The following is a 115,343-nucleotide window of genomic DNA, read 5'->3' as shown; positions in this document are numbered from 1 at the left end:
TCCATAGACTTTCAACTGTTCCAACATCTTTCCAGTATCCTTTAAACTTATAAGCATAAACTGCTTCACTATTTCTTAAATAAGCTGGAATAACATGATGTCCAAAGTCATCCATTTGTCTATTCTTGGATTGGTTATCCACAAGATATTGCTTTAATCTTGGCCAGTTGAAGATATAGATACCCATGGATGCCAGATTAGATTTCGGTTCATCAGGTTTTTCCTGGAACTCAGTAATGCGATCTGTACGGTCTGTATTCATTACTCCAAAACGAGACGCTTCTTCCCACTCTACCGGCATAACCCCTACAGTAAGCGAGGCAGCCTTTTCTTTATGGAAATCCAGCATTTTTTCATAATCCATTTTATAAATATGATCTCCTGATAAAATCACAACATAATCCGGATTCTTTTGATCAATATAATTAATATTCTGGTACACAGCATGTGAGGTTCCTCTAAAAAATTTTTCTCCGTCGACACTTGAATAAGGTTGTAAGATCGTTGCATCTCCATTATGTCTATTTAATCCCCAGCTTGCTCCATTTCCTACATGACGATTTAATACTAGCGGCTGATATTGTGTTACTACACCTACATTATTAATACCCGAATTTGCACAATTGGATAAAGCAAAATCTATAATTCGATAATTTCCTCCAAATGGTACAGCAGGCTTAGCAATTTGTTTCGTTAATTTTCCTAGTCGTGAGCCTTGTCCACCAGCTAGTATCATAGCTACTGTTTCTGTTTTCATATATTATTGGAAGTATCCTTAGACCTTCCTTCCCTCCTTAAATTCGTTCTCTCTTTTTCCTTATATTTACTATTTATTTTAACTTTTAATTTAACAGCTACTGTTTTGGGACACCGTATATACGCTTAGGCTTCAATACTACTACACTGAGTGACGGCAATATTAAGCTAACTGACTGTCCATAACCATGTTTTTTGACTGGATCGGATTTCATTACTCCTTGTCCTTTTGTCCACGTTCCTCCGAATGCCTTTGATTCGGTATTCCAGACTTCTTCATATTGTCCTTTAAAAGGAACTCCTACCCTAACGCTGTGGCGCTCTACAGGGACAAAATTACAGAGCACAATTAAGAAATCTCTAGTTTTTTTACCTTTTCTAATAAAAAATAAAACAGTTTCTTCATTGTTACTTGCATCTAATATTTCAAAACCTTCTGCATGATGATCTATTTCCCATAATGCTTTTTCTTCTTTATAAAATTGATTCAATTGTTTAGTAAATTCATGATGAGATTTATTCTGAGGATCTTCTAGGTCTTTCCATTCCAGACCTTCATTATATTTCCATTCTAAGAACTGACCATATTCTGAACCCATGAATTGCAATTTTTTCCCGGGATGCATTATTTTAAATGTCTCAATTGTCCTGAGACCAGCAAATTGATTATAACGATCACCGTACATTTTATGCATTAATGATTTTTTTCCATGGACAACTTCATCATGTGAAATTGGCAAAACAAAATTTTCATTAAACATATACATAAACGAAAAAGTAATCAAATTGAAGCTGTTTTTCCGGTTGATTGGGTCCATTTCGAAAAACTTCAGAGTATCATTCATCCACCCCATATTCCATTTATAGTTGAATCCCAACCCGCCTTCGTGAACAGGATGTGTAACTTTACTCCAAGCAGTACTCTCCTCAGCCATCATTAACAAATCAGGATGTCTGCCAAAAATTGTTTTGTTCATTTTCTGAATAAATCGTACCCCTTCGCGGTTATGATTTGTTCCATCCTCATTTGGTGTCCATTCTCCCAGGTCATAGTCCAGATACAGCATATTACTGACTGCATCTACTCTTAAACCATCAAGATGAAACTGTTCAATCCAAAATAAAGCATTAGAAATAAGAAAACTATGAACTTCATTTTTCCCTATATCGAAATTTAATGTACCCCAGCGATTGTTGTCAGCCCGGTTAGTTTCTTCATATTCAAACTGTGGGGTGCCGTCAAAATAAGCCAGTGCATAATCATTTCGATTAAAGTGACCGGGAACCCAGTCCATTATTACTCCAATATTTGCTTTATGTGCAGCTTCTACAAAATCTTGGAAATCTTCCATTGTCCCGAATTTAGACGAAATAGCATAAAATCCTGTTACTTGATATCCCCAACTTGCATCAAGAGGATGCTCCATGAGAGGGAGAAATTCAATATGGGTATATCCCATTTCTTTTACGTATGGAATTAATTCTTCTTGAAGTTGCTTGATCGTATACCACGAGCCATCAGGATGCTGCTTCCAGGAACTAAGATGTACTTCGTAAATATTCAGTGCCCTTTCATAAATAGCTCGCCTTTTCCTATTAGCCATCCACATTCCATCAGACCATCTTTTATCAGGTAATGCCTTGACTACAGATGCGTCTTTCGGTCTAACTTCAAAAGCTAGAGCAAATGGATCAATTTTATAATTAGCTGTTCCATCAGCTTGAACTACTTTATATTTATAATGATCGCCTTCTCTAGCTTCTGGTATAGTAATCTCCCAGATCCCGGTCTTCGGGTCTTTTTCCATAACAGCTTCTTCCTGCCATTGATTGAAATCACCTACTGTAAATATTTCTTTTGCATTTGGTGCCCATACTGCAAACCGGAAACCATTCTCAACTTTGATGCATCCTAACGTAAGATAACTATCATAGTTTTCTCCTATATTAAATAAGTACTTAGATTTTTCATATTCTAGGCTGGTTTGCTTTGCTATAATTTCATCTCTCATTCAAGGACCTCCTTTCGTCATATATGAGAACATATTTCTCATTATTTCACATTCCCTTAATATTAAAAATGTACAAATAAATTAACGTACTCTAAAACATATAAATATTCACTTATATAAATATTGTATCCTAGTTTTCATTCTTTACCAAGCGATTTCACTTATAAGAGGAGAAAAGGTAAGAAGTTTTATTTTCTATAAACTTCATTGCTAAAGTGTTTATAGATTCATTAGTTATCACATAAGAAGTTACTAACAAACTCGTAGGTCAGAAAACCCTGCCATCCGCTACTTCTCTTACTTAATAATTATTCAAATTATAAGTTTTTATTCTATTTTAATGGTTTGTCTCACGCTTAACATTAAAAAAAACTATCGTTATTACTTTAACCTTTATATTCAGAATTTTGTAACGAATAGGATTAGGTAATAAATAAAAATACTCTTTATAATCCGACTCTAGACCGATGACTTTAGTATGTTAAAATGATATCATTATGAGTGTAAGATAATTGAAGGAGGTTACATAACTCAAAAGGAGGCTAAGAAATGGAAGGATTATTACTAGCTGTTGGCTTTATCGGTGTCGCTGTTGCTATTCTGACACCATTATCTAAAACTGGACTAGGTTTGACTTTAATTAGTTTTATTTTATATTTCAGTTTCATCGGTGTTCATACCTGGTTGCCTGTCTTGTTGTTTACGATTGGACTACTGCTTGTTATCTTTGAGATTTTCATTCCGGAGTTCGGCATCGCTGGAGCGATTGGTAGCATTCTGTTAATTGTAGGATTATATCTGACAATCGGAGATATCGGAACTACTATCCGTGATTTAAGTATGTCTATAGTTATTACTGCGGGTGTTGTTTTTTATCTTGTCCGTAACGGATATTCGCTTGCCAATGTCAATAAGCTAATATTGAACACCAACATACAAGTGTCTCAGCAAACTGATTCTAAGAAAAAGACAACTCAGATTAAACCTGGACTAGAAGGAATTGCAAAAACTCCTTTACGTCCATCCGGAAAAGTCTCTTTTGGGATAACCGATGAAACACTTGTAGATGTTTTAAGTTCGGAGGGTCACATCTCTAAAGACACGGAAGTAATCGTTGAAAAAGTGTTAGGTACTAAAATTTTAGTTAGAAAAAAATAGATTAGGAGATGAAAAATTTGGAAGGATATACAGGAGAAGGATTTATAGGCATCATTATTACTGCTGTAATAGTTATTATTTTACTCAGTATCTTTTTAAGATTTGTACCTGTAGGTTTATGGGTCACTGCTTACTTCTCAGGCGTTAAAGTTGGAATCGGCACTCTAGTTGGGATGCGTTTGAGACAAGTCAGTCCTCATGCGATTATCAGACCTTTAATCAAAGCTACTAAGGCGGGTATCGAATTAAACACGAATCAGTTAGAAGCTCACTATTTAGCTGGAGGAAATGTCAACACAGTCATCGACGCATTGATTGCTTCTCACCGTGCAGATATTGATTTAGAGTTTGAGAAAGCAGCAGCTATTGATTTAGCAGGACGAAATGTTTTTGAAGCTGTACAGTTTTCTGTAAACCCTAAAGTTATTGTAACTCCAGATATTGCAGCAGTAGCTAAAGACGGAATTGAAATTATTGCTAAAGCTAAAGTAACTGTACGTGCTAATATCGAACGCCTAGTCGGTGGTGCTGGAGAAGATACAATCATCGCCCGTGTAGGTGAAGGTGTCGTTACAACTGTTGGTTCTGCAAATAAACACTCAGATGTATTAGAAAATCCAGATATGATTTCAAAAACTGTATTGAGTAAAGGCTTAGACTCTGGAACTGCATTTGAAATACTGTCAATAGACATTGCTGATATTGATGTCGGACGTAACATTGGGGCTAAACTACAAACTGAACAAGCGGAAGCTGACAAAAATATTGCTCAAGCTAAAGCTGAAGAAAGACGTTCAATGGCGATTGCACAAGAACAAGAAATGCGTGCTGAAACTCAGAAAATGCGTGCAAAAGTTGTGGAATCTGAAGCTAAGGTACCACTTGCTATGGCTGAAGCATTACGTAACGGCAGCATCGGCGTAATGGATTACTATAAAATGCAGAATATAAATGCTGATACTGATATGAGAAGTTCTATATCAAATCAAGCTGGTCCTACTGACGAAGAAGAGTGATAAAATATGGAAATATTAATTTGGTTATTTCAGCTTTTTATCTTTTTCACTGTCGTGACAGGAATCCTTGGTTCAATAAGTAAAAAAAGTGCAAAACAATCACAGAAAAAAAAGTCTGTTTTCGATAAACCTATTCAGACTTACTCTGCAAGTTCTTCAAGTGAAAAAACACCACGTAATGCTAAATCAAGAACAAACAGAAGATATGAAAATACAGAACGAAACCAGCCTTCTGGAAATATTGCATCTCAACAAGAAGCAGTTAAAAACCTTACTACTGAACGGGAACGTCGCAGACTAGAACGTGAGAATATTGATCGTTCTAGAGGTCGTGCTCGTCAGGATCGTGCAAACAATACTCGAAGGAATTCAAACGAATCTGTTCTAAAAGAAGTGACAACTTTTAAAAATACTAAGGTAATTAAAAAGGCTAAAAATCCAGCACTTTTAATTAATGATAAAAGTCTAGTCAACGCTATGATTTATAAAGAAATATTAGACAAACCTGTTACTTTTAGAGATAAGTCACTATAAAATTAAAAAGTCAGTAACTCCCAAATTTACATTTAGGGGTTTACTGACTTTTTTTTATTTTTTTATTAATTTTATTCAGTAATGGAACTAAGGTTGGATATAATAATAGAAAAAACACTATATTGCCTACTGCATGATACATATCAAACCATAGACCAGCCAACCAATACCCTAATAAAGAAGGTATTGTCATTCCGTAAAAAGGCGCTTGAACGATAGAAATAATCATGCCGTATAAAATACCTGTAGCACCTGAAAATATAAGCCAAATGAACATTGGCCTCCTAACTTTATTAATACTCAAAGCAAGAAGTTTTGACAATAAAATGATAACAGAAAAAGAAAGGATTTGAGCTAACGTCCATGGTCCCATACCCAATGTTAAATTTGATAAAAAAATTGAACCTAATCCTACAATAAGAGCATCTACTGTTCCAAATGATATCGTCAATAGAATTAAAATCACAGTCAAAGGCTGAACATTAGGGATAAAGCTAAACAACAGCCTGCTCGTTTGAGTCACTGCAATCATAAGCGCCAGTACAGTCATATGATAAACGGAAAAAGCTTTCGGTTTATTCACTTGTCTCAAGTTCCCAGCTGATTACATCTCCATCTTCTAGTATATATTCTGCTGCACCTACTTGTGCAAATTCATCATTTATTTCATAAAGCCAATAAGCATTTTTTTCTTGGCTTTGTTCATAACCTTCTATCGATGTGATATACCCTTCTTCATCTTTAACATCATATTGCTCTCTCATTGCATTTAGTAAAGACGTATCTGCACTAAGTTCAACTGTTTTATTTATCTTACTTTCATCTATATTGTAAATATCATCATCAATATCGAACTCAAATTCTACTATTACTAATTCATCAGTATCTGCTTTGTCTGTGTCATCTTGCTTACTATTTTCTTCATTATTTACACAACCTGTTAGTAAAAAAGTGAATAAACTAATTCCAATAACTTTTTTCATTTTTATTTTCCTCAAATCTTTTGATAAATTGATTCTTCTTAACTGAGCGAAGACTGTTCATTTATGTAAAATTCTCTTTTGATTTTGATAAAACGCTCAAAATCATTCAAAATTTGAAACAAACTAGCTCTACTCTCAAACTCGCTTCTTGTTTTGGGTAAGTCAGATTGCTTAAATTCAATATATAAGTCTAAAATATCGTTAAGCAATTGTAAGCCTGTATTTTTTTCATGAAGCTGTTCTGCAGTTTCTACAAAAAGATCGGCCAATACTTCATTTTGTTTAGTTGCTAACTTTATTAATGGTAAATTATCATAAATTTTTTGAAGTACAACAGATTGTTCTTTTCTCATTTGCGCATATCTTACAAAATATCCTGATCTATTTATTACTTGATTCTCATATTCTTTAAATGCTAAATGATTCATTTCATGGATTTTATTATCTAATTGTTTCAAATGTTCATGAATTGATGAAAAATTTTTTTCTCCTAATAATTGAGACTGAAACATTACTAAGGCTACGCGCATTTCTTCTTCTATTTCTTCTTTTAAACAGTTTAATTCTTTTTGTTGCGAAGGCATCCAACTGTTTACCAGCAATGCCATCACTACTCCAATTAGCATCAGTACAAAACCATTTAATTGCCATACCCAGGAAATACTCTGAGCAGTCATAAAATGAGTAACAAGTACCGTTGTAGGTGCAATACCAGATTGCAAATTCCACTTGCAAGTGATAGGTATAAAAATAAGCAAATACAAGCAGAAGGCAAATATTGTATATCCAATAAAATAAAATAAAATGGACGCAATGATGAATCCAAGAATTGCAGAGCCTATACGTGCTAATGCGGTCTTAATTGATTCTTGTTTCGTCTCTAGAACACTTAAAATGGCAATAACTCCTGATGCTAATGGATGTTCTAAGTTCAACCCTTGTGCCAGTAGAATAGCAAGCAATGATGCTATTGTAATTTTGATTGTTCTAACTGTTATGTTCATCCGTTAACTCCTGCCTACACTAACTAATAACCATTTTCTATTAGGGATTTTTTCATAGCTTTTTTATATTCTATCATAATGTTCCTGACTTTATAATAGAAATCAGTAACCATAAGCCCATTACTCCAGCCCCAATAAATATGACAATAGCTAATAAAGATACTCCTGTTCCTTCGGCCACTGCCAAAATAACAGCTGATGCAAGTATCAAAGCTGCAATAATCACTGCAAATACAATTCTATTAACCATTTTATTTAGTCCTGTCCACTTCACATTTCCATCTACTAGATCTAAATGAATCTTGATACGTCCATTGTTGATTGTATCCAAAGCTTTAGTAAGCTTTATAGGTATAGAAACTGAATTTTGAGCAAATTGGTATAATCCAACCATTAATTTATCTTTTGAAAATGAATCGAAAAATGAAATACTATCATTTGTTTTAATGTAGGATGTTGCAATCTGAAGGACATTGATATCAGGGTATAACTCAGTAATAACGCCTTCCAAGATAGTAAGTGATTTAGCTAAAAGCAGAAAATCATTTGGCATAATCATCTTATGTTTATGGGTAATATATAACACATCAGAAAAAAAAGTGCTTAAATCTATATTTTTAAAGCTTCTCGAAACATAGGTGTGATAGAAATCAGATAAATCTTCATTTAAAGCAAATCGATCGACTTTTGTTTTAACGATAGCCATTTGCAAGAGTATATTCATCATGCTTTCAATGTCTTCGAGAACTAATGAATTAACTAGTTTTACTAAACTTTCTCTAACATTAGAAGATAATTCTCCAGTAATTCCAAAATCCAGAAAAACAATTTGCTGATTTTTAATAATCAAATTCCCTTGATGCGGATCTCCATGAAAAAAACCATCATGAAAAACTTGGGATAAAAAAGAGTACATTAACTTTTCAGCTATATCTTGTTTATCATATCCAGCTGAAACAATTTTTGAAGAATCTAATCCTTTGATTCCATCCACAAATTCTTCCACTAATATTCGTTTTGAAGTTAATTTAAGATAAGGTTTTGGTGCAGTAACTGCTTTAGCTGACTGATTTAATTCACGAAATTTTACTAAGTATTTTGCTTCGTTACGAAAATCCAATTCGATTTTAGTCGTTTCCAGCATTTCTTTGAAGGCAGACTCTGCATCTACCAGCATTTCTTTGACAGTATTTGGTGCCATAGAGACAATTCTAGAAAACAATCTGATATCTCTTAATAAATTTTCTTCAATTTCCGGCCTTTGAACTTTAATTATAACGTTTTCGCCACTTTTCAATCTTGCTTTATGTACCTGAGCAACAGAAGCACTGGCAAGTGGCTGTTCATCTACATATGCAAATACGTCTTCAAGTGATAAACCTAAATCCTCTTTAAATATTCTACGCATTTCATTATAAGAAAAAGGAGGAGCGTCATCTCGTAACTTCGAAAGTTCTTGAATATAGTTATTAGGTAAAAGATCGCGTCTTGTAGAAATAATTTGTCCAATTTTTATAAAGCTTGGTCCTAATTCTTCAAATGCTTTTCTAAGATTTTTTGCATCCTGTTCTTTGTCTCGTGACCTGATACGTGTGTTATATATATGGCCAAAACCATATGATGCAAGTACTGAAGCTATTTCTTTGAGTCGCTCTCTACTTGTTTTAGACATACAATCTCCTCCTTTCTATAAAAAGTGCCAGTTAGAATGAACTAACCAGCACCATTCCGTTTATTTATTGTTAGGGTGATTCTCTAATTTTTTTTCTAGTTCTTGAACTTTTGCTTCTAAATCGTCAATGTCTTTTCTTTGAGCAACATTCATTTCCAGCAATAACGCTTCTAATCTTTCTTTTTCTTCTAGATCATTGGTATGTTGATTTTTCTTTTGAATTAATTCAGAAGTAAGCGACTTGCCTTCTTCGACTGAAAGTTTACCTTTCGCTACTAGTCTATCGATTTGTTCCATCGACTTTTCAACCGCAAGGGCTGTCCCACCGACCCCAATCAATAATGCTTTCTTTAAATCATCTACTAACATTAAAAGTACTCCTTCCTTATTCAATTGATTTTTAGAAAAACTTTACTACTGCATTTAGTATAGCACTCGTCTGATAGATTGTCAGATAATATCTACTTGTACATTACCTTAAAATAATAAAGATTTTTATAAAATTTATTAGATTATTTTAAGGTACTTTGTTTCCGGCAGCTCGGTAAATCTCATACCATTCTTCTCGAGACAATTGGACGTCTGAGGCAGATGCATAAGTTTTGATTCTCTCAGGGTTCATAGTACCCAAAATGACTTGCATTTTCGCTGGGTGTCTTAGTAACCAGGCAATAGAAGCTGCTTCATTATTTATATTATGCCCTTCTCCTACTTTACTTAAAACTTCATTAATTTCTTTATATTGAGGATTATTTAAGAAAACCCCATTTTCCCCTTGAACTGGTGACCACGGCTGAACTGTTATGTTGTTAAGCCGACAATAATCTAGAACAGCTCTGTCATGATCGACTGAAAGTGGGTCTTTCGTGTTCACATGAATACCAGCATCAACCATACCAGTATGCACAACACTAAATTGCAGCTGGTTTGCAATAATTTCTTGATCGATATACTTTTCAAGTAGTTCGATCTGATAAGGACTATGATTACTTACACCAAAATGTTTAACTTTTCCTGATTTGTGTAATTGAGTGAATACTTCTGCTACCTCTTCAGGTTCTACTAGTGCATCTGGACGATGTAATAATAGTACATCCAAATAATCAGTTTCTAACCTCTTCAAGATACCTTCCACTGAAGTTAACAAGTGTTCTTTTGAAAAGTCATAGAATCCTTGTCGGATCCCTGCTTTAGATTGAAGCAGAATATCTTCTCTTTTTAATGAACTATTTTTCAAAGCTTTCGCAAAAGTCTTTTCAGACTCGCCTTTTCCATAAATATCCGCATGATCATAGAAATTGATTCCGCACTCATTAGCTGATTCTAAAACATTAACAGCTGCGTCATTGTCTAATGCATTCATTCTCATACAGCCTAACGCTACTTCAGAAACCGATAAATCGCTTTTCCCTAATAAAATCTTATTCATTGTTCTCCTCCTATTATTATGACTATATCTATTGTATAAATAATAATGAAATTAATCGAGAGATAACTTCTAATTTGTTCGAAAATACAAAGTAGATTTTATGACAATTTTGTGACAATTGATTATTTCGCGTTTTGGAGTCCATGAATATCCATTTCGAGTCCACTGTTTCACGAACTGAGTCCACCTTATTTTTTAATCAAATTCGCGGTTCAAGACCACTATTTCGCAGTTCAAGACCACTTTTCAGTCTCTTTTGTGTATAGTAAATTTAGAAGTTCTTACTTCTAAAATACATGAAGGAGGCTATTTTTAATGGCTAGAAAAATCCCAGTTAAACGAGTGATTCAGTATCGAGATCAAGGATTTTCTCGAAACATGATTGCTAAAACTCAGAAAGTAGGTCGCAGTTCAGTTAGTGATGTCTTTAAACGAGCAGATGAACTAAATCTCTCATATGAAGACATTAAGGAATTGTCTGACAAGGAAGCGTATCGCTTATTCTTTCCTGAACGCTATCAATCAGAAGTGTTATACACACTACCTGAATACGATAAAATCCATAAGGAGCTTCAGAGTGTAGGGGTTACCCTCAAGCTTCTATGGCAAGAATACGTCGATCAGTGTAACGATACCAACGGTATTGCAGTAGGTTATACAAAATTCTGTGAAGACTATCAAAAGCACATTGACCAGTACCGTTTAACGAATCATTTAACACATAAGCCGGGTGTTTCTATTCAAGTCGATTGGAGTGGAGCTACCATGCAATTATTGGATCCGGCTACTGGCGAATTAAGGAAAGTCTATTTATTTGTAGGAACCCTTCCTTATAGTCAGTACACCTATGTTGAACCCACTCTCGATATGAAAAGTAACACATGGCTTCATTGTCACATGAATATGTTTGCCTTTTTTGGTGGGACAACCGTTAGATTGATTTGTGATAACTTGAAGACAGGGGTCATTAGCCACCCAAAAGAAGGAGACATTATCTTAAATGAGCAGTATGAAGCCTTAGCGAATCACTATGTGATGGCTGTTATGCCTGCTCAAGTACGAAAACCAAAACAAAAAGCAGCTGTTGAGGGCGCAGTGGGTAAAATTGCAACGGCTGTTATTGCTTCTTTAAGGAATGAACTATTTACTTCTATGGGTGATCTAAAGATCGCAATTCGCGAAAAAATGACGGCTTTTAATGAAACACCTTTTCAAAAACGTGAAGGAAGCAGACAGCTTATTTTTGCTGAAACCGAACAGGCTAAATTGCGTCCATTGCCACTTGTCCCCTATGAAATTGCAGAATGGGTTTATGGAAGAAAAGTGAAATTGGACTGTCATATCTCTTACCAAAAGAATCATTACTCTTGCCCCTATCAATACGTTAAAAAGAAAGTAGATTTAAAAGTAACCCATCATTTTCTAGAAATCTATTTCCAAGATGAACGAATCGCGACTCATAAACGTTTCCCTCAGTACAAAGAATATGCTTTCTCTACTTCCCCAGAACATCTCCCCGACCAATTCAACCAACTCGAGTGGAATGACCAACGGTTGTTAAATTGGGGCCTTAAGATTGGTCCGTATACGCACAAAGTTATCCAGCGTGTCTTTGAGAATTTATTACTCAAAGAACAAGGATATCAGTCTTGCTTATCTATTCTTAATCTATCTAAAAAATATTCGAACGCTGCTTTAGAGACAGCTTGCCAGGTTGCTTTAGAGAAAGTCTACTCTCCAAAATATCGCCAGCTGAATGCTATATTAACCAATCCTGCCAATAATAAGACCATGGAAAACGCTCAAAGTACTTATACGGAATCCATGGGATTTGTTAGAGGGGCAGACTACTACGGAGGAAAACACAATGATAAATAACGAATCCATAAGAAAATTAAGAAAAATGGACTTAAGTGAGTTAGTCGATCATTTAGAAATGCAAGAAATAGAGAATGATACCCGTTACCTGTCATTTGATGAACGATTGCAGCTCAGTATAGATTATCTGTATCAAGAGAAATACAATAGCCGAGTAAAAGGATTGATCAAGCGATCTAAATTCCGCATTCAAGATGCTCATTTTTCTGCCGTTTATTATGAACAGCGAGAGATCGATCGTCATACACTTCAAGAATTGGCAACCTGTAATTATGTCACCCACAGAAGAAATATCATATTTCAAGGATTTACAGGTTCCGGAAAAACGTATCTCGCCTGTGCTCTAGGACGAGAAGCCTGTAAGCAAGAGATCCGTACACGTTATATTCGCTTGCCTGACTTGTTAATTGAGCGAGACGAAGCGACGCTTAAACCTAAAGGTGTAACGAACCTCATTACTAAATTCTCCAATTATAGTCTGCTCATTATTGATGAATGGCTGCTAGACGACGTATCGGAAGAAGATCTAAAATTTTTATTCGAGATTATTGAGCGTCGATACGACTCCGGTTCCACCATCTACTGTACACAATTTCGTAAAGGAGACTGGCATAAGAGATTAGGAGGAGGCGTCCATGCGGACGCAATCATGGACAGAATCGTTCACAATGCAGTCTGGTTCGATACTGGACAATTAAATATGAGAGAACAGCTTGCTCAAAATAATCATCAATAAAGTATGACTCACTAGCCACGCTCTCACACAGCGTGGCTATTTAGCGGACTCAAAGCACGGACTGATGGACTGCTATTGGATATTGTAAGACTCAATACTTCGAAAAGGAGGTCCTGAAAGCACGAAATAATCAGACAATATAATTTCTTTTATTAAATAACATCAATTGTGACAACAATTTGTCAATTTGTCTTGATTTCATGAACAATTGTCTTTAATATAAGGGTTGTAACAAATTGTTCACAAATTAAGGTTAACTAATTGAGCTAATGTCATTTTACATAAATGATTGCGCATAACTTTTGAAAAGGAGCAAATTTATTATGATTAAACTATATGTATCACCAAGCTGCACGTCTTGTCGAAAAGCTAAAGCATGGTTAGAAGAACAAAATCTAGAATTCGAAGAAAAGAATATCTTTCATGAACCACTATCTCAAGATGAAATTAAAAATATTTTAAGCCTAACTGAAGAAGGTACTGAAGAAATCATTTCCTATCGCTCTCAAGCATATCAATCTTTAGATGTTGATATCGAAGACTTATCTATGAATGAACTACTAGCTTTATTCAAAAATCAGCCTAGTTTGATTAGACGCCCCATTATTATGGATGATCGTCGTTTACAGATTGGATATAATGAAGAAGAAATTCGTTGTTTCCTACCAAGAGAAGTACGTGAATTAGAGCTTGCTGAAATTCATCGTAAATTAGCAGATGAAGAAGCAATCGAAATCGCATAATTAAAAAGGTCATACCATTGATAGAAATCAATGGTATGACCTTTTTTTATTTGGATTATTCACTCATTAATATAGGCATATTTATTTCTTGTTTTCGTTATCTGCTTCACTTTTATCATCTGAAATAATTTCAATTTCTTTGTCTGCGTCTTCTTGTTCTTCTTGTTCTTTGATTTGTTTTAGTTCTTTATTTTCGTGCTTATTTTGAGTATTTTTTTTTGCTTCTTCTTTTTGTTTCTTTTCTTTTGAATCTATTCCATTTTCTTCAGAGTCATCGTAATATCCATCATCTAATTTTTCTCCTAATACATCTCTGCGATACTGGTTTTCTCTATAGAGATAAATATTATGAACAATTCTAATAATTGGTCTCATCAATAAGAAAAAGCTGGCAAATATATATAAATAATTCCCAATTTCATCCGCGTCAGTAAATGCTTGTGTCAAGCTTCCAATAAGATACAGGGCTCCTGTAGCCAAGTCATTGCCTAAAGAAATAATTGTATAATAGTTCTGAAAGTATAAGCGGAAATTTCCAACTTTAACAATCATATCTTCGTCTTTACGAGGATTAACATCATGTTTTTTCGTTTCTATTCTTGACATACCACCAGTCCTTTTAACTTTTTCACTATTAAGCTTATCATGTTTCAACTTTTTAGTCTCAGATAAAGTCCTGATAACCCCTGTTATAATAAGGATTTCGCAACTAATAATAAAACAGATATTATAAAATGCAAAAATTAATACTATTATTATTCAGATTTTATTTCAAAAAAAAAGACAGGGAAAATTCCCTGTCTTTTTTAGCAACTTTATAAATAAAGTGAGGATTGGTGTTCACAGCACCAATGTCCTCCAATACCAACTTCCTGTTGTGTGTATAAATACACCTGTATTGTGCTGTAAGTCCACAAACGTGAACTTATCGACTCATCGCATAACATGTATTGTAGCATTTATGTATCTGCAATGCAATCTTTTCGCTACTTAATCTTTTAAGCACTCTAGCCAAGCTTTCTTAATTAATCCATGCCCAGCAACTGTCGGATGCACCCCATCATCTCCAGTATAATAAGTATAGCCATTGCTGATTCCAGCTGAATTAAATATACCATCTAAAGGGATTAAGTCAGTTTGATAATCTCTAGCAACTTTTCGAACGATCTGGATACGAGGATCTAATTCTCTACGCCAATTCATACGGCTTTTGGGATACGGAAGTACAAATGGTTCCATCAAGACTACTCTAGCATCTGTACGTTGGATAAGCGATTTCAATAAAAAACGATAATTTTCCTCAAATTTATCAATTTCTTTTAAATCTATCTTTTCGCTTTTAGTAACTTGATGGCTTGTATCGTTAATACCGATCAATATTGAAACGATGTCTGGATTAATATCTAAACAATCTTTTTCCCAACGATTTTTTAAATCAATTAATCGATTTCCAGATATACCTCTATTATAAAAAGTTAATTTTTTTTGTGGAAGTAATGCTTGTAACTCCGCTGCTACTAAAAGTGGATAGCCTTGGCCTAAATCCGTTTTATTTAATCGATCTCTACCCGCATCAGTGATACTATCTCCAATAAACAAGACTTTGTCATTTTGTTTAATCTTCATTTCTTACCCTCTATTCTTTTAGTAGTAATTACCAATTTTTTTGTTTTTTCGTGTTGTTTTAATGCAACTATCGTTGCTCTATCAATTAAAATACAAAAAGGCACCTCTTCCCCCCCTTAATCTGATAAAATGAAGTTCACTAAAACAAACATTCATCACTTAAGGAGTGAAAAGAGATGCCTAATCTACTTCAGATTATCATGTATTTAGTTAATAAAATCAAGTGGCAAAACAGTTTAATTCAACTTTTAAACGATTATATTACTTGGCTTGAAGATGCGGGTGATCGACCACCTAAAGGGACCGATATCACAAAGCTTGATTACAACAAATTGACCCTTGATGACCCACCGAAAGTTGTAAAGCTTGAACGGGCGGACTATAAATACCTTCTAAAACAGGCCGTGGAAGCAGGTAAACCGATCAAACCTGTTCGTCGCCACAAGTCATCTTCTGAAGTTCCTGAAAATGTACGTTGCGCTAAGTGTCATGCGCCCCATAACTATCTCTATAAGAATAATGGTGTGCACGGACAATATCAGTGCAAAGTCTGTTGTGCTTTATTTAATTCGAAGAATCATTACTCTAAAGATGTCATTCTCAAATGTCCTCACTGTGAGAAGTGTCTTGAGAAGATTAAACAACGGTCTGAATTCGACATCTACAAGTGTAAAAACGACACTTGTCCTTATTATATTCAGGCGTTAAACCAGTTGAGTGAGGAGCAAAAGGAACTCTATACTGTCGCACCATACTACTTAAAGCTACGATACGTCTATCGTCAGTTTAATTTAAAACTCGAGGACATCAAGTCCTATGGACTGATTGAATCGCCAGTTGACTTAAGTCGCATTCATGCCTCACCTCGATTATTAGGTGAGATTTTGACCTACCACGTTAATTACGGCCTTCCTGCACCTAAGGTTGCCGCATTAATCTACGACATACACGGAGTAAAGATTGGTAGACAGACGATATTAAACTACGCGGCAGCAGCAGGGGCTCAACTTTACACCCTTACTCAACACTACCCCTATGATCTTTCTGATCAGATCTGTGGAGACGAGACCTACATCCGTGTCGGGAAAAAATGGCACTATATCTGTTACTTCTTCGATGCAAAGAATAAAATCATCTTATCCCAAAGAGTGTCTGAAAAACGCAATACTGAATTAGCAATCAGGGCCATTCACGATGTGCTCGACCACTATATAGCTAGCGAAATCCCTGAGGATTTAAACCTCATCGTTGACGGAAACCCCATTTACAAACTGGCACAACATTTCCTGGCCCAACACGGCCTGAACTTCGATATCACTCAAGTCATTGGTTTAACCAACGAGGACGAAGTATCTAGACAATATAGGCCCCTTAAACAAATCATCGAACGATTGAACCGGACTTACAAAGGCAATTACCGTGGTACCCATGGATTTAAATCTCAAAATGGTGCACGTGCTCATGTCGCTTGCTTTACTGCCTGCTTCAACTTTCTACGTCCACATCAGTCATTAGATGGCGAAGTTCCTGTGAGGATTCCATTCGTCCATGATGATGCAAAAACAATGCCCGACAAGTGGATCCGTTTATTATCTTTCGGGAACAGTGTTCTACAGTACACGGACTAATACTGTAGAAGTGATTTTACATATCTCGAAAAACTTCAAAAAAACGAAGTTTTTTAAACATGCCTTCTTATACTTCTCGTTGCTTTACTGGATCTGTTATAAAGCTGTTTAATCCAGACAATGATTGGATTATATTACCTTCATCGACAGAAATCATCATACGAGCAACGAGAAATTTGGGAAACATAATTTTTCATAGATTATTGGGAGTTACCCTTTTAGTACTTAAATCTTAAATATACAATAGAATAATAAAATTAAAGGATCAAAAACTAATAAATTATGCTTTCATTCAATTTGTTCATACTTTTGAATAAAATTATAGATAGCTCCTATTAAGTTGGCATCATTTCTAAAAGCACATAATTCAATTGCTGGTCTAAACGGTGGAACACGTAACCGCCCAAATAAAGCATCCATTTCTTCATTGATTTTTTCAATTAAATCTGCTTGATTGGAGACACCTCCTCCAATCAATAACACCTCCGGATCAAATGAATACGCTAGATTATATAATCCCCGGACTAAATAATGATAAAATGTCTTCACTTCTTCTTGAGCAATTATATCTCCTTTTTCTGCCAGTTTGAATACTTGTTCTCCACTAACCGTATTTGTCGGTTGATTTGTCCGTTTAGCATACCTTCTTGCCATGGCTACTGCAGTTCCCAGCTCACTGAATGTTCGCTCTCCCTCTAACAGCATAAATCCAAACTCACCACCTAACAAGTGATGCCCGTGTTGAATCTCTCCATTAATAATGATAGCTCCACCAATACCAGTGCCTAAAACAACAAACAATACATTACTTTTATCTACTGCTGCACCTCTCCATATCTCTGCTAGTCCAGCACTATTGGCATCATTTTCAAATGTAACTGGTAGATCAAAGGCTTGTTCAAGCTCATCGTAGATTGGAAAGAAGTGAATGTAAGGAACTTCGCTTACTCCTTCAATCTGTCTTTCAATATGGTTAATCGCTCCTGGAGCCGAAAAAGCAACTCCATAAAGCTCATACTTTTTTTCAAATGTCTCTTTTATTTGTACTAGTTTATCCTTTAATTCTTCCCAGCTCTCAGGAGTAAGAAAACTATTTTTTTCTTTTAATTGTTCTTCATCCCAGATAGCATATTTCACAGAGGTTCCGCCTATATCAATTGTTAACAAGCTCATTCTCACCCCTCCTTTAATCAAACGAAGCATTAAATGAAAATGCTTTCTTTGTTATTATAACACTGATTTATTTCGATTAAAATAACTCATATTTGTTTTAAATTTTTCATTTCAACATCAGTTACTACCAAGCAGCAACTTGTCCATCTGCACGAGATTCTGTTGCACCAATGAATACCCCATTATCATCCCTAAAAATAATCTCTCCTCTTCCAAACAAGCCTTTAGTAGGAACTATAGAAACTTCGTGTCCTCTCCTGATTAAATCTTCAATAATTCTCAGTGGCATTTGTGATTCAACTGACACTTTTTTCTTTTCATCCCAATGCCACCTTGGAGCATCTAATGCATCTTGCGGGTTCAAATGAAAATCAATTAGTGAACTGATTACTTGCAGATGGGCTTGAGGCTGCATATGTCCTCCCATGATTCCAAAAGGACCGACAGGTTTATTGTTTTTAGTAATAAATCCTGGAATAATAGTATGAAATGGCTTCTTACCAGGTGCTAATGTATTTGGATGGTTTTCTTCTAATGTAAATCCACATCCTCGGTTCTGTAAGCTCACACCATAATCAGGCACAACAGTACCAGAACCAAACCCCATATAATTACTTTGGATATAAGAAACCATATTTCCTTCTGCATCTGCAGTACACAGATAAACTGTCCCAGACTGATCTTTTACTCCGGATTTTGGATCAAGTGCTGTTTGACCAATCAATCCAGCTCGTTCTTTTGCATAAGTTTTAGATAATAAACGATCAACCGTTTCATCCATATACTTCATATCCGCAATCGTAGCTTGTCCATCACTGAAAGCTAATTTAATCGCTTCTATTTGCTTATGAATCGTTTCAGGATCATCCTTTGACTTTAATTCGATATTTTCTAAAATAGACAATGCCATTAATGCGACAATTCCTTGACCATTCGGCGGCATTTCCCAAATGTCGTATCCTTTATAATTTGTCATAATGGGTGTTATCCATTCTGGTTGATATGTGGCCAAATCGGTTTTTCTCAAGAAACCCCCATGTTTTTTTGAAAACCTGTCAATAGCTTCTGCTATCTCTCCTTTATAAAACGCATTCCCCTCAGTTTCTCCTATTAATCGAAGCGTTTTAGCGTGTCCTTTCGATGACCATATTTCCCCAGGTTTTACAGGATGTCCATTTGGCGTAAAAGTTTCAAACCATGTTTTTAATACTGGGATTTCATTGACTTTCTTACTTAATATTTTAAAAGTTCTTTCCCAAGCCTGAGCTACAGTACTAGTGACTGGAAACCCTTCTTCAGCAATCAAAGCTGCTGGTTCTAACACTTCTTTTAAAGGTAATTTTCCATGTTTTTTGCTTAAAGCAACCCACCCTGCTGGAACTCCGGGTACAGTTACAGAATCTAGTCCGTGAGGTGCAATGTTTTCTCCTTTTTTTAGAATAGCTTCTCTAGTCATTGCTGCCGGTGCAGGACCACTTGCATTTAAACCGTGCATTTCCCCATCTTTCCATATGATTGAAAAGCTATCTCCTCCTATTCCATTTGAGCCCGGTTCTACTACCGTCAGTGTCGCTGCTGCTGCTATAGCTGCATCCACAGCGTTTCCGCCTTTTTTCAATATATCTAATCCTGCTTGAGAAGCTAATGGATGAGAAGATGCTACCATCCCTTTTTTGCCATAAATAAGTTCTCTCCTTGAAGCATAGTGAAAGGCACTTGCATCGAATCTTGGTATTGTCACGTCTTTCTCCCCCTTATGTATCTAAGTAAAGCTCGAGAATAAAGTCTTTCAACTTTTCTCGAGCTTTACATATTCATTTAATTTTTGAATTACTTTACTGAATTATTTAGCTTGAATAACTTCTATTTTGTAACCATCTGGATCTTTAATAAAGAAGTAATTCGCCGCTCCATCTGATAATCCTTTAAGATCAGTTACTTCGTAACCAGTCTTACTGTATTCTTCATGCGTTGCTTTCAAGTCATCAACGCTTATTGCAATATGACCATAGCCATTTCCAATTTCATATGGTTCTTCCTGATCATAATTATAAGTTAATTCAACTTCATAATCATCTCCTGGAAGAGCAAGATAGACTAATGTAAATTTACCGTCTGGATAATCGGCTTTTCTAGTGATTTCCATTCCTAATACATCTTTATAGAATTTAACAGATTTCTCTAAGTCTTTCACGCGAACGCAGGTGTGTAATGCTTTTTTTGGCATAATCTTTCCTCCTAATTTATATCTATACTTAATATTCTGCCCTAAAACAGGTAGCGGGTCAAGTCAAGTAATCATTGAAATACTCACTTTCACTCTTTATTATCTTTCGTATAATTCTAGTGGTAAATCATCTGGATCCTTAAAAAAAGTAAAACGTTTGTCGGTGATTGGATCAACTCTGATCGGTTCAACTTCAACTCCTTTTTTCCCTAACCAGCTGACCGCTTTTTCTATATCGTTTACCTCAAAACATAGATGTCTCAACCCTCTTGCTTCCGGCATACTAGGGCGTTTTGGAGGATCTGGAAATGAAAACAACTCGATTTGAGCACTGCCGATAGCTAAATCCAGTTTATAAGATTTACGTTCTTCTCTATAAGTCTCATTTATAACTTTTAATTCTAAAATTTCTGTATAAAATTCCTTTGATTTTTCATAATCAGAAGCAATAATAGCTGTATGATGAATTCTCTTTAACATAGTAGACTCCTCTCTATTACATCTTACTTATACCTCATTATATCGTGAACTATTCACCACTTAGCTAAAGCTTGTATTCTAAAATATTCAGCCCAGATATTTTCACTCGTATCGTTCTATCTGTCATGGTGCGTATGAGAAATAGGACAAGTTTACTCTCGAATATGCAGTGGTTTTTTGCTATCTTTATGTCCACATTCTGAACAAATTTGTCTATAGTGGAACTATTCATTCACTTTGATTATTTCATTTGCTTTACCCGCTTACTATTTCGGTTAATAATTTCTCACTACTACTATACCAAAGCAGGAACAATCGCTCAATCGTGGGTAGTGAACTACCTATAAAAAAGTGTTCGCTCATAACTATAGAGAATAGGGGACTTCTACCAGAATTAAGTTAAAAGTAAATCTTTTAAAAAAATTGGTACATTTAGATTGATAAATTTCACTTTTTGATGGATACTTTAGATGAGTTAATTATTAAGTTTTATATTCTTGAAGCATAAAACACGCTTTGAAGAACTGAAAGGGTGAGTAAAATGAGTTTACTATTAGCTATTACTTTAGTTGGATGTCTGACGATCGTTCCCCTAATCGGATTGACTTTTTTTCATGTCAACGATATCAATGAATCAAACAAAGTGAAAGTCCCCGTTCGCTATGATGACAATGGACCCAGACGTTATTCAAAATAATCTTTTAAAGAGACGGTTTCTCATGTTGAGAAACCGTTTTTTGTTTGCAATGGTTCATTTTAAACTGTATATTTATAAAAACTACCTGAACAAAGGAGGCATACGCTTATTTCGCTGATTATATTAGAACAACTAGCTATTATGTTTTTTGTTGCCCTGTTTGGATTCATTCTTGTTCGGTTAAAGGTGTTAGATATGTATGGTAGTCAGCAAATTGCAAACATGACGACAAGATTCGTTATTCCTATCGTATTAATGATGTCTTTCCAGCAAGAATACAATCAAAATCATTTATCCTTATTAACCTTTGCTTTTATAGGATCATTCCTAGTAATGATCACCAGGATTATTATGGTTTCTTTTTTGTTAAAATCTGGTACTAAAATCGATCGATATGCAGTTGTCTTCTCAAATACTGCTTTAGTGGGTATTCCTATTGTGCTACCTTTACTTGGTTACGAAGGTATTTTTTATCTTTCCATGTATATCGTTGCATCCGGTATATTTCAGTTTACATATGGTATTTGGCTATTATCTGAGGGGAAACAAACAGTTACGATAAGACAGGCCTTGGCAAATCCAGCTACAATTGGTGCTTTTGTAGGATTAGTACTCTATTTACTACAAATAACACTACCGAGCGTGATTTACAATGGATTTGATAAGATAGCTGATACTAGCTCTCCTTTGGGAATGATTTTATTAGGAGGTTATCTAGCCCGTACTAATCTAAAAGACATTTTTCTTGTCAAAAAAAATTACTGGACAGTTTTAGTGCGCCTGATTCTAACTCCATTAGTCGGTCTTGTCATGATCTGGCTACTCCCCATTCAAAACGAGTCCGTTTTGCTTGTTTTGTCTATTGCTAACTGTACTCCCACCGCCGTCAACACTGCCATGTTTTCTCAAATTTACGGTGGAGATTATGAATATGGCGCTAGACTAATTGTTTTAGCAAGTATTCTTGCAATGATTTCTATGCCGATTATGATTACCTTATCTAATTTTGTCTTATCAATTAATTGATTATAGTCTATAATAAATAATTCAGTTTAGTATCATGGATATATAAAAGAACCAGTCAAAGTTTATAAACTTTGACTGGTTCTTTTTTATGCACACGAGAGGACTCGAACCTCCACGGGGCATCGCCCCACCAGCCCCTCAAGCTGACGCGTCTACCATTCCGCCACGTATGCTAACTCATACAAAAACTATCATAACAGCGTTTTCTATACAAGTCAATTACATTTTTCGTGATTTGAAGAGTGAATTATACTAAGCAAAAACTTATTTTTTAAATTCTTCCCTTTAATTCTAATTTTCCTTTACATTTAGAACAAACATATTTTTCTGTATTGAATTTTCGTTTACGGTGAAAAACCAGCTGACAGTTCAAGCACTGATACTTCCAGAGTTGTGCTGTCTTTTGTTTTTCTCTTAAAGAAGGAACAAACCTCAGTCCATTTACTTTTTGAAGTAATTCTTTGAATTCAGGATCTTTATGCTGATGACCTCTACCGGCTATGTGTAAGTGATAATGACATAGCTCATGTTTAATTACTCCAATAAATACTTCTAACCCAAACTTTTCTAATACTAAAGGATTAAAATCTAATTCATGAGAATGTAAAAAATATCTTCCACCAGTTGTTTTCAGTCTAGTGTTAAAGGCTGCTTTATGTTTGAATGATCGATCAAAATATTCCATAGAAATGTTTTCTACCAATTTTTGTAAGGTTTCCTGATTCACTTGTTTCTCCTTTATAAAAGTGACTGCACTGCGCCTAGTGATTTATTTATTCTCTAACATCGTTAAAGCAATACGTCCTTTTTTCAGATCAACAGAATCAATCCATACTTTGACAATATCTCCAACAGCTACGACCGCACTTGGATGTTTAATATATTTATTACTTAATTTAGAAATATGGACAAGTCCATCTTGTTTAACGCCTATATCAACAAAAGCTCCAAAGTCGACTACATTGCGAACGGTTCCTTCAAGTTCCATTCCTTCTTTTAAATCTTCCATTGTCAAGACATCTGTACGCAAAAGCGGAGCCGGCATATCGTCACGCATGTCTCGCCCAGGAGCAACTAATGCTTTTACAATATCTTTATAGGTTTCAATCCCCAGTTCAGTTTCTTTCAAAACATTCTCTTCATTTATTAATTTGAATCGCATATCTAATTCTTCAGAGCCAATCTCTGATTTGCTGACACCAGCCATTTCTAAAATCAGTTTAGCTTCTTTATACGTTTCTGGATGAATTCCAGTATTATCAAATGGTTCTTTTCCATCTGGGATACGTAAAAATCCAACTGCTTGTTCAAAGGCTTTTGGTCCTAATCGTTTAACCTTTTTCAATTGGGCACGACTTGTAAACTTGCCATTTTCTTCTCTATAGTTCACAACGTTTTCAGCCGTAGTCTTCGTTAATCCTGCAATATGCTTCAATAAAGCAGCGCTTGCCGTATTAACATTAACCCCAACTTGGTTAACCACTGTTTCTATAACAAAGTCTAATTGTTCAGTTAAACGTTTTTGAGAAACATCATGTTGATATTGACCGATTCCAATTGATTTAGGATCTATTTTTACTAATTCTGCTAATGGATCCTGTAAGCGGCGTGCGATACTAACCGCACTACGTTCTTCAACTTGCAGATCTGGAAATTCTCTTCTTGCTTCTTCACTTGCTGAGTAAACAGAAGCTCCTGCTTCATTTACAATAACGAATGCTACTTCTTTTGAAACTTCTTTCAGATTTTCTGCTACAAAAGTTTCCGATTCTCTGCTGGCTGTTCCATTACCAATAGCAACTGTGTCAACATCAAATTCCTCAACTAGTTCTTTAAAGCGTTTAGCAGCTTCATTTCGTTTTTGTTGAGAAGCCGGTTTATGTGGATAAATGACATCAATTGAAAGAACTTTTCCTGTTGCATCGATAATAGCTATTTTACAACCTGTCCGATAAGCCGGATCTAAGCCTAAAATAGTCTGATCTTTCAGTGGTGCTTGTAATAACAAATTGCGAAGATTTTCTCCAAATACTTCGATTGCCTGTTCTTCTGCTTTTTCGGTCAATTCATTACGGATTTCTCTTTCAATAGATGGACCAATAAATCGCTTATAAGCATCATTAATTGCTTCTTGAATTAACTTAACAGCTGGCGTCATATCATTGACTGAAATTTCTTGTTTATACATATAATGACGGGCACGTTCTTCATCTATGTCGATAGAAACAGACAGAATACCTTCTTTTTCTCCACGGTTCATAGCTAATATACGGTGAGAAACAAGAGACGTAATCGATTCTGAGTAATCATAGTACATCTCAAAGACAGATTTTTCATCAGCTGCACTATCTTTTTCTTTGACAACAACTGTTCCGTTTTTACTTGTATAATTACGAATCCATTCCCGATATTTCGGATTATCAGAAATATATTCTGCAATGATTTCATGAGCACCAGTGATAATGGCCTCAATAGTTTCAAGATCCTTTTCTTCATCGAGGTATTTCTCTGCTTCTATATCTAATTCTGTTTCTGGGAAAGTAAGGATCCATTTCGCAAATGGTTCTAAACCTTGTTCTTTTGCAATTGTGGCTTTAGTACGACGTTTCTGCTTATATGGTCTATATAAATCTTCAACACGCTGCATTTGTACCGCTTGACGAATTTCTTTATCAAGTTCAGGGGTTAATTTACCTTGTTCTTCAATCGAAGCCAATACATCTGCTTTTCGTTTTTCAAGGTTTTGTAAATAAGCATTTCGTTCTTCTATTTCACGAATCTGAACTTCGTCCAACGTTCCGGTAACTTCTTTACGGTAACGAGCAATAAAAGGAACTGTATTTCCGTCATTCAACAGATCCAACACTGCCGTGATCTGTTTTTTTGAGTAGTTAGTTAATTCTTTTATCAACAAGTCTAAAATTTGTTTGCTTTCAATTTCTGTCAAACTTTTTCATCTCCAATAATTATATTCAACTCTTCTATTTTAGCATAAATTTTGATTGAGTGATTGTCTGGATTGATTAGAAACGCATTTTAACTCATTATCTATTCTAAAAAACCTCCAGAATTAGAATAGATTTCTAATTCATGGAGATTCATTATTTTCATGATGTAAGCTTTTTTCAACCAATTTTATTGATCATTTGTACTTCTTCATCAGTTAAGGTAAAGTCAAAAACATCTGAGTTTGATTGAATATGGTCTTCATTACCAGAGCGTGGGGTAGGTATTGTATTTAGTTCAATAGTCCAGCGTAAAGCAATTTGTTGAGCTAATTTTTCGTATTTATCTGCTAAATTTTGGATAACAGAATGATTTAATTGTCCTTTTTTCAACGGAGAGTAGGCCATAATTATAATATTTTCATTTTCAGAAATTTCTTTTGTATCCCAATCTACGTCACCTGGTGCTAGTTTAACCTGGTTAATGGTTGGCTTAATCGTTGCACTATTCAGGAGAGGTTCTAACTCTTTTCGTGTAAAGTTAGACACACCGATTGATTTGACTTTCCCAGTATTACAAACTGCTTCCATCCCTTTCCACATATCTATATTCACATCGTCACTGTCGGCTGGAGAATGAATTAAAAGCAGATCAATATAATCCAGTTTCAATCTATTTAAACTTTCCTCTACTGACTTTTTCACACCCGCAAAACTCATGTCTTCCTGCTCAATTTTTGTTGAGACAAAAAGATCCTCTCTTGTGACCTGATCATTGATAGCTGAATGAATCCCTTTCCCAACTTCGTTTTCGTTTCCATAACTGGGTGAGGTATCGATTAAACGATAACCTTGCTTAATTGCATAGGCAACTCCTTTTTCTGCACTTGGTCCTTTTAATTCAGCTGTGCCAAATCCTAATAATGGAATCTTTTTATGATCATTCATTGGAATGTGTTTTGACAAATGATTAACCATCCTGACAATCCTCCTCTTATTTTATATCTTAAGTTTAAGGAATATCTGGTAATTACTCAAAAGAAAACGCTTCGAAATTCACAATATTTATCTATTTTCCATTTAGAAATATTGTGACTTAACAAAGGTTCGTCCATTTGTCATTTTAGTTTCTTTCAACAAATTTAAATATCTATTACTACAAGAGTTTTTTCTAATTGTACTTTAACATCTTTGATACTCCAGTGTCTTTTATTTCCTAGACATGCAGAAATATAGGTTGTATCCGCTTCTTGAAAGACTTTCCTGAAATGTACATGCCCCATTAAGCTATATTTGATATGAGGAAATTCTTTATATAAGCTTTCATATGACTTTGCACCTAGAAAAGCATTCGCATAATCATATATTCTATGCGGTAAAGGAACGACAAATTCTGGATGAGTAGCTACATGTGTCATCAAAATTATTTTTCTATTCCCTACTGAGATAATATCCTCCCTCAACTGATTCAGCATCTGCATACTAATAACCTGATCACTTTTACCCCAGTCTACATAATGTCGGTCATTCCAGGAAGCAAACTTGTATTTTTTCTTATCAAATTGTTCCACGGAATATTTTTCTTGGTTACCATATCCATAATCATACCATCCAGGAGTTCCAACAATTGCCCATTCTTGATTCAAACGAACTGGATGACCAACTAACGATTCATTTTTTGACTGAAAAAAGGCATCAATTTTATTTGTATCTTTTACATTATGCTCTTTAGACCAGTAATCATGATTTCCCGGCACAAAATAAACACCTATACCCGATCTTTTCTTCAATTTTTCTATAAATTGCTGACTTTTTAGATAATTATTAGAAATATCTCCAGCAATCAGCAATATTTCTATCTGTTTATCTTCAATAAATTGAGCAAGTAAAAGATCAACCGTTTCTCCTTCATTCAATGCTTTTTCATTAATATCTATATGCAAGTCAGATACCATTCCTATTTTCATTACGCAGTTTTAATCCTTCCGTAAAAGATCGTTAAACGCATATCCGGTATTATCTACACTGTATTGCTTAACGATTCCTTCCTGATCTAGCACAATCCCGTGAAGAGCCCCTCCATAAACTGCTCCTCCGTCAATGCCGATTTTACCATCTTCTGTTTTCCAGATCGAAGTATCAGAGTGATTTTCATGTAACATTGCTGTAACTGTATGGCCGAATACAATCATTTTCCCAGTCGTATTCGGTTGGTCATAAAATCCTTCTCTTATCCAGACAAAATCATTATCGCTAGTCTTCTCCCAATTATCGACTCTAAGATTTACTCCCGCATGTACAAACAAGATATTTCCCCATTCATACTTTAGAGGTAACTTTTCAATAAACTGTTTGAGCCAGGGTGCTTTGCTTTGTAAAGCAGCAGCTAGTTCATACGCATCGTAAATAGTATGATCAGATTTTAAAAATGAGTTTATAGTTACCATTCCGCCATTCATTTCGTAGATTGCTGCATTATTTTTAGGATTATTCATAAAATCAAGTAGCATCTCTTCATGGTTTCCCCTAAGACAAATTGCATTATGTTCTTCCACTAGTTCTTTGGCTAATTCAAAACAAGCTCTTGGATCTTCCCCACGATCTCCAAGGTCTCCTATCATTAATAACTGTTCTTCTTCTGGATTCCAATTTTCAAGGAGCTTTTTAAACATAGTAATTTGACCATGTATATCTCCTATTACAAATATTTTCTGTTTCATTATATTTCCCCCGTTTCATATTCAGCCGTTGATCTTTATATATTATTTTAACACACATTGATCCTTGCCTTGAACTATCTGAAATTATTCCTGCATGTAACTGATTTTTCCCTTTTTATAACATAAAACTACATTTTCTGAAAACACCTATTTGCTCTCAGAAATTTAAGCTTTCTTTATAGAATTCCAGTATTTCTAAAGGTATACTTAAAACAGGAAAAAATTGTATCAATATACAGGAAGGAAGCAATGCAAATGAATTGGAAAAAATGGACAGGAATTGTCATAGTACTGGCAGTTATTATTTTTATTGGGTATAGTGTCTGGAGTAGTTCTCAAAGCGAACAATTACCAACTGCAAGAATCGCAACTGTTTCCGAAGATGCTGTAACTGAAGTAGTTTCATCTAATGGAACAATTGTACCTTCTGAAACTCAAGAAATATCAGGACAAGGGATTGTTTCAGAATTAAATGTTTCACTAGGTGACTCAGTAAATGAAGGTGATACGTTAATTACTTATATAGATGGTACAGAATATACGGCTAACTTTAACGGAACAATCACAGAAGTAAATGTTGCAGAAGAAGAACCCGATACTAACGCACAACAAGGACAGCCCTCAATCATTTTATCTGACTTAAATAATTTAGAAGTAGATATACAGCTATCGCGCTCTGATGCTGCTCAAGTCGAAGTTGACCAACCAGTTAAACTGACTTACAATGATACGGAATATGGCGGTACCGTCTCTAGTATTGATCCAGTTGCGACAGAGCAGCAGACACAGACTGGTTCTTCAAGTTCTCTTGGAGCAGTCATAACTTTTGATGATGAGCCAGAAGGCCTAATAGCTGGATTTGAGATCGATGCTGATATTACGATTGCTTCTGCTGATCAAACCTTGATCATTCCTATTGAAGCCTTAAATTATGATGATGATAATACGCCATATGTCTACACTATTGATGACAACGATATAGCTACTAGAACAGATATCGAAACAGGCATTCAGTCAAATACAATTATTGAAGTAACAAATGGATTATCTAATGGAGATCACGTTATTCTTTCGCCAAGTGATGAAATTTCAGATAATACTCAAGTGGAAGTGGAAAACTAAAAGGAGGTATTCTCGTGATTGAAATTACAGATATAGAAAAAATATATCGAATGGGTGGCGAAACCTTAACAGCATTAAACAAGGTTTCTTTGTCTATTCAAGAAGGAGAATTCACCTCTATTATGGGGCCAAGCGGATCTGGGAAATCAACTTTAATGAATATACTTGGTTTGCTTGATCGATTTGATAGTGGCCAATATTTTCTTAACGGAACCGATGTATCAAGTATTTCGGATACAGAACGGGCACATATAAGAAATAAAGAGATAGGATTTGTTTTCCAATCATTTAATCTTATGGCACGTATGAATGTTTTAGAAAACGTTATGCTTCCTCTGGTCTATGGAAAAGTCCCAAGAAAAGAACGAAAAGAGCGAGCAGTTGAAGCCTTAGAAAAAGTAGGATTAGGAGACCGACTGAATCATTTGACAAATGAAATATCCGGTGGACAAAAACAGCGTGTAGCTATAGCTAGAGCAATCGTTAATCGCCCTTCCGTTTTAATGGCAGATGAACCAACGGGGAACCTTGATTCTAAGACTACTGAAGATATTATGCGAATTTTCCAGGATTTGAATGACGAAGGAACAACAATCGTTATGGTAACGCATGAACCAGAAATGGCAGAATATACAAAGAGAACTATTCACTTTCGAGATGGCGCCCTACAAAAAGATGAATACTTGGTACCAAAACGTTTATCTAAAGCGGAGGTGCGCTAATGTTTTTTAAAGAAAACCTAAAAATGGCTTTAGATAGTATTTTTGCAAATAAAATGCGTTCGTTTTTAACAATGCTTGGCATCATCATAGGAATTTCATCCGTAATCGCTATTTTAGCAGTTGGTAATGGTGCGGCCAGTGAAATCACGGGTACTTTCAGTGATTTAGGTGCTACGACAATTAGTTTGAGCGCAGATGATTCAGAACAGAGTGGTGATGCTTTAACCAATGAAGATTTGAATGTATTGAAGGAATCAATAGATGAAATTCGATATATTTCTCCAGATGAACAGACACAAGGTACGGTAAGTTCAGATGATGAATCAAGACAAGCAATCGTATCATACGGTACTCCAGATTTGCAATATGTCAGTCAAGCAATGAGTTCGACCTTAATAGAAGGCCGTTACTTCAATCAGAATGACTTTGATGAATCTGCAGATGTTGTGGTAATAGATGAAGATACAGCAGAAGCATTATTCGGGCGTACAGATGTTGTAGGAGAAAATGTCACAGTAACTATTGCCCAATCCTCTTTAAATTTAAGAGTAGTCGGAATTGTTGAAGGAAGATTTGGAGATATGCAAGGAGCATTTGATACAAGTGAATTACCTGTTTTTCTTGCACTGCCAAACTCTACGCTCGGAAACGAAATTCCACAATTTTCAGGAATGAGTTCAGCTACTGTTGAAGTTGAAGAAACTGATCAGATTGAACCTGTATCAGATCAGATGGTACGATTGCTTGAACTTCGAAATAATGCTGTAGGAGATAATATCTATACGGCAACAAACTTTTTGCAAGCCTTAGATCAAGTCAACAATGTATTAGGTCTATTCATAAACTTTATTGCAGCCGTTGCAGGTATTGCTTTACTCGTTGGAGGCATTGGTGTAATGAATATTATGCTTGTATCTGTTACAGAACGTACGAGAGAAATCGGTACAAGAAAAGCATTAGGCGCTACAACGAATACAATTCTTGCTCAATTTTTGATGGAATCTGTGATTTTAAGTCTAATTGGGGGAGTCATAGGGTTAACACTTGGTATCTTACTTTCAAATATTATTGCAGGTGCACTTGATATTGTACCTGACATTACATTAAGTAGTGTCGTTTTAGTCTTACTATTTTCTACAGCAGTCGGTGTTTTCTTTGGAATCTATCCTGCTAGAAAAGCTGCAAGATTGGATCCTATTGAAGCATTAAGATACGAATAAGTTATATAATAAATAAAAAAAGCCTACTCTCTTCTTATCCATTCTGCTGGACTAATTGAGAGTAAGCTTTTTTACATACTTTAATTTAAACGTGAAGCATTGCCATAACAATAAAGTTTACAATAAAAAGACCTGCCGTAACCCAGATTACTGGATGAATTTGTTTGGCTTTGCGTTTTACGACTTTTGTAATAATATAAAATACAAAACCAGCCGCAATACCATAAGAAATACTATAAGCAAACGCCATAAAGATAGAAGCAAAAAATGCTGGTACTGCTTCTTCAAGATCATTCCAATTAATTTCGCCAAAAGCAGACATCATCATAATCCCAACTACAATCAACGCCGGAGCTGTTGCTGCTCCAGGAACTACAGCAATTACTGGGGAAAAGATCGCTGCTAGCAAAAATAATATCCCCGTAGTAACACTAGTTAAACCAGTACGTCCACCTGCACCAATTCCTGCAGTACTTTCTACAAAAGTTGTTACGTTTGAAGTTCCAAAAACAGCCCCCGCCGTCGTAGCAATAGCATCTGCAAATAGAGCCTTTTCCATTTTAGTATTGATTCCTTTACCTTGATCCATCGCTTTTTCATCATCAAGCGTAAAAATACCTGTTTTACGCCCTGTTCCGATAAAAGTACCTATCGTATCGAAAATATCTGTTAGTGTAAAAGCAAATACAGTAATAAACACTAGTGCATATCGTGAAGGATCTGCTAGTAAAGAACCTAGACCTTCTGAACTAAATGCTGCTCCAAAAGTTGTTCCCAAGTCAGAAAATGCTGCTCCTATTGAGTTAGCTGGATTAGTCAAACCAGACAAATCTGTTACACCCATAGGTATTCCTACTAAAGTCGTTGCAACAATACCAATCAGAATAGCACCTTTTACATTAGCAACCAGTAAAATAACCGTTATAATAAGACCAAATAGTGCTAATAGCACCGCTGAACTTGTAAAAGTTGTTAAGTCTGGTATAATACCGCCACCAGTTACGACAGTACTTAATCCTCCTTCATATGTCTCATTAACAGCATCAAACGATCCGTTGTTAACCGACACGATATCTTTAGCTTCAGAAGTAAATTCCAAGAAATTAGCATTCTTCAAACCTATATAAGCAATAAAAACACCTATTCCACCACCAATGGCATGTTGTAGTGTTTCTGGAATTGAATGAATAATCATTTTACGAATACTTGTCATTGTAATAATAATATTCACGATTCCACAAATGAAAACCATCATTAAAGCTTCCTGCCAAGTAAATCCTAAAGCAAAAACTACCGTATAGGTGAAAAATGCATTAAGTCCCATACCTGGTGCTTGTGCATAAGGAACTTTTGCATAAATCCCCATAATCAGTGTACCAATGGCTGAGGAAATAATCGTAGCCAAAAATACTGCCTGTGATGGCATTCCAGTTAGAGATAAGATCTGGGGATTCACAAAAACAATATAAGACATTGCAAAAAATGTTGTTACTCCAGCTGCAATTTCTGTCCCAATATTGGTATTATTTTCTTTCAGTTGAAAATATTTTTCAAACAATGGTTAAACCCTCTTTCAAAATGTTTTCTTCTATAAAATGAAAAAGTAAGTAAATACATTCCAATGTTTCAGCTTCTATAAAACTAACAATATCCCCACACTAAAAGTTACATTACATTAAACTATATATAAGTGCATATAAAAAAGGATGAGTCAGCTCATCCTTAAAAACCTTTAAAACCCAAAAAAATCCTGCAACTTTAGCATTCTTTATTAGGTCCAATAGTCAATCTTTTAAGGTGATTGGTAGAAACGTTAGCCCATATCGCTAAACTATATTAGACGTATCATTTATAGATTCAGCCTTAATTATAGTATGGGGAAATTTAAAAAGCAACCTAAAAATTGAACATTTAACTAAAAATATTTTTTATCGTTCGTATTTTAATGCTTATAATCTGATTATATCCGCTCAATATATTATTAGATTGCTTTAAAAGCAAAATTGAAAAAGCTTACATAAAAAGAGGAGCTTTAAAAGAGCTCCTCTTCTCAAGTAATTATCTCATGGTGACGAACTCTTCAGCTGCCGTTGGATGTATAGCTACCGTATTATCAAAGTCAGCTTTGGTTGCGCCCAATTTGATCGCTACTGCAAATCCTTGCAGCATCTCGTCCATTCCACGTCCTATTCCGTGCAATCCTACTACCTTCTCTCCATCCCCAACACAGACTAATTTCATATAAGTTTTTTGTTTATTTCTAGTAATAGAGCTGTGCATAGAAGTGAAAACAGATTGATAGACTTTTACTTTTTCTTTACCATATTCATCATTTGCCTGTTCTTCTGTCATTCCCACTGTTCCAATTGCTGGATGAGTGAAAAATACGGAAGGAATATTTGTATAGTCAAGATATAAGTCTTTTTTTCCATTAAATAGCCGTTCCGAAAGCCTTCTTCCTGCTGCTATAGCTACTGGCGTCAGTTCAACTCTTCCTGTAACATCACCCACTGCATAGATGTTAGAAGCAGTCGTGTTCTGATACTGGTCAACTTCAATGTATCCATCTGGATATACATTAACATCTGTTGCTTCAATATTTAAGTTGCTTGTATTTGGCTTGCGTCCAGTAGCCCACAGGATCATATCCGTTTCATGAATTGTTCCGTCTTCAAAAAACATTGTATAAGAATTATCTTCATTTTTTTTCACTTCTGCAACTGATTTATTCGTATGAACATGTTTTCCTTCATTTTCTGCCAGTTCCATAAATCCTTGACAGATAATCGAATCAAATCCATACAATGGTTTTGGTTTCCGAATAAACTGATGAGTATCTGAATTAAAAGAATGGAAAATACCACTCATTTCAACTCCGATGTACCCCCCACCTACTATTGCAATACGTTTAGGTAACTCTGTTAATTCAAACACCCCATTTGAATCAATACCGTATTCGCTGCCTGGTATATCAGGACGTTTGGGTTGGCCTCCTGTTGCAAGTAATATATGTTCGGCAGAATAAAGTTTACCGTCAACTTCAACTTCATTCTTACCTGCAAATTTAGCATATCCTCTAATTAATTCGACTCCATTACTATCCAGCCCTTTTTTGTAAGCAGTGTGTAAGTATGAAATATAATCCTGCCTGTTTTTGACCATACGCTTAAAATTCAGTTTCAGAGACTGTCCTGCTTCTACTCCGTAGTCTTCAGCATATAGCCCAATCTCTTCCATCATTTCTGAAACATACCACATTACTTTTTTAGGTACACATCCAACATTGACACAAGTTCCTCCTAGATAATTTGCTTCAATCAAAGCAACTTTAGCTCCATGCATCCCTGCTCTATTAGCAGAGGCAATCCCGCCGCTTCCACCACCAATCACAAGGTAGTCATAATGATTCTCTGAATTTATATTTGTCATTTCTCTCTCATCCCTTTAAAACTCTAAAATTATATTCTTACTAATTGTACATGAAAAAGTTATATAAAAATATTGATTATTCTAAACTATTTACATATATTAATTAATCACACCAATAAGCTATTCAATGTCTATTATACTTTCCCAATTATAAATTATCCTGAAATTTGCTTAGATTTATCCAAAAGGCTTTCTAAATTCTCTTAATAATGGTTCACTTTGAAAGATTTTTCTGTTTCGGTTATACTGTTAGATAATCTTAGTCAGATTTAGAAAGGACTTTAATATGAAAAACAATGCTTCTCTTTATAAAACGCTTTTTAAATCGACATTTTTCTTGAGTATGTTCACTTTTGGTGGCGGATACGTCATTGTTCCTCTAATGGAAAAAAAATTTGTAAATGAACTCAAATGGATCACCGAAGACGAAATGCTCGACTTAATAGCGTTAGGACAATCTTCACCTGGACCAATTGCTGTCAACACTTCTATTCTAGTTGGATATAGAATGGCTGGCATACTAGGAGCATTGGTTACTGTTTTGGGTACGATCATACCGCCTTTAGTCATTATGTCACTACTAGCATACGTATATATGGCTGTAAGCACTAATCCCATTGTAAATAATATGCTTTTAGGAATGCAAGCTGGTGTAGCTGCTATTATCGTTAATGTTGTATATAATATGGCTTCCCGCATTATTAAACAGAAAAAAATTGTTCCAATAATCGTAATGATATTGGCTCTGATTGCTGGAATCATACTACAAGTAAATATTTTATGGTTACTCTCAATCTCAGGAGTTATTGGTGCAATTACTACTTATATCACCTTAAAAAATGAATCAACTAAGGAGGATAAAAAATAATGATCTATATTAAATTGTTCCTTAGTTTTTTTCAAATTGGATTATTCAGTTTTGGTGGAGGATACGCTGCACTTCCATTGATTGAACAGCAGACAATTGAAGTAAATGGCTGGATTACAAATCAGCAATTTATTGATATCTTAACTTTATCAGAAATGACACCCGGACCGATTGCAATTAATGCCGCAACATTCACTGGTAACCAAATAACAGGAGTATTAGGGGGAGTAATTGCTACGATTGGTGTAACGATGCCTTCAGTTATTATTGTTCTCTTGTTAGCTTACTTTTATTTTAAATATAAAAATATTAAAATGGTTCAAGGAATTATTCAAGGACTACGTCCGGCAGTAGTAGCTTTAATTGCTTCAGCTGGTTTAACAATCTTCCTGACAGCTATGTTTGGACACAGTGAATTCCCTTTTCAGTTGGACCAACTTAAAATTGTATCAGTTGTTTTATTTATCATTGGAATTTTCTTAATGCGCAAGTACAAACTAAGTCCGATCCAAATCATGATTCTTTCTGGTATTTCAGGAATTATTATTTATGCTTTCATTTGACATGTATACTAAAAAGCATTTTGCTCTTATCAGTAAATAAGAACAAAATGCTTTTTTTAACTTTAATTATCTATTCAATTCTCCTTGACGGTCATATTTTGTTTTTGGACGGCTTTTATGTCCATAAATCCTCGGCATCAGTTTTCCATCAATGAATGGAGCACATCCATTCATGATTAGAATAGCAAATCCAACCCCACCCGGATAATCAAAAACAATCCTGAAGAAAGCAGTCAATACTCCGCATCCAATAGCAAAAACCGTTTTTCCAGCAGGTGTTAATGATCCAGAACTATAATCAGTTGCCATATAAGTAGCTGCAAAAAACAGTGTTCCTGTCAATGCATGTGTCATCATAAAAGTGAAATTAAAGCCACTCCAAAACCCCATAATCAGTACTGTAGTCAAAATATATAGTATAGGAATTTTAGGATGAATCACTCTTCTAAAAATCAAATATAACATACCAATTAAAATTGCTAGTTTAGATGTTTCTCCAACATTTCCACCAAGATTGATTCCTAAAAATAAATTCCATAATTTAGGCACCTGTTCTGAAACAGTTTGAGCTCCATCTCCAATAAACTCAAGTGGTGTAGCGCCAGATATCACATCTGCTCCCCATGCACCCGGCAGTACCCAGTTGGTAATCCATGGGGAAAAGAAAGCTTTTAGCATAACTCTTGCAGCTACTGCTGGATTAAAATAATTTTTACCAATGCCCCCATTCAACTGCTTCACAACTATAATGGCAAATATAGAACCAATTACCACAGTCCAAAGTGGTGCAGTTACTGGCAGACTAAGTCCAATCAACATCCCGGTAACACATGCACTTAAATCATTGATTTTCACTTCCTGGTACCTAAATTTCTGATAAATATACTCACTTAGCACAGCTGTACCGACACCCACAGCAACCATCAATAAAACTCGTAGTCCAAAGAAGAACGTTGCTGCAAACAAAGGCGGAACGAGTGCGATCAGTACTTGACTCATAATCCAGGCAGAGGTTCTCTTAGAACGAATATGAGGGGATGGTCCAACCTTCAGTTTTCCTTTAATATCCATTGTCTGGGCCATAATTCATCACCCCGCTTCCTGTTCTTTAATAGCAGCTTTTGCAGCACGAATATTGTCCAGTAGAGGGATTTTTGAAGGACATATAAAAGAACAGTTTCCACACTCTATACAATCCATTGCTCCAAGTTCTTTTGCTTTCTGAAGATTTCCTCTATCAAAAGCATCACTAATCAGAATAGGCTGCAAACTAACTGGACAAACATTAAGACATTCCGAACACATTATACAATCTTTTTCTTCGCCTTCGTTAGCTTCTTCTGGAGTCAAAACTGTGATAGCTGTTGTTCCCTTTATAATGGATACACCTAAATCAGAGACGGGTTTCCCCATCATAGGACCTCCCGAGAGAACTTTTCCAGGCACTTCAGAAAATCCTCCACAATCTTCAATCAGAGAGTCCATCGGGGTACCAATCTTTACTCGTAAATTCTTAGGTTTTGTAATAGGTGTTCCTGAAACTGAGACAATTCTTTCAATTAATGGTTCCCCAAATTCACAAGCGCGATAACAGGCTCGAATAGTAGAAGTATTCATAACAACGCATCTAACCTCAGCCGGCAATCCTCCTGGAGGTACTTCTCGACCAGTCATCGTTTGGATCAATCCTTTTTCAGATCCCTGTGGATACATAGTCTTCAAAGGTTGCACTACTATATTACGCATTCCTTCTGTTGCCTTTCTCATTGATTTTAAAGCTTCTGGCTTGTTATCTTCGATCCCTATGTATACTTTCTTAAGTTTAGGGAACAGCTTTCGAATCACTTGAATTCCTTCAACAATCTCATCCGCGTATTCTATCATAACCCGATTATCTGAAGTTGAGTAAGGTTCGCATTCTGCTCCATTAACGATCAATGTGTCGATCGTCATACCAGGAGGAGGACTTAGTTTAACCGCAGTTGGAAAAGTAGCTCCACCCATTCCAACGATTCCTGCTTTCCTAACCGTTTCTATAATATCATCAGTCGACATTTCTTTTGACTTCCCTGGTTCAATGATTGGTTCACCTTGAGTGTACTCATAATCATTTTTTATAATAATCGAGTCAACATCTCCACTGGCAGATGATCTTTTTTCAATTGCAATCACTTCTCCAGAAACAGAAGAATAAATATTTGCAGAAATAAAGCCTCCTGCTTCAGCAATCATCTCGCCTACTTTTACTTGATTTCCGACTTCAACAATAGGTTTAGCGGGAGCTCCAATATGCATTGAGACAGGAAAAATAAGTACTTTTGGGACAGTAGCTTCTTCAATTTGTAATTGTCTTGTCCATTCTTTCTTTTCTTCAGGGTGAGACCCACCTTGCTTTCTCATAAAAGAAAATCTCATCATAACCGCCCTTTCTATTTGAATTTCACTTATATGCTCTATCATATTTTAATAAAATATACAATTTAATGTATTCACCTTAAGTATACCCGACATAAAAATTATATAAAAGCAATAACATTCAAAAGACAAAATATTGCAATTTATTAAACTTTTCCTTAGTTTTCTTGTATTATAAATACTAATAAGATATGAGGTGATAATCCTATGGTTGAAACATATTGGGAAATGTTGATCAGATTAGTTCTTGCTGCCTTTGTAGGTGGTATTATTGGTTATGAGAGAGAGTTAAAAGGAAGAGATGCTGGTATCCGCACACATACGCTAGTCAGTCTTGGGGCAGCTGTTATCACATTAACACAGTTAGAAGCGAGCGAATGGGTTCTTGATTTTGCTAGAGAAAATACTGATCTGCCACCTGTTCTAACTACAGATATTACCAGATTGACTGCCCAAATCATTAACGGGATAGGCTTTTTAGGTGCAGGTTCGATTATTGTTAGTAAACGAAGTGTGACTGGATTGACTACTGCTGCTTCCATATGGGCAGTAGCAAGTTTGGGTATTGCGGTAGGAATGGGATATTACTTTATTTCATTATCTGGCACAATCATAATGCTGCTCGTGTTAAGGGTTATCAAAAATTTATTTCGTTTTGAGCAATCAAAGCAATTTGAAGTGAAATATAAAAACAGGAATGAAACGATTCAATATTTAGAATCTTGTTTCCAACAATATCATGTAACAGTCGTTTCCACAGATCATTCGATTTCTTATCTAGAAGATGGCACTTCTATATGTCAGGATTTATATACTTTAAATTTACCTGAACAATTTAATATGATGGATTTCATTGCTGATATTGGAGAATATTATACAATTTTAGAAATAAAAACGATTAAAACTTCCTTGGATAATTAAAAATAGTCTTTTTCTATTTATTAGCTTTTCTTTAGATACAATTTTATTGATTTCAAATTTTTACAGCAATAAATTCCATACAAAAAGTGAAACCAGAAATCACTGGTTTCACTTTTTGTATTTTATTTAAATTGAGACTCATGTAAACGATGATAGTAACCTTTTTTCTGCATTAAAGTATCATGATTCCCTACTTCTACTACAGTTCCCTGATCCATCACTAAAATAACATCAGCTTCTCTAATTGTTGAAAGTCTGTGAGCAATTACAAAGCTAGTCCTCCCTTCCATCATTTTAAGAAAAGCTGTTTGAATTCTAACTTCGGTTAATGTATCTACAGAACTAGTTGCTTCATCTAAAATCAGCATCGGAGGATCTGCAAGCATAACTCTTGCAATCGTTAGCAGCTGTTGTTGTCCAGTTGAAAGTGATATACCTTTGTTACCTAATTTTGTATCATAGCCATTAGGCAGTCGTTCAATGAAAGAATGAGCATAAGCAGATTTCGCAGCAGTAATGATTTCTTCATCTGAAGCCTCAGGTTTCCCGTAACGAATATTATCTTTTACTGATCCATCGAATAACCAAGTATCTTGTAGAACCATTCCAAAGCTTTTTCGTAAACTATCTCGCGTATACCTAGTACTGTCTTTTCCATCTATTTCTATCGTGCCTTCATCTAATTCATAAAATCTCATCAGTAAGTTGATCAATGTAGATTTCCCTGCACCAGTTTGCCCAACGATTGCAACAGTTTCTCCTGCTTCAACTGATATTGAAAGATTCTTGATCAAGTCAATATTCGGATCATAACTGAAAGAAACATTCTTGAATTCTACCTTTCCTTGTGGATTCTCCATTACGACTGCCTCTTTTGTATCAGGCACTTCATTTGGTGTATCAATAATTTTATATATTCTGTTCAACCCAGCAATAGCTGTCTGGACTTGTGTCATGATTCCAGAAATTTCTATAAATGGTTTTGAGAATTGAGAAGAATAAATAACAAAACTTGAAATTGTTCCAATAGTTACTGCTCCTACATTATTAATCACTAATAAACCACCGATGACTCCAATCATAAGGTACGCAACATGATCGATAAATCGACTAGCAGGATTCGTAATTGAAGATGCAAACTGCGCTTTTTGTCCCCAATTATATAATTCCAAATTCATTTCCTGAAATGTTTCTTCCATTTTTTCCTCATAATTAAATGCCTTAACAACTTTTTGTCCTGTAATCATCTCAGAAGCATATCCCGAAAGATTTCCTAGAACATTTTGCTGCTGGGAAAAATATTTTTGCGAATGCTTTGCTACCAGCCATCCAACCAGAAAAAATAGTGGTGTAACAGATAGAACCACCAGAGTAAGCACCGGACTTAAGTAAAGCATAAATCCTAAAGCAGATAAGATAATAATAATTCCTGTAAATAAGTTGCTGAGTATCAATACTAATGCTTCTGATAAACTCTCTAAGTCATTCGTAAACCGACTTACTACATTTCCATGAACCGTTTGATCAAAAAAGCTAAGCGGTAGCTGATTCAACTTTTTAAACGTATCCATACGCAAGTCTCTAACAACCTTAAAAGAAACTTGATTTGCAAGAACACGTACTAGCCATTGAGACAATAAAGTAATGAGATATGCCGTTCCTAACCATAATAATATTCTAGTCAGTATGTCGAAGTTTACTTCTCCAGCTCCTACTAAAGTATCTATACCAGTTCCAATCAAGTAAGTTGATAGAACCGTACCCACTCCAGAGACAACTCCAAAGAATAAAGCAGCAATAGCAGTTAATTTATATTTTTTTAAATACCTCAATAATCGATTCAAATCTGAAGGTCGTATCGTTTTATTCTTCATTCTTTTTCCTCCTTCAGTATGATCGATTCTGGATCAGTTTGTGATTGATAAATCTTCTGATAAGTTTCTGATTGCTGTAATAGCGATTCATGCGTTCCACTGCTTTCGATTGCCCCATTATTCATTACTAATATTTGGTCTGCAGTTTGAATTGAACTGATCCTTTGAGAAACAATGATAATGCTGGCATTTTTGATTTCTTTCAAGGCTCGTCTTAATTTATAATCTGTTTCATAATCCAAGGCACTCAATGAATCATCTAGAATAATGATTTTAGGCTTAGATACCAGTGCTCTTGCAATCGTCAATCGCTGTTGTTGACCGCCAGAGAAATTTTTTCCATTTTCTGAAACAGCTGAATGGATTCCTAACGGCAGCTCTCTTACAAAGCTATCCATTTGTGCTATTCTTAAAGCTGCATATAATTCTTCTTCAGTAGCTGATTCTTTGCCCCATCTTAAATTTTCTGCAATTGTTCCTCTAAAAAGAACGTTTTTCTGCGGAACATATCCTATTAAGTTTCGCAATTTTTTTAGTCCATACTCCGTTACTTGCTGATTAAAAACCAATACTTCCCCTTCTGTTACATCATAGAATCTTGGTATGAGTTGAACCAAAGAACTCTTACCGCTACCAGTAGGTCCTGTAATTCCAGTAACACTTCCGACCGGCACAGAAAAATTTATCGTGTCCAGAGCTTTAACACCTTTCTTACCGTAATCAAAAGATACATGATTAAATCGTATAGCTGATTTTGCTTGAAATCCAGCCGAAACTTCTATTTGCTTAGAGTCAGATTGATTATTGATAGCTACAGTTGTATCCAGCACTTCATTAATCCTCGAAGCAGAAGCCTGTGACTTCGTAAAGATTACAACTAAATTGGCAACCACAATTAAAGCTAAAAGCATTTGATTCATATAGTTAATCAGTGCCAGAACTTCTCCCTGAAACAAATCACCATTATTTGTTTGTACGGCACCAATATAGAGAATAATCATAATCCCTATATTCATGACTAACGTTGTACTCGGTGTCATTAAAGCTGATAAGTTATTAACGATAATATTAGCTCTTGATAGCTGTTCACTATTTTCTTTAGATCGATTTAATTCATGTCCTTTCCTTGCAAAAGCTCTAATAACTCTGACACCGCTCATATTTTCACTTACTGTTTGTGCCATAGCATCTAACCGTACCTGTACCTTTTTGTATAGGGGAATTGTAATCCACATAATAAATCCTAACATCACGGCAAACACCGGAAGCAGCACAGCAAAAACCAAAGATAATCTCGGACTTATATAGAGAGCCATAATAATTGATCCAATACTAAGAAAAGGGGCACGTATAACTAATCTTATAAGCATTGCTAAAGCAAGCTGCATTTGATTAACATCATTTGTTACCCTTGTAATCAAGGTAGCAGTCCCGAATTCATCTAATTCTTTATGAGAAAATGTATTGATTTTCTTCGTCATAATATTTCTTAATTCTGTTCCATATCCCTGTGAAGCAATGGACGAGAAATACTGACAGATCATTGCAAAAGCAAAACCAACAGTCGATAATACCAGCATCATGCCGCCCATCTGCAACACATATCTTGTATCCCCTTGATTAATTCCTCGGTCAATCAACCTCGCTAAGAAAATCGGTAAAAATAATTCGAAAACGGCTTCCATTAATTTTGATATAGCCCCTATATAAGCATATATTTGATTCTTTTTAGCATATTTTAATAATCTTATCAACTGCTCGACTCCTTATCATCCCTTACTTTTAATTCCATTATTTAGTTTATCCTATGGTTCTAGGACTAACAAATACTTAAATAATTTATATACATATATAAATTATTATAGTAAAGCGGCTTCTATATTATTTTAGTGATTCAATTGAATTTGCGAAATCTTCTATAAATTCTAGTGTCAAAGCAGAATATTGACGGTCAGATTTCCATATCACTGCCATTTGTGTATTTAACTCTTTAGTATCAATCGCTTTATGCTGGAGTGTCTTTCTATCATACACAGATAAAGCAGATAATGGCACAATTCCAATACCCAATCCTGCTTTAGTCCAGTTTAATGTTGTACGAGCATCATCATTTCTGCATCTAATATTCGGTATGATCTGCTCTGTTTCAAAAACAGAATGAAGTAACGCATTAAACCTTCTATAAATTATCAAAGGCTCTTTTTCTAATTCCTTTAAACTGATTGTATCTTTATTTTTTCCAATAACTTTTCCTCTAGGGAAAACCGCAACAATAGGTTCTACTTTTGCATACCGTACAGCTAATCCACTTTTTCTAAATGGAGTTCTCACAATACCCACGTCAATAATCCCCTTGTCTAACATTTCAATCACTTCGTAACTATTTCCTTCGTGGATATCAAATTGTATATTCGGATATCGGTTAGCAAACTTTTCTATAGAAGCATCAGGAATAATAGTACTTGATGAGGAAACCGTTCCAATAGAAAGGGTTCCTGCGTTTCCTTTTTTGTATAATTCCAGCTCTCTTGTTGTAGATGTGGTCAAAGAAAAAATCTGCTCTGCTCGTGCTTTAAGTAATTTTCCTGCTGGAGTTAAAGTAATATTTCTTGAGCCTCTTTTCATTAACTGAACTCCTAATTCTTCTTCCAGCGATTTCAATTGATAGCTCAAAGGTGGCTGGGCAATATGCAGCTTTTTGGCAGCAGCTGTTATCTGACCCTCTTCAACGATTGTCAAAAAATATCTTAATTGTTTTAAATTCAAAGTAATCTCTCCATCCTTAGCTTAACCATACAATTATATTTATAGTACGGTTTCTATTATACAGTTTTTTTATATATAAACCGGCTATTATCTTCCACAAGCAGAATAGTTTGCAAATTACAAAATAGAATATAAGATGGATTTAGAGATTAGAATTAATCAACTATAACTTATAGGAGGAATGAATATGGTTGAAACAAATGCCCCTTTCCCACTAACGAATAAAGTTACCGCAAAGCTTGGTACGACAGATTATGAAGTTAAAAATGGTACAAAAGAGGATGTACAGCAAATCTTAATTGAAGAAGAAAATATTGTTTTCTATATTTTCCCTAACCAGATTTTCTTATATTCGCATCCTATCTCAACTGGTAGAGAATGGCATTCAAATGGTCCGATCTCCGTCAATGATGATGGTATGGTGGTTATTGAATTAGTATAACTATAAAAGTAAAACCCTATGTTTGAAGAGGACGGGACAAAAGTCTCCGTTGAGCCAGAATTTGAAGTATAGAACAATTAAAAAACCCCGTCAAATCAAGAAAATTCAATCCTTGATTTGACGGGGTTTTACTTTTTAACTGGTTTTGTCCCATCCACTTTTCTCTTAAATGGCTATTTCCTTTTGATCTAACTGCCTTTTAATTAATCAACAAATGTACTGATTGCAAATTTTATTACTATTCCTGATAAATTTTGCTGCCTAAGACTGAAATTCTTCAGAAATCACTATTACCTTATTTACATCTATTAGCATGCATCAAAATATTTTTACAAGAACTGTATTATTTTTACATTTGTCATGAGCTTATATCATAAAAAATCTATATTATTTAATTAACTCTCTCTTTAGTTAGGTTATAAAATTGATTCCTTCAGACTAATAATACCTTCCGTTCTTCGAGAACATTGCAAAATTATTCAATACTTCTGGTCTTCCAAAATATTATTTCTATAATGTCTACTCTGATATTTATTGATTCTTCTGATTAATTCTGATTCTTTTTTAGTCGATAAAGTAATCAATTTCACCCCATACTTGATATACCTATCTTCTTCTTTAAAAGAATTTCTTACAATATAGCCTTCTAGTTCAAATTTTTCGCCTTCTAATTCAAACCTAAATGTATATTTATTGTATTTTGATATTGGAAATTTCTTTCGACTCATGAAAGATAAACCATTTCCACTTATGTTGATTAATATGATATTATATGTAGATTTTTTATTGGCATAATTAATCATAGTTGCCTGTTCAAAACCCTTTATTCTAACTCTGAATAGTCTTCTCCTGTTCAGCATCCAATTAGACCTCTTTCCCATAACTAATATTTAAAGCTTGACCATCTTCTTTTCTCTATTGATATAGGTACGTATTTATTATCTAGTTAATTTTTTCAATTCTATTTTAACATAAAACTATCAAAGTAAAGTAGGTCTAAAGAAGATTAATCTTTCTTGATTTCAAAAAAGAGGACGGGACAAAAGTCTCCGTTAAGCCAGAATTTGAAGTATAGAACAATTAAAAAACCCCGTCAAATCAAGAAAATTCAATCCTTGATTTGACGGGGTTTTACTTTTTAACTAGTTTTGTCCCATCCACTTTCTTAAAGTTTATTTACCTCACCAGAGGGAATCGAACCCCCAGCTTGAGAACCGGAATCTCAGGTGTTATCCATTACACCATGGTGAGTTGACAACTCTGTAATTTTACTTTATTTTATCTGTTTTTACAAGGTCATATCCTGATTCATGAGAATCAGGGTATCCTTACTACTTAAGCATGCTGCTGTTTTAATTCTTCAGCCATCTGATTTAGTTTGCGTAATCGATGATTGACGCCTGATTTAGAAACGCCTCCGTTTGGCACAAGTTCTCCCAGCTCTTTTAAACTGATATCCGGGTATTCCACTCTTAATAAGGCGATTTCTTGTAATTTATCAGGGATAGAATTAAGACCAATCATTCGGTCAATAAATTTGATATTCTCAATTTGTCTACCAGCTGCATCAATTGTCTTATTCATATTCGCATTCTCACAGTTCACAAGACGGTTGACCGAATTTCGCATATCTCTTACAATTCGCACATCTTCAAACTTGAACATACTTCCAGTAGCGCCGATTAGGGCTAGAAAGTTTGCTATTTTTTCTGATTCTTTCAAATAAACGATGTAGCCATTTCTTCTTTCATGGGTACGACCATTCAACTCAAACTCTTGCATCATCTGACAAATATCTTCATTATGCTCTTCATAACTAGAATGGATTTCCAGATGATATCTACTTGTTCCAGGACTATTGACAGATCCTCCAGCCAGAAATGCCCCTCTAAGGTAAGATTTCGCTTTTTGTCTGCTATTTAAGATTTCTTTGGGAATATGACCATGGTATAACATCCCATCCATTATACCAAGTTCTGATAAAATAAGTTTACTTCCACTTTTCAGCCGGACAATGTACACATTATTTTTCTTTAGTTTCATTTTTTTCCGAACTAAAAGTTCTGATTCTACATCAAAATTATCTTTAATCAAAGAATAGATTCTTCTTGCAATCGCTGCATTCTCAGTTTGTACATTAAGTAAAAACTCTTTATTAACTATACTCAACGTTCCATTCATTCTAATTAAAGCTGCAAGTTCTGCCTTGGCATGTTCAGGATGGACTTCTAACATCGTCAGTTCTTTTTTTACATCCGCTGCAAATGACATCTTGTTTCCCCCTTTCTTTTAAAAGTACTTCTTATCAAAAGTTTTTAAAAGCGCGTTGAGAATTGAAAGCAGTTCTGAAAATTTCTTCAGCCACTTTTTCACCGTTATGGTATACACCATGATTTCTCATTTCAAGAAAGTCATCTGATATGATATGAGGTACTGCTCCCTTCAAACCTTTGAAATCATGTTCCACCTGGAGCAGGTTTTCAGTAGATTGTTCTTCTTCTACATACTCATCAGGAACTTTCCCAATATTCGCTAGTGCAATATCAATAAATTTTTCACCTAAATGTCGGTGCAGAACTTCGATATGATCAGCATCTGACATACCTTCAGTTTCTCCTAATTGAGTCATTATATTACAGATATACACAACATTTGCTTCAGTATTCATGACTGCCTTTCCTATGTCTGGAATCATTAAATTCGGTAAGATACTTGTGTATAGACTTCCAGGACCTAAAACAACCATATCTGCATCCATGATTGCTGAAACGACTTTTCTGCTTGCTTTGATTGGATGAGGTTCTCCTACACAGGACAAGGCAACGTAATCGATCATTTTTCCAGATTGAGCGATGTGTGATTCTCCTTTTGCAGTCGTTCCATCCATATACCGTGCATTTAAAACAAGTGGTTCTTCAGCAGCCGGATAGACATGACCTTTGACTTGCATCATTTTTGCTAGAATCTGGATAGCTTCGTAAATATTCCCTTTCATATCTGCTGTTGCTGAAATAATCAGATTACCGATTGAGTGCCCCGATAACGACTGATCCTCAGATTGAAAACGATATTGAAAAATATCTTTGTGTATTTGCGGGATCTCAGATAATGCAATCAAGACATTTCTTAAGTCACCTGGAGGAACAGCATTGAGGCTTTCACGTAAGGCACCACTACTTCCTCCATCATCTGCTACGGTTACGACTGCAGTGACATCCGCATCTTTCTCTTTTAAGCTTTTTAATATAACTGGAAGTCCGGTACCACCGCCGATCACGACGATTTTAGGACGTCTTTTCTTTAATCTCGTTTTCATCATGATCTCACGGTTGACTCCTTTGTTTTATCTTTGTCACGATGAGTAATATTAACTAAATACCCATCAGCTTCTATTTTGTGACCTAATCGTTCGGCTAAGGCTACAGAACGATGCTTACCACCAGTACAGCCAATTGCAATTGTTATATTGCTTTTTCCTTCTCTTTTATAACCTGGAAGAGAATAATCTAATAACTCAGCAAATTTTTTATAAAAAGGTTCTGTTTCAGGTTGCTGCATAACATAGTCATATACTTTCTTGTCTAAACCAGTTTGAGGTCTTAATTCTTCGATATAATGAGGGTTTGGCAGGAATCTCACGTCCATCACAATATCTGCATCTATCGGCAAGCCATATTTAAACCCAAATGAGACCATTTCCACGCGAAACATTTCTTTTTCTTTTGCTTTAAAATTTTCAATCAATTTTTCTCTTAATTGTCTTGGAGTCAGGTTAGTCGTATCAATAACGACCTGAGCTCGAGTTTTGATATCTTCAAGTAATTCTTTCTCTTTTCTTATTCCATCTATCGTGCGTCCGTTTGTAGCTAAAGGATGTGAACGACGTGTTTCTTTATAACGAGAAACTAGCTCTTTTTCAGTAGCTTCTAAATACAAAATACGCGTGGTAATATGTGGACTATTTTCAACTTTTAAAATTGTTTCTCTCATTTGTTCAAAGAAATCACGCATTCTAAGGTCCATTACTAAAGCAATTTTTGAAAAATGTCCAGATTCTCTGACTAGGTCCCAAAATGTTGGAAGTAAATTTGGCGGCATATTATCAACACAATAGTATCCCATATCTTCAAAACTCTGCATGGCAACTGTTTTACCAGCACCACTCATACCTGTAATGATAACAAGTTCTATATTTTCTCCCACAACTCAGCACTCCTTTTCAAACTATTACCCGCACTAATCTGACAGCTCATTCTGTCCATTCCATGTATTATAACATTCCGGGCGTGTCATGTATAGAGTATCTATAACTAATTTTAAAAAATTACATCAGAATTAACTATTTTTGTCTTTTGATGAATTAGATAGATTTAATCATTTTAAAAGAACAATCAAGCTGAAAATTCTCAGTCATGATTGTTCTTTTAAATTTCTATTATATTAGTGGTTTAAAAGTTGAATTTTATCCATGTAACTATTTCCTGAAAACAGATCAATATTTTTGAGTCACATAATCCACATCTTAATCAAAATTAATTAAATTCCTAATCCTTTTTTAGAGTATTTGTCCCTGTAACTTGATACATTCCACATTTTTGTGTTTTCCCTGTTATCAGCAAAGCAATTCCAGCTATTCCCAGCATTTTGCCCAATCCTTTTGTAAAAAAGAATAAAGGCGCTAAAGCAGCTCCAAAAATAATTCGTAAAATACTATCTAATTCTCCAACATTTTTATCCATATTATCGGCACCCTTTCTCTTAATATATTGTTTACTTATTATAAGAAACATTTGTACATAGCTAAAGAAAAACACCTTAATAAATTTCTGTTTTAAATGTAAAAATCTTAAATAATCAAAAAAACGAGGCTGGGACAAAAGTCTCTGAAAGTCTTTAAATATAGAGAACCCCTGAGAAAATTGTAGAATACAATTCTCTCAGGGGTTCTACTTACTGAATGATTCTATTTTTTCTTTCTTTTATTATATTTTCGTAGGTTATTAGCCATGAAGATCAGATTCGTTTCATTTTCTACATTCGATTTTCCACGAACTGAAAATCGAGTGAACCTCAAATTGGCCTTCACCTGTCCGAAAGTTGGTTCTACATCAATTTTACGTTTACCATAAAATTGAGTCCCTTCTTCTGACGAAAGCTTTTCTCTAATATTTAGTTTTTGTTCTTCGTACTCATAGTTAATGGAAAATGATTTTCTCCCATTTTTGTAACTTGGATCCGTCGATTGGTAAATATGAGACAATCTTACAAATCCAGAATCTGTTTTTTGCCTACTAACATAACCGTACGCATAGATAGTCCCATCAGGATGTGTATAGGTATTTTGATCTTCATCGTGAATCCAATTCTCTCTATTTCTATCCGAAAGTCTGTATTTCTTTTTCTGTTCCTTTTCGTACATGCCGTATTTAACCAAGCCAGTCCATCCGGACCGTTCTAAATATTTTAAATTTTCTTGGCTACCATATCCTGCATCTGCCACAATATAAGTGGACGGTTGAATGGGTTTAGGAAGCGAATGCAAAAACGGGATAAGGGTTCTTGTATCCGTTGGATTAGGATAGACTTGTGTATGCAAAACAAACTGGTTTTCCGTTGCGATTTGGATATTATAGCCTGGCTTTAATTGGCCGTTTCTCATATGATCGTCTTTCATACGCATGAAAGTAGCCGTTTTGTCTGTCTTAGAGAAGCTATTTCGACCGTCAAATGTGCTGTAGTAATCTTCATATTTCTGTTCTCTAGGTATAAAGTCCTTTTTCAATCTATTTCTATGTTTTTTCAAGGAACGACGCTTTTTCTTCTTTTTCTTAAGTACTTCTTTTTCGTTTTCCTGATTAATTTCTGTTTCAATCTTTTCCAGCTCTTTTTGAAGAAGTTCATATAGTTCCTCAATTTCTTTTTTAGTAAACTCCTGATTTTGATCTCTTTCGACCGCTTGATCGATGAGTGGGGCGATCTCTTCTTCATAGTAGTGAATTTCTTTTTCTTTTAAAGTAGAGTAGAATTGATCCGTGGCTTTCTTCCAAACAAAGGTATATTTATTGGCGTCTGCTTCGAACTTCGTACCATCTATAAATAGCGCTTTTCCTTCAATCAGTTTTTCTTCTTTTAAACGAAGAGAAAACGTGCAATAGAGATCTTGTAAAATAGCCTTAGTCACTTCTGACACTCTGAATCGATTAATTGTACGATAAGACACTAACGTTTGACCTGTTAACCATTGCATCGCTATATTTTCTTGCATCATTTTCTCGATTTTCCGACCGGAAAAAATCCCTTCTGAATAGGCAAATAGTAGCGCTTTGAGTAAAACTTTCGGGTGATAAGCCGGGCGACCAAAGTCGTTTTCAATTAAGTGATATTGCGAGTCATCTAAATCTTCCACAACTTGATGAATAGAGTAGACGATATGATTTTCTGGTAAGTAACAGTTCATTTCTAATGGCAAGGTTGTTTGGTTCATGGTATATTGAGTATACATAAGGAGCACCCTTTCTATGATGTTTTTGTGGTGATTATATTATACCAAAGCCGTGCTCCTTTTGCTTACATAAACAAATAAGATCCACTGAAATCTCAAGTAGATTTTCAGCGGATCTTATTTGTTTGTTAAGACTTTTGTCCCATCCTCGTTTTTATTTAGCTAAAATTCAAATTGAATATAGCCTATGTTAGTTTTGTTCTACAATTTTTTGTATCGCTTGTTCAAAGGCCGCCAGTTTTTCTTCTACAGCTACACCCGAATCATCAAAAGCTGCAATGTAAAACTTGATTTTAGGCTCTGTTCCGGACGGACGTGCAGCTATCCAACTAGAATCTACTAGACGATATTTTAATACATCTGCTGAAGGCATATCAATTGTTTCTTCATTTCCATCCTGGTCTATACGTTTACCAGTCTTAAAGTCTTCAATTTCTTTAATTTTGATTTCACCAAAGCTTTTTGGTGAATTACTTCTTAAACTATCCATTAAATCATTTATTTTTTGTGCGCCTTGGATTCCATCCATCTTGATTGAAATAGTCTTTTCTTTGTAATGACCATATTCATGATAGAGATCCTGTAGAGCATCAAAACAACTATAATTTCTCTCTTTATGATATGCAGCCATTTCAGCACTCATGATTAATGCCTGAATCGCATCTTTATCACGTACAAAAGGTTGCACAAGATAGCCGTAACTTTCTTCGAATCCAAACATAAAGGTATGAGAATAATCTTGTTCGTACTCTTTGATCTTTTCAGCGATAAATTTAAATCCAGTTAATACATCTATTGTTTCTACTCCGCTTTTCTCAGCAATAGCTTTTGGTAAATCACTTGATACGATCGATTTGATTATAACACTATTTTTAGGTAAAATTCCCGTTTCATGGTGAGCTCTTAATATATAATCTAGCATTAGACTAGCAATTTGATTCCCTGTTAACACCTCATAATGACCTGCTGCAGTTCTTACAGCCATGCCTAAACGATCCGCATCTGGATCAGTGGCAATCAGAATGTCAGCATCTATTTTGCATCCAAGTTCGATTGCTTTTTCAAATGCTGCCGGATCTTCAGGATTAGGAGACTTAACAGTTGAAAATTCTGGATCCGGTTCTGCTTGATCAGCTACCAGTTCGATATTGCGGAAACCAGCTTGTTTCAAAGCTTTTACTCCTATCATCTTACCAGTTCCATGTAAAGGTGTGAATACTATGGTTAAATCATTCGCCACTCTGTCGATCATCTCAGGATTAATCGTTACTCTTTCCATTGCATCCAAATATGCTTTGTCAACATTCTCACCAATGATTTCTAAGAGGCCATTTTCTTTGATTTCAGACTCTTCAGCAACTGCAATCGAAAGGACATCTTCTACGCTTCTCACATATCCAGTTAATTCATCGGCTTCTTTAGGAGGTAGTTGTCCACCATCTTCACCATATACTTTGTATCCATTATATTCAGGTGGATTATGGCTAGCTGTTATCATAATACCTGCTGCAGCTTGAAGATGACGTACTGCAAAAGAAAGTTCTGGCGTTGGACGTAAACTTTCAAATACATAAGATTTTATTCCATGCGCACCTAAAGTTCTAGCTGACTCAATAGCGAATTCTTTAGACATATGACGAGAATCGTAAGCTATTACTACTCCACTTTTCTTAGCTTGCTCACCTTGTTCTTCCTCAATAAATAAGGCAAGACCTTCAGTTGCTTGACGCACAGTATAAATATTCATTCGATTAATACCTGCACCAATAATACCTCTCATGCCCGCTGTACCAAATTCAAGCGGCGCATAAAATGCATCCTCTAATGTAGATTCATCCTGTTCAATATTTTCTAAATCTTTTAACATATCCGTATCCAATTTAGAATAATTTTTCCATGTATTATAGGTTTCCTGCCAACTCATATATATAACCTCTCTTTTAAGTAATTTTATTTTGATATTGATTTAATTGTACCATTTTTGCTTTGATTATGCATGAACTTGACATAAAGGGCTTACATGACAACTACTATTATACGCACTTGTTGACTATTTAACAATATAAAAAAGCACAGTTCTAAGATTCCTCATAAACCTTAGATATTATCTAAAGCTATTAAGTCAATTCTTAAAACTATACTTTTTTATCTGTTATACAAAACAAATCTTACTGCTTATCAATAATGGTCAAACACTTTGTTTTTCCAATTTTTCTTTCAACTCTTCAACATATTGGTAAGCAGCATTACCAGCAACAGAACCATCCCCAACAGCTGTGGCTACTTGACGCAATACTGTTTTGCGCACATCTCCAACAGCAAATATACCAGGGACTTTTGTTTCCATATTTTCATCTGTTTCAATCCAGCCTTCTTCATCAGTAACACCTAAAGAACGGAACTGATCAGAATTAGGTAACAAACCAATATAAATAAAAGTTCCTTCTGCTTCTAAAGTTGAAGTTTCACCTGTTTTGATATTTTTGATGCGTACAGCATTAACCGCATTTTCGCCTTCGATTTCTTCAACGACAGAATTCCATATAAATTCGATTTTATCATTTTTGAATGCTCTGTCTTGAAGGATTTTTTGAGCACGAAGAGCGTCTCTTCTGTGGACGATTGTGACTTTACTGGCGAATTGAGTCAAATAAGTTCCTTCTTCAACAGCAGAGTCTCCTCCACCAACTACGATAATGTGCTTTTGCTTGAAGAAAGCTCCGTCACAGACGGCACAATAAGATACGCCTCTACCATTGAATTCTGCTTCTCCGGTAACTCCAAGTTTCTTATGCTCAGCACCAGTTGCTATAATGATGGAGCGCGTACGGAATGTTTTATTAGAAGTTACAATTTCTTTGTATTCTTCACCGTTAATAATTTCCTGTACATCTCCATATGCATATTCAGCACCAAATTGCTGTGCGCCTTCAAACATTTTAGTTGAAAGATCTGGACCAAGGATACTATTAAATCCAGAATAATTTTCAATTTCAGCGGTATTATTCATTTGTCCGCCTGGAAGACCTCTCTCGAGCATCAATGTGGCTAAGTTAGAACGAGAGGCATAAAGTCCAGCTGTTAATCCACCAGGACCTGCACCAATTACGATTACATCATATATTTTATCAATGACTTCCATGAAATAACTCCTTTCACCTGTTTCTTTTTCTATTATAGTAGAAATGATAGTCATTACGCTACTAATTTTTCTTACTTTTAGTAAGTTTTAATGTTTACAATCCTATTCACTTTGATTGCAATTCAATTATTTTTTTCATTTCTAAGGCTTCTGATTGATAAAGTCCTGATCGATTTAATTCAATATACTGTTCTAGTAGTAATAATGCTTTTTCATAATCTTTCAGATGCAGATAATTTGTTGCTTGAAAAAAATAGACTTCAGGATGCTTTTCTGATATTTTTTCAAAAATCGAATCAAACAATTCAATAGATTTTTGAAATTCAAAAGAATGCTGATGAATCAATGCAAGCTGAATGTGACCAAATAATTTTTCTTCTTCATTTTTTGCTAAAGTAATTCCTATTTTAAAATGGTGCTTTGCTCTTTCAAAATTTGATTTTTCATAAGCTATCATCGCTCGTCCATAATAAGTTTTTGCACTGGGGATGAGCGAAATGACTTGATGATTATCTGATCTTTCCATAACTTTACTTCTCCTCTTACCATTAAAACAACTCGTTCAACCTTTTGCAAGTAACTATTGCCAAATTCAATTACATTAGAATGGATTATACCTTCATTTTGTGGACCTGCGCAACTTTTGATCTTTACTTGAATAAACCTTCTGTATGGTCAAATCGAGTTGGATCTTCCTGTATTATTCTCCCATTTCCTATTACACAGGTTGACTCTAAAGACTGTAATCTAGTAAATAAATCAGAAGTTGCTTGAATATCTTTGAGTGTAGTAGTTAAAATTTCGTTCCTTCTCTGCTTCCGCTTAGCTTCACTAATATTCTGGAAGTGATTCGCATCTGAAGCATTTCCTTTCATTCGAGCATTCATTGGTCTGTCCATCTTGGCTATAGTCCCAATAATGAATCGCTCAAGTGCTAAATCACTCAATTCTAAATTCTGAATAAATTCACTCACATTATTATAGGTATTCAACGTACTAGAAATGTTGGGATCACGGTAGGAATAAAAAACTATATTGCCACTTGTAGCTAATGACATTCCTCCTCCATAGGCTCCACCGACTACACGCAGTTTTTCCCATAGATATTCCAAGTTCAATATACTATTTGTCACTAACAAATACCCGCTTACTTCTTCACCGATCAACTTCAAGTTTGATCCTTTCGAAACGTAAACAACAGAATTACTATTTGTAAATGCTTCTTCAACGACTTCAGGATTAAATATATTCGTTGCTTTTTTCTGCTCAGTTATTGGATACTCTACAATCAATATTTCTTTTTTAAATCTTTTAAATAATTCTTTTTCTCCTGTAAAGCTTACTGTCAGCTCTCTTCTAGTGAAAACTTGATACGCAATATTTTGCATTTTTTCAACTAAACTCTCATACTGTTCATCAAAATTTTCTTCTAAATGGGTCAAGAAACGATAAAAACTGATTCCTTCCAGCTGCTCAGTTATATGCCCGGAAACGGTAGAGTGACTATTTACACGCATCATACCAGCCACATGTCCACTATTTTCTAAAAATTGTTTAATGGAAGAACTTAAACGGCCAAGCGTTTCTCTTACCTTGCTTTTATCATCAAAAATTGTTTCAGTCATAATATGGTTAACTAATCTTAGAGATTCAGCAACTGAAGACTCTCTGGTTCTTACTCCTACTTTCACTTTGTGCACAGCTGTATTGACATCAGGAGTGTATACTTGATTAGAGATAGAAATTTTCCCTACTTTAATAGCAATCTCCTGTGATAATTGTTCACTAGTATACTTAGAAGTACCAAGTTCTTTTAGAAGTGTTGTAAACAACCTATAATAAGGTAATTCTTTGTCACTTGCAGAAGAGACATCAAAATATAAATTGTAGTATGCTAATTTGTTTGTATCTAATTCATGATACAAAAATTCTATATCATCTTCAATTTCCTTTTCTACAGGCAGCTCAATTGGCTCCTTATCTATATCTGCAAGATCCAAATTGGGCAATGTACGCTTATTTTCTTCAGAATCGATCATAGTTTGAAAAGCAACCAGTTTTTCATTTTCTAGAATTAATTCTGCTTTATCATCTTCAGACAAAGCGGCTTTAAGCTCAGTTAATTTATTTTGTTCTTCTTTGTATTCTTTCTTTTCAATTTCAGTTGAAGGTATACCAACAGCAATTGTTTTATTTTTATTATTTAATAGATATTTCTCAATTAAATTTTCAAAATAATTTTTGTCTATATTCGACTTAATGATACGGAAACTCTCATCATATTTAAACGTAGGGAAAACCGGTCTATCGGCTACCCAAGCTTCAGTCGCATTGATACCATAATATAAACCTTCTGGAGAAGAACCGAAATCTCCTTCTCGCAATTGAAATTCTACTGATGCAATCGCTGCTTGAACCGTCGCTTCATCAATTCCTTCATTTACCAATTGTTCTAATATTGAAAAGACTTCACTTATAAATAAGTCTTTTTGTTCTTCATCAGTCTGACTGACACCGATATTGAATGATGGCATAGTCGAAGATGTATCAAACCATCCAAAAACATTTTTCCCGATTCCTTCTTTGAGCAACCGATTTTTTAATGGTGCATCATTGCCACGCAATAAAATCTCATCAAGAATTTCAAATGCAAGCAATAATTCATGCTTATTCTCTATTGAAAACTTAGTCCCGTAACCAAGGTAAGCTTGTTTCTCTTTACTTTCATTTTCAGCAATCGGGAATTCGATTATTGTCTCCGTTAGAGAAGGCTCACCTTTAAGATCAATCAGCTTATCAGAAATATCTTGATAACTGAATTCATTTAAATATTCAGCTAGATGGTCTAGCTGTTTTTCAATATTCATTTCTCCGTATAAATAAATGAAGCTGTTGGAAGGATGGTAATAAGTTTGATGTGCTTCAACAAGTTGTTCCCACGTCAAATCTAAAATAGATATTGGCGTTCCTCCTGAATTCGTAGCATAAGGAGTATTTGGGTATAACGCTGCTTCAAGGCCTTGTATAAATCGTCTTTGAGAAGAAGATTGTGCTCCTTTCATTTCATTGAAGACAATTCCCTCGAATCCATATTGGTCTTCTTTTACATTATATTTTAGATTCCATCCTTCTTGCTGGAATATCTGTTTGTTATTTACAACGTTAGGGAAAAACACAGCATCTAAATATACATCCATGAGATTTGAAAAATCTACTTCATTCATGCTTGCAACTGGATAAATCGTTTTTTCACTAAATGTCATCGCATTTAAAAAGGTTTGTAAAGACCCTTTCAATAATTCTACAAACGGATCTTTCAGAGGATATTTTCTTGACCCATTTAATACAGCATGTTCAAGAATGTGAAATATTCCACTGTTATCCTTAGAAGGTGTTCTAAATCCAATTGAAAACACTTTTTCTTCGTTGGGATTTTCTACATATACAATCGTTGCGCCTGTATTTTCATGTTTTAATTGATAGACTGTTCCTTTTACTTCTGGGATTTTTTCTAAATGTGTAACAATAAATCCATTATATCGTTGATTTAATTCCATTATTTGCCTCCGCTTTATAAGTCTTCATTTATACAATACTTACATTATAACAGATGATATTACGATTTTTATTAAGTAAATTAAAATAAGAAAGCACCGCCAGCTTTTTACAAGCTGGCAGTGCTTAATAAAAATTATTTAGATTGTTTATCTTCTAATTCATGAGATTCTGCATCCATTTTAGTTTTTGCTCCACCATTTTCAAGTTCTTTAGCCAGTTCGATGACATAATTTTTAAGTTCATCTTTAACTTGAGGATGAGTTAAACCGTACTGGATCGTTGTTTTCAAGAAACCAAATTTGTCTCCAACATCGAAGCGATCACCCTTGAATTCTTTAGCAAAAACACGTTGTGTTTTGTTCAATGCATCAATTGCATCTGTTAACTGAATCTCGCCACCGACACCCGGTGCTTGTTTTTCTAAAAGATCAAATATCTGAGGAGTTAGCAAATATCTACCAATTATAGCTAAATCACTCGGAGCATCCTCAGGAGCGGGTTTTTCTACGAATTTACGAACATTATATAATCCTTCTTCTGCTTCTGCCTCAGGATCAATAATTCCATAACTAGAAGTTTCTTCATGAGGAACTCTCATAACTGCAATATTAGAAGCGTGCGTTTTTTCATATCCTTCAATCAACTGTTTAGTCAAAGGTACTTCATCTGCCGTAATATCATCGCCTAGCATTACAACGAATGGTTCATCGCCAACAAATGCTTTAGCTTGCAAAACAGCATGTCCTAATCCTAAAGGATAGGCTTGTCTAGCAAAATATAAATTCAAGCCTGTCGTTTCTTCAACTAATTTAAGTAATTCATGCTTCCCTTTTGCTTTCAGATTTTCTTCAAGTTCCGGATTAGAGTCAAAATGATCTTCGATTGGACGTTTTAGCTTTCCTGTAATAATCAGGATGTCTTCGATTCCTGAAGCAATGGCTTCTTCTACGATAAACTGAATCGTTGGTTTATCTACAATTGGAATCATTTCTTTTGGCATAGCTTTTGTAGCTGGTAGGAAACGTGTTCCATATCCTGCCGCTGGAATAATCGCTTTTCTGACTTTTTTCATTTCTTTCTTCTCCTTTTTCATTCGAATCTCCTTCTGTTATCTTAATACGCAAAAAGTTTTCTTTCTGCGTTCAAGTAGAATACGGTGCTTTGATTTAAGTTCACATTCAGCCTGCTAAAAGCACGATCTCAACCATAACTGTTACTCTGATTTTCCTTCACGCTGCATTAATCCAAGTATAACATATTTTACTTCAGCGTCCTCATAAATCACTTTATAGATTGCATCTGTGATAGGCATATCTATATTAAACTCTTTGGATAATTCATATGCAGCTTTTGTAGTTGAGATTCCTTCTACAACCATTCCCATTTCATTCAAGATCGTATCAATTTCTTGACCCTTACCCAGTAAGTATCCAGCACGCCAGTTTCTGGAATGGGGACTTGTACAGGTAACGATCAAATCACCAACTCCACTCAAGCCCATGAAAGTCAGCGGATCAGCACCCATCGCGACACCCAGTCTTGTAATTTCAGCTAATCCTCTAGTAACCAGTGCAGCTTTAGCATTATCTCCAAATCCCATACCAGAAATTGCACCAGCTCCAACTGCAATAATATTTTTTAAAGCAGCACCGATTTCGACACCTAAAATATCATTATTCGTATATACTCTAAAATAATCATTTATAAACAGTGCTTGAACAAGTTTTGCACTTTCTTCATTCTCAGAAGCGGCTGTTATGGTTGTTAGATCATTTGCCATAACTTCTTCAGCATGACTTGGACCAGATAAGGCAACAATGGCAGACCTTTTTTCTAGGGGAATCTCCTCTTCTAAAATAGTTGAAATTCTTTTATGAGTTAGTTGCTCCAGTCCTTTGGCAGCATGAACGATTAACTTAGGTTCAGTGATAAACTCAGCAATTTGATGAGCTAAATTTCTAATCGCTTTTGTCGGGACTACGAAAACAATAACTTGAGCAGTTTCAACAGCTGCTTTAAGATTACTAGTTGCTTTAAGTCCATCCGGCAAAACTGAATCAGGCAGATAATTTTTGTTTGAATGACAGTGATTGATTTCATCTACTTGACTTTGATTGCGACTCCATAAATTTACTGAACATCCATTTTCATACAATACCTTTGAAAGAGCTGTCCCCCATGAGCCTGCTCCTAAAACAGCTACTTGTTTTTGCACTGACTAGACACCTCCTCGTACTGAATCTGTTTATCAATATTTTTTCCAATAATAACTTCAGATAATTCTTTCATAGTTTTTACTGTATAAGTAGGTTCGTAAGGCTCTATTTCCTTCAATGTTTTTTGGGACCATTCTACAAATACACTAGGTATTCCAGCATTAGTCGCAGATTCTATATCATGAGTATTATCCCCAATCATGATCGCTTGATTATGCGGTACATTCAATTCAGCTAATGCTCTATAGATTGGTTCCGGATGTGGTTTATAATGATTATAAGAATAAGATCCAATTACAACATTGAATAGATTTTCCAGCCCTAAAATCTTAATTCCACGCTCAATCATATCATTTTTTTTTGTTGAAACAATTGCCAGCTTTACAGCTTTTTCTTTCAACAGCATCAATTCTTTTTGCACACCTGTAAATAAAGTAATCATTTCATCATGTAATTCAGAATTTAACTGACGATATTTAGTAATGATTTCTTTTTTTCTATCAGGTACTAATGTGCCATATACTTCATCAAGTGAAGGACCGTTAAATTGACGAACTGATTCCATCGTATACTTTCCAGGAAAAAGTTCTTCTAGCACTGTGTAATGAGTACGATTGATCAACTCATTAGAATTGGCTAACGTTCCATCAAAATCAAATAAAGCTGCTGTATATTCCAAAACAATTTCCTTTCTCTATTTAAACATTCATTTTGTTTTTTTTGATTGATACTTTTTCTTCTTCTCAGCAAAAGTCTGCTCTGGAAGCATCCCTTCTGTATAGTAAGGAGGCGTTGGATACTGATAATTTCTTCTGTATATAATCCAAGCTATAGCTCCTAAAAATAAAATGACCGATAAGACTTGAGAAACACGGAACGGTCCAAAATAAAGGCTGTCTGTTCGCATACCTTCTACCCAGAATCTTCCTAATCCATACCATGCAACGTAGCCTAAAGCCACTTCACCTCGTCTTAATACTTTATCTTTACTACGCAGAACCATTAAGATTACAAATCCTACTACATTCCATAAAGATTCATATAAGAAGGTAGGATGATAGTAAGCACCATTAATATTCATTTGTTCAATAATAAAGTTCGGTAAAAACATCCGTTCTAGAAAGTTACGGCTGACTTCTCCACCATGAGCTTCTTGGTTAATAAAGTTCCCCCAGCGACCAATTGCCTGAGCTATCATGACATGTGGAGCTAATACATCTAATAATAACCAGACTGGAATCCCTCTTTTTTTAGTAAACCAGACTAAGGTTGCAAATCCTGCAATCAATCCTCCATAAATTGCAATGCCGCCTTCCCAGATATAGAGCATTCGGATAGGATCCTGTAAATAAACATCCAATTCAAAAAGGACATAGTAAATTCTGGCTCCGATCAATCCTGCTGGAATGATCCAAAAAGCTAGATCAATAATGAAATCTTCTTTTATTCCTCGTTTTTCACCTTCTTTAATACTTAACCAGACAGCTACGAACATTCCAAAAACTATAATGATCCCATACCAAGCAACCCTTAAAGGGCCAAATTGAAAAGCCACTGGATCAATGGCGCCTAAAGTAAAATTCATTAATTTATTTCCTCCATACTACAAGTCTTGTGAGTTTCTTTTGATTAATTTTTCTAAATTACGTTCAAAGGTTACGGTAGCATCATAGCCCATTTCCTTGGCTCTGATATTCATAGCCGCAATTTCAATAATGATTGACAGATTCCGGCCAACTCGAACTGGAATAGACAATTTTGGTACATCGACATTAAAGAAACGCATATTTTCCAAGTTATTGCCTAAACGATCGTACTCACGGTTGCGATCCCAATGTTCTAGATTCATTACTAAATCTACTGTTTTACTTGTTCTGATTGCGCCTACTCCAAATAGATTTACGACATCAATTACACCAATACCTCTGATTTCAATCAAGTGACGTAAAATTTCTGGTGGCTCACCAATAATACGATTTTCATCCATCATATAAAGTTCTACTCTATCATCAGCAACTAGTCGATGACCTCGCTGAATCAATTCTAAAGCCGTTTCAGATTTACCGATTCCCGAATCTCCGATAATCAACACGCCCATACCATAAATATCGACAAGGACTCCATGTTGAGAAATACGTTCAGCTAGACGTTCTTCCAAGAAGTTTGTTACATTAGACGATAACCTAGTCGTGGGTCTAGTAGACACAAGGACAGGAATACCTTTTTCAGATGCAGCTTTGATAAGTTCTTTAGGCGGCTCTTGGCTTCTGGAAACTAAAAATGCCGGTGTATCTGCCTGACACATTCTTTTCATGATGATATATCGTTCATCACTTGTCATTCGATCAACAAATGATAGCTCCGTACGTCCTAGTAGTTGGATACGGTTTTGAGGATAAAAACTGAAATATCCTGTTAATTCCAATGCCGGACGAGACAAATCACTGATTGTTATATGACGTTGTAAGTTCTCTTCTCCAACGACAACTTTTATATCATTCATTTCTTCTACAAGTTCTTTAATGGTTACTATATTCGTCATTTTACTCTCCTTCGCTAATCATTGAATTGCATTAGGAAATACAATAACTGATTCTGCCTTATTAGTCTTTCAAGTCACTTCATTTCCTTTAAATCAAACATTCATTAAAGGTAATTGCTTCTGATATTTAATGTTGCCTAAAAACTAATAAGCACTTACATCATATCACAATTAAGCTTTTGTTTATAGGTAATAAATAAATACTTACATTAATTATCAATAAAAAAAAACTATTGAAATCAGAATAACTAATCTGATTTCAATAGTCGTTTTTTAATAGGATTGAATAGCTTATTCATATCCGCTACTTAAAAATGCATTAAGTGCTGATACGATCAATGCCACAACAAGTGCCATCCAAAATGAACTAAACTCAAATCCGCTTACTAAGGATGCTGTAAACCACAACATCAATCCATTAATGACAAAGTAAAATAATCCTAAAGTCATAAATGTAATGGGCAATGATAACAGGACTAGTATTGGTTTTACAAATAGATTCAGTCCTGCAAACACAATAGCAGCTATCAGAGCAGTTGCCCAGGTAGAAATCATAAATCCATCTAGAAATCCAGCTAATGCTAAAAATATGATGGTATTAGCTAATATTCTCTGCCACCATTTCATTATTAAAAGTCACTCCAGTCATCCTCTTTTACTTTTTCAGCTTCTTTTCGTTGCGATTTAGACTTTGTTTTATTTGTATAATCGCTTGAGCTATTTGAAAAAGGATTATAATCTGTCGATTTTCTTGAAGAATTCCCCTCCGGCATAAGAAGTGCCATAACCAGATAGACAGGAATCGTAGTGCCGACTCCTAAGAAAGTAATAACGACCAGGATAACGCGCAATAACACGGGATCAATATTAAAATACTCCCCAATACCTCCAATAACACCGAATATCACTGCATTATCTTTTGATTTTTTTAAGTTTCCCATTATACTAACCTTCCTTTACTATTTAGATTCATTTGTGTCCTTTAATAAAACATTACCAGAAGTCGTCTGTGCAGTCAGTTGAAGCACTTGTCCTTGACGAATACGTCTGAAATTAAGTTTTGTATCTTTTTGTGATTGAACATCAATTTCATTTAATCGACTTTTCACTTTACCGAAAACTGTCTTAGCTTCACCTTCAACGTCTATTTCCAGAGGAATTGCAATTTTAACATCTCCATTTACGGAACTTGCTTTGATTCGGGTCATTTCTTTACTGCTCAACGTCAGTTTAATATCCCCATTTGTTGTAGATACATCAGAACTTAAAGGAGCTCCTTTATAGGCAATATTCCCGTTGACTGTGCTAACTAAGAAATCACGGATATCTGAATTTTTAACTTGAATATCTCCATTTGTTCCTTTAATTTCCAACATAACAGCTTCCGTATTTTTAAATGTCATATCTCCATTTGTTGATTTGACAAAGACATCTTTTCCTGCAAATTCATTGAATAAGACGTCTCCATTCAATAATTTAATAGCAGTATAATCATAGATTCGTTTAGGAAGTGACATTGTGATCACAGCTTCAATTCGTTTGTTTGGAACATGGAAAACAAACTTATCATCATCGATCTCAATCTGACTGCGTTCTTCGAATGCTTTTAATGGCGTTTCTTCATTTATTTTACCATATAATTTAACTTTTGCAGATACTTTGATCGTGTCATTATCGCTAGACACAATTTTCAGTTGGCCATTGGCAAGTTTGAAATCTAAAATGCTAGCCGTCGTTTCTTCAAATGTCCATTCATGTTCGAATGTTGTAGAAGCTAATTTTGGAACACGCATATTGATATCTTTCCAGTCAAAGTTCTCAAATGCAGAATTGATTGAACCTTTAACTGATTGAGCAGTATCACTTTTCATTGAAGTAGATACTGATTCTCTGATTAATTTTCCAAGTTCTTTTCCACTTGCTTCGATTTGCTTGCCTGCTTTAGAAATTGTTTCAGTCGCTTCGTCTTTCCAATTCTCAGGAATTTCTAGTCTCTCTGAAACTTGTTTTGCTTTTGTTGTCCATTGTTTCATTTTAACAGCATGCAATTTTTTCATAAGAGCCATTTTTTCTTTTTGTATTCCTTCAGCTTGTTCTTCTAAAACTTTGATTTCTTTCTCTAACTCTTTTATTTTCATTTCTTTATCTGGATCAGTTTCAGCCTGTACCTTTTCTAACTCAGTTATTTTATCATTCAAATCAGATTTTAATTCTGCAACTTCTGCAGTATTATCTAATTCATCAATTTTCTGGATTAAAGAAATTTCTTTCTCCAAGTTCAAGATATCAGCTCGAATTGTAGCCATTTCTTCAGATTTTTCTAATCTAGATCCTTCTTTAAGCTCATACAACTTTGCTTTTTTATTTTCTAAATTCTCTTTAGTATTAGTAAGTTTCTCATTAACTTGATCCAGTTCGACAGAATAGTGATTGATTTCTGCTGCCAAGTTTTCTAGTTCTTTTTCTAGCTGAGAGTAAATTTGTGCTTTTTCTTCATCATTATTTACCTGGTCTTCTGTTTCATCCTGATCTGTCTCTGTTTCAAAACGACTTTCTTGTTCTTCAGATTCATTTTCTACTTTAGATTGAACGGAATCTGGCTGCGCAAAATCTTTTTTCTCTTGTTTTCTATCTTCTTTTTTCACCAATGATTCTAATAGATCTAAGCCTTCCTGAGTTGAAATCACACCATTTTTAACTAATTCTAAAATACGTTCTCTCTCTTGCATGTCTTTTTCCTCCCGTTCGATTTTTAATCTAATATTCTCTCAAAATCACTACATTTTTACTTATTTCAGAGTCTGATTTAGTTACGACAAGTTCAGAATAGATCTTTTTGTTCTCTACCCTTATAAATAGTATGCAACATATGAGAATAAATGTCATAGGACTTGCGACTGATATTTTTGGATAAATGATCAAAAATCAATCAATAATAAAAAACACCTCAATTATTTATACAATAAACATTGAGGTGTTTTTTAAATTAAGACTTCAGACTCGCTTTGCGTTTTTTATCTTTTTCAAGTACTTCCTTAAGATAACGTCCAGTATGACTTTCTTTGACTTCTGCTACTTCTTCAGGGGTTCCAGTAGCTATGATTGTACCGCCGCCAGCTCCACCTTCTGGCCCTAAATCAATAACGTAATCTGCAACTTTAATAACATCTAAGTTATGTTCAATAACCAACACAGTATTTCCCGCTTCTACTAGTCGATCTAATACAACTAATAATCTTGAAATATCATTCGCATGCAATCCGGTAGTCGGTTCATCTAATATATAAAAGTTATGGCCATTTTGTCTTTTATGCAATTCACTAGCCAGTTTCATACGCTGTGCTTCTCCACCCGATAAAGTTGTCGCTGGTTGGCCTAACGTCATATATCCTAACCCAACATCAATAATCGTTTGCATTTTTCTAGCAATCTTAGGAACATTTTCAAAAAATTCTGCTGCTTCTGCTATATCCATTTCAAGAACTTCAGCAATATTTTTACCTTTATACCTAACTTCTAGTGTCTCAGAATTATACCTAGTTCCATGACAAACTTCACAAGGTACATACACATCAGGTAAGAAGTGCATTTCGATTTTGATAATTCCATCGCCTTTGCATGCTTCGCATCGTCCACCTTTAACATTAAAACTAAAACGACCCTTTTTATAACCTCGCATCTTCGCTTCATTTGTTTTCGCAAATAAGTCTCTTATATCATCAAATACACTTGTATACGTGGCAGGATTACTTCTAGGGGTTCGACCAATCGGACTTTGATCAATATCGATAATTTTTTCAATGTCTTCATATCCAGTTATAGTATCATGTAATCCAGGTTTAGCTTTTGAACGTCCTACTTCTCTAGCTAAAGCTTTTTTCAAGATTCCATTTACTAGTGAACTTTTCCCAGAACCAGATACGCCTGTAACCGAAATAAATCGGCCAAGTGGGAAAGCAACATCTATATTTTTTAAATTATTTTCCCGAGCGCCTTTCACTTCAATATAACCTAATTCTTCTGATCTCCGCTTTTCAGGTACCGAAATGAATTTTTCTCCAGAAAGATACGCTCCCGTTAATGATTCAGTATTTTTTTCTACTTCTTCTGGCGTTCCAATCGCAACAATTTCTCCGCCGCGTTCACCAGCTCCTGGTCCGATATCAATCAGATAATCAGCTGCACGCATGGTATCTTCGTCATGTTCTACAACGATCAGCGTATTTCCCAAGTCTCTCATATTCTTTAATGATTCAATCAATCGATTATTGTCTCTTTGATGAAGACCGATTGAAGGCTCATCTAAAATATAAAGAACCCCAGACAAATTCGATCCTATCTGTGTAGCTAATCGGATTCTTTGCGCTTCTCCACCCGAAAGCGATCCCGCTCTTCGATTCAATGTGAGATAATCCAGCCCAACATTTTTCAAAAACGTGAGTCTATCTAAGATTTCTTTTTGGATTGGTAACGCAATAGTAGTGTTTCGTGAAGATAAGTTCATTTCATCAAAAAACGAATGAGCATCCTCTATTGAAAGCTTACTGACTTCACCAATGTCTTTACCTAATACTTTAACAGACAGTGCTTGTCGATTTAATCGTTTACCTTTACAGACTGGACATTCTAATTCAGTCATGTACTGCAGCATTTGATTTCTCGTAAAATCACTGCTTGTTTCTTTATATCTTCTTGCAATATTGGGCAAGATTCCTTCAAAAGGAATCATTGTATCTCTTACACTGCCAAAATCATTTTTATAATGAAAATGAAATTTTCTATCTGCAGATCCATTTAATATAATTTCCTTATCCTTTTCAGGTAAATCTTTGAATGGGATATTAGTTTTGATTCCAAATGTCTCACAAGCTTGTGAAAGCATCTGCGGATAATAGTTAGAACTAATTGGATTCCATGGAATAATAGCCCCATCATCAATAGAAAGAGACTCATCTGGAATCACAAGCTCCAAATCAACTTCAAGGTTTGTTCCTAGTCCATCACAAGCTTCACATGCACCAAACGGAGCATTGAATGAAAACAGCCTAGGTTCTACTTTAGGAAGTGTAAATCCACAATGAGGACAAGCATAGTGTTCACTGAACAATTCTTCTCTGTCCCCTATAATATCCGCCACCACAAAGCCGTCTGCTAATCTCAAAGCAGATTCGATAGATTCAAAAAGACGCGATCTAATTCCATCTTTGATTACGATTCTATCCACAACTACATCAATCGTATGTTTTTTAATTTTTTCAAGTTCAATCGTATCACCAATGTCGGCCATTTCTCCATCAATTCTTAGACGAACATAACCTTCAGATTTAATTTTTTCAAGTACTTTTTTATGTTGACCTTTTTTTTCTTTAATAACTGGCGCTAAAATTTGTATTCTAGTCTTTTCAGGATTTTCTAAAATTTTGTCTACCATCTGATCAATCGTCTGGCTAGAAATTTCAGTACCATCATTGGGACAGATGGGCGTTCCAATACGAGCATACATCAGTCTCATATAATCGTTGATTTCTGTTGCTGTTCCTACTGTAGATCTTGGATTGTTACTCGTTGTTTTCTGATCAATGGATATCGCCGGACTCAATCCATCAATACTGTCAACATCCGGCTTATCCATTTGTCCTAAAAACTGCCTTGCATACGCAGACAACGATTCTACATATCTGCGCTGTCCTTCTGCATATAAAGTATCGAATGCTAACGAGCTTTTACCAGAGCCAGACAGTCCTGTCATCACAACAAATTTATCACGTGGTATTGTTACATCAATGTCTTTAAGATTGTGCGAACGGGCACCGCGGACTTCGATTTTATCATTACTCATTAATTAAATCATTCCCTTTATTAGAGTATATCTTCCGTTTAAGTGAAGGTAGTACTTTAATTGCTCATTTAAATTTTTAATTTAGTTAACGCTAATGAAGAGGTAAGCGGAAACCTCCCCTACCTCTTCTCCATAGCAAATTATAGCATATATTTTTTTAATTAGCGAATGTTTGTTCCGTATTTTCTCCTTTTAATATAAGACTCGTAATTCTTTCTAACTCAGCTTGATTAGTAAATTCACCGCTTATTAGATCTGGTAATATTTCTTTTAAGAAGTATTGCACACTATACAAATCCTTAAATTCTAAAATTGTACCTAGTGATTCTTCATAAATTTCTGTAAATAAAGATTCAGGATTACCTTTTTGTATTTCGCCAAATGATTCATATAATAAGTCCACTTTGTCCGCAACTGACAAAATTTTTCCTTCAAGTGAATCATCTTTTCCTTCTTTGAATCTTTCTCTATAAATATTCTGAAATTCTCTTGGTATTTCTTGATCTATAAAATGATGTGCCATTGATTCTTCTACAGTTGCTAATCGTTCTCTTAAATCAGGATCAGCATATTTCACTGGTGTTTTAATATCTCCAATAAAAATTTCTGTATAGTCGTGATTCAACGCTTTTTCGTAAAGTGACTTCCAGTTTACTTGCTTTCCGGCTTGCTCTTCAACTGTTCCTAAGAATTGAGCAATTTGTGTGACTTTAAATGAATGCGCCGCAACTGAATGTTCCTCATACTTGAATTTTCCAGGACAACGGTTAATTTTTTCTAAATCACTAAGACTTTTAAAGTATTCATGCATTCCCATTTTTGGTCATCTCACTTTCATTTTAATTAGTATGACAATTTGAGTAAATTTTTACTATATTAACAGCTTATTAGTTTAATTGCAACCTTACCTCTATTTTAATCTCCGTCATAGCGATAAATCAATTATTCCGTTCCGAATTAAAAAGACCCTAGTTTGTATAAATACAAAACCAGAGTCAATTAATTTATTTTTTAGTTAGAATCTTATTTTCGAACCTGATGGGTAGACGAATCTCAAACGTTGTTCCTTTACCTACTTCGCTATTCAATTCAATAAATCCATTTAAATTTTCAACGAGATATTTGACGATCGATAATCCTAAGCCAGTTCCTCCAGCATTTCTGCTTCTTGCTTTGTCTACTCTATAAAAACGTTCAAAGACACGTGATTGTTCTTCAAGAGGTATTCCAATACCATTGTCGATGACTCGTATAATCGCTTCTTGATTCTCATAACCCAGTTCAACTTTAACTATACCCTTTTCTGGAGTATACGATATAGCATTTCCTACAAGGTTTAAAATAATCTGTTTCAATTGATCATGATCTACTTCAAGATAAACCGGCTCATCACAAACAACTGATAATTCTATATCCTTCAATTCTGCTTTTTGTTGTAAGATTTGAAATACTTCTTTAACAACTGATTCAGCTTCAATAGATTCAACATTTAATCTAACTTGTTTTTGTTCAAGTTTCGAAAGCTGCAAAATATCTTGGACCATCAAGTCCAGACGACTGCTTTCTTTAAGCATAATTTCTAAAAATTCAATTAAAACCTCTCTGTCTTCTAAAGCTCCATCAAGAAGTGTTTCACTGAATCCCTTCAAAGCAGTAATTGGAGTTCTTAATTCATGGGATGCATTAGCTACAAAATCAGTTCTAACTTTTTCTAATCTTCTAATTTCTGTTATATCATAAAGCAATACTATATAGTTTGTTGTGTTTTTCGCACGACCTGGAATAGGTACAATATTAACATCTACGATTTTTTCATCTTGTATAAGTAAAGCTATTTCTCTATTTTGAAATTCTTGTTTTTCATAAGCTGTTTCAATCAGCTGATTCAATCCAAAACTTTTAAATACTTCTAGATAAGAATGACCTATTTTACCATATAAGTTCTCTTCTAAGATTTCATTCATGATTGGATTAACCATAGTGATTTGTCTATTTTCATCAAGGAGCATGACACCAATAACTAAATGATTAATTAACTCACGTAATCTTTCATCATTTTGCTTAATTTCCTGCATTTGTGATTCAAGACTACCTGCTAATTCGTTGACTGTCTGACCAAGTCCATCAATTTCCTGATATGATGTAGCACTATATCTGGCTTTGTATTTCTGATGAGAGAGCTTATTGGCAACATACTTAATTTCTTCAATTGGATCACCAATACGTTTAGTCCAATAAAAGGTAAACAGCATTGTCAAGATAAGAGAAATTGTAATAAATACTAATAAATATCTTATAAGCTCATCCGTAATTCCAATCATTTCCTCAACTTTTTTGGATAATCTCAGAATCCCTATTTTTTCACCCGCAGCATTATGCAGTGGTACCGCAGCATAATATCTAAAGTCATCAGTACTACTACTTACACGATCATACGTCCCTATATCTTCTCCTTCAAGAACGGCTTGAATTTCAGGACGGTCAAAATGATTTTCAATATTGTTTTGATCCACATGCGAATCGAATATCACCTTTCCTGAAAGATCGATCAAGGTAATTCGCTCAGAAATAAGTGACGCTGTTTTTTCAAGATTTTCATTGAGCTGTGGTAAATCATCTTGATCATCAACGATTTCATCTATTTGACTTTGAAGTGTCAGTAATTGTGCCTGTAAGTCGTCTCCTTGTTGATCCATTGCTTGTTCAATGAAAGTGTTTGAAGAAATGTAATAAAATATAATAGAAAAAACACCGAATAATATCAGGAAAAAGAGTAAAATTCTCCTTCTCAGTTGTTTCATTTTGGCTCCTCTAATTTATATCCGAATCCTCTGGCTGTTTTAATATATTGAGGATTTTTAGTGTCATCTTCGATTTTTTCTCTTAAATGACTAATGTGGACATCTACAATTCTTGTTTCCCCTGCGAAATCATAATCCCATATCGCGTTTAACAATTGTTCTCTACTTAATATTCTATTTTGACGGCGGGCCATATATAGAAGTAAATCAAATTCTTTTGGTGTACATTCAATCAGATTGCCCTTCACACGTACTTCATACTGTTCAGGCAAAATCTCAACATCTTTAATGATAATTGCTTTTTCAGGACTTTCTTCTGGTTCAGTTTTACGCTCAATTTTATTCTCGTATCTTCTGAATACTGCTTTCATTCTAGCCAAAACTTCCCTAGGACTAAATGGTTTCGTCATATAATCATCTGCACCAATTTCAAGTCCGATAATCTTATCAATTTCAGAATCTTTTGCAGTTAACATGATAATGGGTGTGTCCACTTTTTCCTGTCTTAACCCTTTACAAATATCAATACCATCTTTAGAAGGTAACATCAGATCTAAAATAATCAAATCATAGGCATTGGTGCGAGCCATCTCATATCCTTCTTCTCCATTCAGAGAAGAAGTAACTTGGTATCCTTCTTTTTCTAAATTATAAGATAATAATTTAATAATCGACTGCTCGTCTTCGACAATTAAAACCTTTTTCATGATTTTATTTTCCACCCTTTCGTTCATCCATCACTATCTTTTTTACCTAAAATCTATCGTTTCAAACTACTTCAATTTCTTCAAGAGTAATCAATCCTAAATCATGAGGATCATCTTCATAAATAGATGTTTCAGTAAGAATTATTTCCCCATCCACTCGTCTGACTCTTAAATGGCAGTATGCACGATTTGAAAATAACGCTTCGTTATATTCTTCTATATTGTGTAATATTGTATTATTACATTCTAAAATGGCGTCTCCAATATCTAGACCCATTTTTTCAGCTGGACTGTTTGGTCTAACAGCAATAATTCTCAGTCCTTGTTCAGCAGGTCCAAATCTGAAACTCCATTTTTGTTCCCGTTTTCTATGACGATATAATACTAGAAATCCGCCAACTATAAGAAGCAGCAATCCGAATACAGCAATTTCTTTTATCCAGAAAGTCAATGCAAAGACTATAATACCAACTATAGATAAACCAATAAAATCTTTTAAAAGTCTATCTTTTGCTTCGCTTGGCATTTGAGCTTGAACAGTATATCTAAGACCCATTAAAACAGGCAGCAAGAAGAAAGAATAAGTTTCATTTCCAATTGAAAAAACCGGCCACCACTCAAAAAATGGTCGAAAACCCTCTCCAGGTATTACAAAAAATAATGGTACAAGCCATAACGGTGTCATTCTATAAGTAGCTACAAGTTTTCCTCTTTTGGTCGATAGGAAACGAGGAATAAATTTCGTCATATCGCCTGCATGTAAAACTAGTATTGTGCTTAACAATAGTAAGAGGGCAACAATAAAACTAACTTGTGTTAATTCAAAAGCAACTGAAGTACCTTGTTCTAAAGGACTAAACCAATTAGCTGGCATCATGAATAACTGACTGAAATTCAAGTCAAAATAAGTAAGAGCAAGCAAAATCAAGCTTGTAATAGAAAAAGTGAAGATTGGATGAATAAATCGATAGCCAAATCCCAAAAGTAATAGAGTTACGATTTGATATAAAATAACCCAGTCTAAAGTAATTGGCATACCTATAAATACATTTAAAATAGATAATAATAACCCAGGTAAGAGTCCCCATATTAAAAATCTTTTAATTTCAAAGTTATCTTTATAAATCGTGGCTCTTAACTGTTTGCGATCATAACTGATCCTTCTACTTTTGGATAGTAAAACGAGTATAATACCAATGATGAATAACGGCTGTATAAAAAAAAGTCCAATGGATAATAATAAGTTTTGTAAAATATTCATTTCTCTACACCTTTCTTCTTATCTTTCTTTATTATTTTAACACATCTTAATGAAAAGTAATGCAAAGGATTGACTTTAATCAATTCTATTTAACGGAACTTATGCTTACTATTGTAAAGAAGCTATAAAACTTAATCTGAAAACCATTATTCTCTATAAATAATAAAAAAGGTAGTATACAATCCTCATTATACATATCTGATTCCACTCTGCTTTGTTTTTGCTGCATAGTAATCACCTTTTATATCCTCCTATAGAAGCAAAAAGGTTAGTTTAAATCTCGGATAATTCCAGATTTAAACTAACCTTTTTTAATTATTTTGAAAGAGGACTTTCAATGGCTTACGGACGTCCAAAACCTGCTACATAATTAGACCAGTATCCTGATGTAAATGAAGCTACTGCAACTCCAGTAGATGTTTGAGCTCCGATAAATCTTCCGCCACCCAGATAAATTCCGACGTGATCAATTGAACCTGACTGATTGAAGAAAATCAAATCTCCTGGTTGTGCTTGTGCTTGAGATATTCTAGTCGTTGCACCATATTGGCCAGCAGCTGTTCTTGTAATACTACGGCCAGCTTTGCGGAAGACATATTGTACAAAACCAGAACAGTCAAATCCTGCTGGAGTTCCACCACCATAAGAATATCTTACGCCTGCCAAGCCTTGTGCAATACTAGTAATTGAGCCACCATTTGTTGCCGCTGGGACGCTTTTCTCAGCAGCAGGTTTACTTGAAGAAGTACTTACTGTTTCATCATTATTGTTTGACTCATTTGATACTGAAATTGTGCTAGTCTGTGCAGCAACAGTTCTAGCTGTTTGGATTTCTTCCACACGTTCTTCAGCAGCTTTTTGCTCAGCCAAAAATGCTTCTTTTTCTTCAGCAACTTCTGCACGTTCTGCTGAAATGGATGCTACTAAGCGCTCTTGATTTGCTTGTTCTTCTTCTAATTCCGTTTTTTGGCTTTCTAGTTTAGCAGCGCGAAGAGTCTGTTCTTCTTGTTTAGCTAATGTTTCTTTCTCTTTTTCAACGACTAATTCTTTATCATCGATTTGTTGTTGAATCAAATTCTGGTTTGCACTAACAAGTTTGCTGACTACATCCAATCTGCCGATAACATCTCCTAATGACTCAGATTCCATTAAGAATCCAACCAGCGAACTTGAATCCCCTGTAACTTGAACCGCACGAGCTTGTTCTTCCAAACGAGTTTCACGTTCTTCAATTGTCTCATTTAAAGCTTTAATTTCATCTTGTAGTTGAGTTAATGCTTCTGTAGTCTCTGACATTTCTTCAACTAATGTTTTCATATCATTTTCTTTTTCTTCTATTTTAGAAGCAACAGCTGCTAGTTCTTTTTCTGCATCGCTTTGATCAGTCGAAAGGTCATCTAATTTCTGGTTATACTCTGACTCACTTCCAGGTGCTGCAAAAGCTGTTACTGGAGCTGCTAAATAAGTAAATCCTATTGTAGTTGTTAATGCTAATTTCAAAATAAATTTCTTATTCACGTCGGTTTCCTCTTTCTCAATTGAATTATTTTTTCACTATGTATTCTAATGAAACGAAATTCTATAAAAATTGTCGTTTCATTAGATTTTAAAACTTAAATTATACTTTTAAGAATTTTCTTATTGATAATGCTGATCCCAAGCTCCCAATCACAATTCCAATACCTAGCAGTAAAGCTACAATAAAGAAAAGGAATGGGTTAGGTTCTAATAAAGCATATGTGGAACCTGCTAAATAGTTCGTCATAGAATCATATCCGCTCAGATAAACATAAGAAATGATTGAAACAGGAATCAGTGCTCCAATTAAACCAATCAGTGCTCCTTCAATAAGGAATGGCCATCTGATAAACCAGTTGGTGGCTCCTACCAGTTTCATGATTTCAATCTCTGTTCTTCTTGAGAAAATCGTAATTCTGATAGTATTAGCTATCAAGAATACTGCTGTAAAAATGAGAGCTACAATTATAATTGTTCCAACATTTCTAACTGTACTCATTACTTCAAACAATCGGTCTGCATCAGATCCGCCGTAATCAACTTCAGCTACATAATCTAATGCTTCTGCGGCTTCAGCTACTTCTGTGGTGGATTCCGGAGAATCAGTATTCACTATGAATACATCATATAACGGGTTATTATCACCATCGAACAAACCGAATGTTTCACCATAACTGCCTATTACGTTGTCCAATTCTTTATCTCGACTAGAAAATTCAATCGATTCAACATGCTCTAATTCTTCTAAACTTGATCTTAAAGTTTCCTGATCTGCTTCTTCAGCCGCTAAATCTATATGAACACGTACACTAACGTTATTTTCAATATCAGAAGCTAACTTGTTTACGTTCATCAGCAAAGCTATAAAACTGCCTACCAACAACAACGTTACGGCAACTGCACTGACCGCTGCTAGTGTCATCCATCCGTTACGAATAATACTTCTTAATGATTCAATAATATGTCTTTTAACTGTTCTAAATTTCATAACCGTATTCCCCTCCTTCTTGATCACGGGCAATACGACCATTTTCAACTGCTAACACTCTATGTCTTACGCGGTTTACAATTTCACTATTATGTGTAGCCATTATAATTGTCGTACCTTGATTATTGATTTCTTCAAGCAACTCCATGATTCCCCAAGCCGTTTCCGGATCTAAATTACCCGTTGGCTCATCAGCAATTAGTACTCGAGGCATATTGGCAATCGCTCGAGCAATCGCAATACGTTGTTGTTCTCCTCCTGAAAGTTCATTTGGAAACATTCTGACTTTATGTTTCAAGCCAACCAGATCTAAAACTTCAAGTACTCGTTTCTGAATTTGTTTGGGATTTTTTTCTAATACCTGCATTGCGTAAGCAACATTTTCGTACACTGTAAGTCGTGGAAGTAGTTTAAAATCCTGGAATACTACTCCAACATGTCTTCTTAAATAAGGAATCTTTTTAGGTTTCAAACTTGCAAGATCAAACTCTCCTACTTTAACAGTTCCTTTTGTTGGAAGTTCTTCTCTATATATCATTTTTATGAATGTAGATTTCCCTGCTCCACTGGGCCCAACGACATAAACGAATTCTCCTTGCTCTATACGAACGTCTAAACCGTTTATTGCTGTAATGCCGTTTGAATATTTCTTGTAAACATTAGACATTTCAATCATTATATACTCACCTATCTACTTAGATTTACTATCATCGATTCTGGTAGGCCATTACGCTTAAGAAACTTCGATAATCTGTTTCTCTTTCTCAAGCCTTTTCCAGTATATCATTGGATTTACAGATGTCTGTTTTAATCCAATTACAAAATTATTTCAAAAAGTCATCATTGTATAATTTCTATGTTTCCGAATGAGGTTATCCCCAAAAATCAGTGCACTTTTACCACATTAAAATACTATTTTCTAATTTAAATGCACACAACTCCCACTAAACCCTAAATAGATATAATAATATGGGATTTAATATATTTCTTTAATGTTACAAACCTATGATAATCCTTACTTGAAAGTATGTCTGAATTTTGACATTTACTGACATATCTTATTTTACGTATATAAAAAGGTTGTTTCAGATGGAATCTCCTCCTGAAACAACCTTTTATCTTACTCATTTGTTTGTATCAAAGAACGTAAATAAGCTTCTATAAAAATATCAATTTCTCCATCCATAACAGCATCTGTATTTCCGCTTTCCACATTTGTTCTATGATCTTTTACCATAGAATAAGGATGGAATACGTATGATCTTATTTGAGATCCCCATCCGATTTCTTTTTGTTCTCCTTTTATCGCTGCCATTTGTTGAGCTTTTTCATCTAGTTCTTTTTGATATAATTTTGCTTTTAACATATTCATTGCTTGTTCTTTATTTGCCAGCTGCGATCTTCCTGCCTGGCTAGCTGCTACTAATCCTGTTTCCTTATGCGTAATCCTAACCGCAGACTCCGTTTTATTGATATGCTGTCCGCCAGCCCCACTAGCACGATACGTATCTACTCTGATATCATCTGGATTGATTTCAATATCAATATCTTCATTGATTTCTGGCGCAACATCTATAGATACAAATGAAGTATGTCTACGTCCACTCGAATCAAATGGTGATATTCTAACTAATCTATGAACGCCTTTTTCAGCTTTGAGAAGACCATATGCATGCTGTCCTTTAACTAGCAGCGTTACGCTTTTGATGCCCGCTTCTTCACCATTCTGATAATCAAGTACTTCATATGAAAATCCCTTTTTGTCAAACCACCTTGTGTACATTCTATAAAGCATTTCTCCCCAGTCTTGGGATTCAGTTCCGCCAGCACCAGGATGGATTTCAAGGATTGCATTATTATTGTCATACGGTTCACTTAACAACATTTCTAATTCAAATGCTTCAATCTCTTTAGTCAGCGATTGAATACCTTCTTCTAATTCAGCTCTGATGTCTTCATCTTGTTCTTCCTCCAGCATTTCAATCATCGTCGTATATTCTTCAACTTGACTTGCTAAAGATTGAAAAGACTGATAGGTACTTTTTACATTATTTGCTTCATCTATGATTATTTGAGCTTTTTGCTGATCATTCCAAAAAGACGGATCAGACATTTGTTCATCGTATTCTGCTATATCAACTTCCATAGCCTCTAAGTCAAAGAGACCCCCTGAAATCTGATACTTTCTGGCTTGCTGCTTGTAGTGCATTCCTTATTTCACTAATTTCCATTATGATATCCTCCTAAAATTCGGGCAGAAAAACGCCTCTTACAACCAACATCTGTTTTTATAAGATTTCTTTTATTCGCTCATATGACTTCTCATCTCACTGTAAGTGAATAACAATTGTGAACCAATGTAGTATTGGTTCAGTTCTTTTTTCTTATTCTACAGATGCCTCATATTTGTAAGAGGGTTCATTTCTCTATATTACAGCTTATTACGCAAACTATCCTAATCTTGTGTGGGTTTCTTCATCATGTGAAAATGTCGGCTTTTTCGCTTGTCCACGTTTAGCCTTTTTACCATTACTATTTGGTGTTGCTTGCTCACGCTGCAAGTTCTGACGAATTTGTGATTTCATCAATAGACGAGTTACTTCGTATTCAATTTCACCGATCATGTCTTCAAATAATGTAAATCCTTCTTGCTGGTACTCTGTTAAAGGATTGAATTGGCCATAAGAACGCAGCCCGATCCCTTGACGCAATTGATCCATCTGATCAATATGATCAGTCCATTTACGGTCTACAACACGCAGAATAACAACTTTCTCAAATTCTAATACTTGTTCTTTTCCATTCAACTGGTCAGTTTTCTCTTCATAATTCTCTCGAGCCAAGTCAACTAGGATATTTTCGATCTCAACAGCTGATTTACCATTTAAGTCTTCTTCGGATAGCTGATCAGGGTGTACCAGAACAGTATGAGCAAACTCAACAATGTGAGAAAGATTCCATTTACTTCTATCCTCTTGTTGGGTGTTTAGTTGAACGTAACGTTCAATTGTTCTACGAATCATTGGAACTGTTACATAATTCAAAGACTCTTCTTCCAGAATGACTTCTTGTCTTTGAGTGTAGATAACTTCACGTTGTTCACGCATAACATCATCGTATTTAAGGACATTTCTACGAGTGTCATAATTATTTCCTTCAACACGTTTTTGTGCTGATTCTACTTGACGACTGATCATGCGACTTTGGATAACCGCATCATCTTCTGAAATTTTTAATTGTTCTAACACCATACGAATACGTTCAGATCCAAAACGTTTCATTAAATCGTCTTCAAGAGATAAATAGAATTGTGAAACGCCAGGATCTCCTTGACGACCGGAACGGCCACGCAACTGATTATCAATACGTCTTGATTCATGTCTTTCAGTACCGATTACAGCCAGTCCACCTAATTCTTTAACACCAGGTCCTAATTTAATATCTGTACCACGACCAGCCATATTGGTAGCGATCGTAACAGCTCCCGGCTGCCCAGCGTTCACGACAATTTCCGCTTCTCTAAAGTGGTTTTTCGCATTTAAAACTTCGTGTGGAACGCCTTCTTTTCTTAGTAAGCGACTGATTCTTTCAGAAGTTTCAACAGCTACTGTACCTACTAAAATAGGTTGACCTTTTTTATGGCGCTCTTTGATATCTTGAGCTACTGCATTAAACTTATTTTCTAAAGTCGGATATAATAAGTCATCACGGTCATCACGAATAAGTTCGCGGTTCGTTGGAATTGCAATAACATTCATATTATAAATCTCACGAAATTCTTCTTCTTCTGTTTTAGCTGTACCTGTCATCCCAGATAGCTTCTTATACATACGGAAGTAGTTCTGGAAGGTAATAGTCGCCATTGTTTTAGATTCTTTCTGAATTTCTACACCTTCTTTAGCTTCAATAGCTTGGTGTAATCCGTCAGAATAACGACGCCCATCCATGATACGCCCAGTAAACTGATCAACAATTTTGACTTCTCCATTATTAACTACATAATCAATATCTAAAAGCATAATAAAGTTAGCTCTTAAAGACTGGTCCAAGTGATGGATTAAAGTCTGATTCTCAAGATCATATAAATTGTTTACTCGGAAAGTTTTCTCAGCCTTTTCGATCCCTTCTTCAGTTAAAGAAATAGATTTGGACTGCAGATCTATCGTGTAGTCTTCCTCTTCCTTTAATCCTTTGACAAAGAAGTCACAACGAGTGTAAAAAGAAGTTGATCGATTAGCCTGTCCAGAAATAATTAATGGTGTTCTTGCCTCATCAACTAAAATCGAATCCACTTCATCAAGAATTGCAAAATTCAATGGTCTTTGAACCATTTGTTCTTTGTATACGACCATATTGTCTCGTAAATAATCGAATCCAAGTTCATTATTAGTAGAATATGTTATATCGCAATTATATGCTTCACGCTTTTCGCTAGAATTTTTCCCATTAAGATTTAATCCAACAGTCAATCCCATCCAGCGGTATAACTCGCCCATTTCTTCAGCATCACGAGTAGCCAGATAATCATTGACTGTTACAACGTGCACGCCTTCTCCAGAAATGGCATTTAAATAAACCGGCATAGTAGCTGTCAGCGTTTTACCTTCACCAGTTTTCATTTCAGAGATATTACCTTCATGGAGTGACATTCCACCCATTAACTGTACACGGAAAGGAAACAAACCTAGTACACGTTTAGCTGCTTCACGAACAGTCGCAAAAGCTTCAGGTAATAAATCATCTAAAGTTTCACCGTTATGATAGCGTGATTTAAATTCTTGTGTGCGAGCTTTCAATTCTTCATCTGATAAAGCAGCAATTTCTTCTTCCATACTTTCAATACGGTCGGCAATTTTTCCATAACGACGCAGTTCTTTCTTGTCATTATCAAACAAATTTTTAAGTAAATGAGCCATTTTTATAAATCTCCTCTTTAATCGTGTAATCTCTTCATTATCGTTATATATCAAAAGTTATACTAACCGATTTTCATACTATACTATCATACCATTATTGTTTCACAAAAAAAAGCCCGGTTATCGCACTGTTAACTACTCATCACTTAGGTAAATCTAACGATTCTTGATGCTTGACGAGAGGTTCTTGATTTCATCTAAGCAAATATAGGTAATGGTCTCTTACCAGTTTGATGGTTTCATTCTGAACAGATCGAACTAATATAGGCATTAAAAAAGGCGAGCATTCTCTGCTCGCCTCCATTTATTTACTTAATCTGTTTCAATTAATCCATATTTTCCGTCTTTACGTTTATAGACAATGCTTGATCCGTTTGTATCAGCATCTTCAAAAATAAAGAAATTATGACCTAACATATCCATTTGCAGGATTGCTTCTTCAGCATCCATCGGTTTCAAGCTTAGACGTTTTGTACGCACGATAGCTGCTCCAATTTCTTCTTCAGTAGATGACTCTTCATCATCAATATCAAGATCTGCCCATAAATCTGGGTTTGTAGGTTGAGGTGCATCCACACCTTGTGATCTACGGTTTTTACGATTGATTTTAGTTTTATATTTTCTCATTTGTCTTTCCAGTTTGCTTACAACCAGATCAACGCTTCCATATAAATCTGGAGAAGTTTCTTCCGCACGTAAGACGATATAAGGAAGTGGTACTGTAACTTCTACTTTCGCAGTTTTATCAGAGTAGGTTTTAAGATTAACATGTGCACTAGCTTCAGGCACATCTTTAAAATATTTTTCAATCTTACCTACTTTTTTCTCAACATATTCCCTGATTGCTTGGGTCACTTCTATGTTTTCTCCGCGAACATTGTATCTTAGCATATTGCTTCACCCTTCCAAATCTATTTTACTTTGAGTCATTTTAGCACAAATCTTAAAATAACTCTTTAACAAACACTTTACTTTTGTTTGTTAACTTAGTTTCATTATACATGACAGCGGTTACTTTCTCAATGTATCTATAGTATTTTATTTTATTCTCTTATCTAAATAAAGACAGCGTCTTCACATTACGCGCCCCGGCAGCTAAAACACACTCTACTGCAAAAAGTATGGTTCTTCCAGTTGTATAAACATCATCGATGATCATGACATTTTTATTACAGAGTTTGGGCTTCATTTCTTTTTTTATTGAAAAAGGCTGTACTGTTTCCAACCGTTCTCGACGGTTTTTACTGGCCTGATTACTTTCAATACTCTTGTTTTCTAAAACTTGTATAAAGGATACTCCTGCAGTTTTTAGCAAAATCTCTGTCTGATTGAATCCTCTCCTTGCAAAACTCTTTTTCGATATTGGAATCGGTATGATCATATCTATTGCTTTATAACCACTGATTACTTTAGCTAAACTGTCTGCTACCATTTTTGCCACACGTATATCCCCGGTAAATTTGAAACGCTCCATCCATTCTTTGCCAAATTCATCATACGAATAAAGAGCGTAATGACTAAACGGATAATCTGGATAAATTTTCTGCCAGTTCATACAATCCTGACATATTGATTTATCCAATTGCTTTCTATGACACTTTGGGCAGCATAAATCCAGTTTAATTGTATCAAATTTTAGTGCACAGGTTCCGCAAACCACTCTAGGTTCTATCTTAGTAAAAGTTAGTAGTTGAGATATCGAAAAGTTTGTAATTATTTCTCTTTTACACCATACACATTTATTCATTTTTTATCAGTCCTCTGCTCCTTGCGATATGATTCATTCTTTTTATTTGTTTGATTGCTCTTTTGATTGCAATCGTCAAACCGTCATGATAATAAATCACTTCTCCACTAGGATAATCAGGTGAACGACCTGCACGTCCCGCTATTTGCACCAATGCTGACTCCGTATAGATCTGATCATCCGCTCCAATAACCAGTACATCAATATCTATAAATGTGACACCTCTCTCTAATATTGTTGTAGTCAATAGAAAATCAAGCTTTTGATCCCGCATAGCTTGGACTTTTCTTTTTCTATCTGAGTCTTCTGAATGAACTGATTCAAACTTTTTCTTTGGAATAACTTCTCTTAAGATACATTCAAATTGTTCCATCCATTTAATATTCGGAACAAATACTAAGAACCTTTTCTCTGATTTTAATAGTTCCAATATTTTTCTATAAACTTTTGTTTTCATCGGATTTTTCAGCAAGCGTTCTTTCCAATTGTTTTCCTTGACCGTTACAGGAACTGGCAAAGCATGACCATGATATCTGGCTGGTAAGATACTAGATTGTATTTTGTTTTCTTTAATTTTTTTCTGGTATATTCTGTCTGGTGTTGCCGTAAGATATATAAGTGCAGATTCCTTTTTTCGTGCTTTTTCTGATGCAAACTGCAACGAATCATCTAATCTGAAAGGAAAAGCATCAATTTCATCAATTATCAGCAAATCAAAAGCTTCTTTGAATCGATACAACTGATGAGTAGTCGCCACCACAAGCTGTGTATAAGTATAGGCTTCTTCCATACCTCCGTATAAAACAATCATTGTAACTGTTGGAAAGGCGTTTTTAAGTCTAGGGGCTAATTCTAAACAAACATCTACTCGAGGAGAAGCCAGACAAATCCTTTTATTTTGTCTAATTGCTGTTTCGATTCCTGAAAAAAGCATTTCTGTTTTACCAGCTCCAGCTACTGCCCATAAGAGTCTAGTTTCATTTTTTTTAATCGTCTGAACCAACTCCTCAGATGCTATTTCCTGCTGCGACGACAACCTTCCTTTCCAGTGTAAAATTGGTTCAGCAGCTTTTTGAAAAATATTTGGTTCTGGAAGATGATAAAATGTACTGCAGCGTCTGACTTTACCCATCTGTATGCACTTCGTGCAATAAGTACAAGGCTGTTTACAGTAACACTGATTCTGCTCTATGGGATAAACTGGTGCATTGCATCTTCGACAATATTCTTTTCCGTTTCGTTTAATAAATCCTGTGCTTGTCTCTAGCCTAAGCTCTAACTCTTCTGTAAAGTCGCTTTCTTCTGTTAATTCCTGTTTCAATACTTCTCTACCAAATAAAATTGATTTATCGAAACATTCCCTCATTTCATGATCCCCTTATATAAATATTCTACTTATATACTGATCAGTGATCTGAAAAGATAACTTTATTTTTCTTTAATAAATAAAAAACTAGCGTATAAATACGCTAGTTCAGCTAAATTTCATTTACTTAATTTGTCATTCAATAATAAATCGTACTATTCATCACTTGTTTTTATTGTCCATGTCATTCCTATTGCACCTTCCCCTGTATGCACTCCGATAACAGGACCTAAAAAGCTGAGATTAAATTCTACGTCTGGAAATTTCGTTTCTAAATTTTCTTTAAATGCTAAGCCTTCTTGTTCACTGAAAGCATGCACAACTGTAGCTTGGATAGGATAATCAGAAGAACGTACAGATTCTTCTAACAAGTTTTCAATCTTTCGCAAAGCTTTTTTCTTTGTACGTATTTTATCAAAAGGTACAATCAATCCATCTACAAATGTTAAAACTGGTTTAATACTTAATAGAGTGGCTACACTTCCTGCAGCTCTTGATAATCTACCACCTTTCACAAGGTTTGTTAGATCGTCTACAACAAAATATAATTCTGTTGCTTCTTTGATCTGATCTAATTTTTTCAGAATTTCTTCAACTGTAGCACCTTTTTGTGCTAACTTGGCAGCTTCTATAACTTGAAATGCTTGCCCGGCAGCTGCCAGTTCAGAATCATAAGGATAAATCTCTACATGTTCAATAGCTTGTGACACACTTACTGCATTTTGATAAGTCCCTGAAATTCCACTTGATAAATGTATACTAATAATGGCATCATATTCTTTTCCTAATTCTTCATAAAGTGCAGTAAAATCTCCCACAGTAGGTTGTGAACTAGTAGGTAGTTTATCCATTTCCCGTACTCTTAAAAAAAATTCTTCTGAAGTAATATCTATTTCTTCTTTGTATACCTCACTTTGAACTATACATGATAAAGGAACCGAATAGATATTATATAAATCATATTGTTCATGAGATAAATAAGCTGTACTATCTGTTACAACGGCTATACTCATCTTTTCACCTCGTCTCTATAATACTCTAGTCAGAATATATGGTTTTCATAAAAAAGTAATTTTCAGCGAAAATATCTAAATTTCTAATGAAAAAGTCGCCTTGTAAACACACCAGATTCATTATACACTAATTGGATAAAAAAGAGAAAGGTTGATTTAAATATGCAGAATTTCCGGACCATAAAAGAAAACGGTTCGCATGAAATCCAAATAAAAAAATCACGCTTTATTTGCCACTTAAAAAGAACTGAAACAGAAGAAGAAGCTATACACCATATTGAATCAATAAAAAAAGAACATTGGAAAGCTAATCATAATTGTTCAGCTTACATATTGGGAGAAAGACAAGAATTCCAGCGCGCTCATGATGATGGCGAACCAAGCGGTACTGCCGGCGTTCCTATGTTAGAGATTCTTAAGAAAAGAAACTTAAATAACATTACCGCTGTTGTCACAAGATATTTTGGCGGGATAAAATTGGGTGCCGGAGGACTGATTAGAGCTTACAGTGGTTCTGTCAACGCTGCTCTTTCTTCTATTGGAATAGTTGAACGCCAGTTACACCAATTCATTACTGTAAGTGTTTCTTATCCTATGAGTGGAAAATTTGAAAATCAGCTTAGACAATCTGAATATATTTTACAGGAAATCCATTATACTGAATCAGTAAGTTTTGAATGTCTAATTCGTTTAGAGAATATCGAACAGTTCCTTAACGAAGTAACCGAATGGACTAGTGACCAAGGAGTTTGTACCCGAGGGAAACAAGCCTGGATTGAATTAGAAGTAAGTGAATAAAATTTATTAATTTAATCTATATTTTTACAAATATGATAATTTTGTGTCTAGTTTTGCACATAAACTATACAGTATCATAAAATTTTCTGTCTAAGCTTGACACTAACAACTAGAAAGATAATAATGTAGAATAGATTATTTTGCCATTTATTAAACTTTCTTCCTATAAAGGAGTACTAGATTTGTCTAAAAATAATAATAGTCGTTCTAATGTACGACGTTCAAGTAAAAAGAAAAAACAAAAAATTGCCTTAGCTATTCTCATTCCACTTTTCACCATCATTTTATTTGCTATGGCTTATTTTGCAAGACTGCTTGCTACAACTGAAAATGCAATTGAAGCTTCTTATCAAGAAGTAGAACGATCTACTCCAGTCGCAGAGGTTGATCCAATAACCGAACCCGTATCTTTTCTGATCCTTGGGGTCGATAACGATCAAGAAAATTCTCGATCTTTGGGTTCAACTCGTGCAGATTCCATTATTTACGCTACTGTAAATCCGATTACTCGCAAAATGAATATGGTTTCTATTCCCCGTGATACTTATGTACCGATCATGCAAGATAATCAAATCGTTAAGTACGATCGGATTAATTCTGCTTATGCACTAGGGCAAGAAAGTACAATGATCGAAACTGTAGAATCATGGCTAGACGTGCCTATCCACTATTATGCTACTTTCAATTTTGATGCTTTTTTAGAGATCATTGATGCTTTAGGCGGGATTGAAATGGATGTCCCTATCACCTTCTCTGAGCAAGATTCTTCTGGAAAATCTGGAATGATTCATTTAGAGGAAGGACTACAAACGTTAAACGGAGAAGAAGCGCTTGCACTAGCTAGAACTAGAAAAATTGACAACGATGTAGAACGCGGCCATCGCCAGCAGCTAGTAATAGAAGCGATTATGAAAAAAGCTTTAAATATCGGTTCCATTCCTAAATATACGGATATTGTTGAAACAGTCGGGGCTAATATGCGTACGAATATGCGTATCAGTGATATGACTGCTCTTGCTAAAACGGGTCTTAATTCTGACTTCGCAATACAATCACACGTTTTTGAATGGTCAAGCTTTACTGAAAGAGGCATGGATCTAGTTAAAATCGATCCAACTAGCTTTGCAAATATCCAACTGGAATTACAAAATTCTCTTGATCCAAATTTCTCTGATGATTCAGCTTATACTGATGAGAATAATGATGAAGAGACCACATCAAACAACTCTTCTAATCAAGAGACTACTATAACAGAACTTGAAACTGCTGAACCAGAGACAGATTCACAGTAAATACAAAAAGAAACCAGATGATTATTTATCGTCTGGTTTCTTTTTGTTTAATTTATATCCAAATTCTCGTATTGATTTTAATAACGGCCTTCTATCTGCCCCAACTAATCCAATAATCTCTACGAACAATTCTACACCTACAAATACTGAAATAGTTAGTAAAATTGAACCCCAGAATGTTGAAAAATTATACAATAAAGCAATGATTGAGAAAATAGCTGATACACTATAAATGGCTAGCACGGTTTGTCTGTGAGATAAACCTAAAGACATCAACCGATGATGAATGTGATTTTTATCTGCAACCGAAATTGACTGCCGATTCATTTTTCTTCGAATCATTGCAAATAGTGTGTCAGTGACTGGTATTCCTAAAATAACGACCGGTAAGACAAGTGAAATAAGTGTAGCATTTTTCAAACCTTGCAGAGAAAATATTCCAATCATAAATCCTATAAATAACGCACCCGTGTCTCCAAGAAAAAGACTAGCAGGATGAAAGTTATAAGGTAAAAAGCCTGCAATAGCAGCTACAAGTACAAAAATCATAATTGATATTGACACTTCTTGTATTGTCAGGAAAAAGAACCCGATGATTCCCATAGTTGTAAGTGCGATAATGGAAACACCACTTGCGAGACCATCCAGCCCATCAATCAAATTCACTGCATTAGTAAATCCGAGAATCCAGAGTAAAGTAAAAGGCAGACTCCAAGAACCAAATTCTAATGTTCCAAACAATGGTAGTGTCATTGTTTCCAGGGAGATACCGCCAAAGTAATAAACAACTAAAGCACCTAGCAAAATACCCATTACTTTTAGTAATGGCGTTAAGTTTTTCAGATCATCTATACACCCTGTCAACAAAACGATCAGCGAACCCAAAAAAATGGGAAGTATCAGTGAAGTTGGTATCGGCAGCAAAATAAACAGCGCGAAATAAAAAGCAATAAAAATTGCAATCCCGCCCATTGTTGGCATTATTTTATTGTGAACTCTTCTTGCATCCGGGACATCTACCCAATTGAATTTCATTGCGACTCTTTTATAAACAGCAGTCAAAATCATACTGAGTATTACAGTGGCAATACAGACAAGAAGAACTAAGTACATATCATACATTTTAACTATCCCATTTCTGGTAAACTTTCTTTCATTATAACATTGAAAGAATCGAAAACACAATTGCATTATTACATCATCTGAATTAAACTGGAGAATAGAATTACAATATTAAAACAAAAAATAATAAATGAGTTAATTAAAGAATCGAGGTTGACATGCGTTCACAAAAACATGTTAAAAGACAAAAAAGAAATAAATGGATTAAACGAATTTTATTTACTATCTTAGTTTTAGTTTTTTTCGTTACTGGAACCGTAGTAGGCTACTACGGCAGTGAAATCATACGCGTTTTAAGTGATGTATCTGAAAATACACCTGAAGAGCTACAAGACACTTCCGAACAAGATGCACGTCTAGAAGAATTACATCCCTTTTCTGTTTTATTACTTGGGCTCGATGACGCTGATGGAACCAGACGTTCTGATACATTAATTGTTGCGACTATTAACCCTAATGAGGAATCTGTAAAACTTGTTTCTATCCCTCGAGACACGATGATTACTTTACCTGATTCAGACCGTTCAGAAAAGATCAATGCTCTCTATACGATCTACGGTGTTTCTGGAACCATTGATTATGTTGAAGAATATCTAGACATCCCTATTTCTTATTACGCAACTCTGAATTTTGAAGGCTTAGTGGATCTTGTCGATGCAGTAGGTGGGATTACAGTAGATTCACCATTAGCTTTCACCGTACAAGATAGTGACGAAAATTCAGATGCTATCGAAATCGAAGAGGGTCTGCAAACTGTAGATGGAGAACATGCTTTAGGATATGCCCGAATGAGAAAACAAGATCCAAGAGGCGATTGGGGTAGACAAGAAAGACAACAGGAAGTCATCCAAACATTAGCAGAAAAACTAATGTCTCTAGACTCATTTGTAAACTTCGCTCCAATAATGGATGCTGTAAGAGAAAATCTTCAAACGAATCTTTCTGGTCAACAAATCTGGACAATTGCCAATAATTATACAGAAGCTGCAAATGATGTTGAATCCCTTGAAATACAAGGCGAAGCAGATTACGTCTATTTCCCTTCCTATGATCTAGATCTATATGTCTGGCTTCCTTTTGATGAATCTATTGAAGAAATTCAAAGTACATTACGTGAGCACTTAGAATTAGATCCTTCCACTGACAGTATCGACGAAGGCGAAGTAGGGATCGATGAAGAATTAGAAAATATTCCTTCTGAGTCTGGTGATTCATTTTCTAATCCACTAGAAGAGGAACAATACGAAGAAACAGAGTAACCTCAACCCAAGAACTCTACTATAAAAAAAGTCTTACCGATTCAATAATTGAATCGGTAAGACTTTTTTATCCATTACTTCAAGTCTGACAATGGTTTACTCAGCCTTTCATCAAGTAGTGTATACCATAAGTTATATCCTTCTCCATTCGGATGTACTGCATCATCTAAATAGTATTCTAACGAATGATTAGAATTTGCAATTTTTCTGGACATCAGTGAATAAATATCAATAAAATTCCATCCTTGTTTTTGAACAAAAGCACTCACTTCATCATTATATTGATCATAGGTTAAAGTTCCATTATCTAAATATATATCGTTATAAATAGTGGGATTCGCTGTCGTAAGAATAACTAACGTATTAGGCAGATTTTCCTGGAATCGATTCATAATTCCAATTAATTCTTCTTTTGTTAAGGATAGATCGTTTTGAGGAAATCGATTGTTGTTGATTAGACAAAGCTCAAAAATAACAATATCAGGCTTTGATTCAATCGTTTCAGTAATCTTTTCCTGAACTAGTAAATCGGTAGTGCTATAGCCATTGTATCCTCTGTTCCACACTTTAGCATTGATTTCTTCATACTGGTTCAAACGTTGTTCTACTCTCGTTCCCCAAACTGGCTGTTCAGCAGTAGCTCCTTTCCCTCTTGTTACACTACTTCCCAATACAGCAATATCGACTTGTCCATCTCGCTTAGTTATAAACTTGGCTCTATCCAAGATGCTTTCAGAATCTTTAGTTGTCAGCTCCATATACTCTTCAGTGAGTTCTTGTGACTCTGCTTCTTGTTGTTTTGTTAAAAACCAATACAAAATGCTCAAGGAGACCAATATGAGAAAAACAGCTATTAAATAATTTGTTTTTGCCAGCTTTAACTTTTCCTTCATAAGATTTGCTCTCCTTTTAATTAAAGTAATTGATTATCTTTCTGGTTAACAGTCTACTGTAAAACAGTACCATTTTATCGAATTCTTAATCAATTGTCTTAAAAAAATATATATTGTTATATTTCTGGCACATTTTTTAACTTGGTGATTATAATCTTTTAAAAACTTAAAAAACCTAAAGAGTAAGTACTCTTCAGGTTTTAAAAAATTCATTTATTAGAAATAATGTACTTCATTAGTCGCTGCGTTCCCCAAACTACTTTTTAGTTGCTTCCAAGAAAAATTCATACCGATCTCCCACATATTGAGAACGAACATATTCAAATGGCGTACCATCTTGGCTATAACTGACTTGCCGTAATCTGAGAACAGAAGAACCTCGCTTGATTCCCAACATCTCTGCTATTGATTCCGATGCCCAAGTAGCCGAAATCGTCTGTTCTGCATGATCTACCCGCATGCCTTTTTCTACTTCCAGCGTTTTAAACAAATGCTGTGTAATTTGTTTTTTACTTAAATCTTTCACATATTTATAAGGGATTGTTGCTACTTCATAACAAATCGGAACTCCATCCGCCGAACGGATTCTTTCCATGATCAGAACTTCTTCATTGTGTTCGATCATTAGTTTTTCAGCTTCACTGATACTAGCTGGTTTAGTGTGGAAAGCAACTAATTGGCTTGTAGGAGTTTTCCCTTGGCGCTCAACAGTTTCAGTAAAACTTGGTACACCACTCATTTTTTCTCGAACTTTTTCTAAAGCTACGAATGTACCTGAACCTCTTCGTCTTTCAAGTAATCCTTCATCTACGAGGGTATTTACTGCTTGTCTAGCCGTCATACGACTCACATCAAACTGTAAAGCTAAATCTCTTTCAGAAGGAATTTTGGTTCCTTCTTTCCATTCACCAGTATTGATCCATTCTCTCATCTGGTTATGCATTTGAATATATACAGGCATTTTTTTTGGCATGCAATTCTTCCTTTCTAACTCCATATGTCAAACTAATTCAAAAGTTTCACTGATAAACAAACATCAGCTTTCACTCTACAAGACATTAGGGGTGTTAGAATACCTTAAAGTTTGCTTGCAGCTGCCTCATCGATTATGACCGTAACATCATCATGCGTCTGTAAAATGCTGGCTGGTACTTGCTCAGTGATTGGTCCATTAAGCATATCATGTACTGCTTCAGCTTTACTCTCACCAAAGGCCATTAACAGAATTTTTTTTGCAGATAAAATGGACTTGATTCCCATAGAAAATGCATATTTAGGTACATCTTCTTCGGACTCAAAATATCTCTTATTTGCATTAATTGTTGCCTCAGTAAGCTTTTCAACATGTGTTTCTTGTAGAAAAGATGTGCCAGGCTCATTGAACCCAATGTGAGCATTTGTGCCAATACCAAGAATCTGCAAGTCGATAGGGTATTCTTCTATAATCTTATTGTACCTTTTTACTTCTTCATCTTCATCCCCTAATCCATCAGGAATAAAACTTTTTTTAAAAGGTTTATCTTTAAATAAATTTTCTTGCATAAAAGTATGATAACTTTGTGGATGATCTGCAGGAAGGCCTTTATATTCATCCAGATTAATAGAAATCAAGTTCGAATAATCCGTATTACTTGCCCTCATTTCTTTGTAGAGGGTTTCAGGTGTACTTCCAGTAGCCAGTCCCAACACTGCTGCATCACTATGGATTGCTTTTTCAACTAATTCAAATGCCTTTTTTCCGCCTTCTACTTTATCTTTTGTTATAATTACATTCATTTTTGAATTATTTTTAATTGTCTTATCTATCATCTTGGATTTCTCCTCCTAATATGGTTTCAAGCAATGTTAAGTCCTCTCCTAAAATCAGCATATCTGCATCCTTATTAGGCAGTAAAGATCCTTTATTTTCTAATGAAAATTCTTTTGCTTGGTTAACTGAACTCATTTTAACAGCTTCTTCAATGCTGCAGCCTGTATATTCTATAACGTTTCTGAAGGCATCTATATACGTCAATACGCTGCCTGCCAGAGTACCGTCTTCTAATCGGGCTCGTTTATCTTTTACTATAACTTGTTGTCCACCTAATTCACTTTTGCCCTCAGGAACTCCTTTTGCACGCATAGAGTCTGTAATTAACTCAATGCCCTCTGCCCCTTTAGCTTTATAAGCTAGTTTGACCATTTCCGGAACGATATGGAAACCATCCACGATCATCTCAACCATAACATTTTTTTCCAACAAACCAAATCCAGTCACACCTATTTCTCTGTGATGTAATCCTCTTTGTGCATTGAACAGATGAGTGACATGAGTTGCTGCAGATTCCTTTAAATCATTATATTTAGCATCTGAATGTCCAACTGACATGATAATATTATTTTCTTTACAATACTCTTCAAATTCAGAGACATCTCCTGTTTCTGGTGCATAGGTGACTAGACGAATTCGACCACCACTCAAATTATTCCACTTTTCGATTTTATCTTTATCAGCAACTACTATATATTTCTCTGGTTGAGCTCCTTTATGTTTAACTGAAATAAAAGGTCCTTCAATATGAATTCCCTGTATTACCGGATTTGATGCCGCTGCTTTATTAAGATTTCTCAGTGATCTTTCAATATTTTCATCCGACTGTGTCATGGTAGTAGGAAAATAACTTGTAACGCCTTCTTTCAACATTTTTCTAATCATTTCGTTGATTTCTTCAGGAGTTCCATCCATATTGTCAATCAAATATCCGCCATGGCTGTGCACATCAATAAAGCCAGGAATTACTTTTTTACCCTTCAGGTCCATTACTTCTTCATCCGACTGTGCTTCAAATGCTTCCATTTTCCCAACGCCGATTATCTCTTTATCAAAACGAATATATCCTTTTTCTATTGAATCTTCTCCGGTGTAAATATGCGCATTTGTCAAAACCTTAACCATATAAATTCCTCCTTAGGTTTTACTCAAGCTTATTATAATTGGTATATACCAAAAAGTCAAATATATAAATTTTACTCCCGATCTAGAAGCTGTTTCTCTATTCACTCAAGCTATTTTCAGTTTAAGTTAAAACACAAATCCATTTTCTCTATCTACTTTACTTCTTTTTTGATTTGAGTTGGTACATAAGCCCCTTTTATCTCTCTACTCAGTTTCTCTTCCGGCTCGAGTTCCACTATAACTGCCGATAAGACAAAAAGGACCGAGACAATTGTCTCGATCCTTTTAAAATAATATTTATCTCCAGAAGTCATCAAATATCGTAACTGGCAAATGGCGTTTATGTTGCGTTTTCAAGTACCAATCTTCAATCGTTTTTGCAGCTTGTTCAGAAACTTCTTTTCCTGCAAGGTACTGATCAATTTCTTCATAAGTAACACCTAAAGCATCTTCATCAGATCTTCCTGGTCTGTCACTTTCCAAATCAGCTGTTGGAATTTTTTCATAAAACTTAGCAGGAGCACCCAACTCTTTCAATAACGCTTTACCTTGACCTTTACTCAATCTAAATAGTGGATTCAAGTCTGTTCCGCCGTCGCCGTACTTTGTGAAGAATCCAGTTACACTTTCTGCTGAATGATCTGTTCCTAATACTACTCCATTATGATTGGCTGCTACTGCATATTGTACGACCATACGCTCACGCGCTTTGATATTTCCTTTATTAAAATCAGTGATTTTTACTCCACCTTCTCTAAGAGAAGTTTCATTTGCATCAACAGTTGGTTTGATATTCACACGTACAACCTTATCTGGTTTCATCCAGTCGATTGCTGCCATAGCTTCTTCTTCATCTGCTTGTTCACCATAAGGTAAGCGCATGGCAATAAACGCATACTCTTCATTTCCTGTTTCTTCACGTAGTTCTTCCATTGCAATTTGTGCTAATTTACCTAGCAATGATGAATCTTGTCCACCAGAGATGCCTAATACTAACGTCTTAAGAAAATTATTTTTTTTTAAATAATCTTTCATTAAGTCAACACTTTTTCTAATTTCTTCTTTTGGATCTATTTCCGGCTTGACTGCCATTTCTTCAATAATCTGTTTTTGTAATTCTGACATTGGCTACGTCATCTCCTATTTAAGTTTTTAAGAAATTTCTGTATTCTTAGTTTATCATAAATTTTTAAATAGCTTTAAAACAATGATTTTGACTGATCAGTTGGCATTTTTTTGAACAAATTGATTGTTTCAACTTTTGCTTCATAAAGTTTTTGTGAAAGATCTACAGGGTAAGGTTCTGGATTTAATAAACGTTTGTGTTCTTCCCACTGTTCAGATAGACTTTGCATTGCATAGTCTCTTATCTCTTCAAGTGTAGGTAATGTATATACTACCTTTCCATCTACTATAATATCGTGTAATAAAGGGCGTGCATTATAATCAGTGATTGTTTTATTGATATAAGTATATTGAGGATGGAACATAAATAATTCTTCCTGTTCATTTGGACGTTCATCTACCAGTGAAATATAATCCCCTTCTGGCTTTTTATCATTATAAGAACGCACACGCCAAACCTGTTTTTTTCCTGGAGTTGTAATCTTCGCAACGTTGCCGGTTAACTTTAGTGTGTGGTGCATATTGCCATCATTACCTTCTACCGATACGATTTTATAAACTGCACCCAGTGCTGGCTGATCATAGGCTGTAATCATTTTAGTCCCTACACCCCACACATCAATTTTAGCTCCCTGCATTTTCAGATTCAGAATCGTTTCAGCATCTAAATCATTTGAAACAAATATTTTTGCCTCTTTAAAGCCAGCTTCATCTAACTGCTGACGCACTCTTTTAGATAAGTAAGATAAATCTCCCGAGTCCAAACGAACACCTAAAAAATTGATGGAGTCTCCCATTTCTCTAGCAACTTTGATAGCAGTTGGAACACCTGATTCCAGGGTATTGAATGTATCTACAAGAAACACACAATCTTTGTGTGTCTCAGCATAGGCTTTAAAAGCTTGATATTCATCTCGATAAGCTTGGACTAACGCATGTGCATGGGTTCCAGAAGCTGGGATACCAAAAATTTTTGCTGCTCTTGTATTGCTAGTAGAATCTACTCCTGCAATATAAGTTGCACGAGCTCCCCAAATTGCTGCATCCATTTCCTGAGCGCGACGCGCACCAAATTCTAAAACAGGATCATTTCCAGCAGCACTCTTGATTTGCGCAGCTTTAGTGGCAACTAAGGTCTGGAAGTTCACGATATTTAATAAAGCTGTCTCAATCAATTGACAATCAACAATCGAACCTTCTACTTGAATTAAAGGTTCATTTGCAAATGCTACTTCTCCTTCTTTGAAAGATCTAAGCGTTCCTTTAAATCGCCAATTCTTTAAATAAGTTAAAAACTCTTCAGGATATTGCTCAATCTCTCTTAAATAGGCAATATCTGATTCTTTAAAACGCAGTTCTTCTATATATCTGACAACTCTCTCTAATCCTGTAAAAATCGTATAACCCATGCCGAATGGATTGTTGCGGTAATAAACTTCAAATACAGCACGTTTTTGATCATTACCTTTTTTCCAATGGGTTAAAATCATATTAATTTCATATAAATCAGTATGCAACGCTACGCTATCATCCGTATACGTTCGGTTCATTTTAATATCCTCCTAGTGGTACTTATAATATGTTAGCTAGTATATCACATTCCAGCTATTATTTACTTGTGAAAATAATGACTATGTCCATGTTTGCATCACAATTTACTTCTTCTGGTCCATACACTGCTTATACACTTTCATTGTTTCCAGCCCTTGTTTTTCAATTGTAAACTGACTACTCCATTTGTAAAATCGTTCACCTTTTTGTTCCAGAGTATCTAATTCCCAGTCTGTACACGCTTCTTCTAGCGCTGCGGCCAATTCATCTGATGAAGCTTTCTGTACTAGCCAACCCACAGACTTATTAGGAATCATTTCACCAATATCGCCAACATCCGTAGCAATAACTGGTATGTGATGCTCACCGGCTTCTAGCGCAACTAAGGGAAAACTTTCACTCAATGAAGGCAACACCATAACATCTGCTTGAGCGATCTGTTTACTAACTTCTGTGCCCTCTACCCATCCTAATAAATTTATTTTATCTGATAAATCCAATTCATCGGCAAGTTTTTTTAGATCTGATTCTTCTTGTCCAGTTCCGCAAATTGTCAAGGTCCAGTTTGTTTGCTTTATTTTACTCAAGGCTTGAATCAAGTATCGATGTCCCTTGACCCATTCCAGCCTCCCAACCGTAATAATATTAAAAAGATTTGAATTCTTATTAATTTTAGAGTGGCTCAAATTGAAATTTCTTCCATTATGAACAACTGATACATTGTCAGAGGGTACTCCGCTACTAACTAATATTTCTTTTATCTCACTTGAAACTGCAATTACCTGATCTGGTTTTCTTATCGTACGTAAATTAAGTACTTCAAAAATCCGACCCTTGATTCCTCTATCATTAAAATCGAGTGTAGGATCGCTGTGTACAGTCATTACCCATCTTGCTGCTAATCGTTTCTTTGTTAAAGAAATCAATAGATTGGCTCTTGGACCATGTGTATGCAGGATCGTATACTCACGATCATTGATAAAAGATTTAAGTCTTGATAGGATCGAAAGATCATATCGAGATTTTTGAGGAAGTATAAATACATTTATACCGTTTTTTCTAGCCATTTCAGCTACTGGTCCATCTTCGAATACTAATAAGTCCATCTCCAGCTGGGAAACCCCTTGAAAGATTGATAGAATATGAAACAAGCCTCCGCCATATTCGTTTCCCGCATTTACATGTAATACTTTCATTAACTATCTCGTTTCTTTTTTGTTTTTTCTAATGCCTTCTGTTTATTGACTTCTTGCATAAATGCAGGCAAAGCAAGCATTCTACGATATCTAGACGGTTGTTTAACTAACCTGTACAACCACTCTACATGGAGTTTTTGTACAATTTTAGGGGCTCGCTTAGCTTTCCCAGACAGCACGTCAAAGCTGCCGCCTACTCCAACGGCTATACCATGTCCAGCAGCCTTCAAATATTCATGAATCCATTTTTCTTGTCGAGGAAAACCGAATGCTACTAATATTAAGTCAGGTTCAACTGACTTTACGTGATCAATCATTGCACTGTCTGAATGATCAAAGTAACCATGATGATAGCCTGCAACTACTAGGTTCGGCCATAACTTTTCAGCATTATTGACAGCTTTTTCAACGATTTCTTCTTTAGCCCCTATGAAATATACTCGTTTTTTATGCATATTGGATAATTCCAGTAACCCCAACATTAATTCAAATCCTGGTACTCTCTCTTTGATAGGTGTTCCTAACTTCTTAGCGGCTCTCACGATTCCTATACCATCTGGTGCTACATAATCTGCTTTTAACAATAAATTATAGTATTCATCATCTTCTTTAGCATACATAACAATTTCCGGGTTTGCAGTCACAAGAAACGTTTTCTGGTTCGCTTCCATCCGTGCAAGCAGCCGAGCCAAAAATTCTACTCGAGTTAAATTATCAAAAGGAATGCCTAATATCGAAACCTTTTTATCGTCCATTCCATTCATCCGTTCCGTAAGTTCTATTGCTATTATTGTAATACAATTTTGCCCTAGCGTACAGCCTTCAATTTGTTTATATTCAGACTATTTTAAAGGTTTAATGATTATAGTTCTAATTAGGAACTATATTTCTACGATAATTTTGGATTAAATCGATCTCAATAGAATTGAATTTCCTAAGTAACAAAAAAAAGTGAAAGAAGTCTATGCACTTCTTTCACTCTTTACTAGTACTACTATTGATCAATTATAATCTAACTTCTTCTACTTCATTTCCTTTTTTGTTTTTTACGTTGATTCTGGTCGGTTTGATTTCCAGCACTAAAATATTTGGATCTTCTTTACTTGAATACTGCTTATCCATGTAGTCATTCCATGACTTATCGATAATTTCCTGATTTTTGACCATTGAGACTTGTCCTTCAACTTCGACATAATCTTTATCGATAATCCCTTCTTCATAGCCAAGTAAGACAAATACATTAGGATTTACTTCAAGATCTTCCACTTTTTCAGTTCGCTTGTCCGTTATAGTGTATAAAGTGAATTCTTCGCTATAAAAAGACATATAACGTGCCATTGGTTTATTTTCAGAAATTGTCGCCATTACACCAACATCATTTTTGTCCATAATTTTAAGAGCCTTTTCTTTTATATCTACCAATATTTTCATCTCCTTTAGTATTTATATTAACTATGACAGAGAAAGCTTTTTCAAGCAAAGAATTCGCTTATAATATTTAGACAAACAAAAAAAGCAGCATATGAGCTACTCTTAAGTTTAGACTATTAAATGCTGTATCTATTCTATGATTGAACTTGATTTTTCCCCGATGTTTTACCTCTATATAACATTCGATCTGCACGATTAAACAATTGACTAACGGTTTCAGTCGGCATATATTGTGCTATCCCAGAACTACTTGTTACTTCTGCAGGTTCACTAAAATCTGCCGCATTGAGTTCTTGCCTGATTTTGTCAGCAATCTGATGTGCTTCTTTTTTCTTAGTTTCCGGCAATACAATCATAAATTTTCCGCCTTCAAAACTTCCTGCATAATCCTCTTCTTTTATATGATTTTCGATGATTTGACTAGCTTTACGAATAATTTCATCTCCGAATAAAGGACCAAATAGTGAATTCTGATGACTCAAATTATCAATATCTAATAAAATAATTGAGAGAGCCTTGTTGGAGCCTACTTGGGCTTCATTTACTAGTTTCCCTAATTCGAATAAGATATTTGCACGATTATATAAGCCCGTCATAGAATCTTTTTTAGATTGGATTGCCCATTCTTTATTTTCTTCAAGCAACCTTCGCCGTTCTTCTTCATATTCAGTGACGTCAAATACAATTCCAGATAAGAATAAAGGTGCGCCCTCAGCAGTTCTTTTCGTTACTTTTCCACGGTCATAATAAGTACGGTAATCACCGCTTTTAGTTTTTATACGATATCTAACTTCCCATACAGGAATTTTGTTTCCTAAATGATCTCTCATAGCATCCATTACTCGCTCATAATCATCTGGATGAAGACGATCAGTAAAAAACTGAAAATCAACATATTCTGGAAGCTCTTCTTTTTTAAACCCTAAAGCGATTGCCTTCATTGGGTTAAATGTCACTCTATTAACTTGAAAATCCCAGAACCAATGTCCTAAATTACCTGACCAGGCAAAATCTAATGAGTCTTGTTCCTCTTGCAGTTTCAACAATTCATTATTCAATCGCTTAACGGAATCTAATTCTTTTTTTAATGATTGAATTTCTAGATTGAGTTTATTCTCTGTCATTTACTCACACCTCTCACAAATAATTATAAGTGATAGAATCAACGTTTCACACAGATAATAAGCGTTCAATGCTAAAAAAAGAATGTCTGTTCACATTTATGTCATAATGTAAAATCATTAACTTTAATAATCGGAATATTTTAGCTGGTTAAACTCTCAACTAATAAATCTGCTACTAATAATAAATATTCTAGTTAATAATTATTCCTCTATGTTTAATTAGAATAATCTCATTAAATCAAAATTGTTTTTTTATCTCTTCAATTTCAAATTGATTTTTCAAGATAATAACTTTTTTATGCTTATTTTCGTTTAATATTTTTAAAATAATTGGTCTATTTGTATGGTTGAAATTCCAGACAAATTTAACAAATCCTGGTTCAAGCTTAATGGGGTTTCCATATGTTCGAGATTTAGTCATTTTACCTTTTATATATCTTTTCCAGATTCGATAAATGCAAATAGTTTTAGGTAAGTCTAACCAGATTACAGTATCCGCATAATCCAATCGCTTGCTGAGCGTTCGACTATAATTTCCGTCGATTATCCAACTATCTTTTTTAAGTACTTTTTCTAGTAATTCGTCAAATCCCGCTGGGTTTAAGGTGTTTTTATCATCTATCCAGTTCAGCTTATCCAAATGAATCACTGGTAAATCTAATTGTTTTGATAATTGAACAGCAAAAGTAGATTTACCAGATCCTGGAGAACCGATAACAAGAATCTTTTGCATAGACATCTCCTCCTAAGGATTAAAGCTAGGGACAAGCGAACAAATAGAATTAAAAGAGCGTATTTTAAAAAAAATTCATAAATTTTCTCAAAAAAATATAAATGGCAGCTGGTTCCCTTATGCTCTTACAGAATTATTCCTTTTTAATCACTTGAATTTTTGTTGCTGCTTTTCTTTTAGAATCCAATCGATTTTTTTAAAAAATTTTAGCTCTAATAAATAATTTTCAGTAAAAGTAAGCTGGATCTTATGAAGTGGAGCCTTAATAAAGTCCCCACTCTTAGGATCCAGTTTATCCTATTTATAGAGTTTCTTAAAATTATTACATTTAATTAATGCTTACATTTACTCATTCCAAGCTGAAATATAAGAAAGATAACTAAAAAGATACTGATTTTTTTCTTCTAAATCTTTTTTAGTCACCCCAGATAACATTAGATAATCCCGATATAACAGTTCGCTATTAGTCTCTTGAATCCCAAGAGTTTCTTCATGAATCACAAAAACTGTTCTTTCTTCAAAGTAAGGTTTATGATCAAGACTTTCTTTTTTATTTATTTCATTGTAATAAATATTACTTTTTTTGTTATCAATTACTTTGTACAAATGTAATTTTACTTCTTTTTTTGTTTCTCCTAAAGAATATTGAATATTTTCTTTAATAATATTTAATTGAAAAGGGTGTAAAATATTCAAGTCTACTTCTACTATGTCTGCAAGATCTTTAAGAATTGCTAATGGTTCCTTTTTTTTATTTACCATTATAATTTTATCTTGATATTTATCTAATAGCGATTCTATAGTATACATGCACCTCTCTCCTAATTGTTTTACGTAAACATTTCCAGCTTTAACGATACCGGATCTCCATCCAACTGAACAATAGTATACCTCAACACTTCCAACTGAAACTCTCATCTTAGTTTGTGTAGAAGGAGTACTAAACATAGCTAAGTATTGCGATCCTGTAGCTCTTCCACCTGTAGATTTATAGATATAACTATCTGAAAAATAAGTAATTGGAGTTAGTAGGTTAGGTCTAGTTACTTTCACATTTCTTAATCTAAAACTATTTATAGCAACTGATCCTGCGTAGTTTAAGTATAGCTGGTGAACGTCTCCGCTGATTCTAACTATCCGTCAACCCTGTTCCATCTATATAAGTGGCTCTAATTCCATTACTTCATTTGTATGTTCTTCATCCAAAGTGGCAGCACTCACTGACGATGACATTAAAGTGATGACTGAGCGTTATTGTTGCAATAAGTAAATAAATTCCTTTTTTTATTTTATTATTTCTATTTTGTTTTCCCCTAATAAATTTTAAAAATATATAAACAACATTTATGCACGCTTTTCACTTTCTTTTGCATATGTTCTATCCTCCTTTACAGTTAATTCATCATATTTATTCGTACAAAAAGGAGCAACGAATCGTTGCCTCCTTGAGAACAATATATTATAAACGTTTTATCATTAAAATACGTTAAATTAATAATTTACTAATCCTTCTTTATAAATGATTGCCTCAATTAATTCAACTTTGGATCAATTTGCTTACTCTCTTCTAATTCTTTCATTTCTCCGAAGAATGTCTCCACTTGATTAGATAATTTCTTATTAGATTCACTAACTTCTTTGTTCGCTTTAATCAACTAATTAATTTGAACATTCTGCTTGTTCATAACGGAAAAAAAGGAATTGACCATTACGCCTAAATCATTTTTGAGTGTAGCGTCATTTGATACGTCGACCGTATTTACTTGTATCTATCTATGATTTTATCTTTTTTTAGTACTGATTTCTATAGCTTTTTCATAGTTCAAAGTGGAAGCAGCATTCATATTTAGTTAGCTGAACACTATAAAAACGATGAATGTTATTCATTACATTTGCACTCATCGCTTCTATATTTTGTTTATTTCTTTATTCGATTTGTTTTTATTCTTCTTCTTCACTTTCATATGTCCTTCTAAAAATATACTCTATTTCATATTCAGGGAAAAAGGCATATTTTACTTTTACTGCTTCCCCAAATTTGAAATCTGAATCTCCATTGATCTTTTCTCTGACTGTTTGATATCTTATATGTAATAAGTCAGCGATATCGACTAGAGAAACACCTTTTTCTTTACGGATCTTTTCAAAATTATTCAACATCCTCTCACCTCCTTATACGATTTTTCGTATTAAAAACCAACAATCTATGACATAATTAACACTTGATTTCATCATAATATGAATTTTCGTACTTGTCAATAATAAATAACCTTCGTTCTAAAAAGAATATTGATATGCGATTTTTCGTATGCTATTGTTTTATTAACTACTAAAAAACGGAGAAACGATATGAATAGAGAAGAAAAATTAAAAACTATGATAATAAAAAGATTCGGTACCGTCAAGGAGTTTTCAAGAGCTGTCGGTTTACCTTACACAACTATACGCTCTATACTAGAAAGAGGTATTTTTAATGCAAAGTTAGAAAATGTCATCATCATCTGTAAAGGGCTTGGAATATCTTCTGAAGAATTAATTGATCAAAAGGATTTTGTAATGGAAAACTCTTTGTCTTTCTACAATGACTATACACATTCAAAGTCACCCAGTCTATTTGATGATTTAAAAGATCATTCTGAGATAGATAAAATCGAACTTCCAGATTTAATCATGGGACGATACGCTGGTGCTGAGGATATTATATTTTCTCGTATGTCCGAGAGATCTATGGACAAATTAATTCCTGTTAATTCATTGATTGGCATTAAGCCAGTCGAGCTAGCTGATCTTGAAAATGAAGATATCGTTGTCTACACCCATCAGACGGAACAAAGTATCAAGTATGTTTATAAAATAGAAAACAAACTTATTCTAAAACCTGCTTCCCATGATCCAAAATTCATTGATTCTGTATTTGACATGACAGATACTGAACTCAATATTTTAGGCAAAATCATAATATATATCGTTGAGAAATAGCTGTTACATATACTGGAGGAGCATTATGAAAAGGAAAGTTGTATTGTTCATTGCTATGAGTCTAGATGGATATATTGCTAGAAAAAATGGTGCAATAGATTGGTTAGATACTAACGTTGATGATCCAGTCGAAGATTTTAGTTACGAGAAATTTTACAGTACCATAGATACAGTGATTATGGGACGAACGACATATGATCAAGTGATCAACGAACTTTCACCTGACCTTTATCCTTATAAAGATATTAAATCTTATGTGCTGACATCAAGACCAGCTCAACCAAAAAAGCATGTGAAATTTATTACTGAAGACATTTCTGAACTTATACTGCGTCTGAAAAGGGAAGCTGGTAAAGATATCTGGATCGTCGGCGGACATTCCATTATCAAACCGCTCTTGCAGCTTAATATGATTGATGAATTTAAGATCACAATTATTCCGACTTTATTAGGAAACGGTATTCCCTTATTCGACTCTTTCCAAAATGAAATAAAGTTACAGCAAGTTAATAGCTATGTACGTAATCAGCTAACTTACCTTCATTTCGTTCGTAAATAATGATACAAAACAAAGCCATCACAAAAGTATGATTCCCGACTTCTGTAATGGCTTTTTTAATTTTTAAAGCTGTAAAATCAAGATAAAGATTACAGCTGCAATAGTCTGAAGTATACCCACTGATACCCCATAAACAAGGAAACGAGGGCCTTCTTTGATAAACTTTCTAAAATCAAGACGCAGACCAATTGCCGCTAAAGCTGTCATTTCAAACCAAGTACTAATATAATCAGTGGAATCAATAATAACTGTCGGAATCGTAAATATACTATTCAGGATACAAATAATCAGAAATCCTAATACATACCAGGGAATTGGTAATTTTTTTGTTTGGTTGTTCTCTAAATTTTCTCCTGTACTTTTTTGTACTTTCTTTTTAAAGAATAAAACAACAATGACCAGTAAAATAATACGTGTGATTTTGAAAAGCATAGCATACTTGACTGTTTCAGCACTAATTAGACTTGCTCCTGCTACAACTTGCCCTACTGATTGCAGGGTTCCTCCGAGCAAAGCGCTCTTGCTTAAAAGATCGTCCCCAAAAAGAGCTACTCCTAGAAATGGTAGAGAAAGCATCATTACAGTTCCCATCAAGTTAACTAGCGTTATCACTTGGCCTTTTTCTTCATCATCTGCTTGAATAGATGGTGCGATCGCTCCTATTGCAGAAGTTCCACAGACTGCATTTCCTCCAGCCATCATCAAAACCATTTTTTCACCAAACCCAAGCTTTCTTCCGATAAGATACGTTCCTATAATTACTGTCGTCATCATCAGTATGACGTATACCAGTCCTTTAAATCCCATCTCAACGATAGTCTGGAACGTGACAGTAAATCCCAGCAAAACAACTGCATATTCCAATAACCTGCTTTCTGCAAATTTTGTTCCTCTGGCTAAAATAGGCTGCTTGAAAACTGTATTGCCTAATACTATACCGAGTAAAATCGCAATTGTGGCGCCGCCAATTTGCGGAAAAAATGTTGCAAAAAATTTTGAAAATACAGCTACTATAAATGCAATCACTATCCCGGGAACGATTGGATATGTATTTGACAGTTCTTTTAGTTTATTTTTAAACTTCATGCACTCTTCCTTTCTCTGATAGAATCATTATACTATTTTTTAAAAATAAATTTCAGCAGCTAATCGCTTACATATAAAAAAATCTATTATTTATTCTATATTACAAATAATATACCTTTGACTTAACCATCGTACTTCGATATACTTCGTTTATAATATATATCGAGGTGCGATAGTATGGTTAGATCTGACTTACAGAAAATTTATATGCCTATGACTGAAACTGCTTTTTATATACTCCTCTCTCTTCAAGAACCAAGATATGGCTACAAGATTATGCAATTTGTTGAAGAACTGACTTCCGGCAGAATTCAATTTGGCGCTGGAACAATGTATGGAAGTTTATCTAAATTAAAAAAAGACGGGTTAATTGAAATCGTTAGAGAAGAAAATAAACGTAAAATATATCAGACAACTTCGCTTGGAAATAAATTATTGAAAATTGAGAAAGAAAGAATTGTTGAACTATATTTAAATGCAGAAAGGGTGAAAGACTGATGGAAAAGAAGGTCATCAAATTCATCACAGTGGATAACTTTGAAAAAGAAGAAACCTATTTAGAGCAAATGTCTAAAAAGGGCTGGCATTTTGTTAAATATGAAGAGTTGCGTTACTTTTTTGAGTCTGGAGATCCATCAGATATCATCTATCAAATCGATTACCATAGCTCTACCGATGGTGATAAAGAAGATTATTTACAATTATTCAAAGATAGCGGCTGGATACCTGTATTTGCTTATCCCATTTTTGATGGGGAGTGGTGCTACTTTAAAAAGGAAACAGCTTCTAATAATTCACCTAAAATATATACCGATAATGAATCAAAAATTGAATTATTTAGTAAAATCAGAAAAACCTGGGGAACTTTTGGTTTAATCTTATCCTTAGTTTTCTTACCTATTACTTTTATAACGGGTATTCTAACAAGCAACTCCTTCTTAATTTATTTCGTACTACTGATTTTTGTTTTTATAGCTTTGTTGTATATAAAAATGGTACTCAACCTGACTAGGAAAATTCATCAACTACGAGAATAAAGAATATTTCAAATCTTAAAAAACGAGAACTACTCACTATGAGTAGTTCTCGTTTTAAATTATCATCAAATAATTTACAGTTGACGATGAAGCAGTAGTTTTGTCAATTTCTCAATATCTTTTTTGCTTTTATTATCTGGGAGTTGTTCTATCAGAACCAACGCTTTACTTGTGTATCGCTCAGCCAGCTGAAAAGCCGACTTGATTCCTTCGGTATCTTTCAATTTTTTACGGATTTCTATAACGTCTTGTTCTGTATAGTCTTGTTTAGCAAATTGTTCCTTAAAAAATACTGGTGAACGTTTCATTGAAAACAGGATCGGTGCGGTATAAATCCCATTTCTAAAATCCTGAAACATGGTCTTCTCCCATACAGATTCATCTTGAGTGTATTCCAGTAAATCATCCATCAACTGAAATGCCATCCCAATTTGAGCACCGATTCGGTAACACAACCACTGTTCTTTTATAGACATATTACTTTCCATTGCCCCTCCATAACAGGCTAATGCAAATAACTCAGCAGTTTTTCCCCGAATTTGGGTTAAATAGCGTCGTATCGTCATATCCTGATTGTAAGACTGATCTAACTGGTGCAGTTCCCCTCCAATTACTCTTTCCATGGCTCGAGTAAGAATACCTTGTACATCTATTATTTGACGGTAAGGATGTGTCATTCTAAAGCAGATAGTCCCCGGCGTACACTGCAGACTTTTTTCCATGAGCCGCTTGTATAGTAGGAGTTCCTCTCCTTATATCCCCTTCATCAATGATATCATCGTGAATCAGTGTTGCATTATGAAAAACTTCAATTGCTGCAGCCATCACTCTTGCTCTTTCCGGTTCACTCTTTGGCCCTAATTGCGAAAATAGCAACGAATAAGCTGGACGTATCATTTTTCCACTAGACTGAAAAATACCTTTTGCCGCATCATTCACTTGCTGATTACGTATAAAAATCTTACTGAAAATCAATTGCCTAGTTTGCTTAAGTTCCTTTTCCAAGTCGGGAAATTCATCCCATATCGAGTGAATGCTCAAAGCAATCCCGCCTTAATCTACAAATTTATTTAACTATTTTTGAAATAGTTTTATCTTTAAATCAGCTTCATTTTTATACATTAATATTAAAGAATGTAAATAACTAATTCTTTTTGAGACCATGCAGATTTACAGCACGACACTATACTATTAATGAATTATAAAATCCGGTATATAGAATGATGTTTCAACTAATAGAACATTATCCATAGCTTATCAAATATTTTTAAAATTTATTTATGTAAAACATTTGTTATCATTATACATTTGCAGTGCTAAATTGTCTAAAACAATGTTTTCATTATAAGATTTCAAGATAGATTAGCGTTTTATCTCATTGAATTCGTCTTATTCTGCTATACTGTAAGCACAATATTTATTCACATCTTAAACCAAAGGAGTCTACCATGTCTATTTCACAGTTTTTGAGGTTTGTTGATATTCGGACAAAATTCACGAGTATTCTTCCTGTTCTTTTAGGCGTTTTTTACACAATCTATTATTTTGGAACTTTTAATTTACTCAATACCCTGCTTTTTTTTATTGCAGCCGTTCTGCTTGACTTCACTACCACTTCTATCAATGTCTTAGTTGATTATCAGACAGCTGCATCAGAAGAATTTAAGAAAGAACGCAATATTATTGGTAGAGAAAATATTTCCGAAAAACTAGTTGTAGTTTATATTTATATTATGCTCATTCTCTATTTCATTTTAGGTTTGATTCTAGTCTTTCGAACTAATCTGGTCTTGCTTCCAATTGGTATTATCTGTTCCATCATCGCGATTACGTATACTTATGGGCCGCTTCCGATTTCTAGAATGCCCTTAGGAGAGTTGTTTTCTGGTCCTCCTCTTGGGTTTGGCATTATCTTTATTGCCATATTCGTCAATTATAGAGATTCACTGATTCTAGCATTAAATTTCCAGAATTCAACATTTATGCTTCAAGGAGATTGGCTGACGATCTTAGCTATATTTTTTGTTTCTTTACCACAGGTTTTATTAATCTCCAATATCGTTCTTGCAAATAACATCTGTGACTTGAAACAAGATATTGAAAATAATCGATTTACCATTGTTTTTCATATTGGTAAAGAAAAAAGTATTCAATTATATAACTGGCTAACTTACGGAAGCTATGTATTATTTCTAGTACCCATCTTAATGGGCTGGTTACCATTGATTATGTTACTAGTTTATCCAACTCTACTCTATGCTCGTAAGCAAGTACGGTTATTTAACCTTAAACAAGAAAAAGCTGAAACCTTTATTACTTCGGTAAAATCTTTTTTAGCTTTTACACTAGTAGAACTTTTACTATTTGTAGTGGTTATTAGTTGGGCTTGGTTATCGTAATAGTTATTCGTTTGACTTATCTTTAAATTAATTAAATTCAATAAAAAAACCGTAGACAACTCTAATCTGTCTACGGTTTTGATACGATATCTAATTATCAACAATCCTAATAATCAAAAATTTACTATATAGCTATGCAAAATATGATTCGTTAAATTTTACTGATTTCTTTTCAGTATCTATAGTGACTTCGATCCCATATGGCAAAAGACAACGGGGACAAGCATGTCCAAAAGGTAAATTATATAAGACCGGTAATGTCTCATCGTTAATAACCTCTTTGTAAATACTTTTATATTCTTCATAATATACATTATTTTGTGGCTTACCAATTAGTACACCATTTACCTTGGAAAATACTCCATAATCTTTTAACGTCATTAACATACTTCTTAGGTTTTCAGGTGCTGGGCGCTCTTCACTTGTTTCTAAAAAAAGAATTTTTCCGCTCCATTCTTCTTTCCGAGGGAAAATTTTATACTTTTCTATTATATCTGGTTCATCCCCATAGCGAGCTCCTATTAAAGAATCATATAAACTTTCCAGACAGCCGCCTAATAGCCTACCGCTTGTTTTATTTTTTCCAGATAATATTTCAATCCCATTTTTCTCAAAATGTCGCTTACGTTCAGTTCCTATAGACTTAGAAGAAAAGTCAGTTCTTTCTTCATACCACCATTCAGTTGAAGTAATTTCTGTCAATTCTTGACCATCAAAATAACCTTCTAGAGAACGTTTCGTATAAGGCAAAAGCTCCTCCGCTAATTCAGCAATATCACTTAAAAAATTCGGACCATAAAAAGATTCCATTCCTAATCGATAGAACATTAAATGATTAATTGTTGTATCTGAAAACCCGGTGAATATTTTAGGAGAGTTCTGTACTGCCTGAATAAATTCCTCATCTTCCATCAAGTATGGCAGTAAACGATAGGTGTCATCCCCACCAATTGCACATATTATTCCTTTTATGGATGAGTCCATAAAAGCTTCTTTCAAATCTTCTGCCCGCCATTCAGGATGATTTTCCAAACTATCCATCCCTTTTAATGTATTAGGCATAAAAACAGGCGTTAGACCCAAAGATTCTAACCTTCTTTTCCCTATTTCTAGCTGATGTGCTGCAAATGACTCTCCTAAAACACCACTTGATAAACTAACAACAGCTACTTTATCCCCTTTTTTCAATCCTTTTGGCTTAATCAATGCATCCACCTTCTGTTTTGACTTTCCATTTTTTAAATTTATTGCACATAATATTTATGTTAAATAGAATAACACAATAACGATACTCACAAAAGACAGTAAAGCAGCAATTGGAATTGATAGTTTAAATATAAGCGTTTGTGTTTTGTGCCGAAATATCCCCATACTTAACCAGGAACCTATTCCTCCAAATAAAAAAGAACAGAGGAGCAGTTGCTTTTCTGAAATTCTATATCTATGCTTTATAGCTCTTTGCTTGTCAATGTAGAATAATATAAAAGTATACACATTCATCATTAATATACCCCCTATTAAAATTAACTGTATATCTGAAAGTAATTGCTCCATAAAACCCTCCATAATTTTCATATTAAAATCCTCGCTGCTTTTAGTAGATTCATATATTTTCTTTGAAAAGTATACCATATTCAATTAGGTGGTCTACTAACATATAAGGTTATAAAATTTAACCAATTCCACTTAACGAGAGATAAATCATTATTATATAGAAACATTAATGAAGTTCAGCTAGCTATTTTAATATATTCCATATAATAACATTGAATGATTCATGAAACCCTCGTATACTTTATTTATAAGTTAAAAGGAGAATGCTTTTGAAAACTAAAGAATTAACATTCAGATTTGCAACGAAAGAAGACATTCCTTTGATTATGAAGTTTATCAAAGATTTGGCCATCTATGAAAAAATGCTGGATGAAGTTGTCGCAACTGAAGCATTGCTTGAGGAGTGGCTGTTTGACAAAGAAAGAGCTGAAGTCATTTTAGCGGTGGTAAAAGGAAAAGAAATAGGCTTTGCTCTATTCTTTCATAATTTCTCAACATTTTTAGGTCGCTCTGGAATTTATCTGGAAGATTTATATGTAGATCCATCCTTTCGGGGACACGGATATGGTAAAAGCATCTTAAAGTATTTAGCAAAAATCGCTGTTGAAAGAAAATGTGGTAGGCTAGAATGGGTTTGTCTGAACTGGAATAAGTCTAGTATTGATTTTTATTTATCGCTAGGAGCAAAACCCATGGATGACTGGACTATTTACCGCATTTCCGGTACTACATTAAATGAACTCGCAGATTGACATGAAACTTGAAAATAGATAAGCGCAGCTAATTTACTATAACTGCGTTTATTTATGTTACATACTTTTAATTCAGTGCTTACTATGAAATTAAAAATCTTTATCAAGTAATGTAACGCTTGTTTATCAGGAAAAGAAAGGTTGAATAGGTATGGACTCTAGACAAATCCAACTAGTGATAAGTGATATCGATGGAACTATTTTAAACGATCATCACTTAGTTGATGATCAATTAAAAGATACTTTACTAGCATTGCACAAAAAAGCTATTCCTTTTATTTTAGCTTCTGCCCGATCACCAAAAGGTATGGTTCCTATTACAGAAGAACTTAATATAACTGATAATCCCATCGTTTGCTATAATGGAGCACTAGTTTTAAAAAAACAAAAATCCGGGCATTATACTTCTCTATTTAGTCATGAATTAGATAGAGAAGAGGTCCGACTAATTGTTGATGTTATTAATAGTCAATTCCCTGAGGTCGCTATCAATCTATATTCTGGCAGTGAGTGGTACGTAGCTAAAAATGATAAATGGACAAAGATGGAAGCTGTCATTACAAATGAACAGCCAATCGAAAGGAACCTTCAGCTATTACTATTAGATTTTAAATTACCTGTTCATAAGCTTCTGCTAATTGGAGAGTCTGAAGAAATCAATCAGCTTCTTGAGTATTTTAAACATTTAAATTTAAAAAACAGCTCATTTTATTTATCAAAAAATAATTATATGGAAATCACTCATCGTGAAGTATCCAAAGATAAAGCCTTAATAGAGCTATCGAAGTATTATGATGTACCTTTAGAAAACACAATGGCTATAGGAGATAACTTTAATGATATTCCTATGCTTTCTTTAGCAGGGCTTGGAATCGTAATGGACAATGCACCTGAAGAAGTAAAAAAAAGCACAAAAATAAAAACAACTGACAACAACAACTATGGTGTTTCAAACGCATTGAGAAAATTTATTATAGATATTTAAAATAATTATACCTTGAATAAAGTTGCTTCATTCAACGTTACAAGACGTTCTTGTAACGCTGCATAAGCCTCTGCATTTAATTCAGTACCTTCTTCTCCAACAACTTCAGCAAGTGCCTCTCCAACACGCTGATGTTCTGAAAGTTGCTTTTCCATTTCTCCGGCAGTTTCTCCAGCCTGTCGGGCAAGTCTTTCCTCGATTTGTTTTTCTATTTCTCCTTTAGCAAAACTATAGCTTACTCCAGTAATCATGAGTACTACCATAATCATGACCGGAATAAAACTAAGGATTTTGGCACGAATTGAAAGTTTCATAACCTTCTCCCCCTCCTATTTGTTACTATTTATATATCGTAAAAATAAGAAGAAAATTAAGGAATCAAGAGATTTTCCAAATATACATAGATTAATTCTTACACTTTTCTGACATAAATATTTTAAGTAATTCAAAGTACCTAAAGGAAATTATCTTTTTGACATTATTTTCCTTTTTCGATCTACTAATGGTGATTTTTACATTACTTGTTCAGACTTTTAAACTATTTAAAAACTATCGACTGTGTCCTCTTCACTATTTCATCAAATGATTGCGCTTCGTAATCAGGTATTATACCTGAATCATTTTTCAGTCTGAATGGATTAAACCAGATATTTCTGATTCCAGAGTTAATCGCTCCTTGAATATCCGAATGCAGGGAATCTCCAATCATTAGTGTATTTTGTGGTTGCATTCCTTTATTCCGATCCATCAGAATATCAAAAAATTTCCGATGAGGTTTGGCATATCCAATTTCGTCTGAAATAACGATATCTTCGAAAAGCATCTCTAATCCGGTGCCTTTTAATCGATTTCTTTGGGTGGATGATTTCCCATTGGTTCCAGCTATGACTTGAAAGTTTTGCTTTTTCAAATGCAGCAGCATCTCTTTTGCTCCCTTTAAAACAAAGAAATTCTCATCAAGATAGCTCCGATATTCCATTTCGAGGAGCTTACCATCTGCTTCAACCCCAAATTCTTGATAAGTTTTTGAAAAACGAGTATCTAATAATTCTTTTGCTGAAGCACCTTGTTCAATTTGCCTCCAGATTGCGTTATTTACCTGTTTAAAAGTCGGCAGCCACTGGTCAAAATGAACATCTTGTATTACATGATTCTTAAAAACTTTATTCAATCCGTCCTTTTCACCCTTTTTAAAGTCCAAAATCGTATCGTCTAAATCAAAAATCAAATAACCTTTATAACTCATTTTAAATCCTCCATCAAATTTTCTGTAATTCTATTTTAACGGAAAATACTCTTTAGTCTATGAACTATCTCAATTTATTGATAAATGATATAATGAACAGTAGAAAAACAGATTTTGATAAGGAGATTTTCATGACTATTCCTACTATAACCTTAATGGATGCCTATATGATAGAAACGCTTTTTTCAAAGGGTGTTAAAAAAGAAGATTTTCTTCATACAATGAACGAGAAAAATCTAGATAAATATGTACATTTTGATGATTCTTTTGACTATTCAGAACTAAGTACTTCTGTGCAAGGGAAGGAATCGTTATTTGAAGAAGCTATTAAAAAAAATCAGTATGCTATAAGTTACTTAACAATCGGAGGGTTGAAAAATCTTCTTAGAATCAAATATGAGTTTGTAGAAGAAAAAGATTACCTTCTCTATGATCAGAAATTAGAAAATTTAACTGTAAATCAAAAGCAGCTAAAAGAAATCAAAGCATTAGTCAGTTCAGCATGGAGAGTTATAGAAACTGATGAAAAATCTAATCATTCAGTTACTATTTCTATTTTACATGTGAGCATTCTTTAAAGAATGCATCATGCTTATTGAATACTAGATCAACAAACAGGTGCAGCTTTTTAATATTTTTTATACTCCATTTCCAACAATGTAGAATACTCAATTCTACATTGTTTTTATTTTCCTCATCTATCTGACTTATAAACTAGTATTTATAGTTAAGCTATATAAAAATCCAGACCACTTTCTTTATTAAAACTATACTTAATTATCTAAAGAATTCCTTGAAAATAAATTATTTTATACTCTCAAAACAAACTATACCAATTACTTATTTTGTTCGTTGTTTCCTCTGTTTACTCTCTCACCAAGGCATGGTATCTTCATACCTGTAATTTCATTAATGATTTTTATAATAAGAAATCAAGGAGTGTAGAAGAAATGCATACACGAATAGAATCTGATTCAATTGGTCCTTTACCCATTCCAAGCAATGCATACTATGGTGTTCAGACATTACGAGCGAAACATAACTTTTCAATCTCTGGAGAAAAACTGCATCTTTCCCTTATAAAAAATTTGGCTGTAATCAAAAAAGCTGCAGCAATAACAAACTTTCAGGAACAAAATATATCTGCTGATATTGCTGAGGCAATTTACAAAGCAAGTGATGAGATTATTTCAGGTAAATTCCAAGAAGAGTTTATTGTAGATGCCATTCAGGGTGGCGCTGGAACTTCTGCAAATATGAATATCAATGAAGTACTAGCTCATCGCGCTAGTGAAATACTTGGAGGTACAAAAGATACCTATGATCTTGTTCACCCTAATGACCATGTCAACTGTTCACAGTCGACAAATGACGTTTTTCCGACGGCAGGAAAATTAACGGTTCTAGAACTAATGCCGCATCTAATCAACAATCTCTCCTACTTAGAAAATTTACTCGCTCAAAAAGCGGATGAGTTTTCAGATGTAATCAAAATGGGAAGAACCCAATTGCAGGATGCCGTTCCAACAACATTAGGCCGCTCTTTCAAAGCCTATCAATCTGCTGTATGCAGAGGTATTCATCATTTGTTAACCGTAACGGATGAAATGCATACCCTTAACATTGGAGGGACAGCTATCGGGAATGGACTCAATACTTCTCCAGGTTATTCTGCAACCATCGTTCAAAACTTAGCAAATGAATTGAAATTACCGTTAAAACAGGCAAACGATTTATACGATGCTACTCAAAACGCTGATAGTTTTGTCCAGGTATCAGGCGCTGTAAAAACTGTCGCAGTTATACTTTCAAAAATGAGTAATGATCTAAGGCTAATGTCCAGTGGTCCAAAGACTGGATTCGGTGAAATCAACTTACCTGATAAGCAAAATGGCTCATCCATTATGCCCGGCAAAGTCAATCCTGTTATTCCAGAAGTTGTCTCACAAGTAGCCTTTCAAATTATCGGAAATGATGTAACAATCACAATGGCAGCCGAATCCGGTCAATTGGAACTGAATCCTTTTGAGCCAATTATCTTTCGTAATTTGTTTAGTTCTATTGAACTTTTAACGAATGCTGCGTTAACGCTGGCAGATAACTGTATCGCTGGTATTACAGCCAATAGAGAGCATTGTCTTGAACAAGTGGAACGAAGCGCAGGAATCGCCACTGCTCTCTGCCCATTCATCGGATACAAAAGAGCAAGTGAAGTCGCAAAAGAATCTTTAAAAACTGAAATATCTATTCGAACAATTCTTTTGGAAAAGGATTGGTTAAGTAAAGAAAAAATCGACGAGATCATAGATTTGAAAAAACTTGCGGAAGGAATAACCCCTTCAATTAATCACCTGCATTCTATTTTAACTTGAAAAATCGACCTATA

The 115,343-nt window shown here is 34.7% G+C and carries 106 protein-coding genes, 1 tRNA gene, 1 pseudogene and 1 riboswitch (1 of these 109 only partly in view); of the genes and pseudogenes, 28 read left to right on the top strand and 80 right to left on the bottom strand.

Annotated features, from left to right (window positions below; genetic code table 11):
- Both BKP56_RS06155 and glgB read right to left on the bottom strand, forming a co-directional pair.
- Positions 1-757, bottom strand: partial view of a glucose-1-phosphate adenylyltransferase gene (locus tag BKP56_RS06155; RefSeq protein ID WP_072694281.1) — the 5' portion only. Its footprint begins 389 nt before the window's first position; the window shows 757 of its 1,146 coding nt (coding positions 1-757); it begins with the start codon at positions 755-757; its stop codon lies beyond the left edge, outside the window.
- Positions 758-854: 97 nt separating this feature from the next.
- Positions 855-2,768, bottom strand: a complete 1,914-nt coding sequence (glgB, locus tag BKP56_RS06150) for a 1,4-alpha-glucan branching protein GlgB (RefSeq protein ID WP_072694280.1) — start codon at positions 2,766-2,768, stop codon at positions 855-857.
- 549 nt (positions 2,769-3,317) lie between these two features.
- Between glgB and BKP56_RS06145 the strand changes: the two genes are divergently transcribed.
- The 3 genes from BKP56_RS06145 to BKP56_RS06135 are packed head-to-tail and all read left to right on the top strand — an operon-like array spanning position 3,318 to position 5,476.
- On the top strand, positions 3,318-3,926 hold the full coding sequence (locus tag BKP56_RS06145; protein ID WP_072694279.1) for an NfeD family protein: 609 nt from the start codon (positions 3,318-3,320) through the stop codon (positions 3,924-3,926).
- A gap of 8 nt (positions 3,927-3,934) precedes the next feature.
- Entirely contained in the window at positions 3,935-4,942 is a 1,008-nt protein-coding gene (gene floA / locus BKP56_RS06140) for a flotillin-like protein FloA (protein ID WP_072694278.1), read from the top strand.
- Between the two features lie 6 nt (positions 4,943-4,948).
- Positions 4,949-5,476 carry a hypothetical protein gene (locus BKP56_RS06135; RefSeq protein ID WP_072694277.1) on the top strand — a complete coding sequence of 176 codons (528 nt, stop codon included), beginning with the start codon at positions 4,949-4,951 and terminating at the stop codon, positions 5,474-5,476.
- A gap of 40 nt (positions 5,477-5,516) precedes the next feature.
- Here BKP56_RS06135 and BKP56_RS06130 read toward each other — a convergent pair whose 3' ends face one another.
- The 6 genes from BKP56_RS06130 to BKP56_RS06105 form a co-directional block, all read right to left on the bottom strand.
- Positions 5,517-6,059, bottom strand: coding sequence for an ECF transporter S component (locus tag BKP56_RS06130; protein WP_232226934.1), 543 nt, complete (start codon positions 6,057-6,059; stop codon positions 5,517-5,519).
- A complete protein-coding gene (locus BKP56_RS06125; protein ID WP_072694276.1) occupies positions 6,052-6,459 on the bottom strand; it encodes a DUF4430 domain-containing protein in 408 nt (135 codons plus the stop codon). Before BKP56_RS06125 ends, BKP56_RS06130 begins: the two co-directional genes overlap by 8 nt.
- Positions 6,460-6,497: 38 nt before the next feature.
- The gene (locus BKP56_RS06120) at positions 6,498-7,463 is read right to left on the bottom strand and encodes an aromatic acid exporter family protein (RefSeq protein ID WP_072694275.1); all 966 of its coding nucleotides are present in this window, start codon (positions 7,461-7,463) and stop codon (positions 6,498-6,500) included.
- 73 nt (positions 7,464-7,536) lie between these two features.
- Complete coding sequence (locus BKP56_RS06115) at positions 7,537-9,135, bottom strand: ABC1 kinase family protein (protein ID WP_072694274.1); 1,599 nt, start codon at positions 9,133-9,135, stop codon at positions 7,537-7,539.
- Positions 9,136-9,195: 60 nt separating this feature from the next.
- Positions 9,196-9,504, bottom strand: a complete 309-nt coding sequence (locus BKP56_RS06110; protein WP_072694273.1) for a phasin family protein — start codon at positions 9,502-9,504, stop codon at positions 9,196-9,198.
- A gap of 148 nt (positions 9,505-9,652) precedes the next feature.
- Positions 9,653-10,564: an aldo/keto reductase gene (locus BKP56_RS06105; RefSeq protein WP_072694272.1), complete on the bottom strand. Its 912-nt coding sequence runs from the start codon at positions 10,562-10,564 to the stop codon at positions 9,653-9,655.
- Between the two features lie 315 nt (positions 10,565-10,879).
- Between BKP56_RS06105 and istA the strand changes: the two genes are divergently transcribed.
- The 3 genes from istA (at position 10,880) to spx (ending at position 13,921) form a co-directional block, all read left to right on the top strand.
- A complete protein-coding gene (istA, locus tag BKP56_RS06100) occupies positions 10,880-12,442 on the top strand; it encodes an IS21 family transposase (protein WP_072694271.1) in 1,563 nt (520 codons plus the stop codon).
- Complete coding sequence (locus BKP56_RS06095) at positions 12,432-13,178, top strand: ATP-binding protein (protein ID WP_072693383.1); 747 nt, start codon at positions 12,432-12,434, stop codon at positions 13,176-13,178. The genes istA and BKP56_RS06095 overlap by 11 nt, the downstream gene beginning before the upstream one ends.
- A gap of 323 nt (positions 13,179-13,501) precedes the next feature.
- Positions 13,502-13,921: a transcriptional regulator Spx gene (spx, locus tag BKP56_RS06090; RefSeq protein WP_072694270.1), complete on the top strand. Its 420-nt coding sequence runs from the start codon at positions 13,502-13,504 to the stop codon at positions 13,919-13,921.
- Between the two features lie 81 nt (positions 13,922-14,002).
- On the opposite strand, the gene BKP56_RS06085 is transcribed toward spx, so the two are convergent.
- A complete protein-coding gene (locus tag BKP56_RS06085; RefSeq protein ID WP_156849229.1) occupies positions 14,003-14,527 on the bottom strand; it encodes a YrhK family protein in 525 nt (174 codons plus the stop codon).
- Between the two features lie 384 nt (positions 14,528-14,911).
- On the bottom strand, positions 14,912-15,547 hold the full coding sequence (locus tag BKP56_RS06080; RefSeq protein ID WP_072694268.1) for an SGNH/GDSL hydrolase family protein: 636 nt from the start codon (positions 15,545-15,547) through the stop codon (positions 14,912-14,914).
- Positions 15,548-15,723: 176 nt separating this feature from the next.
- Between BKP56_RS06080 and BKP56_RS06075 the strand changes: the two genes are divergently transcribed.
- Entirely contained in the window at positions 15,724-17,175 is a 1,452-nt protein-coding gene (locus BKP56_RS06075; protein ID WP_072693377.1) for a DDE-type integrase/transposase/recombinase, read from the top strand.
- Positions 17,176-17,463: 288 nt separating this feature from the next.
- Here the strand turns inward: BKP56_RS06075 and BKP56_RS06070 are convergent, their stop codons facing one another.
- The 4 genes from BKP56_RS06070 to gloA2 form a co-directional block, all read right to left on the bottom strand.
- Positions 17,464-18,348: an ROK family protein gene (locus BKP56_RS06070; RefSeq protein WP_072694267.1), complete on the bottom strand. Its 885-nt coding sequence runs from the start codon at positions 18,346-18,348 to the stop codon at positions 17,464-17,466.
- A gap of 124 nt (positions 18,349-18,472) precedes the next feature.
- Positions 18,473-20,089 carry a gamma-glutamyltransferase gene (ggt, locus tag BKP56_RS06065; protein ID WP_232226933.1) on the bottom strand — a complete coding sequence of 539 codons (1,617 nt, stop codon included), beginning with the start codon at positions 20,087-20,089 and terminating at the stop codon, positions 18,473-18,475.
- A gap of 102 nt (positions 20,090-20,191) precedes the next feature.
- The gene (gene gloA / locus BKP56_RS06060) at positions 20,192-20,575 is read right to left on the bottom strand and encodes a lactoylglutathione lyase (protein WP_072694266.1); all 384 of its coding nucleotides are present in this window, start codon (positions 20,573-20,575) and stop codon (positions 20,192-20,194) included.
- Between the two features lie 99 nt (positions 20,576-20,674).
- Positions 20,675-21,055 (bottom strand): SMU1112c/YaeR family gloxylase I-like metalloprotein, encoded by a 381-nt coding sequence (gene gloA2 / locus BKP56_RS06055; protein WP_072694265.1) that lies wholly within the window; start codon positions 21,053-21,055, stop codon positions 20,675-20,677.
- Positions 21,056-21,596: 541 nt separating this feature from the next.
- Between gloA2 and BKP56_RS13785 the strand changes: the two genes are divergently transcribed.
- Both BKP56_RS13785 and BKP56_RS06050 read left to right on the top strand, forming a co-directional pair.
- Complete coding sequence (locus BKP56_RS13785; RefSeq protein WP_156849228.1) at positions 21,597-21,752, top strand: hypothetical protein; 156 nt, start codon at positions 21,597-21,599, stop codon at positions 21,750-21,752.
- A gap of 141 nt (positions 21,753-21,893) precedes the next feature.
- A complete protein-coding gene (locus BKP56_RS06050) occupies positions 21,894-22,778 on the top strand; it encodes an AEC family transporter (RefSeq protein WP_072694264.1) in 885 nt (294 codons plus the stop codon).
- Between the two features lie 89 nt (positions 22,779-22,867).
- On the opposite strand, the gene BKP56_RS06045 is transcribed toward BKP56_RS06050, so the two are convergent.
- From BKP56_RS06045 to BKP56_RS06020, 6 genes are all read right to left on the bottom strand, one after another.
- Positions 22,868-22,951: transfer RNA gene (locus tag BKP56_RS06045), tRNA-Leu, on the bottom strand.
- A gap of 98 nt (positions 22,952-23,049) precedes the next feature.
- Complete coding sequence (locus tag BKP56_RS06040) at positions 23,050-23,505, bottom strand: SprT family protein (protein WP_072694263.1); 456 nt, start codon at positions 23,503-23,505, stop codon at positions 23,050-23,052.
- Positions 23,506-23,547: 42 nt separating this feature from the next.
- On the bottom strand, positions 23,548-25,725 hold the full coding sequence (locus tag BKP56_RS06035; RefSeq protein ID WP_072694262.1) for a Tex family protein: 2,178 nt from the start codon (positions 25,723-25,725) through the stop codon (positions 23,548-23,550).
- A 178-nt stretch (positions 25,726-25,903) separates the two neighbouring features.
- Complete coding sequence (locus tag BKP56_RS06030; RefSeq protein WP_072694261.1) at positions 25,904-26,701, bottom strand: aldo/keto reductase family protein; 798 nt, start codon at positions 26,699-26,701, stop codon at positions 25,904-25,906.
- Positions 26,702-26,865: 164 nt separating this feature from the next.
- Entirely contained in the window at positions 26,866-27,690 is an 825-nt protein-coding gene (locus BKP56_RS06025) for a metallophosphoesterase (protein ID WP_072694260.1), read from the bottom strand.
- A gap of 9 nt (positions 27,691-27,699) precedes the next feature.
- Positions 27,700-28,443: a metallophosphoesterase family protein gene (locus BKP56_RS06020; protein WP_072694259.1), complete on the bottom strand. Its 744-nt coding sequence runs from the start codon at positions 28,441-28,443 to the stop codon at positions 27,700-27,702.
- 255 nt (positions 28,444-28,698) lie between these two features.
- Between BKP56_RS06020 and BKP56_RS06015 the strand changes: the two genes are divergently transcribed.
- From BKP56_RS06015 to BKP56_RS06005, 3 genes are read left to right on the top strand one after another with little or no spacing between them, the layout of a single operon-like run.
- Positions 28,699-29,565, top strand: a complete 867-nt coding sequence (locus BKP56_RS06015; protein ID WP_072696017.1) for an efflux RND transporter periplasmic adaptor subunit — start codon at positions 28,699-28,701, stop codon at positions 29,563-29,565.
- A 14-nt stretch (positions 29,566-29,579) separates the two neighbouring features.
- Positions 29,580-30,287 carry an ABC transporter ATP-binding protein gene (locus BKP56_RS06010; protein ID WP_072694258.1) on the top strand — a complete coding sequence of 236 codons (708 nt, stop codon included), beginning with the start codon at positions 29,580-29,582 and terminating at the stop codon, positions 30,285-30,287.
- Positions 30,287-31,507: an ABC transporter permease gene (locus tag BKP56_RS06005; protein WP_072694257.1), complete on the top strand. Its 1,221-nt coding sequence runs from the start codon at positions 30,287-30,289 to the stop codon at positions 31,505-31,507. Before BKP56_RS06010 ends, BKP56_RS06005 begins: the two co-directional genes overlap by 1 nt.
- Before the next feature lie 85 nt (positions 31,508-31,592).
- Here BKP56_RS06005 and BKP56_RS06000 read toward each other — a convergent pair whose 3' ends face one another.
- Together BKP56_RS06000 and gor are read right to left on the bottom strand one after the other, a co-directional pair.
- Entirely contained in the window at positions 31,593-33,065 is a 1,473-nt protein-coding gene (locus tag BKP56_RS06000) for an NCS2 family permease (RefSeq protein WP_072694256.1), read from the bottom strand.
- A 203-nt stretch (positions 33,066-33,268) separates the two neighbouring features.
- Positions 33,269-33,366, bottom strand: a riboswitch (purine riboswitch).
- A gap of 199 nt (positions 33,367-33,565) precedes the next feature.
- The gene (gene gor, locus BKP56_RS05995; protein ID WP_072694255.1) at positions 33,566-34,936 is read right to left on the bottom strand and encodes a glutathione-disulfide reductase; all 1,371 of its coding nucleotides are present in this window, start codon (positions 34,934-34,936) and stop codon (positions 33,566-33,568) included.
- Positions 34,937-35,222: 286 nt separating this feature from the next.
- On the opposite strand from gor, the gene BKP56_RS05990 reads away from it, so the two are divergent.
- Positions 35,223-35,804, top strand: a complete 582-nt coding sequence (locus BKP56_RS05990; RefSeq protein WP_072694254.1) for a chromate transporter — start codon at positions 35,223-35,225, stop codon at positions 35,802-35,804.
- Positions 35,804-36,367: a chromate transporter gene (locus BKP56_RS05985; RefSeq protein ID WP_072694253.1), complete on the top strand. Its 564-nt coding sequence runs from the start codon at positions 35,804-35,806 to the stop codon at positions 36,365-36,367. Before BKP56_RS05990 ends, BKP56_RS05985 begins: the two co-directional genes overlap by 1 nt.
- A gap of 66 nt (positions 36,368-36,433) precedes the next feature.
- Here BKP56_RS05985 and BKP56_RS05980 read toward each other — a convergent pair whose 3' ends face one another.
- Complete coding sequence (locus BKP56_RS05980) at positions 36,434-37,450, bottom strand: RnfABCDGE type electron transport complex subunit D (RefSeq protein WP_072694252.1); 1,017 nt, start codon at positions 37,448-37,450, stop codon at positions 36,434-36,436.
- Between the two features lie 6 nt (positions 37,451-37,456).
- The gene (gene rsxC, locus BKP56_RS05975; RefSeq protein ID WP_232226932.1) at positions 37,457-38,767 is read right to left on the bottom strand and encodes an electron transport complex subunit RsxC; all 1,311 of its coding nucleotides are present in this window, start codon (positions 38,765-38,767) and stop codon (positions 37,457-37,459) included.
- A gap of 222 nt (positions 38,768-38,989) precedes the next feature.
- Between rsxC and BKP56_RS05970 the strand changes: the two genes are divergently transcribed.
- On the top strand, positions 38,990-39,703 hold the full coding sequence (locus BKP56_RS05970) for an MgtC/SapB family protein (RefSeq protein ID WP_072694251.1): 714 nt from the start codon (positions 38,990-38,992) through the stop codon (positions 39,701-39,703).
- A 122-nt stretch (positions 39,704-39,825) separates the two neighbouring features.
- Here BKP56_RS05970 and BKP56_RS05965 read toward each other — a convergent pair whose 3' ends face one another.
- From BKP56_RS05965 to BKP56_RS05955, 3 genes are all read right to left on the bottom strand, one after another.
- A complete protein-coding gene (locus BKP56_RS05965) occupies positions 39,826-41,577 on the bottom strand; it encodes an ABC transporter ATP-binding protein (protein WP_072694250.1) in 1,752 nt (583 codons plus the stop codon).
- Complete coding sequence (locus tag BKP56_RS05960; protein WP_072694249.1) at positions 41,574-43,331, bottom strand: ABC transporter ATP-binding protein; 1,758 nt, start codon at positions 43,329-43,331, stop codon at positions 41,574-41,576. The genes BKP56_RS05965 and BKP56_RS05960 overlap by 4 nt, the downstream gene beginning before the upstream one ends.
- A gap of 127 nt (positions 43,332-43,458) precedes the next feature.
- Positions 43,459-44,343, bottom strand: coding sequence for a LysR family transcriptional regulator (locus BKP56_RS05955; protein WP_072694248.1), 885 nt, complete (start codon positions 44,341-44,343; stop codon positions 43,459-43,461).
- A 187-nt stretch (positions 44,344-44,530) separates the two neighbouring features.
- Here BKP56_RS05955 and BKP56_RS05950 point away from each other — a divergent pair, with 187 nt between their 5' ends.
- Positions 44,531-44,785 carry a hypothetical protein gene (locus BKP56_RS05950; protein ID WP_072694247.1) on the top strand — a complete coding sequence of 85 codons (255 nt, stop codon included), beginning with the start codon at positions 44,531-44,533 and terminating at the stop codon, positions 44,783-44,785.
- 479 nt (positions 44,786-45,264) lie between these two features.
- Here BKP56_RS05950 and BKP56_RS05945 read toward each other — a convergent pair whose 3' ends face one another.
- From BKP56_RS05945 to BKP56_RS05790, 32 genes are all read right to left on the bottom strand, one after another.
- Entirely contained in the window at positions 45,265-45,645 is a 381-nt protein-coding gene (locus BKP56_RS05945) for a PilZ domain-containing protein (protein ID WP_072694246.1), read from the bottom strand.
- A 475-nt stretch (positions 45,646-46,120) separates the two neighbouring features.
- Positions 46,121-47,056 (bottom strand): DNA-binding protein WhiA, encoded by a 936-nt coding sequence (whiA, locus tag BKP56_RS05940; protein ID WP_072694245.1) that lies wholly within the window; start codon positions 47,054-47,056, stop codon positions 46,121-46,123.
- A gap of 34 nt (positions 47,057-47,090) precedes the next feature.
- The gene (locus BKP56_RS05935; protein ID WP_198034029.1) at positions 47,091-48,107 is read right to left on the bottom strand and encodes a gluconeogenesis factor YvcK family protein; all 1,017 of its coding nucleotides are present in this window, start codon (positions 48,105-48,107) and stop codon (positions 47,091-47,093) included.
- Positions 48,101-48,952: an RNase adapter RapZ gene (gene rapZ, locus BKP56_RS05930; protein WP_442914830.1), complete on the bottom strand. Its 852-nt coding sequence runs from the start codon at positions 48,950-48,952 to the stop codon at positions 48,101-48,103. Before rapZ ends, BKP56_RS05935 begins: the two co-directional genes overlap by 7 nt.
- A 377-nt stretch (positions 48,953-49,329) precedes the next feature.
- On the bottom strand, positions 49,330-49,524 hold the full coding sequence (locus tag BKP56_RS13880) for a YgaP family membrane protein (RefSeq protein WP_072694243.1): 195 nt from the start codon (positions 49,522-49,524) through the stop codon (positions 49,330-49,332).
- A 224-nt stretch (positions 49,525-49,748) separates the two neighbouring features.
- On the bottom strand, positions 49,749-51,287 hold the full coding sequence (locus tag BKP56_RS05920; protein WP_072693300.1) for an IS1182 family transposase: 1,539 nt from the start codon (positions 51,285-51,287) through the stop codon (positions 49,749-49,751).
- Between the two features lie 190 nt (positions 51,288-51,477).
- Positions 51,478-53,211 carry a phospho-sugar mutase gene (locus BKP56_RS05915; protein ID WP_072694242.1) on the bottom strand — a complete coding sequence of 578 codons (1,734 nt, stop codon included), beginning with the start codon at positions 53,209-53,211 and terminating at the stop codon, positions 51,478-51,480.
- A 264-nt stretch (positions 53,212-53,475) separates the two neighbouring features.
- Positions 53,476-54,429: a thioredoxin-disulfide reductase gene (trxB, locus tag BKP56_RS05910; RefSeq protein WP_072694241.1), complete on the bottom strand. Its 954-nt coding sequence runs from the start codon at positions 54,427-54,429 to the stop codon at positions 53,476-53,478.
- 106 nt (positions 54,430-54,535) lie between these two features.
- Complete coding sequence (locus tag BKP56_RS05905; protein ID WP_072694240.1) at positions 54,536-54,955, bottom strand: tetratricopeptide repeat protein; 420 nt, start codon at positions 54,953-54,955, stop codon at positions 54,536-54,538.
- Between the two features lie 124 nt (positions 54,956-55,079).
- Positions 55,080-57,986: an insulinase family protein gene (locus tag BKP56_RS05900; protein WP_072694239.1), complete on the bottom strand. Its 2,907-nt coding sequence runs from the start codon at positions 57,984-57,986 to the stop codon at positions 55,080-55,082.
- Positions 57,987-58,120: 134 nt separating this feature from the next.
- Entirely contained in the window at positions 58,121-59,059 is a 939-nt protein-coding gene (gene galU / locus BKP56_RS05895) for a UTP--glucose-1-phosphate uridylyltransferase GalU (RefSeq protein ID WP_072696011.1), read from the bottom strand.
- Between the two features lie 141 nt (positions 59,060-59,200).
- Positions 59,201-60,202, bottom strand: a complete 1,002-nt coding sequence (locus BKP56_RS05890; protein WP_072694238.1) for an NAD(P)H-dependent glycerol-3-phosphate dehydrogenase — start codon at positions 60,200-60,202, stop codon at positions 59,201-59,203.
- Entirely contained in the window at positions 60,187-60,882 is a 696-nt protein-coding gene (locus BKP56_RS05885; protein ID WP_072694237.1) for an HAD-IA family hydrolase, read from the bottom strand. Before BKP56_RS05885 ends, BKP56_RS05890 begins: the two co-directional genes overlap by 16 nt.
- 27 nt (positions 60,883-60,909) lie before the next feature.
- On the bottom strand, positions 60,910-61,788 hold the full coding sequence (lgt, locus tag BKP56_RS05880) for a prolipoprotein diacylglyceryl transferase (RefSeq protein ID WP_072694236.1): 879 nt from the start codon (positions 61,786-61,788) through the stop codon (positions 60,910-60,912).
- A gap of 18 nt (positions 61,789-61,806) precedes the next feature.
- Positions 61,807-62,745 (bottom strand): HPr(Ser) kinase/phosphatase, encoded by a 939-nt coding sequence (hprK, locus tag BKP56_RS05875; RefSeq protein WP_072694235.1) that lies wholly within the window; start codon positions 62,743-62,745, stop codon positions 61,807-61,809.
- 291 nt (positions 62,746-63,036) lie between these two features.
- Positions 63,037-63,372, bottom strand: coding sequence for a phage holin family protein (locus BKP56_RS05870; protein WP_072694234.1), 336 nt, complete (start codon positions 63,370-63,372; stop codon positions 63,037-63,039).
- A 2-nt stretch (positions 63,373-63,374) separates the two neighbouring features.
- A complete protein-coding gene (locus BKP56_RS05865; protein WP_072694233.1) occupies positions 63,375-63,686 on the bottom strand; it encodes a PspC domain-containing protein in 312 nt (103 codons plus the stop codon).
- Positions 63,687-63,704: 18 nt separating this feature from the next.
- Positions 63,705-65,474 carry a daptomycin-sensing surface protein LiaX gene (gene liaX, locus BKP56_RS05860; RefSeq protein ID WP_072694232.1) on the bottom strand — a complete coding sequence of 590 codons (1,770 nt, stop codon included), beginning with the start codon at positions 65,472-65,474 and terminating at the stop codon, positions 63,705-63,707.
- Between the two features lie 257 nt (positions 65,475-65,731).
- Complete coding sequence (uvrA, locus tag BKP56_RS05855; RefSeq protein ID WP_072694231.1) at positions 65,732-68,584, bottom strand: excinuclease ABC subunit UvrA; 2,853 nt, start codon at positions 68,582-68,584, stop codon at positions 65,732-65,734.
- A gap of 157 nt (positions 68,585-68,741) precedes the next feature.
- Entirely contained in the window at positions 68,742-69,401 is a 660-nt protein-coding gene (locus BKP56_RS05850; RefSeq protein WP_072694230.1) for an HD domain-containing protein, read from the bottom strand.
- Positions 69,402-69,588: 187 nt separating this feature from the next.
- On the bottom strand, positions 69,589-71,280 hold the full coding sequence (gene pnpS, locus BKP56_RS05845) for a two-component system histidine kinase PnpS (protein WP_232226931.1): 1,692 nt from the start codon (positions 71,278-71,280) through the stop codon (positions 69,589-69,591).
- Between the two features lie 101 nt (positions 71,281-71,381).
- Positions 71,382-72,092 (bottom strand): response regulator transcription factor, encoded by a 711-nt coding sequence (locus BKP56_RS05840; RefSeq protein ID WP_072696009.1) that lies wholly within the window; start codon positions 72,090-72,092, stop codon positions 71,382-71,384.
- Positions 72,093-72,153: 61 nt separating this feature from the next.
- Positions 72,154-73,353, bottom strand: coding sequence for a PDZ domain-containing protein (locus tag BKP56_RS05835; RefSeq protein ID WP_072694228.1), 1,200 nt, complete (start codon positions 73,351-73,353; stop codon positions 72,154-72,156).
- Positions 73,354-73,695: 342 nt separating this feature from the next.
- The gene (locus BKP56_RS05830; protein ID WP_072694227.1) at positions 73,696-74,871 is read right to left on the bottom strand and encodes a C40 family peptidase; all 1,176 of its coding nucleotides are present in this window, start codon (positions 74,869-74,871) and stop codon (positions 73,696-73,698) included.
- A gap of 100 nt (positions 74,872-74,971) precedes the next feature.
- Entirely contained in the window at positions 74,972-75,859 is an 888-nt protein-coding gene (gene ftsX / locus BKP56_RS05825; protein WP_072694226.1) for a permease-like cell division protein FtsX, read from the bottom strand.
- Positions 75,849-76,535: a cell division ATP-binding protein FtsE gene (ftsE, locus tag BKP56_RS05820; RefSeq protein WP_072694225.1), complete on the bottom strand. Its 687-nt coding sequence runs from the start codon at positions 76,533-76,535 to the stop codon at positions 75,849-75,851. Before ftsE ends, ftsX begins: the two co-directional genes overlap by 11 nt.
- Before the next feature lie 444 nt (positions 76,536-76,979).
- Positions 76,980-78,090, bottom strand: a protein-coding gene (gene prfB / locus BKP56_RS05815) for a peptide chain release factor 2 (protein WP_198034001.1) whose coding sequence is annotated in 2 segments (ribosomal slippage) — positions 76,980-78,017 and positions 78,019-78,090 — 1,110 coding nt in all. Because the reading frame shifts where the segments join, the coding sequence is not laid out codon by codon here.
- 219 nt (positions 78,091-78,309) lie between these two features.
- Positions 78,310-80,775, bottom strand: a complete 2,466-nt coding sequence (secA, locus tag BKP56_RS05810) for a preprotein translocase subunit SecA (protein WP_072694223.1) — start codon at positions 80,773-80,775, stop codon at positions 78,310-78,312.
- A 312-nt stretch (positions 80,776-81,087) separates the two neighbouring features.
- Positions 81,088-81,666, bottom strand: a complete 579-nt coding sequence (gene hpf / locus BKP56_RS05805) for a ribosome hibernation-promoting factor, HPF/YfiA family (protein WP_072694222.1) — start codon at positions 81,664-81,666, stop codon at positions 81,088-81,090.
- A gap of 160 nt (positions 81,667-81,826) precedes the next feature.
- Entirely contained in the window at positions 81,827-82,330 is a 504-nt protein-coding gene (locus BKP56_RS05800; protein WP_177206305.1) for a ComF family protein, read from the bottom strand.
- A 184-nt stretch (positions 82,331-82,514) separates the two neighbouring features.
- On the bottom strand, positions 82,515-83,888 hold the full coding sequence (locus BKP56_RS05795; protein WP_072694220.1) for a DEAD/DEAH box helicase: 1,374 nt from the start codon (positions 83,886-83,888) through the stop codon (positions 82,515-82,517).
- 155 nt (positions 83,889-84,043) lie between these two features.
- Complete coding sequence (locus tag BKP56_RS05790) at positions 84,044-84,901, bottom strand: DegV family protein (RefSeq protein ID WP_072694219.1); 858 nt, start codon at positions 84,899-84,901, stop codon at positions 84,044-84,046.
- A gap of 162 nt (positions 84,902-85,063) precedes the next feature.
- Here BKP56_RS05790 and BKP56_RS05785 point away from each other — a divergent pair, with 162 nt between their 5' ends.
- Both BKP56_RS05785 and BKP56_RS05780 read left to right on the top strand, forming a co-directional pair.
- Complete coding sequence (locus BKP56_RS05785) at positions 85,064-85,699, top strand: YigZ family protein (RefSeq protein ID WP_072694218.1); 636 nt, start codon at positions 85,064-85,066, stop codon at positions 85,697-85,699.
- A 182-nt stretch (positions 85,700-85,881) separates the two neighbouring features.
- Positions 85,882-86,991 (top strand): LCP family protein, encoded by a 1,110-nt coding sequence (locus BKP56_RS05780; RefSeq protein ID WP_072694217.1) that lies wholly within the window; start codon positions 85,882-85,884, stop codon positions 86,989-86,991.
- A 21-nt stretch (positions 86,992-87,012) separates the two neighbouring features.
- On the opposite strand, the gene BKP56_RS05775 is transcribed toward BKP56_RS05780, so the two are convergent.
- Positions 87,013-88,104, bottom strand: a complete 1,092-nt coding sequence (locus tag BKP56_RS05775; protein WP_072696007.1) for a glycosyltransferase family 4 protein — start codon at positions 88,102-88,104, stop codon at positions 87,013-87,015.
- 167 nt (positions 88,105-88,271) lie between these two features.
- Here BKP56_RS05775 and BKP56_RS05770 point away from each other — a divergent pair, with 167 nt between their 5' ends.
- Positions 88,272-89,372 carry an LCP family protein gene (locus BKP56_RS05770; protein WP_072694216.1) on the top strand — a complete coding sequence of 367 codons (1,101 nt, stop codon included), beginning with the start codon at positions 88,272-88,274 and terminating at the stop codon, positions 89,370-89,372.
- A 74-nt stretch (positions 89,373-89,446) separates the two neighbouring features.
- Here BKP56_RS05770 and BKP56_RS05765 read toward each other — a convergent pair whose 3' ends face one another.
- From BKP56_RS05765 to BKP56_RS05705, 14 genes are all read right to left on the bottom strand, one after another.
- Positions 89,447-90,265 (bottom strand): SGNH/GDSL hydrolase family protein, encoded by an 819-nt coding sequence (locus BKP56_RS05765; RefSeq protein WP_072694215.1) that lies wholly within the window; start codon positions 90,263-90,265, stop codon positions 89,447-89,449.
- 256 nt (positions 90,266-90,521) lie between these two features.
- Positions 90,522-91,238: a GntR family transcriptional regulator gene (locus tag BKP56_RS05760; protein ID WP_072694214.1), complete on the bottom strand. Its 717-nt coding sequence runs from the start codon at positions 91,236-91,238 to the stop codon at positions 90,522-90,524.
- Between the two features lie 104 nt (positions 91,239-91,342).
- Entirely contained in the window at positions 91,343-92,041 is a 699-nt protein-coding gene (nagB, locus tag BKP56_RS05755; RefSeq protein WP_072696005.1) for a glucosamine-6-phosphate deaminase, read from the bottom strand.
- 22 nt (positions 92,042-92,063) lie between these two features.
- Positions 92,064-93,200 (bottom strand): N-acetylglucosamine-6-phosphate deacetylase, encoded by a 1,137-nt coding sequence (gene nagA, locus BKP56_RS05750; RefSeq protein WP_072694213.1) that lies wholly within the window; start codon positions 93,198-93,200, stop codon positions 92,064-92,066.
- 297 nt (positions 93,201-93,497) lie between these two features.
- A complete protein-coding gene (gene nadE / locus BKP56_RS05745; RefSeq protein WP_072694212.1) occupies positions 93,498-94,325 on the bottom strand; it encodes an ammonia-dependent NAD(+) synthetase in 828 nt (275 codons plus the stop codon).
- Between the two features lie 74 nt (positions 94,326-94,399).
- Positions 94,400-95,875, bottom strand: a complete 1,476-nt coding sequence (locus tag BKP56_RS05740; protein WP_072694211.1) for a nicotinate phosphoribosyltransferase — start codon at positions 95,873-95,875, stop codon at positions 94,400-94,402.
- Between the two features lie 105 nt (positions 95,876-95,980).
- Positions 95,981-97,072, bottom strand: coding sequence for a glycosyltransferase family 4 protein (locus BKP56_RS05735; RefSeq protein ID WP_072694210.1), 1,092 nt, complete (start codon positions 97,070-97,072; stop codon positions 95,981-95,983).
- Positions 97,072-97,827, bottom strand: coding sequence for a WecB/TagA/CpsF family glycosyltransferase (locus BKP56_RS05730; protein ID WP_072694209.1), 756 nt, complete (start codon positions 97,825-97,827; stop codon positions 97,072-97,074). Before BKP56_RS05730 ends, BKP56_RS05735 begins: the two co-directional genes overlap by 1 nt.
- A gap of 250 nt (positions 97,828-98,077) precedes the next feature.
- Complete coding sequence (locus tag BKP56_RS05725) at positions 98,078-98,494, bottom strand: pyridoxamine 5'-phosphate oxidase family protein (protein ID WP_072694208.1); 417 nt, start codon at positions 98,492-98,494, stop codon at positions 98,078-98,080.
- Positions 98,495-98,637: 143 nt separating this feature from the next.
- Complete coding sequence (locus BKP56_RS05720; RefSeq protein WP_072694207.1) at positions 98,638-99,627, bottom strand: sensor domain-containing diguanylate cyclase; 990 nt, start codon at positions 99,625-99,627, stop codon at positions 98,638-98,640.
- A 238-nt stretch (positions 99,628-99,865) separates the two neighbouring features.
- On the bottom strand, positions 99,866-100,360 hold the full coding sequence (locus BKP56_RS05715) for a hypothetical protein (RefSeq protein WP_072694206.1): 495 nt from the start codon (positions 100,358-100,360) through the stop codon (positions 99,866-99,868).
- Between the two features lie 345 nt (positions 100,361-100,705).
- Positions 100,706-101,413 carry a hypothetical protein gene (locus BKP56_RS05710; protein WP_156849227.1) on the bottom strand — a complete coding sequence of 236 codons (708 nt, stop codon included), beginning with the start codon at positions 101,411-101,413 and terminating at the stop codon, positions 100,706-100,708.
- Positions 101,414-101,892: 479 nt separating this feature from the next.
- Positions 101,893-102,015, bottom strand: coding sequence for a hypothetical protein (locus BKP56_RS14125; protein ID WP_257786584.1), 123 nt, complete (start codon positions 102,013-102,015; stop codon positions 101,893-101,895).
- 286 nt (positions 102,016-102,301) lie between these two features.
- Positions 102,302-102,517, bottom strand: a complete 216-nt coding sequence (locus BKP56_RS05705) for an XRE family transcriptional regulator (protein ID WP_425434178.1) — start codon at positions 102,515-102,517, stop codon at positions 102,302-102,304.
- 192 nt (positions 102,518-102,709) lie between these two features.
- Between BKP56_RS05705 and BKP56_RS05700 the strand changes: the two genes are divergently transcribed.
- Together BKP56_RS05700 and BKP56_RS05695 are read left to right on the top strand one after the other, a co-directional pair.
- Positions 102,710-103,339: a S24 family peptidase gene (locus tag BKP56_RS05700; protein ID WP_072694203.1), complete on the top strand. Its 630-nt coding sequence runs from the start codon at positions 102,710-102,712 to the stop codon at positions 103,337-103,339.
- Positions 103,340-103,364: 25 nt separating this feature from the next.
- Positions 103,365-103,898, top strand: coding sequence for a dihydrofolate reductase family protein (locus BKP56_RS05695; protein WP_072694202.1), 534 nt, complete (start codon positions 103,365-103,367; stop codon positions 103,896-103,898).
- A 63-nt stretch (positions 103,899-103,961) separates the two neighbouring features.
- Here BKP56_RS05695 and BKP56_RS05690 read toward each other — a convergent pair whose 3' ends face one another.
- Complete coding sequence (locus BKP56_RS05690; protein ID WP_072694201.1) at positions 103,962-104,984, bottom strand: YeiH family protein; 1,023 nt, start codon at positions 104,982-104,984, stop codon at positions 103,962-103,964.
- Between the two features lie 177 nt (positions 104,985-105,161).
- Here BKP56_RS05690 and BKP56_RS05685 point away from each other — a divergent pair, with 177 nt between their 5' ends.
- Both BKP56_RS05685 and BKP56_RS05680 read left to right on the top strand, forming a co-directional pair.
- Positions 105,162-105,482 carry a PadR family transcriptional regulator gene (locus BKP56_RS05685; protein WP_072694200.1) on the top strand — a complete coding sequence of 107 codons (321 nt, stop codon included), beginning with the start codon at positions 105,162-105,164 and terminating at the stop codon, positions 105,480-105,482.
- Positions 105,482-106,021, top strand: coding sequence for a DUF2812 domain-containing protein (locus tag BKP56_RS05680; protein WP_072694199.1), 540 nt, complete (start codon positions 105,482-105,484; stop codon positions 106,019-106,021). Before BKP56_RS05685 ends, BKP56_RS05680 begins: the two co-directional genes overlap by 1 nt.
- A gap of 74 nt (positions 106,022-106,095) precedes the next feature.
- On the opposite strand, the pseudogene BKP56_RS05675 reads toward BKP56_RS05680, so the two are convergent.
- Positions 106,096-106,918 (bottom strand): annotated as a pseudogene (locus tag BKP56_RS05675) (polyprenyl synthetase family protein).
- A 551-nt stretch (positions 106,919-107,469) separates the two neighbouring features.
- On the opposite strand from BKP56_RS05675, the gene BKP56_RS05670 reads away from it, so the two are divergent.
- Complete coding sequence (locus BKP56_RS05670; RefSeq protein ID WP_072694198.1) at positions 107,470-108,420, top strand: UbiA family prenyltransferase; 951 nt, start codon at positions 107,470-107,472, stop codon at positions 108,418-108,420.
- 132 nt (positions 108,421-108,552) lie between these two features.
- Here BKP56_RS05670 and BKP56_RS05665 read toward each other — a convergent pair whose 3' ends face one another.
- Together BKP56_RS05665 and BKP56_RS05660 are read right to left on the bottom strand one after the other, a co-directional pair.
- Complete coding sequence (locus BKP56_RS05665; protein ID WP_072694197.1) at positions 108,553-109,626, bottom strand: S66 family peptidase; 1,074 nt, start codon at positions 109,624-109,626, stop codon at positions 108,553-108,555.
- Between the two features lie 54 nt (positions 109,627-109,680).
- Positions 109,681-109,974 carry a DUF1294 domain-containing protein gene (locus tag BKP56_RS05660; protein ID WP_072696004.1) on the bottom strand — a complete coding sequence of 98 codons (294 nt, stop codon included), beginning with the start codon at positions 109,972-109,974 and terminating at the stop codon, positions 109,681-109,683.
- 269 nt (positions 109,975-110,243) lie between these two features.
- Between BKP56_RS05660 and BKP56_RS05655 the strand changes: the two genes are divergently transcribed.
- Together BKP56_RS05655 and BKP56_RS05650 are read left to right on the top strand one after the other, a co-directional pair.
- Positions 110,244-110,726: a GNAT family N-acetyltransferase gene (locus BKP56_RS05655; RefSeq protein WP_232226930.1), complete on the top strand. Its 483-nt coding sequence runs from the start codon at positions 110,244-110,246 to the stop codon at positions 110,724-110,726.
- A gap of 151 nt (positions 110,727-110,877) precedes the next feature.
- A complete protein-coding gene (locus BKP56_RS05650; RefSeq protein WP_072694195.1) occupies positions 110,878-111,711 on the top strand; it encodes an HAD family hydrolase in 834 nt (277 codons plus the stop codon).
- Between the two features lie 5 nt (positions 111,712-111,716).
- Here the strand turns inward: BKP56_RS05650 and BKP56_RS05645 are convergent, their stop codons facing one another.
- Both BKP56_RS05645 and BKP56_RS05640 read right to left on the bottom strand, forming a co-directional pair.
- A complete protein-coding gene (locus BKP56_RS05645) occupies positions 111,717-112,025 on the bottom strand; it encodes a hypothetical protein (RefSeq protein ID WP_072694194.1) in 309 nt (102 codons plus the stop codon).
- A gap of 224 nt (positions 112,026-112,249) precedes the next feature.
- Positions 112,250-112,957, bottom strand: coding sequence for a YjjG family noncanonical pyrimidine nucleotidase (locus BKP56_RS05640; RefSeq protein ID WP_072694193.1), 708 nt, complete (start codon positions 112,955-112,957; stop codon positions 112,250-112,252).
- A 92-nt stretch (positions 112,958-113,049) separates the two neighbouring features.
- On the opposite strand from BKP56_RS05640, the gene BKP56_RS05635 reads away from it, so the two are divergent.
- Positions 113,050-113,535 (top strand): hypothetical protein, encoded by a 486-nt coding sequence (locus BKP56_RS05635; RefSeq protein ID WP_156849226.1) that lies wholly within the window; start codon positions 113,050-113,052, stop codon positions 113,533-113,535.
- A 372-nt stretch (positions 113,536-113,907) separates the two neighbouring features.
- On the top strand, positions 113,908-115,329 hold the full coding sequence (locus BKP56_RS05630; protein WP_072694191.1) for an aspartate ammonia-lyase: 1,422 nt from the start codon (positions 113,908-113,910) through the stop codon (positions 115,327-115,329).
- Positions 115,330-115,343 lie beyond the last annotated feature (14 nt).

The sequence above is a fragment of the Marinilactibacillus sp. 15R genome, assembly GCF_001895285.1.
GTDB classification, from domain to species: domain Bacteria; phylum Bacillota; class Bacilli; order Lactobacillales; family Carnobacteriaceae_A; genus Marinilactibacillus; species Marinilactibacillus piezotolerans.
Note: the sequence above shows the minus strand (reverse complement) of the source record. Positions and strands in the feature narration are given on the sequence as shown.

What these genes read in the sequence shown, in the direction of transcription:
- gloA (WP_072694266.1), bottom strand. Translation starts at nt 20,575, where the DNA reads ATGCCAAAAAAAGCATTACACACCTGCGTTCGCGTGAAAGACTTAGAG.
- gor (WP_072694255.1), bottom strand. Translation starts at nt 34,936, where the DNA reads ATGACAAATATAAATTCAGAGAATCATTATGACTACCTTGTGATTGGT.
- BKP56_RS05735 (WP_072694210.1), bottom strand. Translation starts at nt 97,072, where the DNA reads ATGAAAGTATTACATGTAAATGCGGGAAACGAATATGGCGGAGGCTTG.
- BKP56_RS05790 (WP_072694219.1), bottom strand. Translation starts at nt 84,901, where the DNA reads ATGAGTATAGCCGTTGTAACAGATAGTACAGCTTATTTATCTCATGAA.
- pnpS (WP_232226931.1), bottom strand. Translation starts at nt 71,280, where the DNA reads ATGGATCAACAAGGAGACGACTTACAGGCACAATTACTGACACTTCAA.
- floA (WP_072694278.1), top strand. Translation starts at nt 3,935, where the DNA reads ATGAAAAATTTGGAAGGATATACAGGAGAAGGATTTATAGGCATCATT.
- BKP56_RS05685 (WP_072694200.1), top strand. Translation starts at nt 105,162, where the DNA reads ATGGTTAGATCTGACTTACAGAAAATTTATATGCCTATGACTGAAACT.
- BKP56_RS05715 (WP_072694206.1), bottom strand. Translation starts at nt 100,360, where the DNA reads ATGCAAAAGATTCTTGTTATCGGTTCTCCAGGATCTGGTAAATCTACT.
- BKP56_RS05850 (WP_072694230.1), bottom strand. Translation starts at nt 69,401, where the DNA reads ATGGGAATGCATGAATACTTTAAAAGTCTTAGTGATTTAGAAAAAATT.
- nagA (WP_072694213.1), bottom strand. Translation starts at nt 93,200, where the DNA reads ATGGTTAAGGTTTTGACAAATGCGCATATTTACACCGGAGAAGATTCA.
- BKP56_RS05660 (WP_072696004.1), bottom strand. Translation starts at nt 109,974, where the DNA reads ATGGAGCAATTACTTTCAGATATACAGTTAATTTTAATAGGGGGTATA.
- gloA2 (WP_072694265.1), bottom strand. Translation starts at nt 21,055, where the DNA reads ATGTTAAAGAGAATTCATCATACAGCTATTATTGCTTCTGATTATGAA.
- BKP56_RS06005 (WP_072694257.1), top strand. Translation starts at nt 30,287, where the DNA reads ATGTTTTTTAAAGAAAACCTAAAAATGGCTTTAGATAGTATTTTTGCA.
- ftsX (WP_072694226.1), bottom strand. Translation starts at nt 75,859, where the DNA reads ATGAAATTTAGAACAGTTAAAAGACATATTATTGAATCATTAAGAAGT.
- BKP56_RS05740 (WP_072694211.1), bottom strand. Translation starts at nt 95,875, where the DNA reads ATGAACCGAACGTATACGGATGATAGCGTAGCGTTGCATACTGATTTA.
- BKP56_RS05765 (WP_072694215.1), bottom strand. Translation starts at nt 90,265, where the DNA reads ATGAAGGAAAAGTTAAAGCTGGCAAAAACAAATTATTTAATAGCTGTT.
- BKP56_RS05695 (WP_072694202.1), top strand. Translation starts at nt 103,365, where the DNA reads ATGAAAAGGAAAGTTGTATTGTTCATTGCTATGAGTCTAGATGGATAT.
- BKP56_RS06025 (WP_072694260.1), bottom strand. Translation starts at nt 27,690, where the DNA reads ATGAAAATAGGAATGGTATCTGACTTGCATATAGATATTAATGAAAAA.
- secA (WP_072694223.1), bottom strand. Translation starts at nt 80,775, where the DNA reads ATGGCTCATTTACTTAAAAATTTGTTTGATAATGACAAGAAAGAACTG.
- BKP56_RS06085 (WP_156849229.1), bottom strand. Translation starts at nt 14,527, where the DNA reads ATGTCAAGAATAGAAACGAAAAAACATGATGTTAATCCTCGTAAAGAC.
- BKP56_RS05905 (WP_072694240.1), bottom strand. Translation starts at nt 54,955, where the DNA reads ATGGAAAGATCAGATAATCATCAAGTCATTTCGCTCATCCCCAGTGCA.
- rapZ (WP_442914830.1), bottom strand. Translation starts at nt 48,952, where the DNA reads ATGAGTGGTGCTGGTAAAACAGTTGCCATGCAGAGTTTTGAAGATATG.
- BKP56_RS05835 (WP_072694228.1), bottom strand. Translation starts at nt 73,353, where the DNA reads ATGAATATTTTACAAAACTTATTATTATCCATTGGACTTTTTTTTATA.
- rsxC (WP_232226932.1), bottom strand. Translation starts at nt 38,767, where the DNA reads ATGAGAAAGCAAGGTGGGTCTCACCCTGAAGAAAAGAAAGAATGGACA.
- BKP56_RS05865 (WP_072694233.1), bottom strand. Translation starts at nt 63,686, where the DNA reads ATGGGAAACTTAAAAAAATCAAAAGATAATGCAGTGATATTCGGTGTT.
- whiA (WP_072694245.1), bottom strand. Translation starts at nt 47,056, where the DNA reads ATGTCATTTGCAGCGGATGTAAAAAAAGAACTGACGATGTTAGAAGTC.
- BKP56_RS05630 (WP_072694191.1), top strand. Translation starts at nt 113,908, where the DNA reads ATGCATACACGAATAGAATCTGATTCAATTGGTCCTTTACCCATTCCA.
- BKP56_RS05680 (WP_072694199.1), top strand. Translation starts at nt 105,482, where the DNA reads ATGGAAAAGAAGGTCATCAAATTCATCACAGTGGATAACTTTGAAAAA.
- glgB (WP_072694280.1), bottom strand. Translation starts at nt 2,768, where the DNA reads ATGAGAGATGAAATTATAGCAAAGCAAACCAGCCTAGAATATGAAAAA.
- BKP56_RS05650 (WP_072694195.1), top strand. Translation starts at nt 110,878, where the DNA reads ATGGACTCTAGACAAATCCAACTAGTGATAAGTGATATCGATGGAACT.
- BKP56_RS05980 (WP_072694252.1), bottom strand. Translation starts at nt 37,450, where the DNA reads ATGGCCCAGACAATGGATATTAAAGGAAAACTGAAGGTTGGACCATCC.
- BKP56_RS06070 (WP_072694267.1), bottom strand. Translation starts at nt 18,348, where the DNA reads ATGAGCTTGTTAACAATTGATATAGGCGGAACCTCTGTGAAATATGCT.
- BKP56_RS05785 (WP_072694218.1), top strand. Translation starts at nt 85,064, where the DNA reads ATGCAGAATTTCCGGACCATAAAAGAAAACGGTTCGCATGAAATCCAA.
- BKP56_RS06115 (WP_072694274.1), bottom strand. Translation starts at nt 9,135, where the DNA reads ATGTCTAAAACAAGTAGAGAGCGACTCAAAGAAATAGCTTCAGTACTT.
- BKP56_RS05965 (WP_072694250.1), bottom strand. Translation starts at nt 41,577, where the DNA reads ATGAAGAATAAAACGATACGACCTTCAGATTTGAATCGATTATTGAGG.
- ftsE (WP_072694225.1), bottom strand. Translation starts at nt 76,535, where the DNA reads ATGATTGAAATGTCTAATGTTTACAAGAAATATTCAAACGGCATTACA.
- spx (WP_072694270.1), top strand. Translation starts at nt 13,502, where the DNA reads ATGATTAAACTATATGTATCACCAAGCTGCACGTCTTGTCGAAAAGCT.
- BKP56_RS06030 (WP_072694261.1), bottom strand. Translation starts at nt 26,701, where the DNA reads ATGGTTAATCATTTGTCAAAACACATTCCAATGAATGATCATAAAAAG.
- BKP56_RS13880 (WP_072694243.1), bottom strand. Translation starts at nt 49,524, where the DNA reads ATGGATAAAAATGTTGGAGAATTAGATAGTATTTTACGAATTATTTTT.
- BKP56_RS06095 (WP_072693383.1), top strand. Translation starts at nt 12,432, where the DNA reads ATGATAAATAACGAATCCATAAGAAAATTAAGAAAAATGGACTTAAGT.
- BKP56_RS05990 (WP_072694254.1), top strand. Translation starts at nt 35,223, where the DNA reads ATGAAAAACAATGCTTCTCTTTATAAAACGCTTTTTAAATCGACATTT.
- BKP56_RS06075 (WP_072693377.1), top strand. Translation starts at nt 15,724, where the DNA reads ATGCCTAATCTACTTCAGATTATCATGTATTTAGTTAATAAAATCAAG.
- BKP56_RS06120 (WP_072694275.1), bottom strand. Translation starts at nt 7,463, where the DNA reads ATGAACATAACAGTTAGAACAATCAAAATTACAATAGCATCATTGCTT.
- BKP56_RS05970 (WP_072694251.1), top strand. Translation starts at nt 38,990, where the DNA reads ATGGTTGAAACATATTGGGAAATGTTGATCAGATTAGTTCTTGCTGCC.
- BKP56_RS05840 (WP_072696009.1), bottom strand. Translation starts at nt 72,092, where the DNA reads ATGAAAAAGGTTTTAATTGTCGAAGACGAGCAGTCGATTATTAAATTA.
- galU (WP_072696011.1), bottom strand. Translation starts at nt 59,059, where the DNA reads ATGAAAAAAGTCAGAAAAGCGATTATTCCAGCGGCAGGATATGGAACA.
- nagB (WP_072696005.1), bottom strand. Translation starts at nt 92,041, where the DNA reads ATGAATGTAATTATAACAAAAGATAAAGTAGAAGGCGGAAAAAAGGCA.
- uvrA (WP_072694231.1), bottom strand. Translation starts at nt 68,584, where the DNA reads ATGAGTAATGATAAAATCGAAGTCCGCGGTGCCCGTTCGCACAATCTT.
- BKP56_RS05900 (WP_072694239.1), bottom strand. Translation starts at nt 57,986, where the DNA reads ATGGAATTAAATCAACGATATAATGGATTTATTGTTACACATTTAGAA.
- nadE (WP_072694212.1), bottom strand. Translation starts at nt 94,325, where the DNA reads ATGTCAGAATTACAAAAACAGATTATTGAAGAAATGGCAGTCAAGCCG.
- trxB (WP_072694241.1), bottom strand. Translation starts at nt 54,429, where the DNA reads ATGGAAGTCATTGATAAAATATATGATGTAATCGTAATTGGTGCAGGT.
- BKP56_RS05795 (WP_072694220.1), bottom strand. Translation starts at nt 83,888, where the DNA reads ATGAGGGAATGTTTCGATAAATCAATTTTATTTGGTAGAGAAGTATTG.
- BKP56_RS05760 (WP_072694214.1), bottom strand. Translation starts at nt 91,238, where the DNA reads ATGCCAAAAAAAATGCCTGTATATATTCAAATGCATAACCAGATGAGA.
- BKP56_RS05870 (WP_072694234.1), bottom strand. Translation starts at nt 63,372, where the DNA reads ATGAAATGGTGGCAGAGAATATTAGCTAATACCATCATATTTTTAGCA.
- istA (WP_072694271.1), top strand. Translation starts at nt 10,880, where the DNA reads ATGGCTAGAAAAATCCCAGTTAAACGAGTGATTCAGTATCGAGATCAA.
- BKP56_RS13785 (WP_156849228.1), top strand. Translation starts at nt 21,597, where the DNA reads ATGAGTTTACTATTAGCTATTACTTTAGTTGGATGTCTGACGATCGTT.
- BKP56_RS05635 (WP_156849226.1), top strand. Translation starts at nt 113,050, where the DNA reads ATGAACAGTAGAAAAACAGATTTTGATAAGGAGATTTTCATGACTATT.
- BKP56_RS06145 (WP_072694279.1), top strand. Translation starts at nt 3,318, where the DNA reads ATGGAAGGATTATTACTAGCTGTTGGCTTTATCGGTGTCGCTGTTGCT.
- BKP56_RS06080 (WP_072694268.1), bottom strand. Translation starts at nt 15,547, where the DNA reads ATGAAGATTAAACAAAATGACAAAGTCTTGTTTATTGGAGATAGTATC.
- BKP56_RS05670 (WP_072694198.1), top strand. Translation starts at nt 107,470, where the DNA reads ATGTCTATTTCACAGTTTTTGAGGTTTGTTGATATTCGGACAAAATTC.
- liaX (WP_072694232.1), bottom strand. Translation starts at nt 65,474, where the DNA reads ATGCAAGAGAGAGAACGTATTTTAGAATTAGTTAAAAATGGTGTGATT.
- BKP56_RS05640 (WP_072694193.1), bottom strand. Translation starts at nt 112,957, where the DNA reads ATGAGTTATAAAGGTTATTTGATTTTTGATTTAGACGATACGATTTTG.
- lgt (WP_072694236.1), bottom strand. Translation starts at nt 61,788, where the DNA reads ATGAATTTTACTTTAGGCGCCATTGATCCAGTGGCTTTTCAATTTGGC.
- BKP56_RS06050 (WP_072694264.1), top strand. Translation starts at nt 21,894, where the DNA reads ATGTTTTTTGTTGCCCTGTTTGGATTCATTCTTGTTCGGTTAAAGGTG.
- BKP56_RS05800 (WP_177206305.1), bottom strand. Translation starts at nt 82,330, where the DNA reads ATGAACTGGCAGAAAATTTATCCAGATTATCCGTTTAGTCATTACGCT.
- BKP56_RS05945 (WP_072694246.1), bottom strand. Translation starts at nt 45,645, where the DNA reads ATGCTGAACAGGAGAAGACTATTCAGAGTTAGAATAAAGGGTTTTGAA.
- BKP56_RS06135 (WP_072694277.1), top strand. Translation starts at nt 4,949, where the DNA reads ATGGAAATATTAATTTGGTTATTTCAGCTTTTTATCTTTTTCACTGTC.
- BKP56_RS06020 (WP_072694259.1), bottom strand. Translation starts at nt 28,443, where the DNA reads ATGAAACAGAAAATATTTGTAATAGGAGATATACATGGTCAAATTACT.
- BKP56_RS05730 (WP_072694209.1), bottom strand. Translation starts at nt 97,827, where the DNA reads ATGGACGATAAAAAGGTTTCGATATTAGGCATTCCTTTTGATAATTTA.
- hpf (WP_072694222.1), bottom strand. Translation starts at nt 81,666, where the DNA reads ATGCTAAGATACAATGTTCGCGGAGAAAACATAGAAGTGACCCAAGCA.
- BKP56_RS05690 (WP_072694201.1), bottom strand. Translation starts at nt 104,984, where the DNA reads ATGAAGTTTAAAAATAAACTAAAAGAACTGTCAAATACATATCCAATC.
- BKP56_RS05985 (WP_072694253.1), top strand. Translation starts at nt 35,804, where the DNA reads ATGATCTATATTAAATTGTTCCTTAGTTTTTTTCAAATTGGATTATTC.
- BKP56_RS05950 (WP_072694247.1), top strand. Translation starts at nt 44,531, where the DNA reads ATGGTTGAAACAAATGCCCCTTTCCCACTAACGAATAAAGTTACCGCA.
- BKP56_RS06015 (WP_072696017.1), top strand. Translation starts at nt 28,699, where the DNA reads ATGAATTGGAAAAAATGGACAGGAATTGTCATAGTACTGGCAGTTATT.
- BKP56_RS05915 (WP_072694242.1), bottom strand. Translation starts at nt 53,211, where the DNA reads ATGAGTTGGCAGGAAACCTATAATACATGGAAAAATTATTCTAAATTG.
- BKP56_RS05770 (WP_072694216.1), top strand. Translation starts at nt 88,272, where the DNA reads ATGCGTTCACAAAAACATGTTAAAAGACAAAAAAGAAATAAATGGATT.
- BKP56_RS05775 (WP_072696007.1), bottom strand. Translation starts at nt 88,104, where the DNA reads ATGTACTTAGTTCTTCTTGTCTGTATTGCCACTGTAATACTCAGTATG.
- BKP56_RS05920 (WP_072693300.1), bottom strand. Translation starts at nt 51,287, where the DNA reads ATGTATACTCAATATACCATGAACCAAACAACCTTGCCATTAGAAATG.
- BKP56_RS06125 (WP_072694276.1), bottom strand. Translation starts at nt 6,459, where the DNA reads ATGAAAAAAGTTATTGGAATTAGTTTATTCACTTTTTTACTAACAGGT.
- BKP56_RS06110 (WP_072694273.1), bottom strand. Translation starts at nt 9,504, where the DNA reads ATGTTAGTAGATGATTTAAAGAAAGCATTATTGATTGGGGTCGGTGGG.
- BKP56_RS06105 (WP_072694272.1), bottom strand. Translation starts at nt 10,564, where the DNA reads ATGAATAAGATTTTATTAGGGAAAAGCGATTTATCGGTTTCTGAAGTA.
- BKP56_RS05645 (WP_072694194.1), bottom strand. Translation starts at nt 112,025, where the DNA reads ATGAAACTTTCAATTCGTGCCAAAATCCTTAGTTTTATTCCGGTCATG.
- BKP56_RS05720 (WP_072694207.1), bottom strand. Translation starts at nt 99,627, where the DNA reads ATGACAGAGAATAAACTCAATCTAGAAATTCAATCATTAAAAAAAGAA.
- hprK (WP_072694235.1), bottom strand. Translation starts at nt 62,745, where the DNA reads ATGACGAATATAGTAACCATTAAAGAACTTGTAGAAGAAATGAATGAT.
- BKP56_RS05700 (WP_072694203.1), top strand. Translation starts at nt 102,710, where the DNA reads ATGAATAGAGAAGAAAAATTAAAAACTATGATAATAAAAAGATTCGGT.